Origin of the sequence: Bacillus sp. JJ1773 (assembly GCF_036962035.1) — a bacterium.
Taxonomy (GTDB): domain Bacteria; phylum Bacillota; class Bacilli; order Bacillales; family Cytobacillaceae; genus Cytobacillus.
Map to the genome: position 1 here is coordinate 1 of NZ_JBALNX010000022.1, position 90,577 is coordinate 90,577.

The window sequence follows — 90,577 nt, forward strand, 5'->3', positions numbered from 1 at the left end:
TCTTTGCCTTTACGACTATTTATGCTTATTACTATATCGCGGAGACAAACTTGGCCTATCTAGTACGTGGTAAATTCAAGGGAATTGCTTTTATTGCACTAAAACTCATCCTTTTAGGTACCATTTTCTTTGGATCAGTAAAAACTGCAACAACAGCATGGGCAATGGGCGATATCGGACTCGGAATTATGGTATGGCTAAACTTAATTGCGATTCTATTGTTATTTAAACCAGCGCTTATTGCTTTAAAGGACTATGAAGAGCAGCTTAAGGAAGGGAAAGATCCAGAATTCAATTCGTCTAAATATGGAATTAAGAATGCTGAGTTCTGGGAAAATGGTTATCAAAATCCTGAAAATAAAAAAAGGGATAAGGTATCATAAAGTGGACTTCTAACCGTGCGGATTCCTTCGGATAGTTAGTTATATTAGGAAAGCACCAGCTTTAGTGGCTGGTGCTTTTCTAATGACAAATTTTCCAAACGAGAATGTTCTTAATAATGAGTGTTAATTAACGTATAAACCTCTTACTCTTTTTAACTAACTGCGACTTTCTCTACATCGGGATTGTCATGGGAAACAAGTGCGTATTTTTCCCATTTTCTGCTTTTCCATCTAAAGTACATAATGATGGCTCGAGTCCACTCATCGGCTGCAATTGCTAACCAAACGCCTGGTAAGCCAAGATCAAGGTAAAACACAAAGAAATAACCTAATGGGAGACTCATTCCTACCATTGAAAACGCACCAATGATGACAGGGAAGGTTGCATCTCCTGCTGCACGTAAGGAGTTAATGATTACAATGTTAGTCGTACGCCCCGTTTCAAGTAAGATACTTAATAGTAAAACACTTGCGCCCATCCGAATAATCTCAGGATCATCTGTAAAAAGCGCCATCAATGGTTCGCGAAGCAAAATGACTGCGGCCACGATCAATAATGTAGCAGCCATTGCCCATTTTAGACTTCTCCAGACTCGGGAGTAGGCTTCATCCTTTAGATTTCCGCCAACAAGCCGACCAACGATGATCGATGTTCCCATCCCGATGGCTAAGGCAAATAAATACATGAACATAGAGATATTTGCTGCGTACTGTCTTGCTGCAAGAGAGCTCTCACCGAGAAAAGTAACATAAAATAAGAAGATGATTTGGCATGATTGATACATAACCTGTTCGAAGGCAGAAGGCAAACCGATTTTTAATATCTTCCCAATATATTCACGTGATAGGTTGAAATAGTATTTAATTTCAATGCGGATTTCCATGATTCGATAGAGGAGCCAGAAGAATACAAACAGTGCAAGAAGCCGGCTTAAGACGGAAGAAATAGCAGCACCTTGGACCCCTAACTCAGGGAATCCAAACTTCCCAAATATTAAACAATAGTTTCCCAAAATATGAATCACGTTCATCCCAAGTGAAACAAGCATGGCCTGCTTCGTGAATCCATGTACACGAATGATGGCAGCGACTGAATTAATAAGTGCTTGCAGGAAGATGGCTCCACCGACAATTTTTAAATAGCTGTCTGCATAAATTAAGATTTCCCCTGATAAATTTAATCCTTCCAAAATATTTCTGCTGAAAAGAAGAAAAATCACACTGACGATTATGCCGACCACTAAATTCATGACAATGGCTGTCGCAGATATTTTCGCGACCTCGGCCATTTTTCTCGATCCGATATATTGGGCAATTACGATGGCCGCACCGTTACCGACTACTTCCAGAATGAGTATGGAAATATGAAGATATTGATTGGCTGCGCCCACACCTGAAACAGCATGATCCGATATGGCACTCAACATAAACGTGTCAACAATCCCCATAAGCATAAAAAGAAAAATTTCTAAAAATATCGGCCAAGTTAAGTAGAAGAGATTAAATTCCTTCTGTATTCTTGTTGCGTTTTTTACCACTTAGTTCACCTTTTCACAAAAGAATTTAATCAAAACAAAAAGTATCTTATAATAATTTGAAGAGTGTTACAAGAACTTTTTTACTGTTTATGGAATGTAATTGTTAACAAAAGTGACAAGTACTGTTTAAGGGATAGGTTTATAGGGGGAAGGGTGGGCAATTAAGGACGCAAAGTGAGTGTAACCATCAAAGTATGTCCTATGACTGAGTTTTAAAGGACATAAAGTGGATGTAATCGCTAAAGAATGTCCTTTACCCAGGCTTTAAAGGACATATAGTGGAGGAAATCACCAAAGCGTGTCCTATAACTAGGCTTTAAAGGACACCAAGAGGGTGAGACGCTCAAAGCATGTCCTATAACTTGGCTTTAAAGGACACCAAGTGGGTGAAATGATCAAAGTATGTCCTTTACTCCAAATGATTAGGGACACAAATTGTGTAACCGCCAAAGCGTTCATTAGAATGGCTGTCGCTCATTTTTTATCGATCTAAACTATTTTTCCAATAAACATTATTTACTTGGTGCGAATGTTGAGTAATTCAGTAATGGAATGATACACATTTATATAAAAACATGTAAAATCACAAATCCCAAAAATACAAAAGCCATAGTAAAATGAAACTTTCTCCTTTTTCCTGATGCTTTCCATCTGCGTAATAAAACGCTAAATAACAAGATAATCAGGATCCCAATCGCTGCTGCCCCACTAACAGTTTTTGTATTCCAGAGATTAACAAAGCGTGTAGAAATCATCAATGCTGCATGGGCAATGATTAACAGAGTCGCAGTTATTGCAATTGGTATGTGGTATCTCATCATTTTCTTTGAAATTTTTGCAAGTTTTACTTTTACATTTCTTATTTTACTTTTCCTTATAAGGAGAAAGACGAAATACATATTTATATTAATTAAAAATAAAATAAATGCTGCTTGTGCTATGATTTTCCCCATCAAAATATAACTTGAATCATATCCTTGGTACAAGCTCCACAAAACAATGACGAGGATAGTAATGATATTAATGGTCAGCCATCTGGTGATCATATAAACCCTCCTCCACTTTAATAGAAAAAGGATGAGCAGACGAAACATCTTTTTTCTTCTTTAAAAACTGTTCATAAGGAGCTTGTGCTTTTTCATTTATACGCAATACCAATTAATGCAGGAGATTCAGTCGTATATGCCGATCCTTTAAAATCTCCAAATAACTGAACTCGTCCAAAACCAGCCATTTTTAGACTCTCATTGAGCTCATTTGAAGTTAATGGATACAGCTCGACACTATTTGAAAAGGTCTGAATGCCTGCTCCCTGATTGATCGTAAGTGCTCCGTTGAATTTAATTTTATTTTCAAAGTGGTCATAGGTTCTCTTAAATGTAACTCCCTTACACGGCAATTCAATAAGCGGTAAATCTGTAATATGGTGTTGAAGGATACGATCATAATTTACAGTTTGAATAATTAATACGCCGTCTTTTGATAGCACATTCCATATTTTCTTTATGGACATACTTATCTCTTCAAATGATTCTAAATGAACAATAGAGTTTCCGATACAAATGGCAGCATCAAACGATCGATCATGAAAGTGATCTATGTTTCTCATATCTAATTTTAATGAAGATAAATTCAGATGGTGATCCATTAGCTTTTGTTCAATTTTTTCAACCATCTTCTCATCTAGATCAACGGCTGTTACATGATAGCCAGCTTTCGCTAATTCAATCGCTTGGTTGCCTGCTCCGGCAGCAATATCTAGTAGTTTGATTTTTTTGTTTGCGGCGGCCTTAATAAATTCTAGTTGAGCTGGATTACTAGGAAATAGATCATCATAATATTGACTTAATACTTTATAAAAAGACATCTCTTATCCACCTCATCTTTAATAAGCTATTGTCCTATATACTTTCAATGCAAATTATAACCGATGTAAGAGATAAATCTAATGATAGAAATCACAGTCTTAATGATCCCTGCTTAAAGCCACCATAATTGTAATTTAATTGCGAAACCGCCTTATTTATTTGCGTATGTAATTAAGAGCGAACAATCATAACTCATTGTTCGCTCTTACTCTTCAAACCATAAAATCCAACTGTATTTTCCCTAACAATAGAATAAACATCAGTAATCGGCACTCGCTTTAATCTAGAAATTTGCTCAAGGGATTTATGCATCATTTGTGGGTGGGTCTGCTTACCTGTAAAAGGACCTTCGAATGGCCAAGGTCCATCGGTTTCAACCATGATTTGCTCGAGCGGATACTTTTTGACAAGCTCCTTAATATCGTTTTCATAGAATACATCAGGTGTGATGGATATGAAGTAGCCATTCTGAATCATCCGGTCAATCGTATACTCATCACCCTTAAACCAATGGAAATGTGCTTTTGAAATCGAGTGCTTTTCAAGAAGATCACAAACAATTTTGGCGTCTTCGTATACAGCGTGAAGCACAAGCGGTTTTTGCCATATTTTCGCCTTGATTGTTATTTCTTCTAACAATTCAAGATAGGGACCAAGAGGAAGATCCTGTTCTTGACGCAAATAATAAGGAAGCCCCACTTCACCAACTGCAATCATCTCGTCTTGATGATGATCCATCCAATTAATAAGCTTGATAAGCTCATCTTCATGAGGAAGAGGCTGCTCTGGGTGATACCCGTATGCAGGGTAAACTTGTTGAAAATGCGAAGCAATTTCCTGTGTAGCCTTACATGATTTCAAGTCAAAAGAAACGGCAATAAGGGCTTCAATGGAAGGGGCACCTTCAATAATTCTGCTTAAATCTCGTTTTTCATATTGATCAAGATGAATATGGGCATCAATGATTTTTTTCATATCATTACTCCATGAACGATTTCAGTTCGTAATAGATTTTCCGTTTCCATTGTAAAAAGTCGCCCTCTAACAATAGCTCTTCCTTACGTGGTCTAGGAAAAGGAATAACAAATTCAGCCGCAATGGTTGCCGGTTTATTTGAGAGGATCACAATCCGATCGGATAAAAACAAAGCTTCCTCAAGATTATGGGTGACAAACAAAACAGTTCGGCGATTATTTTCCCAGATGGATAATAGCCATTTTTGCATGTCCAGTCTTGTCAGTTCATCTAACGCTGAAAACGGCTCATCAAGCAAAATGATGGGCTGTGGACTAAGCAAAGCTCGAATAAAGGATACCCGCTGTTTCATGCCGCCGGAAAGCTCATGAGGATAAGAATTGGTATATTCAGCTAACCCAGCTTTTTCAATCATTTTTAAAGCTTTACTAGTATCCTTTGTTCCTTTTAGCTCTTGACCAAGAAGAACATTTTGTAAGACAGTTCTCCAAGGAAGCAAGCTAGGGGATTGCGGCATGTAGCTGACCGCACCTGTTTGGCTGTTGATTTTTTCACCCTTCAGTGTAATCGTCCCTTCATCAGGAGTGAGAATGCCGCCAATGAGCGAAAAGAGCGTACTTTTTCCACTGCCTGAAGGCCCAAGAATAGAGACAAATTCCCCTTCATTCACTTGTAAATTTAAATGACTAATGACATCTACATCGGCAAATTTTTTCGAAATATCTTGTATCGTTAAGACACTCATTTTAGTTTGCTCCTTTTGACTGCCAGCGGATAAGAAGTCGTTCAACCAAAACGATTACCGCAAAGAATAATAGGCTTAACGCCATGATTGCAAAGATAGCAACAAACACACGATCGGTTCGGAATGAGGAAGAAGCTAGTGTCATATACACGCCGATGCCTGATTTTGCCCCAAGCCATTCGGAAATAACGGCACCCATAATGCTATAAGTGGCAGAGATTTTTATTCCTGAAAAAATGGAGGGGAGAGCATGTGGAAGTTCCAGCTTCCAAAACAATTGGCTCTTTGTCGCACCAGCCATTTTCATGTAATGCCTTAAGTCAGGTGATGTTTGCTTAAATCCATCAAGTGCTGCAATCGTCACCGGGAAAAAACAAACAAGTGTAATGACTATCATTTTGGGCAATATCCCAAAACCAAACCAGATGACTAATAATGGGGCTAGTACGATCACGGGAATATTTTGCGAAAGAATTAGAAACGGATAAATAGCTTCTCGGACAAACGGCAGGAGATAGAGCAGGATAGCTGCGAAAAGCCCAATCCCAACACCGATCGCAAACCCTGTAACCCCAAGTCTTATCGTTGAAAGCAAATGTTCAGAAAAACTGGGAAAGCCTGCAATCGCTTCGGTCATAATCGTTGACGGAGCAGGAAGCAGCCATTCTGGAATATCGGCTTTTTTAACGATAATCTCCCATATGAAAAAGAAGAGAAGGAGAAGGAAAACCGATCTCCATCCCTTAAAACGAATTATTTTCATTATCGATACTTCTCCGTTAACTGATTCATGGCTATGCCTGTTGGCTGATATAAAATTTTTACTTGAGAAATCACGTTTTTGCTGCCCATTTCAATCATTCGTTCATTCATTTTTTGGATCACATCAAATAGTTCAGAAAGCTCGCCTTCCATCGTTGTTTCTAACGGATGGACTTCATAAGTGACACCTGATTCTTCAATAATTTTTATCGCTTCATCCACATATGGAATCACGTCTTCTCCATTTTTTGTTTTCGGTATAATTTGAATGCTAACCAGGGAATTGTTCATCTTACAGTCTCCTCACTGTGGTAAATAATCGTTTGTAAATGCTTTTTTTGCCTCAAGCTCTTTGTCTAATAATTGATTTTCAAACATCCAGCTTGCATAGTTTTCCCAAACTTCAAGTTTTTGCTCACCCCATCTTGGAGCATCATCTTGATAACGTGATGCTAACCACTCCTGACTTTTCTTCACAAGCTCTTGATCAAGATCAGGTGCTGCTTTTAATAAACTATCTGCTGCTTCAGATGGGTTATCGATCGCAAACTTGTAGCCTTTTGAAACTGCCTTCAAAAATTTCTTCACTTGTTCCGGATTAGATTGAAGCTTCTTTTCATTTGTTGCAAGAACTGGTGTATAGTAATCTAGTTTTTTACTATAATCGGTTAAATAGACCATATTAATCTTTTCGCCGCGAATTTCCGCTTCAATGCCTGTCCAGCCGTAATAAATCCATGCAAAATCAATATCTCGTTTTACAGCTGTAAAAAAGTCTGTATCCCCCATATTTACAATGGAAACATCTTCTACATTGGCATTTTCGATTTGCATTAATGAAGTAATGACTGATTTTTCAACTGGAGCTCCCCAGCCCCCGTATGTTTTTCCTGCAAAATCCTTTGGTGATGTAATATTTTTCTCCGCTGGGGAGGCAAATCCAGACGTATTATGCTGGATTACTGCTGCGATTGAAACTAAAGGCACCCCTTGAACCCGTGCTTGTGTAATGCTTTCTTGATAGCTGACGCCAAAATCGGCTTTTCCAGAAGCAACTAGCTGATCGGCTCCCGCTTCACCAGGCATAATAATTTCCACATCCAAGCCTTCTTCTTTAAAGTATCCTTTATCCTGTGCCACATATAAACCGGAGTGATTCGTATTCGGTGTCCAATCCAAAACAACCGTTACCTTTTCATTTTTTTCTTGTTGTTCCTTCGTTGAATCAGTGGATTCCTTTCCTCCAGCACATCCTGCGAGAAGCAAGGTAGTCATTATCGTTGCAATCAACCATTTCATCATTTTTCCTCCAAAGCATTCATGATAGTTTCCAGAAAAAATAAAAAACACCCGGATGAGAACCCGCGCGTACATGAACAAACATATCTATACTTCATTCGAATATGTTTCCTCCGCTGGTGTTAACCAGATCAGGTTCAAAGGGTCAGCACCTCACAGGTACAGTCTCAACCGGTAACACCGGTTCCCCCACAATTCTAATGCTATTTATTTTTTCAGATACTTTATTATATCAAATAAAAGAGAGGGAAGTAGCATAATTATATAATCTTATTAGTAGGATCGGTTTTTTTACGGATGAACTTGGGGAATAAAGGAATATTGTCTACACGCGTTCTATGAATTATTCATTGCGATCATTTTGGGAGGGAACTTAGGAAAGAGCATTTTATGTAAGATTAGTGTCCGCCACAGCCACCACAAGACCGACTATTCTAAAAGATAAAGAGCTATCCACTAAGTCTAGAAAAACTGACTTTCTGGATAGCCCAAAAATTCACAAAATCAAAGAAGACAAGTGGTTTAAGACCTTTGGAAAGACGCAGGGGAGTTTGTACTTTCTCTTGCTATAGCTGGTCTTGTCAAAGAAAAGACTGCAAATAGTAACGAGATAATGACAACGCCACTTCCAAACCAAGCTGTACTAGAAACAGTTCCGGAATTGTTTAACACAAGACCACCAATAGCTGATCCAAGTGAAATTCCGATTTGCAGAGCAGAGTTATTTAAGCTTTGCTGTATGTCGGACGTTGCCGGATCAATTTGAATCAAATAACTTTGTAGAGGTGGTGCCAAGGCCCAACTCAATGCTCCCCAAACCATCATCATTGGAATGAATAAGACAAGGGAAAAGGTTGTTAATGGCAATAAGCATAAACAAATCGCAAATGCACTGATAACGATCACAATACTTTTGTGAGTACCAATCCGATCCGAAAGTGTTCCACCGAATGCTCCGCCGCCTACTGCCGCAATACCAAATATAAAATAGAAGATACTGATCCAGTAGGAATTAAGATGAAAATTCGTCTCTAAAAATGGTGTGAAATATGCATAAACCGTATAATGTCCCGCCAGCATAAACACCGTAGAGAGGTGGGCACTTCCTATTTTCGCGCTGCCTGCTGCCTTTAATTGTTGGGAGAGCGGAATGGTTCTTTCCCCTGGAATACGCTCCAAGAATATTGAAATAAGCACCATTGATCCAATTGATAACGCGGCGATTCCAAGGAATATGATGCGCCATCCAAATATATTGGATAGAAGGATTCCCAATGGTACACCTAATACGAGAGAAGAACTTATGCCCATATAAATGAGACCTAAAGCCTTTGCTCGGTGAGAAGGGGCAACAATTTTCACAGCAATGGTCAAGGAAAGTACAACAATTAGTGCTGTACTAGCTGCAGTTAAAACTCTTGCAATCATCATAAAGATATAATTCGGACTAAAATACGTCATGACATTTCCAAGGAAAAATATGAATAACGAAGCAAGATACAATTTTTTTCGTTCGATTTTGCTCGTTAACACAAGTAAAACAGGCCCTGCGATGGCGTATATAAGAGCGTACACAGTGATTAGCTGTCCAGCAGAGCTTAAAGAAATGTTAAAATCATCGGCAATTGTCGGCAATATCCCGCCAATGATCAATTCAACCAATCCAACCGCGATAGTTGATAATGCTAGAATAAAAACTTTCAAATTCATAATCTATTTCATGTCCTTTCTTAGCTGATATCAAAAGAAATAGGCTTTGAAGGTCTTTTTCTGAACAAAAAAAAATCCTGATTACAGAAAACGAATAGTTTCATTTTCTGTAGTCAGGATTTTCATGGTTCCTGGTAGAGACCCTCTAGCCATATTCTAGAAGTTATACAGGTAATATATAGTTTAATATAATCAACTTGATAATTTTACTACTCTTTATTTTTTTTATCAAGTGTAAAATTTTGATATATGAATAGCATAAAAATTATCTTTAGTGTAAATTCCTCGTGTCCATTATAACCACAAGCCTTTATCCATATAATAAAAAGGTATGTAGTAAATATGAACTCCAAGCCTTTTTTTAATTAGTCTCGTGAAGTTTTTTTCGAAACATGTTGCACTGATTCAATTTAGGGGATAGACGGATTTGAAATGGGGGAAGCCACGATAGGAGCTTTCCTCCTTTTTTATTTTGGAAAAATGAATTCTATACATTTTTCTGATGCATAAGATTTGAATTAGTTATGCTAAAATAATAAAAAACACGAGAGTAGGTACTTAAATGCTGAAAAAACTAACAAATAAAGTGTATTATATGCCGCATTATTCGGAAACGGATCGTCCGGCATTAGGTTTAATTTGTGGGGATGACTTTAGCGTGGTCGTTGATTCAGGGAATTCGCCTGCACATGCAAAGGATTTTCTCAATTTAGTCGAAAAAATGGATATCCCGCCGGTCAAGTTCGTTGTTATTACACATTGGCATTGGGATCATATCTTTGGCATAAAAACGATGGGGTTATTAACGATTAGCCATGAGCAAACAAAAGAAAAAGTAGAATATTTGAAAACTCTAAAATGGGATGATGCTTCATTAGATGCACGAGTAGAGACTGGTGAAGAAATAGAATTTTGCAGTGAGATGATTAAGCGTGAAATGCCTACACGGGATCATTTAGAACTGCAGGTGCCAGATTTAACATTTAGTGATAAGTTTGAAATGGATTTGGGCGGGGTAACTTGTGTAGTTGAACATGTTGGAGGCGTCCATGCACAGGATTCTTCCATTATTTATATTCCTAATGAAAAAGTGATGTTTCTAGGAGATTGCATCTATCAAGATTTCTATAGTGGCGAATGGAGCTATGATCTGAACGAACTCACCATTTTATTAGAAAAAATCAAAAAATATGATGTCGATACCTATGTGACTGGACATCAAGATCCGAAAACAAATGAAGAAATGTGGAGCTTCTTGGATGATCTCGTTCATATAGGGGAAATTGTAAGTGAAGAGACATCTCTTGATAATGCTGTTACTAAGTTTAACGAGGTTCGAGGAACAAAGCCAAACGAAGAGCAGCTTGAGTTTATACAAAACTTTGTAAGTGGCAATCAAAAGAAAAAGTAGAAGCAATGACATTGACCCCCAGTAAGTATCTTACTGGGGGTCATGTTTTTTACTCAGGAATTGTTTTATATGCTAACTTCTTAATTATATCTTTATAAGCAGGATATTTTGGCAAAAGGTCGTCTTGTGTAAACAATTCAAAGTCCTGAAATTCAAAACCTGGAGAAACCATACAGCCTACTAAGGAGAAGGTATCTTCTTCCATAACAGACGATCCGAAAATAGCATTTTTCGGAACTAAAGCTTGAGGGACTTCTCCTTTATCCAAATTTAATCCTAATTTAATCTCTTCATATTCTCCGTTTTCGTGAATAATATGAATCGTTAATGAACTGCCAGCATGATAATACCATAGCTCATCCGATTTTAATCGATGAAAATGGGATACGTCATTCGAAGTTAATAAAAAGTAAATACTCGTATAAAGCTTTCGTTTTCCTTCAAAATTCACTGTTAATTCTTGATCAGAAGTTTTTTCATTCGATTCAAATGTTCTTTTATAATATCCGCCTTCTGGATGTGGTTCTAGTCCAAGTTTCGATACAAAATATTGTGCATCACGATTGTTCAAAGTAAAATACCTCCAAATAATTCAAATCCCTACAGCTTACCAAACAAATAATCCTACGACCATCGCAGTTAAACTAGAATCAAGAATCCTGCTGATTAGCAATAACCAAGCTTGCAGACCCTATCCCTGTGACTATATGAGTAAAACTAGTGGTTTTAAAATGAACTAGTGAATTATATCAAAAAATATCCCACTAATAAAGTTATTTTAATATGATAAAAAATCTCGGTGTTCATGCCATTTAAAAGGCTACTAAATGCATAGCAATGACTTTCTCCGATTTAAATGCCTGATAATTGATGCAGTGGAACTTATATAACAGAAACTCTAATACACCGGTGAAAGCATCCTAAACCATTATCTTTATTAAAACTTATTGTCTAATAACCTCTCTAAAATTATTTACTCAGCGATTTCACACTTTATTGTTGCATTATTCTGATATTTGATTATATAATCAAACCTGAGAGGTGATTCATATGTCAGAAAAAGTGATTGCTGAAGAAAAAGTTTTGACACAAAAAGGATTGGAAACGAGAGAAAAACTTTTACGAGCGGCAGAAGAGGTATTTGGACAAAAAGGTTATTATGAAGCATCTATTGTAAATATTGCACAAGAAGCAAAGGTAGGACAGGGAACATTTTATAATTATTTCCCATCAAAGAAGGACATATATGATGAGTTAATTCGCATGTATAGCCGTGAGCTTCGCTTAGCGATAAAAGAGGAAATGGCTAATGCAGTTAGCTATGAAGTGGCACAGCGAAAAGGATTTCAAGCATTTTTTAATTGGGTTAAACATCGTCGTAATTTATACAGTATCGTTCAGCAGGCTGTAGTAGTGGACCAAGAGCTGTACCGGTGGTATTACGATAAACTTGCAGCTGGATTTTTAAAAAGCTTGTCAGAGGGGATAAATGCTGGGGAATTTAAAGAAATTGACAAGGAAACGGTTGCTTATTGTTTAATGTCTATTGGTCAATTTCTTGGTATGCGCTGGGTGTTCTGGGAAGGGAAAGATGTTCCTGAGGAGGCATTTGATGCTGCAATGACACTGATTTTTAAAGGTTTAAAAAAATAATAGAGGAAGGGGATCCTTATGCAAGGCATTGCCTATTGGATAGAAAAACGAGCAAGCATCAATCCGGATCGCATTGCCATCATCACAGAACATGAACAGATCACTTACAAAGAACTAGAGCAGCAGATAAATGCAACCGCTTCTTTTTTAAAAAGAGAGCTTCGAGTAGAGAGGGGGGATCGCATTGCCATACTGTCGCAAAATAGAGATGAGTACATCATCTTGTTATTTGCGATCGCGAAAATTGAATGCATCGCTGTCCCTCTGAATATTCGATTAACCGAAAGTGAACTTAACTATCAGCTAAAAGATAGTGGAACAAAACTATTAATTGTAGAAAAGCCGTTTCAAGAATTATCACTTTTACTTCAAGGGGAAACTGGGATCGAAGAAGTAATTGAAATTGAAAAAGTAAAGAGTTTACAAAATCATCCAAATGGAATATTTGATCCTATCAATGAAAACGCTTCCTATATTATTTGTTATACTTCGGGAACAACTGGGAAACCAAAGGGGGCGGTATTAACACAAAAAAATATGTTTTGGAATGCGATTAATAACATGCTTTCAATTGATTTAACGTCAATTGACCGTTCGCTGGTTTTGCTTCCACTCTTTCATATTGGTGGAATTGGTTTGTTTGCTTTTCCAACTTTATTTGCGGGTGGGACAATTATTATTCCTGATAAGTTTGAACCTTTTAAAGCTCTTTCCATGATTGAAAAACATAAAGCTACCATTGTCATGGGAGTACCTGCTATACATCAAGCGTTGTTAACTTGTCCGACTTTTGAAACAACGAATTTACAATCTGTTCGCTGGTTTTATAATGGGGGTGCCCCATGTCCTCATGAACTTATCCGAGCGTTTTTAGAAAAGGGATTATTATTTGGGCAAGGGTTTGGGATGACTGAAACATCGCCAACTGTGTTTATGCTTTCTCGGGAAGATGCCAAACGAAAAATTGGGTCAATTGGAAAGCCAGTTCTTTATTGTGATTATAAACTTGTAGATTCCGAGGGGGCTGTTGTTGGTGCTGGGGAGATTGGTGAATTAGTCGTACGTGGCCCTAATGTGATGAAAGAGTATTGGAATAAACCAGAAGCAACAGATGAGACAATTCGTGATGGATGGCTTTACACTGGAGATTTGGCAATAGTTGATGACGAAGGCTTCTTATATATAGCAGGCAGAAGAAAAGATATGATTATTTCAGGCGGGGAAAATATTTATCCTCTTGAAGTAGAACAGGTAATTGGACAAATATCAGATGTAGTTGAGGTAGCTGTTGTAGGCGTTCTGGATCCTAAGTGGGGGGAAGCAGCTGCAGCTTTTGTAGTAAAAAAGAAAGAAAGTTTACTAACCCAAGAGGAAATTATCGAATACTGCAATAAATTTTTAGCAAAATATAAAATTCCTAAAAAAGTAGAATTTCTCGAGGAATTGCCGAAAAATGCGACAGGAAAGATTCAAAAAAACCGTCTAGTGACTATGTAAAAAGCAGGTGAAGATATGGCTGAGTTTTATATTGGGCAGCAGGCATCATGCAGTAAAACAATAACTGAAACAGATTTTGTATTATTTGCGGGGATAAGCGGTGATTTCAACCCAATTCATATTAACAGTGAATATGCAAAGAAAACAAGATTTAAACAGCGTATTGCCCATGGTTTATTAACCTCAAGTTTATTATCGCAATTATTAGGAGTACATTTGCCAGGGAAAGGGTCTGTATATATGGAACAGACGATACGCTTCAAGTTCCCGGTTTTTATCGGGGATACAATTACTGCGACAGCCACTGTTCAGGAATTCATTGAAGAGAAGAAAATTATTAAGTTATTAACGGAATGCCATAATCAAAATGATGAACTTGTGCTAACTGGATCAGCAGTAATGATGGTACCGGCAAAAGGAGAGCTGATATGAAAGCGATTGGAATCGAAGCAACCAGCGTTTATTTTCCAAAGGGGATTGAAACAGCAGAAGCATTAGCTAAAAAGACTGGTATTCCCGAAAAAATAATTATTGAAAAGTTTGGTTTATACCAGAAACATGTAGCAGATGATACGATGCATGCATCGGACTTAGCGATTGCAGCAGCAAGGCCAATTTTATCAAAAGTAGACCCATTATCCATTGATGTTGTTATTTATTTTGGCAGTCCACACAAAGACTATTATGTTTGGTCAAGTGCACCAAAGATACAGTATGAGCTTGGAACAAAAAATGCCTATGCATTTGAAATGATGAATGTAAGCTCATGCTTCCCAATTGCTTTAAAGGTGGCAAAAGATATGCTAATGGCAGACGAGTCTATTAAAAATATTTTACTAGTAGGCGGATGTAAAGAATCACAAATTATTGATTATGATAATCCTCGCTCGCGTTTTATGTTTAATTTTGCCGATGGAGGAACTGCCGCTTTAGTAAAACGAGATGCAACTATGAGTGAAATTTTAGATAGCGTCATCATCACAGATGGATCATTCCATGAAGATGTACGTGTTCCAGCAGGGGGATCTAAGCACTTTGCAAGCATGGAGTCGGTTCAAAACAGACAGCATTATATTGATGTTGTTGAACCGGCTAGCATGAAAGAGAGACTAGACCCTGTGTCCATTCCAAATTTTGAGAAAGTTATACTTCAAGCATTACAAAAAAGCGGATTAGCACTTCAAGACATTAACGTTCTCCTGCCACTTCATTCGAAACGCTCCATGTTTAGAGAACTCCTTCAACGATTAAACTTACCAGAAGAAAAAGCAGTGTATTTAGATCATCATGGTCATATGTCTGCACTTGATCCATGTATTGGACTGCATTTTGCAAGTCAGCAAGGAAAATTAAAAGCCGGCGATATTGCTGTAGCGGTCAGTGCTGGCACAGGGTATACATGGGCAGCCACAGTCATTGAATGGAAAGGAGGAAAAGGATAAGTATAATGTTGTGTTAGTAATCTTATTTTTACAATAAATTAGCAATTACAGGGAGATGAGGATTATGTTCAAGAAAAAATCTTTTGGTAAAGTATTGTTTCTATTTATGTTAACAGTGCTTATGGTTTTTACATCAGCTTGTAATTCAGAATCGGCCAGTAATAAAGAGAATAATCCAGGAAGCTCAAACACTTCAGATGAAGTAAAAAAGGATCCAATTAAAATTGGGGTTCTCGCTTCATTAAGTGGAGCTCTTGAATCATATGGAAAGCAAACGGTTAATGGCTTTAAGCTCGGTCTTGATTATGCAACAGATGGAACAATGGAAGTAGCAGGTCACAAAATCGAGTATGTCATTGAGGATACAGAAACAAAACCTGAGGTTGCGATTCAAAAAGCAACGAAAATGATTGAAGAAGATAAGGTAGATTTCTTAATTGGATCTTCAAGTTCCGCCGATACATTAGCAGTTTTACCACTTGCTGAAGAATATGAAAAAATTATGGTCGTTGAACCAGCAGCAGCGGATAGCATCACGGGAGCTGATTGGAATAAATACATTTTCAGAACAGCACGCAACTCATCACAGGATGCGGTTGCTGGTGCTGCAGCTATTGCAGGCAAGGGTGTAAAAATTGCAACGCTCGCTCCTGATTATGCCTTTGGCCGAGATGGGATAGCTGCATTTAAAGAAGCTGCGGAGAAACTAGGGGCTGAAATTATCCATGAGGAATACGCCGACCCGGCTGCAACTGATTTTACCTCCAATATTCAAAAAATAATCGAAGCAAAGCCGGAATACTTATATGTTGTTTGGGCTGGAGCAAACACTCCATGGAACCAAATTGCCGATATGAAGGTTCAAGAAAAGGGCATAAAAATTTCAACAGGTACCGCTGATATTGCAACTCTTGCAACAATGGAAGCATTGATTGGAATGGAAGGGTTTACAGTCTATTTTCACGCTCTGCCAAAAAATGATGTCAATGATTGGTTAGTAGCTCAGCATAAAAGTGCGCATAACGGGGAAGTGCCAGATTTATTCACGCCAGGTGGCATGAGTGCAGCCATTGCTATTGTTGAAGCGATAAAAAAGACAGAAGGCAGCACAGATGTTGATAAGCTAATTAGCACAATGGAAGGAATGAGTTTTGATACGCCAAAAGGGAAAATGACATTCCGGAAAGAAGATCATCAGGCACTACAAACATTATATGCGATTCGTTTAGAAAAAGTGGATGGAGTCGATTATCCTATTCCGGTGCTAATGCGGGAATTAACACCAGAAGAAACAGCACCGCCTGTTCGGAACTAATTGATTAATTAATAGTAAGCTTCGGTAGCTATCGTACCGAAGTTTACTATTCTAGCAAAATCGCAAGTGCTAGGACAAAAAATTCGACAGGTGACTGGTACTTGTTGAAAAAAGAGGTGAAATAAATGATGACTCCTATTATCGAAACTAGGGACTTAACGATTACTTTTGGTGGACATGTTGCAGTCGATTCAGTAAATTTTTCTGTCCCATCAAACCATTTTAAGTCCATTATTGGGCCTAATGGCGCAGGTAAAACAACCTTTTTTAACTTGTTAAGCGGTCAGCTTTCCCCTATAAAAGGGCAAGTATTTTTAAAAGGAGAAGATATCACAAAACTGTCTCCAACAGAAAGAACAAGAAAGGGGATTGGACGCTCTTTCCAAATAACGAATGTATTCAGCAATTTAACGGTTTTAGAGAATGTAAGACTAGCCGTCCAATCTGCAGCAGGAGTTCGCTATCAAATGTTGAAGCATTTCCGAAAATATCGTCCATTCGAAGAGAAAGCATTAGAAATATTAACGCTTGTCCTCCTTGATAATAAAGCAGATGCGGTGGCAAAAAATCTTGCTCATGGAGAAAAAAGAAAATTAGAAATTGCTATGCTTTTAGCGCTTGAAACGGAGGTTCTTCTTTTAGATGAACCAACTGCCGGAATGTCACTTGAAGAAGTACCGGCTATTTTAGATGTTATAAAAAAAATCAAAGAAGCGGGTAATCGGACAATCATTTTAATCGAACATAAAATGGATATGATTCTCGATCTCTCGGACAGTTTAATGGTTTTATTTAATGGAAGATTTCTAGCAGATGGTACGCCTAGAGAAATTATGAATAATGAAACAGTTCAAACTGCTTATTTAGGAGGCCTGTATGATGACCACGCATCTTAAATTAGAGGGGATTGAAACATATATTGATCAATTTCATATTTTACAAGGTGTTTCATTGGAGGTTAAAAAAGGTGAAGTAACTGTATTATTAGGCAGAAATGGAGCAGGAAAGACAACGACACTTCGATCAATCATGGGTTTAAACCCGCCGGCAAAAGGCAGGATTGAATACAAAGGTGAGAACATTACAGGACTCGCAACCTATTTAATTGCCGCTAAAGGAATTGGCTATGTTCCCGAGGATCAAGGAATATTTGGTGAATTGACAGTGGAAGAAAACATGAAGGTTGCTATGAAAAAAGAAAATGAGCAAACGATGGAGCGGCTGGATTACATTCTGAACTTATTTCCTGATTTAAAGAAGTTTTGGAAGCGAAAAGGGGGTCATTTAAGCGGAGGTCAAAAACAAATGCTATCTATTGCAAGGGCATATGTGAATGATAATGATCTGCTGCTAATTGATGAACCAAGTAAAGGCTTAGCGCCAATTGTTGTTGAAAAGGTGATGGAGTCGATTCAGGAAATGAAAGCAAAAACAACGATTGTTTTAGTGGAGCAAAACTACATGATGGCAAGTACGATTGGCGACCATTTCTATATTATTGATGATGGCCGAACGATTCTTCATGGAGAAATGAGAGAGTTGAAAGAAGATGAAAAAGTTCGAAAACAATATTTAGGTATAGCGTAAGGCAAGTCATTGCGACACTGATTGACAAATGGGAATTTCAATAGGAGGGCTAGTACGTGATACGTATCGAAGAGAGGAGGAACTTGATTGGATGTATTAATTAATTTATCTATTAATGGACTTGCAACAGGAATGTTAGTTTTCCTTTTGGCGGCAGGGTTAACGCTGATTTTCGGGCTTATGGATGTATTGAATTTTGCCCACGGCGGATTGTTTGCTTGGGGAGCATATGCAGGTATTTGGACATATACATCGACTGGAAGCTATTTAATTGGAATGATATCTGCCTTACTGACAGGACTTATTTTGGGTTTATTTATGGAGAGAATCATAATAAAACCCGTCTATGGAAACCATATTCAACAAATATTAATCACACTGGGGGTCATGATTGTACTCTCAGAAATGTTAAAAGTGGTATGGGGGCCAAACCAGCTTAGTGCAAAAACACCTTCTTACTTAGCAGGAAGCTGGGAGTTTGGCGGAGTCATTATGATTAAATATCGCTTATTTATCATTGCTATTGGATTCCTTGTGTTTTTTATCGTTTATTATATTCTGAAAAATACGAAGATCGGTTTAATTGTACGTGCCGGTGTGATTAATAAAGAAATGGTGCAAGCACTTGGAGTAAACATAAAGAAAATCTTTATGTTAGTGTTCATGGTTGGTTCAGCGATGGCTGCACTAGGCGGAGTATTGCTTGGGCCGTATTCTGGCGTTATTTATGCGGAAATGGGAATGGAGTTTGCAATTTTGGCCTTTATTGTTGTTGTCATCGGAGGAATGGGAAGTATTACAGGGTCATTATTCGCTGCTATATTAGTGGGATTGTCAGGGGCATTCATGGCTTATTACGTTCCGGACTTATCACTTGCCGTAAATATGCTGCTTATGGCTGTTGTATTAATTTTTAGACCACAAGGATTATTCAAAGTAAAGGGGTGAGAAAATGAAGCTTCCTATGAATTCCTCGAAGGCGAATATTATTTATAGTGCAGTTGCATTTCTATTAATTTGTTTTCCATTTTTGAATGATACAAAAAGTATGCTGATTTTGTTTACGCAAGTCTTTATTTTTGCCGTATTTGCTATGAGCTATGATATTTTACTAGGTTTTACAGGCATCGTTTCATTTGGCCATGCGATGTTTTTCGGAATTGGTGCGTATACGACAGGAATATTTTTAAAAAGATTTGACCAAACCATCTTAGTCCTACTCCTTTCAATCTTAGTGGCTGCCATTATAGCAGGCGCAGTTAGCTATATCGTTGGACTTCTTTCTTTACGATTGAAAAGTCATTTTTATGCCATGTTAACACTTGCCTTTTCAGGATTGTTTTTAGTGGCTGTTGAAAAATGGCGTTCCTTAACGCATGGGAATGATGGCTTTACCTTTCAGATTCCAGATGTACTTAAAGATCGAGTAATACTTTATTTTGTCACACTGTTTCTTATGATCTTTATTTTTCTTGCGTTAAGACGATTTACAGAATCTCCTCTTGGCCGCGTCCTGCAAGCCATTCGAGAAAATGAACAGAGGGTAGAGTCTTTAGGATATACTGTGATTCATTATAAAATTATTGCTAGTGTTGTTGCAGGGGTAATCGCAAGCTTTGCTGGCTCCATGTATGTGCTGACACTTCGCTTTGTCAATACGTCTGTATTTGCTATTGATGTGACATTGGATGCGCTGCTAATGACAATTATTGGCGGGGTTGGGACTTTAGCGGGTGCGATTATCGGTGCTGGATTAATAGAATTTGCGCATCATTGGTTAACAGGTCTAGCTAAAGTCCATTGGATTTTTGAAAGGTGGATGATCTTCTTTGGAATCTTATACATTTTAGCAGTTATGTTCTTCCCATTAGGAATTGTAGGCACGATTAAATCTTGGTCATTTAAACGAAAAGGGAAGAATTCTAAGGTAGCTGATCATGAAAAAATAGCTAGCTGAAGGGTGAAAGTATATATAAAAAAAATAAAGGAGGGGGCAAGCTTAAATATGAAATCTTTTTACTAATGATTAGAAATTCATCCACAGAATATTGGGTGCCCGCCCTCCAATAACGGTATTGCTCTCATATATCAGGCACCCTAATCCAGAAGCAAGAGATCCGTCCCTGTGTTTTTCCATAAGATACGAGCTACTTTAAGGGAATAGTCACAGTAGCGGATCCCTTTAAATAATTTTCGTAGCTATTGAAATAAATTCGAATTGGATTTGTTTTATTGCTTGTGTCAAATGTGTAGGTTGATTCAACCATTCCATTACTATTTGTATTAGTAGAACCATTAGTATCAACAGTTTCGCCGTTTGCATCGACCGCTTGGAAAAACATTTGATAGAAATGATTTTCTTCTTTTGACTTATAGGTAGCACGAATTGTATTATTACTTTCAATCTCAATATTTACATTTACATTGTCGGGAATATAGAAGACTTTCTTCTTTAGAAAATCGACTTCGATATAATCCTTTCCTTTTGGCAATGCCTGCACATCATTGATTTCCAACGTCAAGCTTTTGGGTTCTCTAAAATAGTTGCTTTGAAAGAAGAGAGCTGCATCTCCGTCGCGCATACCTCCAAAGCCTGATACTCCATTTGTAATTGTGCCCCATACTTCGCCTTTCTCATCCAATAAACGCATGCTTTTTATTTGCAAAATTTGCATGGTGTTTGCAGAATCGACTGCGATATCAAGCTTTGCCCGAAGTGGAGAAATCCTCAGTGATTTTACGGTCAATTTTTGATCATCGATTTCTACAGTTTGATCCAATTTGTAATTTTTACTTTTTGCGATTTCCTTTTGCAAAGAAAAAGGGATGTTGAATGTTGTCTCATGTTCGTCTTTAAAGGTAATGGATAATTCGAAATTCGGATTTGTGAAATCGATATTTTTACTAGCGGTTACCTCTATAGTATCTTCTATATGATTTGTCGGCTCCTTGCCAAACCAACTATAAGTTATTCCAGCTTCCAGCCCTTTATTATTTTGTTTAATCTCAACTTCTTTTGTGTGGAGGTCATGAATCTCGAAGGGAGCTTCAAGCTCATAGTTAATAATCATTCCTGATTCATCTGCAATAATGCCGAGCAATGTAAATGTTAAATTATTCTTTGTTTCTGTTATATTAAGCTCTTCGTAATAATCATTTTTTAATATATCCTCAATTCCTTTGTCATAGGCAATCATCTCAACAAGCGGGGCAAAGCCTGGTATTTTCGCAACTGCTTGTGCAAAAGCAGGAGATACACGAATCGTTGTAATAAAGATTAGGATAAGAGCGGCTGTAATTGCTAACGTTCCTGTCCATTTTTTGTGGCTACGTCTTTCATTTTGTACTCTCTTTAACCCGTTTGTCCTTGCATAGGAGAGTGCTTCTTTCGGAACTGGAATCGAATTAAGTTCATCTTTTAAAGCGGCATATTCTTTTTCGTTCATTTAAAATTCCCTCCACTCGCTAAAATAATGGCGCAGCTTCCGTAGTGCTGTGTGCAATCTGGATTTAACTGTTCCTTCGGGAATATTTTGCGCGCTCGCAATCTCATTGTTTTTCATATCCTGAAAATATTTCAAATAAATTAATTGCTGCTGTTCATGTGACAATTGCGAAATCGCTTCAACAATCTCTAGATTAGGAGAATCATAATACTGTCCTTCGACCTCCAACGTTTCCCTCAGCTCAATACGACTTTTTCTCTTATGCATATCGTGGCACACATTTAGCAATATCCGAACGAGCCATGTTCCGACATAACGCGGCTCTTTAAGCGTATGAATTTTTTTATAGCTTCGGTATGTCGTTTCTTGGATGGCTTCAATCGCATCGTGCTCATTTTTTAAATAAGCAAACGCTGTCCGATACAATACATCTTCATATGCTTCAAGCACTTGTAAAAGAGCGTGTTCATCCCTTTTCATTGCTTTTTTTATAATATCTATCTCAACCACAGCGTTGCCTCCTTCCCTCTGCTACTTATTAGACTTAGCAGCAAGTGAAAACGTTCATCTTTTTTATTAATAATGGTCATTAGTGGGTTCCTAATTCTAATTGCAGTAAAGAAAAAGATTTGATAAAAAGGAATAGAATGGAATACTATTAAATACCAATTCTAACATGTTAAGTATTTATTAATACTTTAGTGATGTAAAAAATGAAATGGGAAGATGTTTGCGAAGCGTCCCTAGAACGGAAGGAGTTGAGGTTTGATAAATGTTCACAGACTTATTTCTCTTTTGTGTGGTTTTAATTTCAAACTTAATTATTGGCGTTTTATTGGGAATGACAGGAATATCAGGCTTTTTGCTCCCTTTAATTTATGTAGGTTTTTTAGTAATGCCTGTACATGATTCCCTTGCGCTGAGCTTTCTATCATTTGCAGTTTCGGGGATTATTGGTGCTTACTCCTACTGGAAATCTAAGAACATGGATCTAAAATTAGCCCTATACCTGAGTATTGGCAGCCTCCCTGGTGCATTTATGGGTGTCCAAATCAATGTGCTAATTTCTGATTTTCTAGCAAAACTTCTCCTTTATATTTTTATTCTAATAGCTGGCCTATCCATTTTGCTTAGGAAAAACAATAGAAATGCAGAAAGGCAATCGAAAATACTAAATAACCATTTAGCAGTTATTATGATTGGATTAATTACAGCTGCGGTCTGCTCATTAACAGGAGCGGGAGGCCCTATTTTACTCGTTCCGTTATTAGCAAGTTTAGGGGTAAATATAAGGGTAGCCGTTGGAGTGAGTTTGTTGAACTCAGTTGTTATTGCCATTCCATCTATATTTGGGTACTTTGCTCATGCAAGTATGGGTAATCTCACCATGTTAATTATAGCAAGTTTGATAGGTACGATTGTTGGGATATTAATAGGGGCACACTTTGCAAATAAGGTACCTATTCATCATATGAAACTATTTATTGCTATCATAACCATTCTATCTTCTATGTATATGCTTATTTCTTTAGTTTTATCTTTTGGCCATTTGTCATTTACATAGTACATTGAAAGCTGATGTAATGAAAAATAAGAGAGGTGAGAAGTGAAAATACATTTTGTTTGGACAGAGAATCCTTTATTTCCATAAAATCAGCATCTTTGGGGTTTGAATAGGAAAGAGAATCTCTTAATTATAAAAAACAAGGGAAAATAGCATTCTTTTGCATGCAATAGCGGAAACGGGGTCCGATAACCTCAAGAAAAACAATCTATTCGAATAAATAACGGAATGAGGGTCCTCGAAGATAACACCCCCTCATAATGAAATGCTAATGAGTAAAATAGTTTATCCTGGCATATGGGCTTAAGTGAAGAGGAGGAAACTAATCATCCAAAATTGCTTTTGATATTCCGGATTGATAAACTAATTTTGTCTATCTTGATTTATAAAAAGGAGTTTTTTGGATGATAAACAAAGTTGGAAAAGTGACGGTTTATGTACAAGATCAGGAAGCAGCAAAAGACTTTTGGATCAATAAGGTTGGCTTTGTTTTAAAATTTGAACAGCCAATGGGGCCAGATGCGTTTTGGATTGAGGTTGGGCCAGGCGAGGATGAATTTACGACTTTAGTGCTTTATTCTAAGTCGGCAATGGAACAACATCAGCCATCTAAGGTTGCACATCCATCTATACTTTTCAGTACAACTGATATCGAATCAGCTTATGAGAAAATGAAACAAAATGGAGTACAAGTGGAGGAAATGATGAGACTGCCATTTGGAACGATGTTTTCATTTAAGGACCAGGATGGAAATGATTATTTATTAAGGGAAGATAAGTAAATTAATTGAAGGCATTGCGTGCTTTCGGTATTTCAGGCACCTTTGTTTACACGCAACTATTTTGTATATGAAAATATTCTATAATCCACAAACCTTTGATACTTTGCTAATAGATAAAAATGCTGATAGATAACCCTCGAAAGATCAGGTTCAATATTCAAAAATGATTAACAATACTTTGGGAGGTTCTATATTATGAAAATTGTTACGATGGTTGGAAGTATCCGAAAGGGTTCTCTTAATAGACAGCTCGCTGAGACTATGAAGGAACGTTATGTCGATAAAATGGATATGTTTATTACTGACATTCGTAGTCTCCCTCATTTTGACGAAGATGAAGAAAACAATCCGCCGCAGGCTGTAAAGGAATTTAAAGAGACAATCGCAAGTGCAGATGGGGTTATCATTATTACTCCAGAATACAATTGGTCGGTTCCTGGCGTTTTAAAAAATGCCTTAGATTGGGCATCTAGGGTGGACAAGGTTTTCATTGGCAAACCAGTAATGGCTCTAGGCGTGACTCCAGGAATGCTCGGTACCATTCGTGCTCAAATGCATTTACGTGAAATTCTATCATCGCCTGGTGTTCAAGCTAAGATACTTCCTCCTGGTGGAAATGAGGTATTGATTGGTCTTGCAAATCAGAAATTCGATGAGACAGGTCAGCTTGTAGATGAGGGGACTCTAAAGTTCTTAGATGAAAAGGTTGCCAAATTTATAGATTTCGTAAAGGCAGTATAAGGGAAGGGCATTTTCGTAAAATGTTTCCGGCATTTAAAAACGTTAAATATATCAAGAAACTAAGGAGCTCTATTATATAGGGCTCTTTGACTTATAAGATCATAATTTCCTCTTTTAAGGGAATCATATTCCATACAAATGAAATCAATCATAGGTGAGCGGATAAGATACATTTTAGAGGAGGCTCCTGGCAAAGTTAAATGGACGATTATACGAATGACAATACAGCCAGTACCAGAAAAATTTAGGTTTTATTATGGCTGCTAAATTCATACACTCTTCTTGATTAAGTTATTGATAATAAATAATTGGGAGAGTAGAAAATGAAAGTTAATTTCGAAATGGAAAAAGCGAAGATGCTGGCTAACCAAATAATGACATTTATTAAATATGTTCATAAAAGCTATGAGAATAGGAACACTGTTTATTCAAATTCTGACAAATTGTATCAAATAAAACTTCTCTCAGTTGAGTTTAAGTTCCAAATAATTGCAGAGGAACTACTAAGAATTAATCAGTTTTCATGGGATGAAAAGTACACTCACTATTTAGTGGATGAATTTCAGAAGGGGTTAAATATAATGGAGGAATATGTGAGAAAAAATTATGATGATTTATTCATCTTATCGGCCAGACTATATACATTAAACAGCCATAGTCTATTAATTAGGAGTAAGAAGTAAAAAGCCTGACTTCAGCAGTGATAAGCGAGTCAGGCTTTTAATTTTATATGCTAATGCTCTCAACTAAATTGAGCCTGATGCAGCCTGCTGTATATTCCTTCAGATTCCAGCAGTTCTTGGTGGTTGCCCTGCTCCGCAATTCCATCTTTCGTTACAACGAGAATTCGATCAGCATTTTTAATGGTGGCCAATCTATGAGCAATAACTAGCGTGGTTCTGCCTTCAGTGAGTTCCTCCAATGACTTTTGAATCGCTGCCTCTGTTTCTGTGTCAAGGGCGGATGTAGCTTCATCCAAGATTAGAATTGGCGGATTTTTAAGGAACATTCGGGCAATGGCGAGCCTCTGCTTTTGTCCGCCGGAAAGCTTAACGCCCCTTTCACCAATAATCGTATCAAGACCTTGAGGCTGACTTTGGATAAAGTCATCAAGCTTCGCTTTTTCAGCAGCATCTAAGATTTCCTCATCAGTCGCATTCAATTTCCCATAGGCAATATTTTCGCGAATAGTACCAGAGAATAGAAACACATCCTGCTGGACAATCCCAATTTGTCTGCGCAAGGATGATAGTTTAATATCCCGAATATCTATTTGATTTATAGATATGGAGCCTTCTTGAACCTCGTAAAATCGCGGAAGGAGGCTGCAGAGGGTTGTTTTTCCAGCACCAGATGGGCCAACAAAAGCAACAGTTTCTCCGGGTTGAATGGATAGATTAATATTATTAAGCACAGGTTGATTTCCTTCATAACCAAAAGAAACATTGTTGTACTGGATTGTTCCAGCGGGCTCCATCTCAATAGCATCCTCGGAATCTTCAATATCAGGCTCCGTGTCGATAATTTCTGTATATCGCTTAAATCCAGCAATTCCCTTCGGATAACTTTCAATAACCGCATTAATCTTTTGAATGGGGCCGATCAAAATATTTGATAACAAGATAAAAGCAACGAACTCCCCATAAGTTAATTCTCTAGATATAACAAAAAACGTACCAAATAGTAGGGTAAAAAGAGTTATGGTTCTCATAAACAAATAATTAGCCATCACATTTTGCGCCATAATCTTATAGGATTGCAGCTTAGTTAGACGATAGTTTTCATTGTTTTCTTTAAACTTTTTCTGCTCATACTTTTCGTTAGCAAATGCTTGAACGACGCGAATACCCCCGATGCTGTCCTCTATTCGTGAATTAATCTCCGCTACATCCTGGAACATTCTTCGAAAGGTTCTTGTCATTTTTTTATTAAAATAAATCGCAAATATAATCAGAAGAGGGATGACGATAAAAGAAATAACCGCAAGCTTCCAGTTAATGCTGACCATCAAGGTAAAAGAGCCAACAAGTGTCATGATGGCAACAAATACATCTTCTGGACCGTGATGGGCCACTTCCCCAATCTCCTCAAGATCCTTCGTCAGCCGTGAAATGCTATGTCCTGTCTTATTGTTGTCATAATATCCAAATGAAAGCTTTTGCATATGCGTAAACAGCTTTTGGCGCATATCTGTTTCAATATTAATACCTAAATTATGTCCCCAATAAGTAACAATATAATGTAATCCTGTATTAAGAAGATAAATCAGAAGCAGTCCCGCACAGGCTAAAAGAATAATGCTCCAATTTCCTTCTGGGAGCAGCCGGTCAATGACCTGATTAACGGCTAAAGGAAATGCAAGCTCTAATATGCCCACAATAATTGCTGATACAAAATCAAGGATAAACAACCATTTATATGGCCGATAATAAGAAAAAAAGCGTAATAACAAATCAAAACCTCCAGAAAAAATATACTGAGCAATATAGTCTGAATTGAAATTCATTCTCAATTATAAGTGTTATTTCCTTTTTATTCAATATAAATGCAGCTAATCTCGCTACTCATCCAATAATAAAAAATACCCTCATGTCAGAGGGTATACAAGTTTTGACCATTACGGGATAGAGGCCCCTTGGTTGCTATTAATAAACACGATCACCGTTAAATATAGAGTTCTTCACAATAACATAGTCAACATTGCGAATGGAGCTTAGTTTGCTTCCTCCAGAATAAGAAATGGAAGACTGGAGATCCTGCTCCATTTCCGTTAATGTCTCTTGTAAAGGACCTTTGTATTCAACAAACATTTTTTTGCCTTCTACATTTTTCTTTTCGCCTTTTTGGAATTCGGAAGCAGAACCGAAGTATTCCTTGTATAGTTTACCGTCTTTCTCGACCGTTTCACCTGGTGATTCTTCGTGGCCGGCAAATAAAGAGCCAATCATCACCATAGTGGCGCCAAATCTTACCGATTTTGCGATGTCTCCATGTGTACGAATGCCACCATCTGCGATAATAGGCTTGCTAGCCGCCTTTGCGCACCAGCGTAAAGCAGCTAATTGCCAGCCGCCAGTTCCAAAGCCAGTTTTGATCTTCGTGATACATACTTTACCTGGTCCAATCCCAACCTTTGTTGCGTCTGCACCAGCATTTTCTAATTCCCTTACTGCTTCTGGTGTACCAACATTTCCTGCAATCACAAAGCTGTTCGGCAAGTGCTTTTTAATATGTTGAATGATATTGATTACAGCATTAGAGTGGCCGTGCGCAATATCAATTGTGATGAATTCTGGGACAAGCTCAGCCTGTGCTAAATCTTCAATGAATCCATATTCCTCTTCCTTAACACCTACACTAATAGATGCAATTAATCCACGAGCCTTCATATCTTTAATAAAGGAAATTCGTTTTTCTGGATTAAAACGATGCATGATATAGAAGTAACCATTTTCAGCCAAATAAATAGCAATCTTCTCATCGATAATTGTTTGCATATTTGCAGGAACGACAGGCAGTTTAAATGTATGTCCTCCTAAAGTTACAGCTGTATCACATTCAGAACGGCTATTTACAACACATTTCGCCGGAATCAATTGAATATCTTCATAATCAAATACGTTTTCCATATTATACACCCCTAAAAACGAATATTTAAGCAAGGACACCTAATAAATGTTCGTCCATATAGTAATTTACATGATTGCCATTTGAATGTCAAAGTTTTTATTATTATTTGCTATGACATTAAAAAAATTAAAAAAACCTCTTTTTTTGATAGAGAAAAGTACGATAATTTCGCCGAATAGTCTAAGTAAGTATGCTTTTTAGCAAAATGTGTAGAATTTTGTATATAGAATTTCAATTTTATAAGCTATCTGTGTTAATATTAGATGGGCCTCTTTATAAAACTTATGTATTTGACATGCATGAATAAAGAGGATTTTGCTATCATTTTTTGAACTAAGTCATGGGGGGAGGATATAAGATGAGTACGGATAGAACACCTTCTCCGCAAAAGTCTTTCTTATCTGATCTAAGGTCACTTTTCAAAGCGAATGTATTAATAGCCAATGTTCTGCCGGTGTTTACCGGATTCTGGTTAGCACTGTACTTTTCAAATGAATCCTTTATGGAGCAAATACCGTTATTTTTACTGACTATGGTTGGAAGTACATTTGTAATGGCAGGGGCACTTATTATTAATAATTGGTATGATGTGGATATTGATAGAGTAATGGATAGGACGAAAAACCGTCCGACCGTAACAGGCCATTTTACTTTAAAGGCTGTATTATTTATGGGGATTACCTTTTCCATATTGGGTTTCCTCATTCTCTTTTTTACAACTCTTGAAGCTGTCTTCTATGCATTTATCGGGTGGTTTACCTATGTTATATTGTACACGATGTGGTCCAAACGAAAATTTACTCTGAATACAGTAATTGGAAGTATCTCGGGGGCTGTTTCTCCTTTAATTGGATGGGCAGCTATTGCGTCTAGCATTCATATAATTCCAATTGTATTGTTTCTGATTTTATTTATTTTCCAAATGCCGCATACATTCGCCATAGCTATAAGGAAACATGATGAGTATAAAGCAGCAGGTGTAGCCATGCTGCCAGTTGTTCATGGGTTTTCTATGACGAAGCGGCAAATTCTTGTATATGTAGCATGTTTGCTTCCGCTGCCATTTTATTTAGCTCCGCTCGGTACAGTGTTCCTATTCGTTGCTACCTTGCTTAATATCGCATGGCTAGTGATTAGTATAAGGGGATTTTTTGCGAAAGATGATCAGAAGTGGGCTCGGGTCATGTTTCTATATTCGGTTAATTATATTGCCATCTTGTATTTACTGATGGTTGTAGTAACCTTACCGATATTTGAATAACTCACTACATTTTTTAGTACAATTAAAAAGGGGAAACATGGCTAATCGTGAGCCGTGTTTCCCTTTTTTGCTTTTCAGACAAATATTTTTATCAGTGAATTTTGCTTGTTTCTCTAAGAATCAACCCATTATCAGAAGCAGCCCGAACCCAACTTGGATACTCGGCCATAAGCAAATCATATAACTCATGATCGGAAATCGTTTGCGGATCTTCCACACTGAAGAAGTTAGCATTATCCAAATATCGTCCTGTTAAGTTATCTAACTCCTCCAGGAAGGAAAAATCGGATTGAAACGCTCTAAAGAATCCTCTTGGCTTTGTCCCTTTATTGGATTTCCCGATAGCCATGAACTGCCAGAAGATTGGTTCGTAAGATGAGCTTTGAATATGGCTGATTGTTTCTTTTTCATCAAAGGTTGCACCATCAGTCACAAACATCACATAGACAGGTACGTCATTTGGCAAAGCACTATTCCGCCTCTCTGCTGAACCAAAGTAATGGTTGCGGATTGTTTTCATGACCTTCCCATAATACGTGCTGCCCTCTAATGGATATTGTCTAATTAACCGATTGACAAAGCCATTAAAGTTATCAATCGTCAATTCTCCAGCATCATGAGCTTTTGCCCCAAATAAGAAAATATCAATGGAGCCATCATCATCAAAGCGCGTACCGAGTGCTAATATCCTTTCTGCAAATTCTTGGATTTTTCCGGAGCGGTACAGATTTGCCATTGAGCCTGATATGTCTAAGCAAAGTGCAACCTTGGCTTGATGGTTTTGTAAGCCAACCTTTTGTAAGCTGACTGTTGCTTTTTTGGAAAGGTCCAAAATTTTTGGTGCCTGCTGCTCCATCTTCTTTTCTAACATAATTCTTTTAGTATTGATTGGCTGAGAGGGAGGAGTTGGTGCAGCTTGTGTAACTGGCGAAGATGCAGGCTGCTGTGGGCTCTCCTCAGCCACTTCACCGCCAAAATCCTTCAATAAGGCAGCTAGTCCACCATCAAAGCCTCGACCAACAGAAGAAACCCTCCAAAGCGATTTATAATAGATTTCCGATATAATAACTGCTTTTTCATTGCTGAAATCGGATCCTTGAAAAGAATATTCCATGATTGGCTGTCCATTTGCTTTTACGACAAAAGATCCGGAAGAAATCATCCCCATTGTTCCATTTCCGTCAATGGTTGCTGTAAAGACTAAATATTGAGAAGTGGGTGGCAGCTTGGATAAATCGATTAAAAAAGTTCCGCTGCCGCTGTTATGGGATTGCAGCTGAATTTCATTTAAAGGTGAATGAAGCTGGTTATAGAAGATCATATATCGGTCATCGGCAATTTTTTTGTTTTCGTTTAACCCAAAGCACGTAATGTCAACTTCAAAACCGGACGCAACGTTTATTTCGACCTGAAGCTGAGTGGAAGGGGTGAAATCGGACAATTTAACCTTTTCTCCACGAATTAAAGATTTCATAAGTGCTCCTCCTTTAAGCAATGGTATTATTTGTATTGTATAATAAAATCGTTCACCATGAACGCTGTTTTTATTGGAAACCACCGAAACTTTCGTCATGAGGCTTCAGAGTACGCTTTTACATAAGAGTTCACACAAATCGCTCGTCATGACCACCTCTGAAAAGGGAAAAAGTATTTGGATGATGCAATGTGGAATTAAATTACATAGGAGGAAATAAATAGAGGTTTCTTATAGAATAGATAAAGGACAATTATTTGTGTTTATAATCGTCCTTTATGTCTTTTAATTATTTAATTGCTTTACTAACTTTTAATTTCTTTCCTTTGACTGTTGTATTCTCCATTGCTTGTAAAACTAGTGAGCCTTTTCCGTTAAGAATATCAACATATGACAGATGATCCTTGACCGTAATAATTCCAATATCATTTGCTGTGACTCCAGGGATTTTTGCAATCGTTCCAACGAAATCTACAGCTCGAATCTTTTTGTTTTTTCCGCCGCTGAAATGAAGTTTCATGATATCTTGGTTTATTCGGGCAGTTTTATTATTTTTAACGGCTCTGCGGCCACTCATTTTTTCTTCGAAGGCAGCTTTTCCTGCAGCCACTTCTTGATATTTAGGAGCTTCCATAACAGGTATCTCGAAGCCAATATACTTTTCAATTGATTTCAGGAATTTTCCTTCATAAGGTGTTGCAAACGTGATCGCTTTGCCTTTGCTGCCGGCACGGCCAGTCCTACCTGTACGGTGGACATAGCTCTCTTTTTCCAGAGGAACGTCAAAATTGATCACAAGTGTCACATTATCAATATCAATTCCTCTTGCAGCTACATCGGTGGCCACTAGATAACGGGAATTTCCCATTTTGAACCCATCCATAACGGCAAACCGCACTTCTTGTTCTAACCCTCCATGGATTCGTTCACAAGAATAATTGGATTCTTCTAATTCGGTAAACACTGTATCTACATTTTCTTTAGTTCTGCAAAAAATAAGACAGCTATCTGGATTTTCAACGATCGTAACATCTTTAAGAAGTGAAATTTTCTCTTCTTCTTTCACCTCGATTAACTGATGTTCAATGGTATCCGATGTTACCCCAGTAGACTCAATCTCAATATGAATAGGATCCTTCATATATTTATGACAGAGATTTTCAACATCCTTAGGCAACGTTGCGGAAAATATCATCGTTACTCTATCTAAAGGAAGTTCATTTATTATCGCTTCTACTTCATCGATAAAACCCATGTTGAGCATTTCATCCGCTTCATCTATGATCAAAAACTTTATTTGGTCTAAAACTAAGGTTCCTCTTTCAATGTGGTCTATGACACGGCCAGGTGTACCTACAACCGCATGAGTTTTTTGTTTTAATTCGTCTTTTTGTTTCGAAAAAGGTTCTTTTCCATATAGGGCGGTAGCTTTGATTCGTTTAAACCTTCCGATATTCGTGATATCTTCTCGAACTTGAACAGCAAGCTCCCTCGTTGGTGTTAGAACTAATGCCTGTGGCTTTTTTTCCTCCCATTCAATCATTTCGCAAATAGGTATACCAAAGGATGCAGTTTTCCCGCTGCCTGTTTGAGATTTAACAACAAGATCCTGCTTTTCGAGTGCTAATGGCAGGACATCAATCTGAACCTGTGTGGGAGTTTCATATTTTAATACAGCTAGTGCTCTTTTTATTTCATCACTTAAATGGTAATCAGCAAAACTTTTTTCATTCATGTATAAACCTCATTTTTCGTTTTTTCCAATTCATGAATAGGATTCTCCTAAAGGATTATCATATGCATGATGTGAATATGGTTCATTATACGTGAAATACCGAACGAGTTGGATTTTATTTTTAAAAAAACAACTGGTTTTCATTAAGCAGCTGTCATGGGGAAGGTGGTCCATTAAGTCCGAAATGGAGGCTTTTCTTGTTTATATTCCGTGAAAGTGTTTTACAGAATTTATCTTTAAGTCTATCTTGTACATGACGTTTGTCATGCCTTGTAGGTGACACCTGCTACTAACAACTCCAAATCCCTTCCTTTATAATTAAAATTAACAAGGGATTCAAGGAAGGAATTTAAATAAATGACCTTACAAAACACGAAGAATTTGAGAAAACAAGTAGCTCCATTTGAAAAATCAACGACAAAAGAAAGTGTATGGCAGCTCATTAATACGGTCGTTCCATTTATTACATTATGGTATCTTGCCTATTTAAGCCTGTCCGTATCATATTGGCTGGCATTAGTGCCCATTGTGATTGCGGCTGGTTTTTTAACGAGAATTTTTATTATCTTTCATGATTGCACCCACCATTCCTTTTTTAAAGATCGCCGTGCCAATCGAATAGTTGGTACAGCAATGGGTGTTTTGACAATCTTTCCTTTTGATCAATGGGGGCATGAGCACTCCGTTCATCACGCAACAAGCGGGAACTTAGATAAACGCGGGACAGGAGATATTTGGACGCTTACAGTAGATGAATATTTAGAGGCGCCGCTCAGACTTCGTTTAGCTTATCGTTTTTACCGTAATCCATTCGTTATGTTCGGATTAGGACCGATTTATGTATTTCTTCTTAAAAATAGATTTAACCGTAAAGGTGCCAAAAAGAAGGAACGCATGAACACTTATTTGACGAATGTCCTAATCGCTGCTTTAGTAGGGTTGCTCTGCTGGGCGGTAGGATGGCAGTCATTCCTTCTCGTCCAAGGATCGATTTTCTTACTATCTGGTTCAGTAGGCATTTGGTTGTTTTATGTACAGCATACGTTCGAGGATTCTTATTTTGAAGCAGATAAAGATTGGGAATATGTGAAAGCGGCAGTAGAAGGAAGCTCCTTTTATAAGCTTCCAAAACTTATGCAATTCTTAACTGGAAATATTGGGTTTCACCATGTTCACCATTTAAGTCCAAGGGTTCCAAATTATAAACTAGAACAGGCACACAATAATACGCCACCCTTACAAAACGTTCCGACGATCTCTCTCGCCACAAGTTTGAAGTCGCTCCGATTCCGTCTATGGGATGAGCAAAACAAGAATTTCGTTAGTTTTAAAGAAGCTAAAGCTTTAGTTGAAAATAGAGTTTCCGCTTGAACTGTAACTTCGACTGGCTCCCCTTCACTCTAGGGGAGTTTTTGTTTAATGGTGCATCTAGATAAGGAGAGAATGAAAATGATTCGAATTGTCATTGCTGAGGATCAGGAAATGCTGTTAGGGGTTATAGGTTCGCTTCTAAATATGGAAAGTGACATGGAAGTGGTCGGTCGGGCAAGGAATGGAGAAGAGACCCTAACCCTTGTACAACAATTGCAGCCCGATGTTTGTATTATGGACATAGACATGTCCGGAATGAGCAAACTTGAGGTAGTAGATGCCTGCATGACAACAGGGTGTAAGGTAATCATTTTATCAACCTTTGCAAAAACAGGCTATTTTGAAGGTGCCCTGAAAGCGGGTGTAAGAGGTTATTTATTGAAGGACACCCCAAGCGAGGAGTTAATCGCCTCAATACACAGCATTATGAAAGGGGAATACGTCTACTCCCCCGAACTACTGGATAAGGATTCTAGAGATAACGAACAAGGAATAGAAATGTTTGAACGGTTAACAGGTAGTCAAATCATAAATGAAGGCTCTGATCATAAATACAACAAAATTGTATCCGTCAGAAGCTTTTTTTCCACAATCATGGATAAAATGAAGTTGCCGGCAGGATAGGTATTAATAGAGAATATTCATAGTCCAATCCCTCAGTATACTAAAGTATTTCTGTACTGGGGGATTGGACTTTGTTTTTCAATCTTGGGGTCGGTCTTCTCTAATTGGAATTTGAATTATGTTTTATTTGCTCATTATACAATTCAGTTTTTTTGATATTTACCCCAACAAACGTTTCCAGGATGGCTTGTCCTCCTGCAATGGAAAGGATGAAAATAATAAATTTAGCAATGGAGGGAAGAAAAAGATAACTTGTACAGAGCAGGATTGCAGACCAAATTCCTGTGCACCAATAACAGGTTAAAAGGTAACCAATCATGGACTTTGGCACCTTTTTGATTTCATGGTCGGGAGTTTCCTTGTTCGTTAAAAAAAGATTTCTTAAAGGTTCTGCTATTTTATCAAAAACGATTAAATGGGTTAAACGATAACTTGCTAAAATAATCATCATAAAAGCCATCCATGATATATCCAATAGGGAATCCTCCTAAATGTTCCTTTTTTTAGTATCACCGGATAGTATCCATATTATTTTAAGAATCATGAGAGAATTTTATGCAGTCTAAGAGGTTGAGTGTAACGGGTATTTATATCGAGAAAAAAGTTTTCTATAAATGTCTGAATATATTTACAATTCATATAACGATAAACTACAATAACGTTATAAAGGTGTAATATAATTAATCATTTCCAATAGATTTAATAGGAGGAGCAGAAATGGCCAATCTTACAATGGTGGCCGAAAAGAGAAACTAGAACAATTTATCAGACGGAATGAGGCAAGGGATAAAATCGAAGCAATGTTTTGGAGGAATCGAGGCAAAAGCTTCACATAGAGCTGTTCAATGTAAGTGTTTTGGAGGAAGTGAGGCAAAAACCCTCACATGGAACTGTTCAATGTAGGTGTTTTATTGGACGCAAGGAAAGAAAACTGAATTATAAAGGAAAGTAGGGGAGAATTGCATGTTTGAAACGATCCGTTATGACGTTAAAAATGGAGTTGCCTGGCTTTACTTAAATAGGCCAGACAAACTTAACGCGTTTACTGCGCAAATGAACCGTGAAATAAAAGACGCCGTAAGAAGCGCTTCAAAGGACGATAAGGTACGCTGCATAGTTATTACTGGCGAGGGCCGGGCGTTCTGTTCCGGCCAAGATTTATCAGAAGTCGATGAAAAAATGGATCATGGCGATGTGCTAAGAAACCATTACGGCCCGATGGTTAAACAATTGAGACAATGTGAAAAGCCGATTATCGCAGCAGTAAATGGAGTAGCTGCTGGAGCAGGATTTTCCCTTGCACTTTCGTGTGACTTTAGACTAGTTTCAGAGAAAGCGAGTTTCGTAAATGCTTTTATACATGTAGGGCTCATTCCAGACTCTGGAAATCTCTATTTTCTAAGTCAGCTCGTTGGTCATGCAAAGGCGGCAGAGCTCGCTATATTGGGAGAAAAAGTGCCCGCTGAGGAGGCTGTTCATATTGGCCTTGCGAATCGGATGATCCCAGTGGAGGCTTTCGAGAAAGAGGTAAGCAGCTTTGCTTCACGCCTTGCATCTATGCCGACGAAGGCGATAGGTTTAATCAAACGCTCACTAAAAGCAGTTTCCACTCTATCCTTTGAAGACTATCTTGAACACGAAGCACAAGGCCAGAGAGCGGCTGGATTAACAGCTGATCATCGTGAAGGCATTGAAGCATTTTTGCAAAAAAGAAAGCCTATTTTTTTAGGAAAATAATAAGGTGAGTTATACAAGTAATGCAGGCAGAGAAAGAAGTGTTATTCTAAGTGGAGATTAGCAAAGGTGAATTTATAAATATTAGTTAAGACGACAGCGAAATAAGGTTATCTTTCCATACTCATTGAATGCATAAGGAGGAGAATCGATATGATCACCCGCATTGTGGTTGTAGGATCCGGCGTAATGGGCAGAGGCATTGCCTATGTTGGAGCAGTTGGCGGATATTCAGTCACATTAGTAGACATTAATGAATCAGCTTTGCAAAATGCCAAGCAGGAAATTGGCTCGATTTTTGAAAAAGGACTGTTACGGGGAAAAATTTCTCCAGAAGAAGCAGTAAAAGCCCGTGCTAATTTAGGCTATGAAAGTAACTTGTCTAAAGCAGCTTCAGTTGCTGATTTAATCATTGAAGCTGTTCCTGAAATAGCAGCAATTAAAAAACAAGTGTTTGAAATAATGGAAGAGCATGCATCTGAAAGCTGCATCTTTGCTACTAATACATCCACAATGAGTCCAACAGAGATTGCTTCTTATGCAAAACGACCAGAAAAAACAATCGCGATGCATTTCTTTAATCCTGTACATAAAATGCCTCTCGTAGAAATTGTCCGCGGCTTGGAAACGAGTGAGGAAACAGCAAATGTCATCAGGGAAGTAGCTGTCAAAATGGGGAAAGAAACAGTCGTAATTAATGAATTCCCAGGATTCGTAACGAGCCGGATTAGTGCCCTTGTCGGCAACGAAGCGTTTTATATGCTTCAGGAGGGACTCGGAACACCTGAAGAAATTGATAAAGCTATTAAACTTGGCTTGAACTATCCAATGGGGCCATTTGAACTAGTTGACCTTGTCGGCCTTGATGTCCGTTTAAACAACCTAAAATATTTACATGAAAAGCTTGGCGAGAAATACCGCCCGGCACCGCTTCTAGAACAGTACGTCAAGGCCGGACGTCTAGGTCGAAAAAGCGGAAAAGGTGTTTATGACTATACGAACAAGGAAGAGATGGTAAAAAAATGAGAGAAGTAGTCATTATTGATGCTGTCCGTACACCGATAGGCAAATATAAAGGAGCTTTAAAAGATGTAAGACCAGATGACCTAGGTGCTGTTGTTATTAAGGCACTTATCGAAAGAAACCCTAAACTTCCCCCAGAAAAAATTGAAGAGGTTATTTTTGGCAACGCGAATCAGGCCGGGGAAGATAACCGAAATGTAGCGAGAATGTCTGCTTTGCTTGCGGGCCTTCCAGTGGAAGTCGGCGGAACGACCATCAACCGCCTGTGCGGTTCTGGCTTGGATGCGGTCTTGTATGCAGCAAGATCCATTGCTGTTGGCGAAGGTGATATTTTTATCGCGGGCGGAACAGAGAGTATGACACGTGCACCGCTCGTGATGGCGAAGCCTTCTCAGGACTATCCGCGCGGCAATATGGAATTGCAGGATACAACGATTGGCTGGCGCTTTACGAATCCAAAGCTGAAAGAAATGTACGGCACGGACTCCATGCCGCAAACGGCTGAAAATGTCGCACAGCGTTATAATATTTCACGAAGAGACCAGGATCAATTTGCCTTTGAAAGCCAGCTGCGTGCGAAAAAGGCGATGGAGGAAAATCGTTTTTCAGAGGAAATTGTCCCGGTTATTTACAAAGACCGTAAAGGAAATGAAATTATTGTAAATACAGACGAGCATCCACGCCCAGATTCTACACTGGAAAAGCTCGGCAAACTCAGCCCGCTCTTTGAAGGCGGTACAGTAACAGCTGGCAATGCCTCAGGAGTAAATGACGGAGCTTCTGCCCTGCTATTGATGAGCGCTGAAAAAGCTAAAGAATTGGGCTTGAAGCCGCTGGCGAAATATGTGACAGGTGCAACAGCGGGGCTTGAGCCAGCCGTTATGGGACTTGGTCCGATTTATGCATCAAGAAAAGCGCTTGAACGGGCAGGTTTAACAGTAGATGATTTGGGACTAATCGAATTGAATGAGGCGTTTGCATCTCAATCGCTTGAATGTATTCATCAGTTGGGACTTGATCAAAGTAAGGTGAACGTTAATGGGGGGGCGATTGCTTTCGGACATCCGCTTGGAGCAAGCGGTGCCCGCATTTTAACGACACTTCTTTATGAAATAAAGAAACGTGATGAAAAATATGGCCTTGCGACAATGTGTATCGGTGTTGGCCAGGGAATTGCTGCTATTGTTGAGAATGTAAATGAATAGTCCTATTTTTTGAACAACACTTTCAAACAGGCTGTCCAGAACCGCCCATTATATAGGCAGGTGTTGGGCAGTCTTTTTATAGAGAAAGGATGAAGGATAATGATGAAATTTGTTTGTGAATTGCTTCAAATCAAATACCCGATTATCCAGGGGGGAATGGGTAATATCAGCAATGCACAGCTGACAGCGGCTGTTTGCGAAGCGGGAGGTCTTGGGACAATTGGCTGCGGCACGATGGCACCAAATGAAGTAGAAAAAATTATTCTTGAAACGAAGCAGCGCACGAATAAACCTTTTGCTGTAAATATCGCGGTTAGTGTATCTCCTTATACGAAGGAGCTAATTGAACTCATGATTAATCACCGTATTCCAGTTGTATCCTTATCAGCGGGAAATCCGGCTCCTTACATTCCAGTGCTTCATGAACATGGTGTGAAGGTAATTGCCCTCGTTGCATCAGTAAAGCATGCCAAAAAAGCTGAAGCGGCTGGAGCGGATATTTTAGTAGCGGAAGGCTATGAGGCCGCAGGGATTAACTCTAGTCTGGAATTAACAACATTTACGCTTATTCCGCAAATTGTGAAGCATGTGAGCATACCAGTATTGGCAGCTGGTGGCATCGGAGACGGCAAAGGCCTAGCGGCAGCACTGATGCTGGGTGCAAGCGGAGTGCAAATGGGTACTAGACTAATCGCGACAAAAGAAGCACCATTTCACGATTTATATAAACAGAATCTTGTTAACGCAGGCGACACAGAAACGATGATTTTTGGCCGCAGTGTTGGTCAGGTCAGAAGAATTTTAAAAACACCATACGCGAAGACTCTTCATGATCGGGAAAAAGCGGGAATGACATTAGAGGAATATGCAGAATGGACATCGGAAGAAAAACATATTAAAGGTGCGATTGAAGGCGATTTGGAAAATGGATTTATGAACAGTGGCCAGATTGCGGGGTTAATCGAAGATGTTCCAAGTGTGAAGGAACTGCTTGTTGACATGATGGAGGAAACGGAAAGACGGTTAACCGAATCAGCACAAGAATTTGCAGCGTTTCGAAAAAGCAATCGGAACAAAAGCGTGTAAGAGTTCAAATTCTATGGGAATCTACGAAAAAGTGGAAACGAACCCGTACCCCGCCCCACTTGTACCTCAAACTTGCTATAATGATAACTACTAGAACAGACCTAAGCGGAATAAGGGGCGTTAACATACAAATGAACAAGACAATTGGAATATTAGCTCATGTCGATGCGGGAAAAACCACTTTTTCAGAACAGCTGCTTTACCATACAAAAACGATCAAGAAACGGGGACGGGTTGACCATCAAAGTACCTTTCTTGATAGCCATGAAATAGAAAGGCAGCGTGGTATTACCGTTTTTGCTGATCAAGGGATCTTTGAATTTGGGGATGCTACCTACTATTTAATTGATACTCCGGGACACATCGATTTTTCTCCAGAAATGGAACGAGCTATTCAGGTGATGGATTTGGCCGTTATTATCGTCAGTGCTGTTGAGGGGGTAGAAGGTCATACGGAGACGGTTTGGAATCTGTTGAAAAAGCACAGCATTCCAACCTTTTTCTTTATTAATAAAACTGATAGAGCCGGTGCGGATATTGACCGAGTGTTAGATGAAATACGCAGTAGTTTAACAGTAGATATTTGTGACATAACATCTTCTTTAACTGATGGAATAATGGCGGATGAATTAATCGAATTTCTAGCTGAGAGGGATGAGGAATTACTAGCATACTATTTGGATAAAGGATACGAACCTCAATTATGGATTCAAAAAATGCAAACAATGGTTCAATCAGCTCAAATTTCTCCCGTATCAAGTGGGTCAGCTCTTCAGGATATAGGTGTAAAAAGCTTTCTAGAGAAATTGGAATTACTATCAGTGACGAACTTCCCTCTGAATACACCTTTTTCCGGCAGGGTCTATAAGGTTCGTTATGAAAAAAATGGGACAAGAATCACTTTTATAAAGGCTTATACTGGTACGCTACGTGTACGGGAAGAGATGAATTATGGCGATGGAATAACGGAAAAGGTAACACAAATTCGCCGTTATAATAGCAGTCAATATGAACAAATCGATCAAGCTTGCGCTGGAGAACTTTTTGCAGTTACAGGAATTACAGGCGCATCCGTTGGTGATGGAGTTGGGGCACTAAAGGAAAAAGCTGTATACGAAATAGTGCCAACTCTTCGCTCAAAAGTCGTGTTTGAGTCCGGAGTGAATGTAAAAGAGGTTTTGCGATATTTTCGTATGCTTGAAGCAGAGGACCCTTCGCTTAATGTAAAGTGGGAGGAGAGTTTGCAGGAAATTCACCTGCATGTTATGGGAGCTATTCAGCTTGAAGTGCTAGAGGAATTAGTTAGAGATCGGTTTCATTTAAACATTGCTTTTGAAAAGCCGGAAGTTCTTTATAAGGAAACCATCGAAACAGAAGTGATTGGGTACGGGCATTTTGAGCCGCTTCGTCATTATGCAGAAGTTCATGTGAAATTAGAGCCAGGAAAAAGAAATAGTGGAATTGTTTTTGAAAGTCAGTGCCATACTGACCATTTATCCATTGGCTATCAAAATTTAGTCGGCCAGCATGTTCAAGAACGGGAGGTTCACGGTGTGCTTGCCGGCTCGCCTCTTACAGATTTAAAGATTACGCTGCTGACCGGAAAAGCTCACAATCAGCATACCCATGGGGGTGACTTTAGGGAAGCCACTTATCGGGCTTTAAGACAAGGATTAGAAAAGGCACGCAACGTATTGCTTGAACCTTACTATCAATTCAAAATCAAAGTGGATTTAGACCAAATGGGCAGGGTGTTATCGGATATTCAAACGGCATACGGCCGCTTTGATCCGCCAGTGACGGAGGGCGAAAAAGCAATTTTGACGGGAATTGTTCCGGTTGCAACCTTTATGGATTATGGAACGGTGCTGGCTTCTTTTACTCATGGCAAAGGGCGCATTGCATTAACGTTTGCAGGCTATGACCGATGTCATAACGAGCAGGAGGTCATTGAACGTATCGGGTATGATAAAAATGCGGATCCTGATTTCACATCCGCCTCTATATTTTGTGCAAAAGGACAAGGCTATTCGGTGAAATGGGCTGAGGCTGAGGGTATGATGCATTGTTTATAGGGCAATTGGGGAGGGTCCCGACTATCGGGCAGCGATGATCTCCCCACATCCCCTTATATAGCCTAAATTTGTTTCTGTCTAGAATTCGCACCTATAGCTTTAACAACTTCTACTGCCTTCTCGACATCATCATTCGTGATACCTCTATGTGTTACAAATCGGATTCGATATGGACCAGAAGAGGTTGCTAGAATCTCATGATCTCTTAAATGCTTGATAAATTCCTCGGAGTCCAGTCCGAGTCGATCAATATTCACCATGATAATATTGGTTTCCACACTATCTAAATCGATTTCAATTCCGTCAATTAGGGATAGTCCTTTAGCAAGGGTTTTTGCATGAATATGGTCTTCTTTCAAACGGTCAATCATTTCTTCTAGAGCCACAATTCCTGCCGCACCAATGATACCTGCCTGACGGGTTCCGCCTCCGAGCATTTTTCTCCACTTTCTGGATCGTTCGATAAACTCCTTTGTTCCTACTAATAGTGAGCCCATTGGAGCACTAAGTCCTTTAGATAAACAAAACTGAACGGAGTCTGCATATTTGGCCATTTCCTTAGGATGAACGTTTAAACGAGTAGCTGCATTGAATAATCTTGCCCCGTCTAAATGGATGGGAATCTGATACTCTCTTGAAAGCTGATAAACCTCTTCCATATAACTAAGCGGCAAAACCCGCCCACCTGAAAACGCATGAGTATTCTCTAAGCAAATTAAGCTAGTTCTTGGAAAGTGAATGTCATTTCCGCGAATGGCTTTCTTTATTTCAGATAAAGGCATTTGCCCATTTATACCTTTAATTGTCTTCGCCTGTACCCCTGCGATGGTTGCGAGGCCGCCAGTTTCATAGTAAAAAATATGGGAGTTCTCCTCTAAGATAACCTCATCTCCTCGCTGTGTATGGGTCAATACTGCTACCTGATTTCCCTGTGTTCCACTTGTGACAAATAAAGCGGCTTCTTTTCCGAGTAAGTCTGCCGCTATTTGCTCTAAACGATTGATAGTAGGATCATCACGATATACATCATCCCCAACCTCGGCATTGCGCATAGCATCTCTCATCTTTTCGGTAGGCATTGTAACAGTATCACTTCTTAAATCTATCGGCATTGAGTTTCCTCCTCTAAATTTCTCTATAATGTAATTTAAGCATAAAGTTTGCATAGAAACTATCAAACTATTTAAATATTGCCATAATCTGCATAAAAGGCTAGAATAGATTCACTATTGAATATAGATTAGAGGAAACAATATGACAGCACTTAAAAATTTGCATCCACTTGTATGGAATATTGTCATTGGAACGGTTTTCGGAAGAATGGCAACCTCCATGAGCATTCCGTTTTTGGCTATTTATTTAACAAATGTAAAAGGAGTTTCGCCTACTCAAACAGGGCTGATTATTGCAGTAAGTTCACTGGTCGGGATCGCAACGAGCTTTTTTGGCGGCTATTTTTCCGATCGATTTGGCAGAAAAAAAGTTTTATTAATTTCCATTTTTCTATGGGCTTTTGTTTTTATTGGCTTTGGCTTAGTGGAAGCGGTTTGGGGCTTTTTTCTTATGAACGCGCTAAATGGATTTTGTCGTTCTATTTTTGAACCGGCATCAAGAGCCTTGCTGGCGGATTTAACAGAACCGAAAAATCGACTGCTTATTTTTAACCTTCGCTATACTGCGATTAATGTCGGTGTGATTTTCGGTCCGCTCCTTGGGTTTTACTTAGGTTCATCTAAATCCACCTCTGCCTTTTTTATTGCGGCTGGTGTATATGCCCTATACGGATTATCGCTCCTGTTAACCTATCAAAGGACATCAATTAAAACTGGAATAAAAGAAAATGAGAACGCTGGTAATCGTGTCAAGTTAATCGAAGCATTGAGGATTACCAAATCAGATACCATTTTATTATGGTCGTTAATTGGTTTTATTTTGGCGATTACTGGATATTCCCAATTGTCGTCTACTCTGCCTCAATTCCTGTCGAACACTTCTCTTGTTGAAAATGGAGCTAAGACGTTTTCGATTTTATTAGCGTTAAATGCTCTTACTGTCATTTCTATCCAGTATCCGCTATTATCGATTGGAAAAAAATACTCGCCTTTAACATCCATCATGCTGGGCAGTATCATGATCAGCTTAGGTTTAATTGGCTTTGGTTTAGCTAGAGGAATGTTTGTGTGGATTATTGTCATGATTATTTTTACAGCTGGAGAAGTGTTAATGTTTAGCATGACAGATCTATTCATGGATAATATTGCAAAGCCACATTTGCGAGGCACGTATTTCGGGGCGATGGGTTTTACACAGATCGGAAATGTTATCGGGCCAGCACTTGGAGGATTTCTGCTCGATACATATGGGTATGACAAACCAATTCTTGTTTTTGGATTGCTGTGCTTATCCTCCTTACTGGCAATCCCCATACTTCTAGTGGTGATGGGGAAAATGAAGAAACAAGTATCTCGTGAAACAAAGTGAAACAAAAAAATCACGCCCAGTCTTATTATGTAGGAGGGGCGTGATTTTTTTTGAAAGAATATTTAGATCCTATTGAATAGCTGGTAATTTTATTTTCACTGTAAATTCTTGATCTTTATACACAAAATCGAGAAATCCTTGATGATCTTTGACAATATCATGGATGATTTTTGTTCCTAAGCCTTCATGATCACCTGTTTTGGTTGTCTTTCCATATGTCTGAAATAATTCATCTAATATATTTGGAGGGATTGGAAGACTATTATTTTTACAGATTAATAGATACAACCCGCTTCTTTTATAAAATTGCAATGTAATACAAGCTTGTTCCTTATGATTCCTTTGCCACTCTGAACTAGCATCAATACTATTCGTTAAAAGATTGCCAATTAATGCGACCACATGCTGATCAGAAAGGGGTAATGTTGATAAAGGCAAATCGAAATCGTAGACAACTTCTATGCCAGAAGCTTTTGCTTGCCGGTATAATTTATGCAGAACCCCAGCAACTACACCGCGTTCCCCTTTGATGGATAAATTCGTCTCTTCATACCCATCAACTAATTTATCAAGATAGCTCTTAGCCTCAATAGGCTTTCCATCCTCCAGCAAGTAGTGGATCGCAGAAACATGCTTTAAAAAATCATGTCTCTCACTCCGTACGAGACGAAATGTTTCATTGAATTGGTTATTCTGTTCTTCAAACACCTTGAGCTTTGTAGTAAATGATGTCTTCTCGGTTGCCCAAAAAACTCGCAAGCTTTCGATCCCTATAAAAATAAAAAATGGAATGAGATAGATCCATGAAGGTTTAACCATTACATATATCAAGATGAGCAATGCCTGAATGAAAAAAAGGCCGGAAGTCCATATATAGCCTAATACAGAAACCTTGATAGGGATTTTTTTATATAAAAAATAGATTAGTCCAGTTATAAGGAAGCAAGTAATGAAAATTGGAATTTGAATAGGGAGATTCTTCAGCAGTGAGTTCAGGTGAACAATCCCCAGCAAAGCCATGATCCCCCAATAAGTTTTGTTCAGTTTCAACTTTTTTCCACCTTTAAAAATAATATTGCTGAAAAAAATCTACCTTCTCCTTTGTAATCATAGCTTGTTCCTCAATGCCTTCAAAGGTGACAATATAGGAATTCTTTGCGTAGAGGGAGAAGTTCAGCACATAGTCAATATTGATGATAAACGATCGGTGTGAGCGGATGAAATCCCGTTCTCGAAGTTCGCCCTCCAATTCATTCAGCGTTTGGTATGTTTTGATCTGTCCAGATTTCGTATAGATCGTAGTAGACCTTCCGGATCTTTCTATAAAAATAATATCCTTCTTTTGAATAATATGAATATTATTTTTCTGTTTGATATAAAGCCGTCCATTGATCTCAGCAGACTTTGTTTTCTCCTTGAGCCGTTCAATTGATTGGATCAGACGTTCCTTCGGGTATGGCTTCAAAATATAGTCATGTACATTAATTTCAAAAGCATGAACAGCATAACCGCTATTTCCGGTAACAAAAATGACTGAAATATTCAGGGCGTGTGAATGAATAATATCTGCCAGTTCATACCCCGACAGGTCTGGCATCTCAATATCGGCAACTAATAAATCAATTGCTTCTTTTTTAATATGTTCATAGGCTTCTTCTGCAGATGTGGTGGAGAAGATAATTTCCACACCTTCTATACCTGAAATGATTCCATTTAATTTGTCTAAGTCAATTTTGCGATCATCTACAAGACCAATCCTCATAATGAACTCCTTTACGATAAAAAGCTCGGTTCATCCTCACAAGTGAGTCTGCTTTCATTATTTTACCATTCTTAATAGAGAATTTGTCATTTTCGCGACACGAAAAGGAATATTCGCGACATAAGTGCAGATTCCCTTTTTGTTTCCTTGTAAGATAAATACAAGAAATGAAAACAGACGGAGTGATGAAGACGATGATTCAAATTCATGAAGTGACAAAACAATTTAAGGATAAGAAGAAATATGTAACGGCTTTAAAGCATGTTTCCTTTAACGTTTCTAAGGGAGAAGTACTAGGGCTGCTAGGTGAGAATGGCGCAGGAAAAACAACCTTGCTTCGGACAATTGCTACATTACTTACTCCTACAGAAGGCCGTGTAACTGTAGGGGAATATGATACAGTAAAAAATCCAAATGAAATTAAGAAACGAATCGGCGTGCTTTTTGGAGGGGAAACAGGGCTGTATGACCGGTTAACCGCTCGTGAAAATCTTGAATACTTTGCAAGCCTTTATGGCTTAGGAAAGCATGAAACAAAAGTACGGATTGATGACCTGACGAAAATGTTTGGCATGAGGGATTATCTCGATCGAAAGGTTGGCGGGTTCTCTAAAGGAATGCGGCAAAAAGTAGCCATCGCCAGAACGCTTATTCACAATCCTGAAATCATTCTTTTCGATGAACCAACAACAGGATTAGATATTACTTCATCCAATGTATTCCGTCAGCTTGTTCATCAGCTGAAACGTGAAGGAAAGACGATTGTTTTTTCCAGCCATATTATGGAGGAAGTTTCGCTGCTTTGTGATTCGGTTGTGATGATGCATAAGGGAGAACTGGTATACAATGGAAATCTTGAAACCCTTTATAAGTCTGAAGAAAGCCGAGATCTTAATTATATTTTTATGAGCAAGCTTGTTAGAGGAGGAAACCACTATGCTTCGTAAAATTTTCTTTAAAGAATTAAAAGACTGCTTCCGTGACAGCAGAACTTTATTATTAACGGTATTGCTGCCAATTATTATGATGACTGGAATGACCTTTTTCTATGAAAAATTAATATCTAGTGATGAAGGTAAGACATATACACTGGCTGTAGATCAATCATTTGGTACAGAAGAGGAGAGCCTATTTTCTGGTTTTGAAAATATTGAATTTGTTAAATCAGCAAATCCTGAAGAAGCTCTGAATGAGGGTGAGGCTTTAGCTGCTCTTGAACTAAGTTCTAATTTTATCGAAAGCATTAATAAAGGTGAGGAGGCTTCAGTGACCATTATCGGTAATTCCTTTAGCCAGAACTCCTCGAATTTGATGAATCTAGTAAATACCGCTTTAACAGCTTACGAAAAATCGGTCACTTCAGACCGATTGGAGAAGCTAGGAACAGAATCTTCGGTCATTCAGCCTTTTGCTATTAATCAAAAGGAAATGTCTGCAGAGGATCCTAATATTAATTTAATTGCTATGCTCATTCCATTAATTTTATCAATTGCGATTGGGGTCGGTGCAGGTCCGGCTGCTTCAGATTTATTTGCTGGCGAGAAAGAAAGAAAAACAATGGAAGCTCTATTAATGACACCAGTCAACCGTTCAACACTGCTTTTTGCAAAATGGCTGACTATTGCAACTGTTGGAGCAATAACCGGAATTATCACTCTAATTGTCGTAGCATTAGAAATTGGCTTGTTAACTGAAAATCTGAAAAAGGCTGTCACTTTTGGAGAAAACGCAGGAATCATCATCGGCTTGGCTATCCTAACCTCGATTATTTATGCCATGTTCAACGCATCAATCCTTATGATTACAAGCATTATTGGCAAAACGGTAAAGGAATCGCAAAGCTATAGTACGCCTGTTATGATGCTGGCAATTATTCCAACGATGGTTATATCCGGAATTGGAATCAATGAATTAGGCTTTGAGCATTTCGCGATTCCAATCATGAACCTTTTCAGTATATTGAAGGAATTAGTTTTCGGTATTGTCAATATAGAACATATTTTAATAACGATTGCAAGTAACGTCATTTGTATGATTGTACTCTTTATTATTGGAAGAATCTTATTCATGAAGGATAAGTGGGTTATGAATTAATGAAATTAAAAGGGACGGTTCCTATTCTTACTTGGTGGAACGGTCTCTTTCTTTATTTCCGATAAAGGTTTTTTAGCTTTTTTCATAGAATATTAGGGTATATAACAAAATTTGAAAAAAGGGATTATGATGCCTAAATATAAATTTTTGGAAAGATTATTATTTCCGCCAACATATTTAAACAAGGTGAAGCTGCAAAGCACATTGCATGGAAAGACAATCCTTATTACGGGTGCAAGCTCAGGTATTGGGGAGCAGTTAGCCTATATGCTAGCGGAGCTAAATGTCCATTTACTATTAGTAGCAAGAAGAGAAGAGAAGCTGTTGACGATGAAAAAAGAAATTGAAAAGTCAGCAGCAATAGTTAGTATTTTTCCAGCAGATTTAAGAGTGGATGAAGAGATGCAGGGACTGCTGACATTCATTCGACACCTGCCTTCCGGATTGGACATCGTTGTTAGCAATGCGGGAATATCAATTAATCGATCTATTATGCATTCCCTAGATCGGTACCACGATTTTACCCGTACGATGGCCATTAATTATTTTGCACCGGTTCAACTACTGTTGTCAGTTATTCCGATACTTGAAAAAAATAAAGGTCAGATCATTAATGTTTCTACTATAAACGCTTTACTGCTGCCATTTCCCTTTTGGGCTGCATACCAGGCATCCAAGTCAGCCTTTGATACATGGCTTCGGTCCGGAGCTCCTGAATTGAATGCAAAGGAGATTTCAACCACAACGATCTATCTGCCATTAGTTAAAACACCAATGATCCTGCCAACAGCTGCTTATCAAAAAATGCCTGCCATGTCCTCCGAGCATGTTGCCAAAATCATTTGCCAAACGATGTATACAAAAAGAAAAAGGTACAGTCCATGGTGGCTAATATTTGGGCAGCTTGCATCAATAGTTTTTAGAGGAATGTGGGAAAGATTTAGCCCAATTATCTTAAGAAAAAAGGGGAAATGAAACTTGAATATATTAAAACTCATATTCGTTTTATATAAAATCAAATTACTTTCCCCTTTAGGCTTATATAGGTTACTGGCAGCGATTTCAAAGAACGGAATCAATATCATGACTCTCCTGCAAATTGCAAAAGGGACATACGGGAACAAAGTTGCATTAGTAGACGATAATGAAACAATAAGCTACAACCAATTATTCTTTCAATCCGAAAAGCTTTCTATGGTTCTATTAGAAAAATACGGGCTTAGTGGCGGTCAGAAAGTAGGTTTTCTGTGTAAAAATCACGCTTCATTAGTCAGATCTATTTTTGCTGTTTCTCGATTAGGAGCAGATATTTATTTACTCAATCCTGAAATGAGCCAAAATCAGTTTAAATCACAATTGGAAAAACATCATTTTGACTTCCTTGTATATGATCCGGAGTTAAGGACGATTATCGAACATGCAAACTACACAAAAGAAATGGTTATGAGTTATCATGATCATCTGCCTGCAATCAATCAGTTAATGACCACAAATCTAATTAAGGAAATAAAATTGCATAGAACTTCAATGGGAAAAATCATGCTGATGACTGGCGGCACGACAGGAAAATCAAAGGAAGCCCCTCATAAACCATCACTATTTCATTATTTAAATCCATTTGTCAGTTTGCTCACTAGACTTAAGCTTATAAAATACAATCCTGTTTATATTGCTACTCCTATCTACCATGGCTATGGTGTTGCTGTATTATTTTTATTTATCGCATTAGGAAAAAAAGTGGTGATCAGCAAAGGGTTTCAGGCTCAAAAAGCCTGCCAGCTTATTCGAGAACACAAGGTTCAAGTCGTAACGGTCGTGCCTCTAATGATCCATAAAATGTTAAAGCATAATGCTGAGGATTTAAAATCTCTTTCATGTATAGCTTCCGGCGGTGCACAGCTTAATCCTAAACTTGCAGATGAGGTTTTTCATAAATTAGGAATTGTCTTGTGCAATTTGTACGGCACTTCGGAAACGGGCTTAAATATTATTGCAGCCCCGCAGGACTTAAAGTATTCAGTTCATACGATTGGAAAGAGAATAAATGGCGTCCCCTTAAAAGTACTGGATCAAAATAAGGATGAGGCAGAAGACGGTACAATTGGACAATTTTGCGTGAAAAGTAAGTGGTCATTTAGAAATAGGAAGGCTTCTTGGATTGAAACAGGTGATTTAGGTTATCGTGATCATAATGGGTATTATTTTTTATGCGGAAGAAAGGATGATATGGTTGTTTCCGCTGGAGAAAATGTGTACCCGATTGAATTGGAGCAGGTTCTTATCCAACATAATCTTATAGAAGATGTGGCTGTGATCGGCATGAATGACGAACAATTTGGACAGAGGTTGAAAGCATTCGTGAAACCAATGAGACATGCTAACCTTAAAGAAGAGGAGATTTTTGAGTGGCTGCGCCCTAGAGTTGCAAGGTTTCAAGTTCCAAAAGAGATCGTTTTCATCGATCAGATGCCATATACTCCTTTGGGGAAACTTGATAAAAAGCGGTTAAAAAATATGGAAGGATAAGTGTCTTGTCTACTAAAGCTTTTGGATAAAATAATAGGTCTACCTGATAGAAATTTGTAAATTGAGGAGAGAATGCATATGAACAATCTGACAAAGTTTAAAATATTTAAACCGGCAAATGAAGTATTTGAAGCCTTCGTGGATCCATCAAAAATTGGTAACTTTTGGTTTTCGTCAAGTTCTGAAAAATGGGAAGCGGGTAAGATCATTACATGCAGATATGATGAGTACAATGCCGAAGGCGAACTAAAAATGATAGAAATCATTGAAAATAAAAAAATTGTGTTCCAATGGGGTGCGAATGGAGAGGAGCATAATGTCACCATTTCACTAGATGAACTAGATGATTCAAGTACAATTATTGAAGTTAATGAAGAAGGTTTTAATGAGGAAGCTGATGATTTCATCAGCCAATTGATAGATAATAAGGAAGGCTGGGTTTATATGCTTACCTGTTTAAAGGCTTATCTTGAATTTGGGGTGAATAAATTAAGAGCTGGAATAGTTAAATAATAACCCTTCAAGTTTCATTGCCCCAACGATCTGTTGGGGCTTTTGAATATCATAAATTTAAATAATCAATAATGCACTTACCAAATACACTACAATCGCTATAGCCCCGCCTATAGCAGAAACCTTCAATTTATAGCGGGCATAGTCGACAAGAGAGAGGTCGAGAATAGATGCAGTTGTAATGGTTGTATCACCAAGCGGCGAGGTGATTGCCCCAAATGCTCCGCTGGCAAATACAGCCCCTACGGTCAAAGGGATAGAAGCCCCGGTAGAAACGGCTAAGGTGATTCCCAGAGGCATAAATAATCCCCAAGTTCCCCACGATGACCCTATAAAATAGCCGACTATCGATCCGATCAAAAATATCGTTGCAGGGGTCATAAAAGCAGGTAAAAAGGTTCCTAATGTTGACCCAATAAATTCTGAAAAGCCAAGATCTTCGGCCGACAAAGTTAATGCCCAAATCAAAATAAGGAGACTGATGGCCTGCATCATTTGATTACCTCCATCGTAAAAGTGATACAGGACTTCACTCAATTTTTGTCTCCTTATCATATAAAAGGTGAAGGTTAAAATAAGTGAAATAAAAACTGCCAAAAGCATGACAAACGTGGCATCTGCCATGGAGAATGCTTCAAAAATGGTTTTGGCCCCGAGGGAAGTTCCGTTTTGCCATAATAGAAATAACGATAATGCCAGCAAGATAAAGACTGGAAAGATTAAATGCCACGGCTGTGCTTTTACTAAAGACAATTCCTTTTTGATGCCCAATCGATGGAATTCATGTTCTTCATGCTCACTATGTTCCTGATTCGCTGTTGCTTTGGGATTCATCATTTTCTTAGAAGGCGGCAAAAAGGTTTGGATAATTCCGATGACTAACATGATGATGGCATAAAAATTAAATAAAATACTTAGTAAAAATATTTGATAGGGTGACATTCCTAAGTCTAAACCTTGGATTCCCCCGGCCACTAAAGAGACCATAAATCCGACAAAGGCTGTGGCTACTGGTAATAAGACGATAACGGACTCTGTCGATATATCTAGTGTCATGCCCACCTTTTGCCTTGAAAGGTTCATTTTATTAATGAGAGATTTAACAATCGGTCCAATCATCATAATCCGAAACATTGGCATCATAAACGTAAACGGAAGGGTCAGCCAAATAAGCCCAAGCAGCCCGCGCTCGGTCTTTATACGTTTTCCAATCCATTCTGAAAAGCCTTTAATGCCCCCTGCGATATTCATCATTCCAACCAGACCGCCAAATAAATATAAAAACCCGACAATCTTAATATTTGTATCGTTAGATAAAGTTTTGACGACATAGGAAATCGCCTGCTGAGTACCGGCTAATAGATCAGATGATACTAGGATAGATCCAACCAGAAGCCCAACAACAAGTCCCGGCAGAATGTCTTTTAACCATATAGACATGGAAATGACGATGATAAATGGTAATAAAGAAAGCCAAGCGTGCTCCAAAATGGTTCCTCCCCTTAGCCTGTTTCTATTTAAACGTTAGAGATATACATAAAGCCCAAGTTACTCATTCACTAAGCTAGTATTGCCAAATCCAGCTTGTGATTATTACTAATGGTTTTAAGAGGCCCCTTAAAATAATAAAAAAACCAGCAAGGAGTTTTGGTTCTCCATTACCGATTTTTTCGTTTTATACTTTATTCTCTTACGCCAATGAAGGGCTTAAGTTGGTAATATACTAATGTCATAATTACGTCTACTAGGGTAATTCTTGGATTAAACGGACATACGTTCCGTTATTTCGCTAAAATGCTTCATTTTTACGTGATTTTTATTAATTAATGTACTCAGTGTCCGACCACACCTCCAAAATAGCGTTATTATGAAAATAATGTTCTCAGTGTCCGCAAAAAGTTAAAACTTTTGAGAACGGGTGCCTGAACTGAACAGAACAAGTAAAAAAAAACGCATGGATTTCATTATTAGCCATGCGTTTTTGGAGAAACTACTTCAATTAGATATCACGAAACACACTTTCTAAGTCATCATAACCACGATGATCCTTCAAACTAGGATTATCAGATTCAAGTGTCCACTCATCATTTTCTTGTACTAATTCACCTTGATCATTTTTAAGATAAGGGCTATGAATATGGAACGTTTTCCCCTCTTTATTCACAGTATATCCTAGGTAGTACCGATCACCTTCACCATGTTCCTCAAAAATACCAATATCATCAATACCATATTTTTCGATATAGGATTGAAACGGCTGCTGTAATTCATTAATGATTTGTTCTCGTGGTAAAAATTCCATAGAAATTTGCTCCTTCCAATTAATCCTATACTTAATATGGCATTCTTTAGATCTTTTCATTAATAAAAGGAATGAAATTCTTCCGTAGTTGTATTTTTAGTCGTTCAGTAAATGATGAAGGATTCTTTCTCGGTTCTCAAAAAATTGTTTCATCATTCGGAAATGTCCCGTTTCTTCAAGCTGAGTTTCTTTTGCGCCATCCTCTGTAAATTCGATAATGGCAGCATTCGGATAAGACATGATGATGGGTGAATGAGTGGCAATAATGAATTGGGAATTTTGACGGACTAATTCGTGAATTCTTGCCAGCATGGATAATTGTCGCAGGGGAGATAACGCTGCTTCTGGTTCATCCATAATGTAAAGGCCGTTTCCCCCAAACCGATTCATGAAAGTTGCCCAAAAAGATTCCCCATGTGACTGTTTATGAAGTGACACGCCTCCGAAAGAATCGATAACTTTCGGGCTTGTCCCGAATTCCCTATCCATTTCCTCAATATTAGACGCTACATTATAGAAGGTTTCTGCTCGAAGAAAGAATCCATCACTAGGTTTTATAACTCCCTTCACCAACCTAATATAATTGTCTAATTCCGAATGGGAATCATAAGTAGCAAAATTGAAATTAAATGAACCGCCTTCCGGATTAAATCCAGCCGCAACCGCAATCGCTTCCAATAAAGTTGATTTCCCCATGCCATTATCACCCACAAAATAAGTTACATTCGGATGAAAGGATAGCTCATCCAGCGTTTGAATGCTAGGTAAATTAAATGGGAATTTGTTAAAGGAAGGGATATGATCACGTTTAAGTTTAATCCCTCTTAAATAATCATTTTCTATAAAATGCTCCATGCTTAATTCTCCTATGATTTGAATTTGTTTTATTTTAACAAACAATTGGAAATTATTCCTTTAAAGGATAGTAAAATGTAATAAAAGAAATCAAACATAAAAAAAGGATAAATGAAATGAAAATTTTAGCTTTAGACATTGGGGGTACTTCTATTAAGACGGGGGTATGTGATCAAAACGGGCATCTGGGTCATGTATATTAGAGTATTGCCTTTAAAAGAATGGAGATGAAACATGAAAATCATTAAAGTGAAGAATTATGAAGAGATGAGCAAAGAAGCGTCAAAATTCATTATTGAAAAAGTTCGAAAGACTCCAAAAATGAAACTGGGCTTTGCCACAGGGGAGACTCCGGAAGGGCATGGTACTTCTCTAATTGAAAACAATTTATCCCGGTTAAAAGACTATCTTGATTTTGCGGCTGATAGAATAATCATTTTGCCAGGTGAAAGCGAGGTTGAATAAATGAAAATATTAGCAATTGACATTGGGGGCACTTCAATAAAAATAGGTTTATGTAATAAGCATGGGCATTTTGAAGTGATGAAAGAATACGAAACTAAAGTTAGGAATAGTGAAGGAAACTTAGTTGAAAAACTAATTAATCTAATCTCAGAATTCCATGAATTTGATGCAATCGGGATTAGTACGGCAGGTCTAGTAAATAGTGAAGAAGGTTATATATATTCTAGTGAAAACATTCCAGATCTGTCGGGAGTAAACGTAAAGGATATTTTAGAGAAGGAATTTAGTATCCCCGTTTTAGTAGAAAACGATGTGAATGCAGCTGCCCTAGGTGAAAAGTACTTTGGTGTAGGTAAGGGCTTAAATGATTTTCTTTGTCTAACTTATGGTACCGGAATTGGCGGGGCAATTGTTCTAGAATCTAAGTTATATAAAGGGAATAAGGGGATAGCCGCTGAATTTGGCCATATGATTACGCATCCACAAGGTCATAAATGCGGATGCGGTCGTTTAGGATGCTATGAAACTTACGCATCGACTTCTGCATTAGTCAAAAAAGCAAAAAAAATAAATAAAGATTACCTAAATGGAAGAATTATTTTTGCTGAGGAAAATCAAAAAGATCCAAAACTAGCAAAAGTTATACAAGATTGGACCTTTGAAGTTGCTCTAGGCCTAACCTCCCTTATTCATATATTTGATCCCCCTGCTATTATTATTGGCGGCGGGGTAATGGAACAGGAACACCTCATTAAGAAGATTTCGATGAAAGTAAAAGAATTAATCATGGAAAATTATTCAGATGTATCAATTATAAAAGCATCTCTTGGAAATAAAGCTGGGATATATGGTGCTGCTTCATTGCACCTGAAAAGCGAAAATTGAAAAGTCAGGAACCTAACAAGGGTGTGATGAAGTGAACAACCTAGGTCGTGAAAAATTATTGTTGAAGAATATTAATATTTATTCCCAGACAGGAATAATCAACAATGGATTTATCAAATTAGAAGCTGGAAAGATAGCTGAAATTGGCGAAATGGCAGATTTAAAAAGTGTTAATGTCTATGGCTTTCAAGAACTAATTACACCTAAAAATTATACAGTGATACCGGGGCTGATTGATGTTCATATTCACGGAGTAGACGGGGCAGATTTCATGGACGGAACGAAGGAAGCCCTTGATACGATGGCAGCTGCACTTCCAAAGGAAGGAACAACTAGCTTTATTGCCACAACTATGACCCAGTCAGAGGAAGCAATTGCAAATGCATTAATCAACGCGGGAGAATATATAGAAAACCAGAATAATAGGAATCAAGCTGAAGTACTTGGCGTTCATCTTGAAGGCCCTTTTATTAATAAAGAAATGTCGGGTGCTCAGCCCGTTCAATATATTATTGAACCTAATGTAGAAATATTTAAAAAATGGCAAGAGCTAGCGAAAAATCATATTAAACTAGTTACTTTGGCCCCTGAAATTGATGGAGGAATAGAGCTTATCGGTCACTTGAAAGAAACAGGCGTCATTGCTTCAATTGGCCACTCAGATGCTACATATGAAGTGGTTATTGGGGCAATTGAGGCCGGAGCAACTCATGCCACGCACCTTTTTAATCAGATGAGTGGATTGCATCATCGCGAGCCAGGTGTCGTAGGTGCGGTATTTTTAAGAAAGGAATTAAGAGTAGAGTTAATTGCGGATGGAATACATGTTAAACCTGAGATTGTGAAACTAGCCCATAAAATGATAGGCTCTGACCGGATTATCTTAATCACAGATTCTATGAGAGCCAAATGTTTAAAAAATGGAAGCTACGATTTAGGCGGTCAAGAAGTTACTGTACAGGATGGAAAAGCTGTATTAAGCAATGGCACCTTGGCTGGTAGTATATTGAAACTAGGACAAGCGATAAAAAATATGATGTCCTATACGGGCTGCACACTAGAGGATGTCATCCGAATGGGATCAGCTAATCCTGCAATACAATTTAATGCCTTTGATAAAAAAGGCAGCCTTGCTGTTGGGAAGGATGCTGATTTAGTCATTTTAGATGAGAATTATGATGTGTATATGACACTTTGCCATGGCACAATTGCATATAGCAAAGGCGCATCTCCTTGAAAATCATAATCAGGATTAAATTAAACGAGAGGCCATCTTTTAAGGTTTCCTACCTTACCAGATAGCCTTTTTACATTTATCCAATCCTCTTTTCCGTTTCATCATCAAAAAATTGGACCTTATTCATATCAAAAGCAAGCCTAATTTTTTCTCCGCGTTTAATATTAGCGTCTGAATCAAGACGTGCGACAAAACCTTGACCCTCTAAACTCGCATTAATCATTAATTCAGCACCAGTTAGCTCGGAACCCTCAACTTGAGTCAAAATAACGGATCCATTTTCTATGGAGGTAGAAACATGATGAATATTTTCAGGACGAACCCCAAGGATGATATTTTTACCTAAATAGCCTCTTTCACAAAGGAGTTTCATTTTTCCCTCAGGTACAGAAAGGATAGTACTTCCTGCTCTAAATCCGCTCTCTTCAAGAACACCATTAATAAAATTCATTGCAGGAGACCCAATAAATCCTCCAACGAAAATATTTTCAGGATGATTATAAACCTCCATAGGAGTTCCGACCTGTTGAATGACTCCATCCTTCATAACAACAATTCTAGTTGCCATCGTCATGGCTTCTGTCTGGTCATGAGTCACATAAATGGTCGTCGTTTGTAATCGCTCGTGCAGTTTGATAATCTCTGAACGCATTTGAACACGCAGCTTTGCATCAAGATTAGAAAGTGGCTCGTCCATGAGAAATACCTTGGCATCACGAACAATAGCCCTCCCTAATGCAACACGCTGACATTGTCCTCCAGATAGAACGTTTGGCTTTCGATCTAAATAGGCTTGAATACCAAGAATATGGGCTGCCTCATTTACCCGGCGGTCGATTTCCACTTTTGAATATTTCCGGCGCTTTAATCCAAATGCCATATTTTCATAGACGCTCAAATGGGAGTATAAAGCATAGTGCTGAAAAACCATAGCCATGTCTCGATCTTTTGGAGGGAGGTCATTAACCCTTTTTCCATCTATATAGAAATCCCCCTGCGAAATCTCCTCAAGTCCAGCAATCATCCGCAAAGTAGTTGATTTTCCGCACCCTGAAGGCCCAACGAAAACGATAAATTCCTTATCATAAATATCAAGACTAAAGTCCTTAACGGCAGTAAATTTATTATTATAGACTTTGAAAATATGCTCGAGTTTTAATTCAGCCATTTTTTAAGCCCCTTTTTGTATAGATTCATGTCTATTGTAACATTTACATTTAGGTCCGATTATGGAAAATGCGTGACAACTATGAATAAATAGTCATCAACTTATCAACTATGCAAAATATGGTATAATCATGGGAAAAGTACCTAGGTAAACAACCCATCATCCCAATAACCTTCTTTATATTCAGAAATACTCGATGGCGTTCGAGGACACTTTTCAGAAGGTTCTTGCATTTTAATATAATCCATTCATGCTAATTTAGCAAAAAGGGGGAGGAATCATGGCAATGGCATTTCAGAATAAAGAAGAATGGTTTAAGTTTTATGATAGCAAAGGAAATCCGATTGAGCGGAGGACTGAGATCCGTTTTGATCCGATTACCGGGGAATCATCTCGTCTTATTTATGATTCTGGATTAGTATTTACACCGCCAGACTACACAGAAATTGCTAAGCAAAATAGGGGGGCTAGATGTCCCTTTTGCCAGGAAAACTTATTGAAAATGACCCCGCTCTTTCCGAAAGAAATTACTCAAAATGGGCGAATTATTAAAGGAGAAGCGGTAGTCTTTCCGAATCTGTTTCCTTATAGTAAGCATAACGGGGTTGTTATTTTCTCCGGACAGCATTATGTTCGCCTAGAGGAATTTACAACAGAGTTAATTACGAACGCATTTCTGGCTGCACAGGACTATTTAAATAGAATAATGGAGTCTGATCCTGAAGCACGCTATGCATCTATAAATTGGAATTATTTGCCTAACTCTGGTGGGAGTGTTCTTCACCCTCATATTCAGGTTTGTGCATCAGATTCACCGACAAACTATCAAGCTCAGCTCGAGGAAAAAACAAAAGACTACGAAGGCAATAAGGATGTATTTACCAATCTTTATGAAACGGAAAAGGCAATGAGAGAAAGATGGATCGGAGAAAAAGGAAATGTAGCTTGGATGCATGCCTACGCTCCGAAAGGTCAAAATGATTTTGTCGCTATATTTCCCGAAAAATATTCAATAAATGATCTCAATGATCAGGATTGGACAGATTTCGCAGTTGGATTGAAGGCAATCTTCCAAACGCTGATAGAACAAGGATTTGCAAGCTTTAACTTGGCGTTAAATATTTCGTTAAATGAGGATTTAAAGCAAGCTATTCATGTCCGTCTTATACCGCGTTTCACTATTGGCATGATGGACACGAGCGACATAAATTTCTATCAGGCCCTCCACCAAGAACCACTTACATACAAAGTCCCAGAAGAGGTAGCAGCAAGAGCCCGTGAATTTTATTATAAAATTAAAGACTAATACTAAAAGCATGAATTCGAACGGGTAAAAGCCCAAATGATTCATGCTTCTTTTAGACTGTTAATCGGACGGGGAGGAAATTGTCGATTTTTAGCGAAAAAAGGTATAATAAGTATTATTATTTATTGTGAGGAACTCTGATGAACAAAGTGAAAGTAGACTATTTACTGCAAAATGAGGAAAAGCGGGCACTTTCTGCCTATTTACTATCCTTTTATATCACCTTAGCTTTGTATGATATTTTTTATTATTATCTTTATCCAAAGTTTATCTCGAACACCGAACCTGGGCTAATCGGCCCATTAAGCTATTGGAATTATGTAATCTTTATTAGCTTAATCCCTGTTTCGTATCTGCTGATGAAAAGAAATAGGCTTCATATCATTAAGTACTTATATATTCTCGTTTATTTTGGAATCACGGCATTAAGTGATATTATCATGTTTTTGGGGGAAACTGGCGAGTATAGAAGCGGAAATGCGGCTGAGCTTATCTTGCTTTTATTTTCTCCTATATTTATTAACCAACGTTTTTATTGGACGGTGGTCGGCGTTTCGTTATGCAGATATTTAATAGTAGGAATCTATATAAAATCGGCAGCAGTCGTCATTCCGATGGCCATTATTAGTATTTTATCTGTGATTGCTTATATTTTTATGAGACGTTTTTCTTCCTATATTTTTGCATTGACTTCAATACACGAGGAGATGCGGCATAAGGAAAAGCTAGCATTTATTGGGCAAATGGCTGCTTCAATAGGACATGAGATAAAAAATCCCCTAGCTTCCCTAAAGGGTTTTACCCAGCTGCAAAAAGAAAAGTACGAAGATGACCAACAGTATTTTTCCATTATGGATCAAGAAATAGACAGAATTAATTCGATTGTTAATGATTTATTGGTGCTTGGCAAACCGCGATCTCCTCACTTTCAATTGAAAAATATAAATGAAACTCTTTCCTATGTAATATCTATAAATCAGCAGCTGGCCCGCCAAAAAGGGATAGCGCTTACATTAGAGTTTGACGAGAATATTCCTTTAGTTGTTTGTGATGAGAATCAGTTAAAGCAAGCATTTATTAATCTTATTAAAAATGGTATTGACTCTATGCATAATGGTGGTCAGCTAAAGGTTATTTCTTCATTTCAGGCAAGCAAGACATTGTCTATTTGCTTTATTGATCAAGGGTGTGGAATTAATCAATCTGATATGGAAAATCTATTTGCTCCATTTTATACAACAAAGATTGATGGTACCGGTTTAGGGCTGATCGTGACCAAAAAAATAGTAGAAGATCATCAAGGTCAATTAAAGATAGAAAGTGAAATGAACAACGGAACTAAGGTAGAAGTGATTTTACCGATTGAACAATAAGCAGTCGTCGGAGAGTTTAATATAAGGATTCTATTTTAGTTTTTCTTCTCCTATTTTAAAAGCCAGTGCATGGATTTTACTATTCCCCTGCACTGGCTTTAAGGTTTAAACCCTTTTAGTTGGTTGACTATATAAAATAAACAGCAAAATGAGCATCACAATGTCTAACCGAGCATTGGCTGCAAATTGAAAAAAACCAGTATGCAAGGTTGGAATCTTCGTTAAAATAATAGCGACAATCATGATGCCAATTAAGGGCAGTGTTGCATTTGCTACACTTCTATTTAATAAAATTAAGACACCGCAGATCAATTCCACTATGGCAACGATATACATCACTGAAATCGGATAAGGCAGTCCTAAGTTTACAAAATAAGTCCCCATCTCAGGATTAATTAATTTTATTATTCCAGCGATGATGAATACGTAGGCCACAGCATATCGAATTAATTGGTCCGTTGAAATGGATGTTTTAATGGCCAACCCCTCCTTTATACAACTGTATGCAGTTTAAAGGACAAACAGTCTCAGAAAATCAAAAGACCCCTTTTAGTCACAAAATTGTTGGAAGATGAACCGTAGGGTTTGGAGCACTAAGTATGGTACACTTTTAATAATTAGGATCAAAAACAGGGGTGTCAAAATTGAAAACAGTATTAGTCATTGGCGGGGGAATCACTGGATTATCTGCCATATATGAGTTACATAAATGGAAAAAAGCCAATCAATCTGATGTTAGGCTTATTCTAGCAGAGGCGTCTCCAGAACTCGGCGGGAAAATTCGCACGGTTAAAGATCGTGGCTTTATTATGGAGGCGGGAGCTGACTCAATTGTCTCGCGTAAAGTCAATACGATGACATTTATTAAAGAACTTGGTTTAGAAAATGAAGTTGTCTATAATGCCTCCGGACGGTCATTTATTTATACCGAGAATGAACTTAAGCAGATTCCTTCTGATGCAGTGTTTGGAATTCCGACAAGTGTAGAGTCCTTAGCAAAAACTACGCTTGTGTCTGCTGATGGAAAAGTAGAAGCACTGAAGGATTTATATACAAAAAACGAAACATTTACAAAAAATGATTCCATTGGTGATTTCCTAGAATATTTCCTAGGGAAGGAATTAGTTGAAAAACAAATAGCACCTGTACTATCAGGTGTATATTCAGGAAAATTAAGCGACCTCACAATCGGCTCAACTCTTCCATATGTTTTGGATTACAAAAAGGAATACGGCAGCATTATAAAAGGGTTTGAAGCTAATAAGGAAAAATTTCAAAGTGGCGGAGGAAAGAAGTTTTTTTCCTTTAAAAGCGGCTTAGGGAAGCTTATTGATGCTTACGAGGAAAAACTCGGTGATGCTGAAATATTAAAAAACACAAAGATAAATAAAATAGAGAAAAGCGGCGAGCGATATCAAGTCATATTGCATAATCAAGAAATAATTGAAGCAGATTATGTTGTTCTTAGTATACCTAGTAATGAGGCTGGGAAGTTATTTAATGATTCAGAGCTGGAAAAGAGCTTTTCCCAATTTAGAAATAGCTCTCTCATTAGCATGTATGTTGGCTTTGATGTTCCAGACAGTATTCTTCCTGAAGATGGAACAGGGTTTATTACTTCGGAAAGTCATGATGTACTATGTAATGCCTGTACATGGACTAGCCGGAAGTGGGAGCACACATCTCAAACGAAAAATTTGCTCGTCAGACTTTTTTATAAAAGCAGTATTCATTCATTCTCATCTTTATCAGAAATGAACAAAGACCAACTTCTGCAGACAGCTCTTTCGGATATTCACAAAAGCTTAGGGATCACAGCTGAGCCTGTCAGTTGCGAGATTACAAAATGGACAGACAGTATGCCGAATTATTTAATCAGCCACCCGCATACAGTAGAAAATTTAGAGGAAAAACTGTCAGCATTCTATCCAGGAATCATGCTTGCAGGCTGTTCTTATTACGGTGTGGGTATTCCAGATTGTATTGAAAATGGGGCAAATATATCAGAGAAAATTATTCGTAAACTTCAATAAGATGGGTTTTTTAATAAGAACAGCCTTGGCAGCTGTTCTTTTTTGACATACAAAGACGATCTTTCTATTTGAAAAAGTATTTATGTAAAGGAATTAATGCTCTGTCCGAACAAAGCACAAATTGACAGGATTCCATTTCCTGCTTTTGCTAATATGAAATCAAGGGAGTGAGACAATGGCTTGGATTGAATCTATACAAAAGGCGATAGACTATATGGAGGATCATTTGCATGAGGATATAACAATTGAAGAGATAGCTAAACAAGCAAATGCCTCGGCATTTCATTTTCAGCGAACCTTTACGGTCTTAACAGATATATCTGTTGGTGAATATCTAAGGCGAAGGCGACTGACTTTAGCTGCACAGGAGCTATCTAGAACAAACTGCAAAATTATTGATCTAGCCTATAAATATGGCTATGACACTCCCGAGGCTTTCACAAAGGCATTTCGCCGACAGCATGGTGTTTCACCAACTGAAGCGCGAAAATATATGGGAAAGCTGAAATTCTATGAACGCCTGATCATACAGGTAATTCTGAAAGGAGCAGAACCGATGAAGTATAATGTATTAGAAAGAGATGGTTTTCAGGTGGTTGGCATTAAGAGGGAGTTTTCCATTGTCAATGGGGAAAATTTGATAGGCATTCCTAAACTGTGGGATGAGGTTCTTAATGATGGAACATGTGAAAAGGTAGCACGTCTGAACAATGGGCAAATCAAAGGTGTGCTAGGTGTGTGTGCTGATAATAAAGGAGATGGGCCATCTGGGGCAATTGATTATTGGGTGGCAGCCGAACACGATGGAAATGCACCTGAAGGATTTTTAACATTGGATATTCCAGCTGCCAAATGGGTTGTATTTGAAGTACATGGACCGATGCCTGAGGCGATGCAGAAGACATGGAAGAAAATCTACTCGGAGTGGTTCCCTACAAGCGGCTATGAGCATGCAGAAAATGTACCACAATTAGAAGTATATCCTGATGATGACGCATCTAGTTCTGATTATTATTCGGAAATCTGGATTCCAGTAAAATAGAGGCTTAAGAGCAGGGAGCTTTTTACATTTATGAAAAGCTCCTGCTCTTATTTTTAAGTATTTTGTGCATGACTAATAGAATAATAATTGATTAAATCCTCTAACACTCCATCTAAATCAGCAAAGGTGAATCCAACCTCTTCTGCCTTACTTGTATTAATAGACCAAGAGCCTTCAAAAGAATAAGGAGAGGCATTTTCCTTTGTTAGTTTATCCGTAATTTTTGCCTTTAGATTTAATTGCGACTCGATTTTTCCTAGCAGTTCCTTTAGTGAGATATCCTTTTTACAGCCAGGATTGATAGAGCCAGTGAAAGAGGATGCCCCTAAATCATATAAAAATTGGGCAGCATCATCAGATAAGATAAAACTATATCTGGCTTCAGGATTGGAAAGGCCAATTTCTTCATTATTGATGATTTTATCTATATGGAACTTTAATCTGTTTGTAAAGTCGTCCTTGCCGATAACGATCGGAAAACGGACAGCTGCGATCTCGATTTCATTCTGAGAGAATAATAGAGCTTCAGCTGAACGCTTTGCTTCTTGATAGCCGGAATATCCACTATATTCTTCTCTCGGCCGTAGCTCATAAAGAAACTCGAATGGAATAAAATTCTCTTCCCTATGATTAATCCCGAAATCATAGACTGCCTGAGTAGATGTGAAAATGTACCTTCTCACTTTTCCTGTTAAGGCTTCTAATATATATTGTACCTCCAGCGGGGATTGGCATGTTTGGTCATAGACAATATCCCATTGACGACCCGCAAGTGCATCGTCAATCGACTCTTTATTTCGCCTATCCAATTTTAATCTTTCCACCTGATCTCCAAATGGGTCCGGTGTTATTCCTCTTGTGGCAACTGTAACCTTATCGCCATTCTGCAAAAGCTTCATAACTAATTTCTTTCCGAAAAACTGGGTTCCTCCTAATACTAGAACTCTTCTATTCAAGTAGCTTCCTCTTTTCTATTATGGATAATAATAAATACTAGATATAATGGAAAATTCCTGCATTTATTATAGTTCAATTTTAAGCAATGGTGGAAGGGGCTTTCTTATGCTCGTGTGTGTTTATTTTTTCCTGTAAAACATATAAATTTCGTCCGGCTCCAATTCCAGCTATCGTGTAAATAACCGTAATGACAACAAGCAGAATTAACGGGATCGTCCAAGTATGAAAGAAATCAAATATGAAACCAATCATAAATGGTCCAAGTGCTGCTAATAAATACCCAACGGATTGCGCCATCCCAGAAAGATCAGAGGCTTGCTTTGCATTTGCCGCCCGCAGCCCAATAAGAGTTAGACCGTGGCTAACAGCTGCTCCAAGGGATATTCCAAGCATAATAATACAACAGATAATAAGGGCTTTATTCGTGACAAACATTAATCCGAATAAACCAGTTAAGCATAGGAGGCCAATGCCTAAGGCAATACTTTTTTGGTTTGGAAGCCGATCAGCAAGAATAGGAATAATGATGTTTGCAGGCAACCCAGAAAATTGGAATATAGTAAGCATCCAGCCTGCAATAGCAATATTAAATCCTTGAGTATGCAGAATTTCTGGAAGCCAGGCGGTTATACTGAAATAAACCATTGATTGCAATCCCATAAAGAGGGTTACCTGCCATGCTATAGATGAAAACCAAATGCGCGAGCCGGTTTGTTTTTGTTTAGGGCTATCGAAGGTTATATCTTTCACTTTAAGTTGAGGCAGCCAAAAGCCGATAGCGATTAAAATGATTAGTGCCCATATTCCAAGGGATATTCTCCAGCCTAAGCCAAGCGAATCGGCAAGCGGGATGCTAAGACCGGGTGCTAAACCAGCAAAAACTCCCATTGAGAGAGTATAAATACCTGTTAAAAGCCCGACTTTTCTTGGAAAGGATTGTTTAACAATTCCAGGTAACAGTACATTGCAAACGGCAATTCCTAAGCCAATCAAGATTGTTCCAGAAAACAGGAGAGAAAGTGTGCCGGCAGAGCGAATCATAATTCCTGAACCTAAAATACATAATCCAATCATAACACTCATTTCATTTCCAAGCCTTCTTGCGATTTTGGGTACAAAAGGCGAAATCAGTCCGAAGGAAATGAGCGGCAAGGTAGTTAGCAGCCCTGCTATCCCATTGGAAATTCCTGTTTCATCCCGGATGTGTCCTGTTAAAGGGCCAATCGAGGTAATCGCAGGTCTTAGAGTAAATGCAACGAAAATAATACCAATCATCAGCAACGTATTTTTATTTCTTATTTGAATATTTTGCATGGATATTAATTCCCCCAGTATTCAGAACAAAATAGATTCTTCATGGTGTTTCTATTCATTTGTTGAAAAATCAGCAGGAGAATCTTTCATATTCGCATTATTATAATGAATATTCAGAATTTTGTACAGAGAGGAATGTAAAAAAGTACCTGTCCTGAAATCATTTGCAATAGGGCAATGGACAGGCACTCATATGATTATCGAATGTTTGAGAACAGAATAACTGCAGCCTATTCGTTATTAGAAAAATTCTCATGCAGATGGCAGGCTAATAATATTTGTAAATAGTCATCTGGATCATTGAAATCAAGCTGGAGCAGTTCCTCAATCCTTTTTATGCGATGATAGAGTGTGTTTTTATGAACATGCAGCCTTTCAGACGTTTCGATTATCGATTTGTTCAGTCTTAAATAGGTGAAAAGTGTTTTTTCTAAATCATTGCTTTGTGCTCTTTCCGATCGCAATGGAGCCAAAATATCATTGGCAAATTGCTCAATTTCCGGGGAAGGCTGTGCGAGAAATAGTCGATTGATCCCCATCTTTTTGTAATTCATGACTCCTGTTTTATGCCGGGTGATTAAATAAGCAAGTGATTTTTTTGCCTCGTCATAGCATTTCGAAATGGCGTGCATTCCCTTATAAGAGGAACTAAGACCGGCGTAAAGAGAGATGTTTTCTTGGTTTCCCCATTTCAAAAATAAGGAATCGAACATCGATGCCAATTCATCAAGTTCACTTGGGTGATTTGTGGAAAAGAGAATCGTGACTTTATTATGAAATCCATATACGAGTGTTCCTTTTTCAGGGATTCTCCGTTTTATTCTAGAAATGAGACGATGAATAACTGCCTCTAATATTTGCAGGTCTGTGTATGAAACAATTTCCAGCAAAAGTACGGAGAAGTATGAATTAGTATTTAAACCTAATGCCTCCCCAATTTCCTCCAAAATGACTGGATCTTTATTATTCAGCAGGTCATTGAAGACTTCTTTTGTTTTTTTATAGTAAACCTCTGCCTGGGTTTTTTGCTTTGTTAGCTCTAGTGCCAGAACAGAGCTTGCTTGTTCAATGGTCATTTTGTCTTGGGATGAAATCGGTTTTAGAAACGGGATAATAAAACAGCCTAGGGAAACGCGGTCCGTTAATATCGGATATACATAATATTTCATTTCCTTCTCATCATTAATATCTATATAAAATGGTTTTGTCTTAGACCTGAGGATTTCAGCAAACTCGTCATTGCTTAAATATGGATAATGAATTGTTATTTTCGGAAAAAGCTCGGAGTCTAAATTATCAAAAAAGAAAACCTCACTGCCCATCATTCGATTTAATTCCCTGATGATGTACTCTACACTTTTATTTTGCAAGGAGAGACGAGTTAAGTTTTCATGAATCTCTGCTCTCCTTAATAGGAGTCTATTTTTTTCCTCTAAGCGTTTTGTTAATTCTGTGATTTCTTCTAATTGTGCATTTTTTTCCTGATAAAGTCTTGCGTTTTGAATGGCAATTGCTGCTTGCGCCCCGAAGCCCTCTAATAATCGAAGATCGTCCTCGGTCAATTTTCCTTCCGCTTCGTATTGATGAACAGTCATGACACCTATTGGCTCGTTATCTAATTTTAGAGGGACTGAAATGAGGGATCTTAATTTAGAATGATCACTAGCGTTTTGAATATTAGTGAAGTTACTCTTCGAAAGAGTTTCCATTCCTTCGTAGATTTCGGATTTTGAGTAATAGATTACAGGATTTCCATCGCGATATACTCTTCCTGTAATGGATTCCCCGAATTTTACTCTGATTGCTTGCAGCTTATTATTAAATCCAATTGCTGATTTTACCGTTAAATCCTTTGTTCGATCATTGGCTAATTGTACATAGCCAGCATCTGCAGCAGGAATGACGCTCAGGGCTTGATTAACAATCTTATCAAGAACCTCGTCAAGCTTTAGGGAGGCAGTGATTGAAAGGATGCTCTCTATCATACTTGTTAGCTCAATCTCTTTTGCGCATATTTTATTTTCTAGACCAACTACAGAAAAAAGGATATAAAGTTCATCAAGCTCAAATCTAGACAAGTGGATGGCGGAATTAGAAAGTTGAAAATGGACCTGATCATTTTCTGAGTAGAAAAATGTGTAAAGGATATGATTAGTACTCGGCTGAACGTGGTACTTTTTTACTGAGTGATATGCTAATAAGGGAATATCAATATCTGTCATATCACCATGAGAATATAGGAGTTGGGCCCTTTGGTTTGTTTTTTCGAAATAATATAGTTTGAAAGAAATATGATTAAATTTATTTTGAAGTAAAGTAAATAGCTGTTCTTTTATCAAATAAAATCACTCCTTATGGACTATTATACAATAATTAGATCTTAACATTGTACAAATGAACATTGAATTAATTTTCAGATATTTTATTATATTCCATATAGAAAAACAACTGAATATTTCTATTTCGATAAAATATTCTAGCCGTTTAAGTGGGAGTGAATGAATATGAACAAGCTTTATGAGTTATTAGATCAGGCTTATGATGAAATGGTAGAAGTACGCCGATATTTACATCAATATCCAGAGCTTTCTTTCCAAGAGGAAAATACACCCAAATATATTGCTGAGTATCATGAAAAGTTAGGCCATGAGATCCGCACAGGTGTTGGAGGACGTGGGGTTGTAGCCACACTGCGCGGTGGAAAACCTGGCCAAACAGTTGCATTGCGTGCTGACTTTGACGCACTTCCGATTAAAGAAGAAAACGATGTCCCATATAAATCAAAAGTAGATGGAGTTATGCACGCTTGCGGACATGACAGCCACACAGCTACACTGCTTGTCTTAGCAAAAGTATTAAATAGTATAAAGGAAGAGATTGAAGGAAATGTTGTCTTTATTCATCAACACGCGGAAGAGGTTCTGCCTGGCGGAGCGATTGCGATGATAGAGGATGGCTGTTTAGATGGAGTCGATGTAATCTTTGGCCAGCATATTTGGGCAACTGCTCCTGTGGGAACAATTGAATATCGGCAAGGACCTATGATGGCAGCCGCTGACTTCTTCAAAGTGAAAATCCAAGGTCGTGGAGGACACGGTTCACAGCCTCATCGCACAAAAGATAGTGTTGTCATTGGCGCACAGCTTGTTGGCAATATTCAGCAGATTGTTTCTCGCAGAGTATCTCCACTTGATTCAGCGGTAATTTCCATTGGTTCATTTGAAGCAAAGAATGCTCCGAATGTCATTGCGGACTCTGCATCACTTGCTGGTACAGTGAGAACCTTTAATGAAAAGACACGTGAGTTTATTGAAACTGAAATAGAGCGCATTATTAAAGGAACATGCTTAGCTGCAGATGTAGAATATTCGTACGACTATCAAAAGGGCTATCCAGCAACCTGCAATCCGAAAGAGGAAATGGAGTTTGTTGTAGAACTCGCGAAACAAGTACCCGGTGTTAAAGCTGTTGTTGAAATTGAGCCGGAAATGGGCGGAGAGGATTTTGCTTATTATCTTCAAAAGGTTAAGGGAGCATTTTTCTTCACAGGCGGACAAAATCCTGATTGGGAAGAAACCTACCCACATCACCATCCTAAATTTGATATCGATGAAAAAGGAATGCTGATTGCAGCGAAAACTTTAGGAATAGCGACTTTAACCTATTTAGAAAATAATAAATAGTAGAAGGATACGTACCGGATTGTTTCTCAAGCACGACTAAACCCGGTACACATTCCATTTCAGTATAAAGACATTTTTTTTCGTAATTAATTGTTTGAATCTTTTGTAATATTGGTAAATTGATTTTAATGAAAGGGAGGGATTCTCATGTCCCAAATGTTAGCTTTAGTCATTGTTGTTTTCATATTATATATTGGAGATTTTATTTCTACTCGAACAAAAGCCTGGATCCCATCCGTATTTGTGAGTGCGGTTTTATTTCTTATCGGATATTGGACTTTTTTTCCAAAGGATATCGTACCTATTGCTGGTGTACCGCCAGTTGTTGCAACGATGGTGATTTATTTAATCATCACAAATATGGGGACGTTACTTTCAGTTAAAGAACTAATAAAGCAATGGAAGACGATCGTTATTGCGTTATCTGGTATTTTAGGAATTATTGCTGCGTTATTTGGAATTGGGACATTTATTTGGGACTGGAACACTGTTGTAGTTGCGATCCCGCCATTAGTAGGTGGAATCGTTTCTGCTGTTATTATGTCTGAAGGTGCAAAAGAATTAGGTCTTATGTCCTTATCTGTATTTGCCATCGTTATTTATGTCATGCAAGGTTTTGCAGGTTATCCATTAACTTCTATCGTATTAAAGAAGGAAGGAAAACGGCTTCTTAAGGAATATCGCAGTGGAAATTTATCAAAATTAGAAGCTGAACAGAGTGATTCTAGTGAAGAAGATGAACCGAAGCTATTTAAAAAGCTGCCTAAAGAGTACAACACAGATTATTTTAAATTCCTTCGTCTAGCTATTGTCGGTTTACTAGCTTATCTTGTATCAAAGTCATTTGCACCAATTTTCGAGATCAGTCCGTTTGTATTATGTTTAGTATTTGGCGTTATTGGAAGAAGTGTTGGTTTTCTGGAAAGACAAATTCTATTTAAAGCAAATGGCTTTGGAATAGGTATTATGATTTTAATGCTCTTTGTTTTTGACTCATTAAAAAATGCGACTCCAAGCATGTTGCTTGAAATTATCTATCCTTTAGTTGGAACTATTGTGTTAGGTGTAATCGGAATGTACATCTTTTCGTTCATTATCGGAAAGGTATTGAAGGTGAGTAAAGAAATGGCGTTTGCGGTTTCCTTGACAGCATTATATGGATTTCCAGCAGACTATATAATTACGAATGAAGTCATTAAATCATTAACAAAAGACAAAAAGGAACAAGAGGTTCTAACAAGTCATATGCTGCCGCCAATGCTTGTTGGAGGATTCATCACCGTTACAATGGTTTCCGTAGTATTAGCAGGTATTTTCGTAGGATTCTTGAAATAATTTTAACTTCATTCAACAGAAATTGAAAAATATTGCGGGTTCGATTTATTTGGTAAAATGAAATGGCCAAGTAATATCGGCCCGCTATCTTTCATTTTGTAAGTTCTAGTTTTGGAGGGATTCATATGTCAAAGTCTCAACAAAGAATTGAAAACCATATTAAAGAATTGCAAAAATTTACGGCAACTCCGGGAAAAGGGGTAACTCGCCTTACCTATAGTCAAGAGGATTTACTGGCAAGAAACTATATTAAAGAATCCATGGAGGAGTATGGTTTAGCAGTCCGTGAAGATGGTTTAGGCAATATTTTTGGAAGGCTTGAAGGAAGTATGAAGGATACGCCAAGTGTTATTGTCGGTTCTCACTTTGATTCAGTCCCTAACGGCGGTGCATACGATGGAGCTGCTGGAGTTGTCGCAGGTCTAGAAGTGGCTGCCCTTTTTCAAGAAAAGGGATTGAAGCCAAAATATCCATTAGAAGTTATTGCGATGATTGAAGAAGAGGGATCGAGATTCGGCGGAGGCCTCATGGGATCAAGAGGAATCATTGGCACACTGAACGAGGAAGATTTCAAAAAACTTAAGGATTCGGACGGAATTTCAACGGTTGAAGCGATGGAGGCAATCGGATTAGATTCATCCTTGGTCAAGGTAAGAGATCCGAAAACAATGAAGGCTTTCTTAGAATTACATATTGAGCAGGGCCCGATTCTAGAAGAAGCTAATATTCCAATTGGCGTTGTAGAAGCGATTGTGGGCTTGACTCAGCTTGAGGTAACGGTTGAGGGTCAAGCAGGCCATGCAGGTACAACTCCGATGGATCGCAGATCAGATGCGTTAGTGACAGCAGCAAGAATTATTGCACAATTACCTGATCTTGCCCAGAAAGAAGGGGAAGGGACGGTCATCACTACTGGCCGCTTACATGTCTATCCGAACGGTGCAAACGTTATTCCGGATAAAACAATTTTCACAATCGACATTCGTTCAGGAAAAGAAGAGAATGTTCAAAGTGTGCTGGAGAAGGTGCAGACATTAATTCAGTCCTATCAAGTAGATGGCATTCGGATCTCGGTAAAGCAGCAATTATATATTCAGCCAAAAGCACTTAGTGAAAATGTTCGTTTTCTTCTCAAGCAAAAGAGCGAAGAATTGGGAATTGCCTATTGTTCGATCAATAGCGGCGCCGGACATGATGCTATGGTCTTTTCGGATGTTACAGAGGTTGGCATGATCTTCGTACCAAGTAAAAACGGTTTAAGCCATTGTCCAGAGGAATGGTCTGATTCAGGTCATTTAGCTAATGGGGTGCATATTTTATTCGAGGCTGCGAAGAGTTTGACAGAGGCGGAATAGGAGAAAATAGGAATCCTCCAAAATGTAACTTTCGACATTTTGGGGGATTTTTATAGGAAAAAGCCAAGAGCGGTCACCAAACACTGTCAATGGTGCACGCTCCATCCAATATTTCCACCCAATGATAACCAATGTCCTCTAAGTCTAATTCTATCTGATATTTAGTCTTATGAAATATGAGTTTTCTATGAAGGAATATGTAGTTTTTCCATTTTTCGGTATAGAGTACGAACGCTTATCCCTAAATCTTCGGCTGCTTTTTGCTTGCCAATATAGCTAGTACCGTAATACTGAAGCTTCTGAATAATGACTTCCCGTTCGGCTTCAACTAGTGATGGTTCTTGTTCGTGCATTTCAATAGAAGTGCTTAAACATTTCTGAAAGAGGTAGGAGGGAAGAGATTGTTCGGTTAATACATTTTCTGTTTCCATATTCATACTATACTCAATGACATTCTCAAGCTCACGTAAATTTCCTGGCCAATGATAGGAAGAGAGTGATCTTAAGAATTCATCTGTATAGGAATAAATCGTCTTACCGGTACGATCCTGTAATTTTTTAATTATGCTTGAAACAAATAAAGGTAAATCCTCCATTCTTTCCTTTAATGAAGGAAGAGTAATGGGAATAACATTCAACCGATAAAAAAGATCCACTCGAAATAAATGATCATTCATTTGTTGAAATAATGATTGATTTGTAGCCGCTATTAGGCGAAAGTTAACCTTCCTTGAACGTGTTCCCCCAACCCGCTGAATCACGCCATCTTGTAAAACCTTTAATAGCTTTGGCTGCAAGGATAAAGGCAAATCTGCAATCTCATCTAAAAACAGCGTCCCATTATCCGCCAATTCAAGATAACCTGGTTTTCCCTTTTTTCTTGCATTCGTAAATGCTCCCTCCTCATATCCGAATAATTCACTTTCAAATAAATTCTCTGGAATTGTTGCGCAGTTTAATTCAACGAATGGTCCGTTTTGGACAGCACTTGTACTATGAATATATTGAGCTAGTAAGCTCTTTCCCGTACCTGTTTCTCCAGTAATTAATACGGAGGAGGAACTATTTTTTATGTTTCTAATAATTTTTTGAATTTGAAGGAAAGAAGGACTTTTTCCAAAAATATAGTTTGGCGCTGTTTTTGAACTTGCTTCCTCCACTTTCATTTCATTACTATCCCTCAATATGGAAACAATGATTTCTTTTAATTGTGATAGCCACTTTATGTAATAGTCTTGATTTTCTATTAAAATCCTTTCATTCCCATCAGAGAAGCTGACAAATGAAATATACCCATATTTTTTCCCATGGATGATCATGTCTTGGATTAGCTCTGCTTTAGAAGGGCAATTATTGATGAAATGACATCCTGTGCACATATTCATTTTTCCCGGCTGATGCAGAAAAGTAATGTGGTTGCCGTAAAGAGTTTTAAAGAATGGAGCGTATGCCTTTTCTCCCTTAATGTGAATATAGTTTTCTGTTGCGGCAATTAATTTTCCATCAGGATTAAAGCAGGCAATATCAAGGTGAAGGAGTTTAGAAAAAGCTTGGATAACTTTCGAAATAGAATTTAGCAGAATCATTTGTCTACTCTCCCTAAAAATTTCTATGTAAGACTCTTTTATTCTATTTATAAAATTCAGAATAGTCAATCGCATGAGGTGTCATGTGCCATTTTTGACACAACTTTTGTCATGCCTGTCAAAAAAGTCTGTCAATAAAACTGTCAAAAATTGCTGAAATATAGTTAAGTTCTTTCAAAATCATATTTATTTAATAAATGTGAAAATTGGCACAGTAATTGCAAGTAATAGATTGTAATAAAAAGGAGGGACTAAAAATGATTGACGTAAACAGCAAAGAAAATAGCAAAACATGGAGTGGATTAGATTACGAAAAATTATTAGGACTTAAAGATAAAGTGGTTGTCATTACAGGAGCTGCCTCTGGCATCGGCTTGGCAACTGCTGAATTGTTCGCAGAAGCAGGTGCAAAAGTAGCCATTATTGACATTAATGAAGAGAAAGGAACAGCCGTTGCGGGTTCAATGAATGACAGGGGGTGGAAGTCTGTATTTTTCAAATGTGATGTGACTTCATCTGCTGAATGTGAATCAGTTGCCAAACAGATTGAACAGGAGTTTGGGAGAATTGATGTTTTGTTTAATAACGCTGGTGTTATTAGAAGAAAAACGGTCGTTGATCATACAGAAGAGGATTGGGATATCGTTCTAAATGTTTCATTGAAAGGTGCCTTCTTATTATCAAAGTTTGTCATCCCAGTTATGGCGAATAATGGCGGTGGCAGTATTGTCAACACAGGTTCAGGCTGGGGGTTAAAAGGCGGAGATCTAGCGGCTTCCTATTGTGCTGCGAAAGCAGGCGTAGTCAATTTAACGAAAGCAATGGCCATTGATCATGGAAAACAAAATATTCGTGTCAATTGTATATGCCCTGGTGATACAGATACTCCATTACTTAGAGATGAAGCGAAGCAATTACAGCATGAGGAAGAGTCATTTCTTAAATCATCTGCTGTCGGGCGTCCATTAGAAAGAATTGGCACGCCATCTGATATTGCGAAAGGTGTTCTGTTCTTAGCGAGTGATATGGCCTCTTGGGTAACAGGAACAGTGTTAACGGTTGACGGCGGAGGATTAGCTTAAAATTTTTATTAAAAGGAGAGAAAAATGATGGGAAAGTATAACGCGGGAGCACATCCATATATTCCAAATACAGCTCCAGAAGTAAAAGAGGAAATGCTGAAAGAAATTGGTGTTCAAACGATTGAAGAGCTTTTTAATGGGATACCTGAAGAATTGCACTATAAAAAAGAGATGAATATCCCGGAACCATTATCAGAATATGAGTTAAAAAGATATATAGATGGGCTATTAAACAAAAATATCAATACAAAAGAATACTTAAACTTTTTAGGGGCAGGCTGCTGGAATCACTTTATTCCTTCTGTTTGTGACGAAATCAATTCACGCGCAGAATTCTTAACGGCATATGCTGGAGACCCTTATGAGGACCATGGCAGATATCAAGCGTTGTTTGAATATCAAAGCTTGATGGCCGAATTAGTAGATATGGATGTTGTCAATGTCCCAACATTTGACTGGGCTCAAGCTGCGGCAACCTCAATCCGGATGGCTGGCCGAATTACTGGCCGAACAGAGGTATTATTGCCGAAAACAATATCCCCGGACCGTTTGAAAGTTATTAAAAATTACTGTTCACCATTTATCGAGTGCATACTTGTAGACTATGAAGAAGATTCCGGTCAAATCAATTTGGCAGATCTTGAAGGAAAGCTATCTGCCAATACAGCAGCTGTTTATTTTGAAAACCCTTCCTACCTTGGTTTTATTGAAACTCAAGGTCAGAAGATTAGCAGTCTAGCAAAAAGCCATGGTGCAGTTACGGTCGTTGGGGTTGATCCAAGCTCCCTTGGCGTAATGGCTCCTCCAAGTCATTATGGCGCAGATATCGTTTGCGGCGATCTTCAGCCGCTTGGCATGCATATGAGTTATGGTGGCGGCCAATCAGGATTTATCGCCACTCATGATGATATTACTTTTGTACAGGAATATCCTTCGAGATTATTTGGGATTGCACCGACTGTAGTTGAAGGTGAATATGGTTTCGGAGATGTCTATTATGATAGAACTTCTTTTGCTCAAAGGGAGAACGGAAAGGAATCTGTTGGAACACAAACAGCTTTATGGGGGATTACAGCTGGTGTCTACTTATCATTGCTAGGGCCAACAGGAATGTATCAGTTAGGACAGTCCATCATGCAAAAATCGCAATATGCAATGGGACAGCTTGGAAACATACCTAGCGTAGTGGCATCCCGTTTTGAATCCACAAACTTTAAAGAATTCGTGGTTGATTTTAACCATACTGGTAAATCCGTGAAGGAAATTAATAAATATTTACTTGATAATGGAATCTTTGGCGGAAAAGACTTATCTGAGGATTTTCCTGAATTAGGCCAAAGCGCATTATTCTGTATTACGGAAATTCATTCGAAAAAGGATATTGATCAACTTGTTAGTACGATTCAGCAATGCTTAGATTCAGTCGAAAGCAAAGAGGAAGGGGAGAATGCACATGCAAAAAATTAATAGATCCCATAAAGTTAGAAATTTCCATCAGGCAAAGTGGGATGAGCCGATTATTTTTGAACTTCACAAAAGCGGGGAGCGAGGAGTTTCCCTTCCAGCAGTAGAAGATGAAATTATCAATAGTGTAGGAGATGGAATTTCTGCTATTCCATCTGAAATGGTTCGAAAAAGACAGCCTAATCTTCCTGAGATTTCCCAAAATCGTGTTTTGCGCCATTATTTGAGATTATCACAAGAAACACTGGGCGCGGCTTTTAACGTTGAGATTGGGCAAGGCACTTGTACGATGAAGTATTCTCCAAAAATAAACGAAACCTTTGCTTCATCACCAAAAATGTCTGAGCTTCACCCGTTACAGGATGTTAGTACAGTACAAGGAATTCTTGAAGTGACGTATAAATTAGATTTATGCATGAGAGAGATTTCGGGAATGGATTATTTCACATTTCAGCCAGGGAGCGGGACACAATCATTATTTACGATGGCTTCCATTGTACGCGCTTACCATGATGCGAACGGTGAAGGAGAACAACGGAATGAAATCATTACAACTAGTTTTTCACATCCTTCCGCGGCGGCAACGGCAGCAGTTAAAGGGTATAAAATAATCACCTTACAGCCAGACGAAGAGGGCTTCCCTGATATCGAGGAGTTAAAAGCGGTTGTTTCCGAAAGAACAGCTGGATTTGTCGTCGCGAATCCAGAAGATACTGGAATTTATAATTACCGTATTAAAGAGTTTACAAAAATTGTCCATGATGCTGGGGGAATTTGCTATTATGACCAAGCGAATGCCAACGGATTACTCGGCATTACTCGCGCCAAAGAGGCAGGCTTTGATATGTGCTTTTTTAACCTTCATAAGACATTCTCTACACCTCATGCTTGTGGAGGTCCTGCGACAGGAGCTCTCGGGGTATCAAGCAAGCTAAAGGAATTTTTGCCGGGGCCAATTGTTGAAAAACAAGATGAAAAATATGTTTTGAATGACAACTTAAAACATAGTATCGGGAAAGTACGGTCATTCCAGGGCGTCCCGCAAACAGTTCTTCGAGCCTACGCTTGGATAAGAGCGCTTGGCGCAGAAGGCTTAAAGGATGTAGCCCAAATTGCTGTCTTAAACAATAACTATTTATATCACAAAATATTAAAAATCCGCGGGGCAAGTGCTCCTTATATTAATGGAAAAAGGCTGGAGCAAGTTCGTTATAGCTGGGAACAGCTAACGAAGGAAACAGGGGTAACTACGGATGATGTTTCTCGCCGGATGGCTGATTTTGCCCATCATTATTGGTCAAGCCACCATCCATTTGTCATACCGGAACCATTTACACTTGAGCCAACAGAGTCATACTCTAAAGCAGATTTAGATGAATATATTGCTTCCTTAACACAAATTTCAGACGAAGCCTATACAAATCCAGAACTCGTGAAAAATGCTCCACATAATAGCACTATTCATCGAGTGGATGAGCAAGACTTCTTTGAAAATCCAGAAAAATGGGCTATTACTTGGCGCTCTTATTTAAAAAAGGCTAAGAGTACCGAGAAAATTAATTCCTAGTTTAAAATGACTAGCACCTAAAGTTTAAATAGACCCATCAGTGAGGACAAGGCTCTTGACTGATGGGTACTCCTGTACAGTAAAAAATAAAAGAGGAAGTGTAGAGAAGATGAAAAAACATCATCAATTAGTACTCTGTCTACTGACAATATGCATCGTTATTTTTACAGCTGCATGTGGAAAAAGCTCTGCGGAAAATACGAATGCTTCGGGTGAAAAGGAGCTATTAGTAGGAACAGATGCAGTAACACCACCATTCGTTTATATGGATAAAGGAAAAATAGTTGGATATGATGTGGACCTAATTAGTGCAATCCTGGATGAAGCAGGATATAAATATAAGATTGATAATGTCGGCTGGGATCCTTTATTTGCATTAGTTGAAAACGGGGAAGTCGATATTGGCATAACATCAATTACGATCACCGACGATAGAAAACAAACATATGATTTTGCTGATCCTTATTTTGAGTCAAAGCTGATGATTTTGGCTAAAGAGGGTACCGATATCAAAAATGCCATAGATTTAAAAGGGAGGAAGGTTGGCGTACAAAATGCAACGACTGGCCAAATTGCTCTTGAAAAAATAGTCGGTGAAAATAATTCAAATATATTAAAATATGAAACCCTTGGTGTAGCATTTATGGCACTAAAAAATGGCGATATCGAGGCAGTAATTACAGATAATACAGTGGCAAACGAATATGTCAAAAACAATCCAAATGACAAATTTGTCGCGATTCCAGATGATGAAAATTTCGAACCTGAATATTACGGAATTTTATTTAAGAAAGGCAACAGTCTGTCTGGTGAAATAAACAAGGCGTTAAAAACGATTATTGATAATGGAACATACACTGAAATCTATGAAAAATGGTTTGGAGTATCTCCTGATTTAGAGGTAATTAAAGCGCTTTCTACTGAGAAATAGCAGTTAAGTTATGGGGATTGGGCTGCGCTTTTAACAACCTCTTGAATTAGCACAGGGATGGAGTGGGTGATATGGATTTTCGTTTTGATATCATAATTGATTATTTGCCTTTTCTATTGAAAGGCTTAGCATTAACGATTGGCCTTTCAATAGGAGGAATTCTTATAGGAAGTGTTTTAGGTTTTTTCATTGCTCTTGGAAAAATGTCTAAAATTAAATGGCTTCGATTACCTTTTATTTGGTATATTAATTTCTTCCGTGGGACGCCACTATTAGTTCAACTTTTTCTCATACACTTTGGGTTCATGCCGCTATTCATGTCCCCTGCAAGCACCATTGCTTCTGCTATTGCTGCTTTATCGTTAAATTCTGCAGCGTATGTAGCAGAAATCTTTAGAGCAGGTATTCAGTCAATTGATAAAGGGCAGGAGGAGGCTGCCCGTTCACTTGGAATGAGCCAATCACTTTCAATGAGGTTTATTATTTTTCCTCAGGCCTTTAAGCGAATGATTCCTCCTTTAGGAAATGAATTTATCGTATTGCTGAAAGATTCATCATTGGCAGCCATTATTGCTGCACCAGAACTGATGTATTGGGGAAGAGCAGCATCAGGGCAATATTTCCGTATTTGGGAACCGTATTTGACAGTTGCGTTTACGTATTTCCTCTTAACCCTCTCTGTAACGTATTTATTAAATAATGTTGAAAAGAGGCTGTCAAACACATGATTAAAGTGAAAAACCTAAAAAAGACCTTTGGAGAAAACGAAGTTCTAAAGGATATCAATATACTAATTAATGAAAGAGAGGTTGTTGTTGTTATCGGACCATCTGGTTCTGGAAAATCAACCTTCCTACGCTGTCTAAATAAATTGGAAGAGGCAACCTCGGGAACAATTTTAATAAATGATATGAATTTAACGGCACCGAAAGTAAATATAAACGAGATCCGGGCAGATGTAGGTATGGTTTTTCAGCAGTTTAATTTATTTCCCCACAAAACCGTACTAGACAATATCACAATTGCTCCAATCAAGGTCCGTAAAAAGGGGAAAAAAGAAGCGGAAGAAAAGGCGTATCAGTTGCTTGAGAAGGTAGGCCTTGTCAGTAAAGCAGATGCGTATCCGGATTCATTATCAGGCGGTCAAAAACAAAGAATTGCGATTGCAAGAGCACTTGCCATGGAGCCAAAAATAATGTTGTTCGATGAACCGACCTCAGCACTAGATCCAGAAATGGTCGGGGAAGTTCTAGCCGTTATGAAGGAATTAGCTCTTGAAGGAATGACGATGGTCGTTGTAACACATGAAATGGGCTTTGCAAGAGAAGTCGGAGATCGGGTAGTATTCATGGATGAAGGATATATTATTGAGGAAGCTCCTCCAATTACTTTATTTACTGCACCTCAACATGAAAGAACGTCAGCATTTTTGTCAAAAGTGTTATAGGTAGGTAGAGAGAAGGAAGTTGCTTCTTACATTCATTTTTTCTATTGGCAGCTTACTAATATTTTCGTATAAGTTTAGGGGATTTTTAAAAATAGGATCGGGCTGTCTTTTAGATAGCTTGTTTTTCACAATAAGGTACCCGTCCTTTTGGGCAGGTACCTTATTATTTGGGGAAAATGCTGATCAGCCTAACAGATAATCCGGGATTAAAATAGACATGACGGATGTCAGCCTAGTCAATCGCGGCTAACTAGGCTGACTGTCTGATTATACGGTCAAAAATCTTATTCTAAATTGCCTTAATAAAACGAGTATAATGATTTCCATGATAATGGTCGTGACGATGCTAAATCCGATAATAAGAAAGCCTTCGGAATCATTAACATTCATAAAAAACGGAATGGCTGCCAAAGAAGCAAAGGTTCCTATTACGTAAATGAACATTCCTTTTTTCGCGCTTTTCGCAAACAGCATAAATCCTTCTTGCTCTGCCATTTCAATGAATCCAAGGAGTGCATAGTAAACCATGAATAAATGAAGAATTCCATGTACGCTTGAAATGAACATTAAGAATAGTGACAGGTTGGACAGGCTGAATTCATCCATTGGAATCGGTGGTCCTTGAAAAATTGTCACTAAAGATAGCAATGCTAAACAGATTGAAAGTCCTCTTGCTTTTGAAAAATGCGAAGAGTAAGTCAGTAGCTGCTTTAAACTAGAAACGATAATAAAATAGCCAATGAAATCAGGCAGTATATCGATTATTATGATATTAATATCAATTAGAACTAGGATTAGTCCCCAAAAGACCTTGTTGATGGAAGAAGGAATATTAGTCATTATTTTCCTCCTTAACAATCTCCCTTATTTCCTTTTCAGCTAGATAGGGTTGATATGAAAAAGAAAAATACTCAGAAAAAGTTTGTCCGTTCATTTCTTGCCCTTCCAAGGCTGCACGAATTTCATAGTAGTTAAAACGGCCAGAATCATTTTGCTGAAAAGAAAATTGATATCTTATCGACAGTAGTTCATCTTTTTTCATCATGATTGGAAATAGATCTTTAGAGAGTGATCTTCCATCATCTTGAAAAACACCAGGAACCTTTTGATTCAAGTGCTGCTGAACCTCGACTTGATTACTGTTTAGCTTTAAAGAAAGGGCGGATTTCAATTCTTCCGCATATGGAATTGCCAATCCTGTTATTTCGATATCTTTATCAGCCTTTAATATATGATACCCCGTGTGATCGCTGGAACTGCCAGAGCTTTGAGATTGTAAAACACGATCATTCCACTTATAAAATGTAATCTCCCCAATAGCCATTGTCAGACTATCCCCATTTGACAGGTGAGCTTTGACTTGATTAAAGCTAAAGGAATTTTCATCGATGTTTGTTAAAAATCTTTCATTTACTTCAAGAGAAAAAGATTTTATTTCATAGTGCCGATATTTTTGACCATGTTGAGGTGCTTTCGAATAAAATTCACCTTCCATTCCGGGAATCGTGATCCATTGGATGTCTAACTCATCGCTGCGATTCGCAATATAATGTAAATGGATGATGTATCCTTGGCTGGACGGAACATAATAATAATGCTTTAACATAATCGGCTTTTGAAGCTGGCTAGAGACAAAAAATGCATAATTTCCAACTAAACTCACAATGACCAAAGCTATCCCAGCATAAAGCAAGGATTTATCCATTTTCATCGCGTTTTCCTTTCAAACATGACATTATATATTGTATATTCCATTTTATTTGAAGTTTTCCTTTTCAGAAAAAGATTTTGTTCATCGAAATGAACGTAATTACTTATGAAGGTGGTGAAATACATGTGCTTAATCCTATTTGCTTATAAAGTCCATCCTGAATATAGGCTAATCGTTGCGGCAAACCGCGATGAATTTTATGCACGGCCAACAGCACCAGCACATTACTGGGAGGATCATCCATATATATTAGCTGGCAGGGATTTAGAAAAGATGGGCACCTGGATGGGAGTTACAACTTCCGGCAGATTTGCGGCACTAACGAATTATCGGGATCCGAATGAAATAGTGGGAGGCAAGCGATCACGAGGAGAATTGGTGGCTGGATTTTTGCAGGGTAGCGATACCCCTTTTGAATATATGAAAAAAGCCGCTGCGGATGCCATCAACTATCCAGGCTATAATCTATTAGCTGATGATGGTGAAAATTTATACTATTACTCGAATATCGAAAATGAAATAAAAAAGCTTTCCCCAGGGATTTATGGAGTTAGTAATCATTTATTAAATACGGAGTGGCCAAAGGTGAAGCGGGGCAAAGACGGATTAGCGGCAATAATTAGCGGAGAAAAGAAAAACCTTTCAACTGACCTATTTAATCTGCTGCAAGACGCAGATCAAGCTCCAGACGAAATCCTCCCTAATACGGGTGTAGCGATTGAATGGGAAAGAATTCTTTCCCCATTATTTATCCAGAGTGAAGGATATGGGACAAGAAGCTCGACTGTATTATTCATGAAAGATGAGAAAATAGATTTTATTGAACGTGTTTATTCAGTAGACTCATTCAGCAGTAATAGATTTGCAATAAAAATTACTTAAGAAGATGTTGAATTGTAAAAAAACTTTATTGTGCTAAAGTTTTTTTGTTGTATGTTTGCTTAAAAAAAGGTAAGATGAAAAATAAAAAGTTTATCAGCTATGGAGGGATTCACTATGAACAATCAAATTAAAGTAGGTATTGTTGGGTATGGAAACCTTGGCCGTGGTGTGTTAGCTGCGATCAATCAATGCCCAGATATGGAACTGGTTAGTATTTTTACAAGAAGATCACCTGAAAGTATTCATGTTAAAGATGTGAAGGTATTACATATCTCCGAAGCTGAAAAATACAAAGATAAAATTGATGTGATGATTTTATGCGGCGGTTCGGCGACTGATCTGCCTGAACAAGGCCCACAGTTTGCTCAATGGTTTAATACGGTTGATAGCTATGACACTCACGCAAAAATCCCAGAATATTTCGATTCAGTTGATCAGGCTGCAAAAGAAAGCGGGAAAACAAGTATTATCTCTGTTGGGTGGGATCCTGGTCTGTTCTCTATTAATCGTTTAATGGCTGAAGCAATCTTACCTGCTGGTGAAAATTATACGTTCTGGGGAAAAGGTGTCAGCCAAGGGCATTCAGATGCTGTCCGCAGAGTTGAAGGTGTAAAAGGAGCCGTACAATATACTGTTCCGATTGAAGAGGCTGTTGAAAAAGTAAGAAGCGGGGAAAACCCTCAGCTCTCTACTGCTGAAAAACATTTAAGAGTTTGCTATGTAGTAGCAGAAGAAGGCTATGATCAAGCGAAAATAGAAGAGACAATTAAAACGATGCCAAATTATTTTGCGGATTATATTACAGAGGTGCACTTTATTTCTGAAGAAGAGCTGCAAGCTAACCACTCCAAGCTACCACATGGAGGATTCGTGATCCGTGGCGGACAGACAGGAGAAAATAATAAACAAATCATTGAATTCTCACTTAATTTAGAAAGCAATCCGGAATTCACTTCTAGCGTGTTAGTGGCGTATGCGCGCGCTGCTTACCGTTTAAATAAAGAAGGTCAAGCTGGAGCGAAATCTGTTTTTGAAGTAGCACCAGTTTACCTGTCTCCAAAAACAGCAGAAGAATTAAGAAGAGATTTACTATAGGATGGGGCCGTCCCCCATTGACCGATAAACAGATGTCATCATATTGGCATCTGTATTCTTTTTGTCAAAAATTAACTAATAATAGCAAAATATATTGCAAAAACAGAGCGTGGAGTGTAAAATTACACTAAATATTTTGAGGGGAAGTGTCAATTTTGGGTAGAAAGCTCGGGGCTCTGATTTTATATTTCGGTATAATTCCTTTTGGACTGTCATTTTTACCGCTGGCAATATTGGGGAGTGGAGTCGAAAATATCATGAGTTCGTCCCTTATTCCGCTAATAATAGGGGGCGTAGCCTGTGGGATTTTCGCTGCAAAGAAACTAAATGAGCCAGATAAATTAAAGGAAGCCCTGCCGCTCTATTTTATGCCACTCCTTTATACTGGAATTTTATGGGTAATATTTATGATAATTAGTAAGGGGTTTTACGGTGCGGATTTGTGGTTTTATTTTGCCATTTCTCATATTGCATTCGCTCCGATATTTTTAATAGGGTCATTTATGGGAGTCGGCAGCCTTTTTATATGGGCGCCTATAGCTTATGAAATTTCATTTATAATTGCTTTGATGATTACACTGCTGCTTAGAAAAGAACGCCTAGTTTTTATACGGAAACAGTGGATAATGATTTTTGCGATCCTGGTCATTGCCTTTGGAACGGGTGCTTCCATCCAATTACAACGCAGTAAGACAGTCTTGCCATCGTACGGGTTTGACTATGGGGGAGGCTACTCTAGTACTGATTTGACACCTTATTCAGTGACGAATCCTAATCATAAACTTCCTCAGCTTCAGGAAGAATCAACTTTTACGATAACGGAACGAAATCAGATGCCCATTTTAGATGGGGCTGAAGCGGCTTATCCTGTTTATTCAGCTTTTGCTAAAGAGACGTATAAAAATATTGAAAACCTTAATGCTGGTGAAGAAATCGTCACCTTTACAAACACGATTTATGCTTATGAAAGACTGCTTTCAGGTGAAATTGACATTTATTTTGGTGCGGAGCCATCGAAATCTCAGCTAGAAATGGCGAAGAGGGCAGGGAAAGAGCTAGTGATGACCCCAATTGGCAAGGAGGCATTTGTGTTCTTTGTTAATCCGGATAATAAGGTTCACAGCTTAAGTGTTTCTGAGATTCAAGGAATCTATTCCGGAAAAATAACGAATTGGTCTGATTTGAATGGGCGCAATGAAAGAATAATTGCCTTCCAGCGACCGGAAAACTCAGGAAGTCAAACCTTATTACAAAAAATAATGGGGGATACTCCCATTATGGAGCCGCTTAAAGAGGAGGTTCCACGTGGAATGGGCGGAATTATGGAACAGGTCGCCGACTATCGAAATTATAAAAATGCGATTGGCTTCTCATTCCGCTTTTTTGCTACTGGCATGAACCCTAATCCTGATATTAAGCTGATCGCCATTGACGGAATAGAACCAAACCCGGAAAATATTTCGAGTGGCACATACCCATTTACTGCGTCCCTTTACGCTATATCGATAAAGGATAATCCTAAATCAACTATTGTTCCCTTTTTAGAATGGATGCAGGGACCACAAGGGCAAGAAATTGTTGAACAAATTGGGTATATTAAGCTTCCGGAAAATTGAAGATAAAAAAAGATGCCCTTTTAATAGAATCGGCATCTTTTTTTATTAAGCTTTATTGCCCTTTTTTCATAAGCTGCAAATCTATATAAAGCTGGCATTTTAAATTAAAATCATCCAAATCAAGCCCAGTTAGCTCAGTAATCTGCTTAATTCTGTATTTCAGTGTATTAATATGGATATAAAGCTGATCGGATGTTTGTTTGAGCCGGCAATTATTAAATAAATACACTTCTAACGTGTTTACTAAATCCGTTTGGCTTTCCTGGTCTTTTCTTTGCAGGATCAGCAATTCTTCGTTTCTATAATTCATCTGATCGTTTTGTCTTGAGATCGTTTCAAGATAACGAAAAACTCCAAGCTTTTTATATTCGAAAATTTGCTGAGTTGATCTAAGAAATTTTGCTGCATTTATTACTTCAAGAGCATCTTTATAGCTCTGATTTATTTTTTGAATGGAAGTATAAGGGCGGCCAATACCTGCATAAATAGGCTGAGTTTTAAATTGACTTAATACCGTATTAGTTAATTCATTAGCGCTCTCGGACAATTGTTCAGAATGGTCGGAGTTGCTGCCCATTACGACAATAATCTTTAGCTGATCACAAAATAGATGAGTTGGGTTTTTAAGAGCATTGGCGAATAACCGAACAGTCTCTGTCAGCTCATCAAAAATTACCTCGTCATTTTGCCCGATTGTAAAGACAACAATAACAGAGAAATTTGCAATAATGATATTTTTATTGGCTGCCTCCCACTTTATTTGATTTTCCGATTGGTAAGAATCTTGAATGATTTTCTTGAAAAACAGATCTTTTTCTTCATCTTTCTTTCGCTTTTCCTGCAATTTCTTGTAAAGGAGCTTGCCAATATGAAAAGACACATTGGATAAAAATTGGAGCTCATCATCAGTTAGCAAGTCATTAACTTCCTGAATCCAAATAAACCCAAGAATTTTATTTTTATGTTTCAAGCTTAAAACGACACGCTGATTTAAGCCAATATCTTTAATTTCCTTGACACGGAATGGTTTCGTTTCCGTTTTCAGCTTTTCCACAATACCTTCATCCATGAATTTTTCTAGAATCGAAATGGGCCACCGCTTGGAAAAGATGGTTTGCTGGTTTGCATTATCAAATTGTTCGATATAAAAAGAGCTGTAGGCTAGTAAAGAAAATTGCTCATTCTCGATCACAACAGGCTTTTTCAAATAGGAACTAATTAAATCTGTAATTTCATCAATATCTGTTAATGTGAATATTTTATCGATTGGCTGATTCATACGGCTGCTCCTTTCCATAAAATTTACTACGTATCTATTCAAGTATTAATTATTATGTAAAATTAAAAACCCTAGATTCTATCATACTTTCAATAGGTTTATATGTATAGCCCTTCCTAGGTTGTTTCATAAAACAAAGTTATTGTTAAAAAAGTGTATAAAGCTATGTTGCGTTTATGAGGTTTGAATTGAAAAACGCTGATAAGAAGGGCTTCAAGGTAAGGGGGGGGGAGTTCTAGACAAATACTAACATAGAAGGATTCAATGTAAGGGTTTTGCTGTAGTTAGAGGAAAAATGCAAACATAGAAGGGCTCAATGTAAGGGTTTTAGTGTAGTTAGAGGAAAAACGCAAACATAGGAGGATCCAATGTAGCTGCTTTGTTGTACTGCCATGAAAAACACTAACATAGAAGCATCTTTAAATGTATTTTTCAGAAGGTAATGGATTTAATTCAAAAATAAAAGAACCAACCGGCAATGCACACCGATTGATTCTCCTAACCTAATGATATATGAATGTCTTAAAACATTTCGGAAGTTGTTTTTGCTTGCATGTGAAGAAGGAGGTAATCAGGGCCGCCTGCCTTTGAATCCGTTCCTGACATGTTGAAGCCTCCGAATGGCTGATAGCCAACGATAGCACCCGTACAACCACGGTTGAAATAAAGGTTACCAACATGGAAATCCTCACGTGCTTTTTCCATGTTTTCACGGTTATTGGTAATAACCGCACCAGTTAAACCGTACTCTGTGTTGTTCGCAATTTCGATTGCCTCATCGAAATTCTTCGCTTTTGTGAAGCCAACGACAGGGCCAAAAATCTCTTCCTTCATGATGCGTGCTTCTGGAGAAAGATCTGCAAATACTGTTGGTTTAATGAAGTAGCCTTTAGAATCGTCTCCTTCTCCGCCTGTCATAAGCTTTCCTTCTTGTTTCCCGATTTCGATGTAGCTCATAATTTTATCGAATGCACTTTGGTCAATGACCGTTGCCATGAAGTTAGTTGGATTGGTTGGATCTCCTTGTGTAAGCTCGTTAGTTAATTCCACAACACGGTCTAATACTTGATCATATACGTCTTCTACAATAACTGCACGTGAGCATGCAGAGCATTTTTGACCAGAGAAGCCGAAAGCTGATTTCACGATCGATTGAGCGGCTAATTCTAAGTCAGCTTCGTTATCAACAACAATTGTATCTTTACCGCCCATTTCAGCGATTAGGCGTTTCATCCAAATTTGGCCCTCGTTAATTTTTGAAGCACGTTCGAAAATGCGAAGACCGACATCACGAGAGCCCGTGAAGGAGATGAAACGTGTCTTCGGATGATCAACTAAGTAATCCCCTACTTCAGCGCCGCTTCCAGGAACAAAGTTTAGAACGCCTGCAGGAAGTCCAGCTTCTTCCATTACCTCTACGAACTTAGCAGCTACAATTGGTGTAGTAGAAGCAGGTTTTAAGAGAACAGTGTTTCCAGTTACGATTGCTGCAACTGTTGTTCCAGCCATGATCGCAAACGGGAAGTTCCATGGTGAAATGATGATGCCTACCCCTAGTGGAATATAATCATAGCGGTTGTATTCACCAGGACGGCTTTCGACAGGAACACCGTCTTTGATTCGGAGCATTTGACGAGCATAGTATTCTAGGAAATCTATTGCTTCAGCTGTATCTGCGTCAGCTTCATTCCATGGCTTACCAGCTTCTTTTGTCAGAAGGGCAGAGAATTCATGCTTGCGGCGGCGAATGATTGCAGCTGCTTTGAATAATACGTCTGCACGCACTTCAGGTTTTACTTTTTTCCAAGATTCGAATGCTGTAACAGCTGCCTGCATTGCTTTTTCAGCAAGGTCTTTGCTTGCTTTCGAAACACTTCCGATTACTTCCTGCTTATTAGCTGGGTTATAGGAAACAATTTTGCTATCGGTTGTTATTTTTTCATTGCCGATTACAAGAGGATAATCCTGGCCAAGGTAGCCTTCTACGAGTTTAATAGCTTCTAAGTATGCTTGTTTATTTTCTTCAATTGAAAAATCAGTAAATGGTTCGTGTTTGTATGGGATCATTTTTTTCGCTCCTTTAGTTACTTGAGATTTTTTTCTTAATTTTTTACCATACCTTTGAAAGCAAATGCAATATTAGCTGGTCTTTCTGCTAATCTTCTCATGAAATAGCCGTACCAATCTAAACCATAAGGTACGTAGACACGGAATTTATAGCCTTGCTTTACTAAATCAAGCTGTGTTTTATTTCTCATTCCGTAAAGCATTTGGAATTCAAAAAGATCATTTGGGATGTTATGCTCTTTGGCAAGATTTATCGTATACTCGATGATTTGATCATCATGAGAAGCAATCGCTGTATAATTGCCGCTTAATAAGCTTTGCTTAATGAGCTTTTTATAATTTTCATCCACGTCTTTCTTATCAGGATAGGCAACATCTGCCGATTCTTTATAAGCACCTTTTACAAGACGCAGGAATGGCTGATAGACGCTAAGATCTTTCAAGTCCTGCTCAGTACGGTAGAGGTAAGCTTGAAGAACCGTGCTGACACAGCTGTATTTTTCTCTTAACTGTTTGAAAATATCAATCGTAGCCTGGCAGCGAGGCACATCTTCCATGTCGATGGTCACCATGATTTGATGCTTTTCAGCTGTATCGAGAATTTTAGTCATATTCTTCATAACTAAATCACGATCAATATCAAGTCCTAATGAGGTCGTTTTCAGAGATACTTGAGAATCCAGCTTTTCCTTGCTAATCATTTCGATGGTACGAATACATTCTTCCGTACGTTCGTTTGCAATCTCAACTGAATTAACGAATTCTCCTAAATGGTCGACTGTTACAGATAATCCTTGATTATTTAATTTTCTGATAAATTCAATTGAGCTTGGAAAATCTAGTCCGCCAATCAGTTTACCTTGTGCAAACTTTCCTCCTCTTTTTTGAGCGATTTTAGTAAGAAGATCGTTCTTTGAAAGAAATAAGAAAAAGTCCCTTGTTAATGCTTCCACTTATATAAACACCTCCGAAATTGCATTAAATCCCCGCATAATGGGTATTTCTTCTATTACTTTAAATTCTACAATTCTGTGACAACTATCTACAATGTTAGTGTAATACAATTATTTGATTGTTCTTTTGTTGCTTTTGGACAAAAAGTTTATCGCAGATTAACGGGCTGTAAGATCCCCATTTCAAGAAGTGGAGTAAAATGTGTAGATCAACAGCCCGTAAAGGCCCGATTGTAGGAACACAGACTGAAAACGCCACGTCCTGTGGCAACGTC

At 38.2% G+C, this 90,577-nt stretch carries 83 protein-coding genes and 2 riboswitches; of the genes, 48 read left to right on the forward strand and 35 right to left on the reverse strand.

The window, feature by feature from the left end; all coding sequences use genetic code 11:
- Positions 1-383, forward strand: a 383-nt coding sequence (locus V7127_RS04840; RefSeq protein ID WP_335484021.1) for an alanine:cation symporter family protein, incomplete at its 5' end; no start/stop codon positions are given.
- 152 nt (positions 384-535) lie between these two features.
- On the opposite strand, the gene V7127_RS04845 is transcribed toward V7127_RS04840, so the two are convergent.
- The 10 genes from V7127_RS04845 to V7127_RS04890 form a co-directional block, all read right to left on the reverse strand.
- A complete protein-coding gene (locus V7127_RS04845) occupies positions 536-1,921 on the reverse strand; it encodes an MATE family efflux transporter (protein ID WP_335484023.1) in 1,386 nt (461 codons plus the stop codon).
- 563 nt (positions 1,922-2,484) lie between these two features.
- Positions 2,485-2,967: a hypothetical protein gene (locus V7127_RS04850; protein WP_335484025.1), complete on the reverse strand. Its 483-nt coding sequence runs from the start codon at positions 2,965-2,967 to the stop codon at positions 2,485-2,487.
- Complete coding sequence (locus V7127_RS04855) at positions 2,942-3,073, reverse strand: hypothetical protein (RefSeq protein ID WP_335484027.1); 132 nt, start codon at positions 3,071-3,073, stop codon at positions 2,942-2,944. The genes V7127_RS04850 and V7127_RS04855 overlap by 26 nt, the downstream gene beginning before the upstream one ends.
- The gene (locus V7127_RS04860; RefSeq protein WP_335484029.1) at positions 3,060-3,788 is read right to left on the reverse strand and encodes a class I SAM-dependent methyltransferase; all 729 of its coding nucleotides are present in this window, start codon (positions 3,786-3,788) and stop codon (positions 3,060-3,062) included. The genes V7127_RS04855 and V7127_RS04860 overlap by 14 nt, the downstream gene beginning before the upstream one ends.
- A gap of 193 nt (positions 3,789-3,981) precedes the next feature.
- On the reverse strand, positions 3,982-4,764 hold the full coding sequence (locus V7127_RS04865; RefSeq protein ID WP_335484031.1) for a TatD family hydrolase: 783 nt from the start codon (positions 4,762-4,764) through the stop codon (positions 3,982-3,984).
- A gap of 4 nt (positions 4,765-4,768) precedes the next feature.
- Positions 4,769-5,509, reverse strand: coding sequence for an ABC transporter ATP-binding protein (locus V7127_RS04870; RefSeq protein ID WP_335346847.1), 741 nt, complete (start codon positions 5,507-5,509; stop codon positions 4,769-4,771).
- Between the two features lies 1 nt (position 5,510).
- Positions 5,511-6,272 carry an ABC transporter permease gene (locus tag V7127_RS04875; protein WP_335484033.1) on the reverse strand — a complete coding sequence of 254 codons (762 nt, stop codon included), beginning with the start codon at positions 6,270-6,272 and terminating at the stop codon, positions 5,511-5,513.
- Positions 6,272-6,562 (reverse strand): MTH1187 family thiamine-binding protein, encoded by a 291-nt coding sequence (locus V7127_RS04880; RefSeq protein WP_335484034.1) that lies wholly within the window; start codon positions 6,560-6,562, stop codon positions 6,272-6,274. Before V7127_RS04880 ends, V7127_RS04875 begins: the two co-directional genes overlap by 1 nt.
- A 12-nt stretch (positions 6,563-6,574) precedes the next feature.
- Positions 6,575-7,573 carry an ABC transporter substrate-binding protein gene (locus tag V7127_RS04885; RefSeq protein WP_335484035.1) on the reverse strand — a complete coding sequence of 333 codons (999 nt, stop codon included), beginning with the start codon at positions 7,571-7,573 and terminating at the stop codon, positions 6,575-6,577.
- 88 nt (positions 7,574-7,661) lie between these two features.
- Positions 7,662-7,771: riboswitch (TPP riboswitch) on the reverse strand.
- Between the two features lie 321 nt (positions 7,772-8,092).
- Positions 8,093-9,280: an MFS transporter gene (locus tag V7127_RS04890; protein ID WP_335346843.1), complete on the reverse strand. Its 1,188-nt coding sequence runs from the start codon at positions 9,278-9,280 to the stop codon at positions 8,093-8,095.
- Positions 9,281-9,370: 90 nt separating this feature from the next.
- Positions 9,371-9,471, reverse strand: a riboswitch (purine riboswitch).
- A 371-nt stretch (positions 9,472-9,842) separates the two neighbouring features.
- Between V7127_RS04890 and V7127_RS04895 the strand changes: the two genes are divergently transcribed.
- Entirely contained in the window at positions 9,843-10,691 is an 849-nt protein-coding gene (locus V7127_RS04895; protein ID WP_335346842.1) for an MBL fold metallo-hydrolase, read from the forward strand.
- Positions 10,692-10,740: 49 nt separating this feature from the next.
- On the opposite strand, the gene V7127_RS04900 is transcribed toward V7127_RS04895, so the two are convergent.
- Positions 10,741-11,262 (reverse strand): cupin domain-containing protein, encoded by a 522-nt coding sequence (locus V7127_RS04900; protein ID WP_335346841.1) that lies wholly within the window; start codon positions 11,260-11,262, stop codon positions 10,741-10,743.
- 479 nt (positions 11,263-11,741) lie between these two features.
- On the opposite strand from V7127_RS04900, the gene V7127_RS04905 reads away from it, so the two are divergent.
- The 9 genes from V7127_RS04905 to V7127_RS04945 all read left to right on the forward strand — a co-directional run bounded on the left by V7127_RS04905 (position 11,742) and on the right by V7127_RS04945 (position 20,142).
- Complete coding sequence (locus V7127_RS04905; RefSeq protein ID WP_335484038.1) at positions 11,742-12,344, forward strand: TetR/AcrR family transcriptional regulator; 603 nt, start codon at positions 11,742-11,744, stop codon at positions 12,342-12,344.
- 18 nt (positions 12,345-12,362) lie between these two features.
- A complete protein-coding gene (locus tag V7127_RS04910) occupies positions 12,363-13,841 on the forward strand; it encodes an o-succinylbenzoate--CoA ligase (protein ID WP_335484040.1) in 1,479 nt (492 codons plus the stop codon).
- Positions 13,842-13,856: 15 nt separating this feature from the next.
- On the forward strand, positions 13,857-14,273 hold the full coding sequence (locus V7127_RS04915) for a MaoC family dehydratase (protein ID WP_335484042.1): 417 nt from the start codon (positions 13,857-13,859) through the stop codon (positions 14,271-14,273).
- Positions 14,270-15,283 (forward strand): 3-oxoacyl-ACP synthase, encoded by a 1,014-nt coding sequence (locus V7127_RS04920; protein ID WP_335484044.1) that lies wholly within the window; start codon positions 14,270-14,272, stop codon positions 15,281-15,283. The genes V7127_RS04915 and V7127_RS04920 overlap by 4 nt, the downstream gene beginning before the upstream one ends.
- Before the next feature lie 64 nt (positions 15,284-15,347).
- On the forward strand, positions 15,348-16,598 hold the full coding sequence (locus tag V7127_RS04925) for a substrate-binding domain-containing protein (RefSeq protein WP_335484046.1): 1,251 nt from the start codon (positions 15,348-15,350) through the stop codon (positions 16,596-16,598).
- Between the two features lie 128 nt (positions 16,599-16,726).
- On the forward strand, positions 16,727-17,494 hold the full coding sequence (locus tag V7127_RS04930; protein WP_335484135.1) for an ABC transporter ATP-binding protein: 768 nt from the start codon (positions 16,727-16,729) through the stop codon (positions 17,492-17,494).
- Positions 17,478-18,185 carry an ABC transporter ATP-binding protein gene (locus V7127_RS04935; protein ID WP_335484137.1) on the forward strand — a complete coding sequence of 236 codons (708 nt, stop codon included), beginning with the start codon at positions 17,478-17,480 and terminating at the stop codon, positions 18,183-18,185. Before V7127_RS04930 ends, V7127_RS04935 begins: the two co-directional genes overlap by 17 nt.
- Positions 18,186-18,272: 87 nt before the next feature.
- The gene (locus tag V7127_RS04940; protein ID WP_335345900.1) at positions 18,273-19,133 is read left to right on the forward strand and encodes a branched-chain amino acid ABC transporter permease; all 861 of its coding nucleotides are present in this window, start codon (positions 18,273-18,275) and stop codon (positions 19,131-19,133) included.
- A 4-nt stretch (positions 19,134-19,137) separates the two neighbouring features.
- Positions 19,138-20,142, forward strand: coding sequence for a branched-chain amino acid ABC transporter permease (locus V7127_RS04945; protein WP_335484048.1), 1,005 nt, complete (start codon positions 19,138-19,140; stop codon positions 20,140-20,142).
- Positions 20,143-20,332: 190 nt separating this feature from the next.
- Here V7127_RS04945 and V7127_RS04950 read toward each other — a convergent pair whose 3' ends face one another.
- Both V7127_RS04950 and V7127_RS04955 read right to left on the reverse strand, forming a co-directional pair.
- Entirely contained in the window at positions 20,333-21,631 is a 1,299-nt protein-coding gene (locus tag V7127_RS04950; protein ID WP_335484050.1) for a DUF4179 domain-containing protein, read from the reverse strand.
- Positions 21,632-22,141, reverse strand: coding sequence for a sigma-70 family RNA polymerase sigma factor (locus V7127_RS04955; protein ID WP_335484052.1), 510 nt, complete (start codon positions 22,139-22,141; stop codon positions 21,632-21,634). It lies immediately after the preceding gene.
- Positions 22,142-22,403: 262 nt separating this feature from the next.
- Between V7127_RS04955 and V7127_RS04960 the strand changes: the two genes are divergently transcribed.
- The 4 genes from V7127_RS04960 (at position 22,404) to V7127_RS04975 (ending at position 25,401) form a co-directional block, all read left to right on the forward strand.
- Positions 22,404-23,195 carry a sulfite exporter TauE/SafE family protein gene (locus V7127_RS04960; protein ID WP_335484054.1) on the forward strand — a complete coding sequence of 264 codons (792 nt, stop codon included), beginning with the start codon at positions 22,404-22,406 and terminating at the stop codon, positions 23,193-23,195.
- Positions 23,196-23,599: 404 nt separating this feature from the next.
- Positions 23,600-23,977, forward strand: a complete 378-nt coding sequence (locus tag V7127_RS04965; protein ID WP_335345895.1) for a VOC family protein — start codon at positions 23,600-23,602, stop codon at positions 23,975-23,977.
- Positions 23,978-24,172: 195 nt separating this feature from the next.
- Entirely contained in the window at positions 24,173-24,718 is a 546-nt protein-coding gene (locus V7127_RS04970; RefSeq protein WP_335484056.1) for an NADPH-dependent FMN reductase, read from the forward strand.
- 323 nt (positions 24,719-25,041) lie between these two features.
- Positions 25,042-25,401 (forward strand): hypothetical protein, encoded by a 360-nt coding sequence (locus tag V7127_RS04975; protein WP_335345893.1) that lies wholly within the window; start codon positions 25,042-25,044, stop codon positions 25,399-25,401.
- A 59-nt stretch (positions 25,402-25,460) separates the two neighbouring features.
- Here V7127_RS04975 and V7127_RS04980 read toward each other — a convergent pair whose 3' ends face one another.
- Together V7127_RS04980 and guaC are read right to left on the reverse strand one after the other, a co-directional pair.
- Positions 25,461-27,170, reverse strand: a complete 1,710-nt coding sequence (locus V7127_RS04980) for an ABC transporter ATP-binding protein (RefSeq protein ID WP_335484058.1) — start codon at positions 27,168-27,170, stop codon at positions 25,461-25,463.
- Between the two features lie 193 nt (positions 27,171-27,363).
- The gene (guaC, locus tag V7127_RS04985) at positions 27,364-28,347 is read right to left on the reverse strand and encodes a GMP reductase (protein WP_335484060.1); all 984 of its coding nucleotides are present in this window, start codon (positions 28,345-28,347) and stop codon (positions 27,364-27,366) included.
- A gap of 359 nt (positions 28,348-28,706) precedes the next feature.
- On the opposite strand from guaC, the gene cyoE reads away from it, so the two are divergent.
- Complete coding sequence (gene cyoE / locus V7127_RS04990) at positions 28,707-29,609, forward strand: heme o synthase (RefSeq protein ID WP_335484062.1); 903 nt, start codon at positions 28,707-28,709, stop codon at positions 29,607-29,609.
- Positions 29,610-29,700: 91 nt separating this feature from the next.
- Here cyoE and V7127_RS04995 read toward each other — a convergent pair whose 3' ends face one another.
- Positions 29,701-31,083 (reverse strand): VWA domain-containing protein, encoded by a 1,383-nt coding sequence (locus V7127_RS04995; protein WP_335484064.1) that lies wholly within the window; start codon positions 31,081-31,083, stop codon positions 29,701-29,703.
- Between the two features lie 289 nt (positions 31,084-31,372).
- Positions 31,373-32,818 (reverse strand): DEAD/DEAH box helicase, encoded by a 1,446-nt coding sequence (locus V7127_RS05000; protein ID WP_335484066.1) that lies wholly within the window; start codon positions 32,816-32,818, stop codon positions 31,373-31,375.
- Between the two features lie 357 nt (positions 32,819-33,175).
- Here V7127_RS05000 and V7127_RS05005 point away from each other — a divergent pair, with 357 nt between their 5' ends.
- Complete coding sequence (locus V7127_RS05005) at positions 33,176-34,189, forward strand: fatty acid desaturase (protein WP_335484068.1); 1,014 nt, start codon at positions 33,176-33,178, stop codon at positions 34,187-34,189.
- A 48-nt stretch (positions 34,190-34,237) separates the two neighbouring features.
- The gene (locus V7127_RS05010) at positions 34,238-34,813 is read left to right on the forward strand and encodes a response regulator (protein ID WP_335484070.1); all 576 of its coding nucleotides are present in this window, start codon (positions 34,238-34,240) and stop codon (positions 34,811-34,813) included.
- 100 nt (positions 34,814-34,913) lie between these two features.
- Here the strand turns inward: V7127_RS05010 and V7127_RS05015 are convergent, their stop codons facing one another.
- Positions 34,914-35,273 (reverse strand): DUF1360 domain-containing protein, encoded by a 360-nt coding sequence (locus tag V7127_RS05015; protein WP_335484139.1) that lies wholly within the window; start codon positions 35,271-35,273, stop codon positions 34,914-34,916.
- Between the two features lie 503 nt (positions 35,274-35,776).
- Between V7127_RS05015 and V7127_RS05020 the strand changes: the two genes are divergently transcribed.
- The 5 genes from V7127_RS05020 to V7127_RS05040 all read left to right on the forward strand — a co-directional run bounded on the left by V7127_RS05020 (position 35,777) and on the right by V7127_RS05040 (position 41,936).
- A complete protein-coding gene (locus V7127_RS05020) occupies positions 35,777-36,550 on the forward strand; it encodes an enoyl-CoA hydratase-related protein (RefSeq protein ID WP_335484072.1) in 774 nt (257 codons plus the stop codon).
- A 150-nt stretch (positions 36,551-36,700) separates the two neighbouring features.
- Positions 36,701-37,573 carry a 3-hydroxyacyl-CoA dehydrogenase gene (locus V7127_RS05025; RefSeq protein ID WP_335354864.1) on the forward strand — a complete coding sequence of 291 codons (873 nt, stop codon included), beginning with the start codon at positions 36,701-36,703 and terminating at the stop codon, positions 37,571-37,573.
- Positions 37,570-38,775: an acetyl-CoA C-acyltransferase gene (locus tag V7127_RS05030; RefSeq protein ID WP_335484074.1), complete on the forward strand. Its 1,206-nt coding sequence runs from the start codon at positions 37,570-37,572 to the stop codon at positions 38,773-38,775. The genes V7127_RS05025 and V7127_RS05030 overlap by 4 nt, the downstream gene beginning before the upstream one ends.
- Positions 38,776-38,877: 102 nt before the next feature.
- Positions 38,878-39,861: an NAD(P)H-dependent flavin oxidoreductase gene (locus tag V7127_RS05035; RefSeq protein ID WP_335484141.1), complete on the forward strand. Its 984-nt coding sequence runs from the start codon at positions 38,878-38,880 to the stop codon at positions 39,859-39,861.
- Between the two features lie 131 nt (positions 39,862-39,992).
- Entirely contained in the window at positions 39,993-41,936 is a 1,944-nt protein-coding gene (locus tag V7127_RS05040; protein ID WP_335484076.1) for a translation factor GTPase family protein, read from the forward strand.
- A gap of 62 nt (positions 41,937-41,998) precedes the next feature.
- On the opposite strand, the gene ltaE is transcribed toward V7127_RS05040, so the two are convergent.
- A complete protein-coding gene (gene ltaE / locus V7127_RS05045) occupies positions 41,999-43,048 on the reverse strand; it encodes a low-specificity L-threonine aldolase (RefSeq protein ID WP_335484078.1) in 1,050 nt (349 codons plus the stop codon).
- A gap of 142 nt (positions 43,049-43,190) precedes the next feature.
- Between ltaE and V7127_RS05050 the strand changes: the two genes are divergently transcribed.
- Entirely contained in the window at positions 43,191-44,417 is a 1,227-nt protein-coding gene (locus tag V7127_RS05050; protein ID WP_335484080.1) for an MDR family MFS transporter, read from the forward strand.
- A 69-nt stretch (positions 44,418-44,486) separates the two neighbouring features.
- Here V7127_RS05050 and V7127_RS05055 read toward each other — a convergent pair whose 3' ends face one another.
- Together V7127_RS05055 and V7127_RS05060 are read right to left on the reverse strand one after the other, a co-directional pair.
- Complete coding sequence (locus V7127_RS05055) at positions 44,487-45,467, reverse strand: sensor histidine kinase (protein ID WP_335484082.1); 981 nt, start codon at positions 45,465-45,467, stop codon at positions 44,487-44,489.
- 13 nt (positions 45,468-45,480) lie between these two features.
- Complete coding sequence (locus V7127_RS05060; protein WP_335484143.1) at positions 45,481-46,182, reverse strand: LytR/AlgR family response regulator transcription factor; 702 nt, start codon at positions 46,180-46,182, stop codon at positions 45,481-45,483.
- Between the two features lie 191 nt (positions 46,183-46,373).
- Between V7127_RS05060 and V7127_RS05065 the strand changes: the two genes are divergently transcribed.
- From V7127_RS05065 to V7127_RS05085, 5 genes are all read left to right on the forward strand, one after another.
- Positions 46,374-47,126, forward strand: coding sequence for an ATP-binding cassette domain-containing protein (locus V7127_RS05065; protein ID WP_335348006.1), 753 nt, complete (start codon positions 46,374-46,376; stop codon positions 47,124-47,126).
- Entirely contained in the window at positions 47,116-48,273 is a 1,158-nt protein-coding gene (locus V7127_RS05070; protein ID WP_335484084.1) for an ABC transporter permease, read from the forward strand. The genes V7127_RS05065 and V7127_RS05070 overlap by 11 nt, the downstream gene beginning before the upstream one ends.
- Positions 48,274-48,420: 147 nt before the next feature.
- Entirely contained in the window at positions 48,421-49,248 is an 828-nt protein-coding gene (locus V7127_RS05075; RefSeq protein WP_335484086.1) for an SDR family NAD(P)-dependent oxidoreductase, read from the forward strand.
- A gap of 3 nt (positions 49,249-49,251) precedes the next feature.
- A complete protein-coding gene (locus V7127_RS05080) occupies positions 49,252-50,799 on the forward strand; it encodes an AMP-binding protein (RefSeq protein ID WP_335484088.1) in 1,548 nt (515 codons plus the stop codon).
- A 78-nt stretch (positions 50,800-50,877) separates the two neighbouring features.
- The gene (locus V7127_RS05085; RefSeq protein ID WP_335484090.1) at positions 50,878-51,312 is read left to right on the forward strand and encodes an SRPBCC family protein; all 435 of its coding nucleotides are present in this window, start codon (positions 50,878-50,880) and stop codon (positions 51,310-51,312) included.
- Positions 51,313-51,369: 57 nt separating this feature from the next.
- On the opposite strand, the gene V7127_RS05090 is transcribed toward V7127_RS05085, so the two are convergent.
- From V7127_RS05090 to V7127_RS05100, 3 genes are all read right to left on the reverse strand, one after another.
- On the reverse strand, positions 51,370-52,800 hold the full coding sequence (locus V7127_RS05090; RefSeq protein WP_335484092.1) for a Na+/H+ antiporter NhaC family protein: 1,431 nt from the start codon (positions 52,798-52,800) through the stop codon (positions 51,370-51,372).
- A 511-nt stretch (positions 52,801-53,311) separates the two neighbouring features.
- On the reverse strand, positions 53,312-53,674 hold the full coding sequence (locus V7127_RS05095; protein WP_335484094.1) for a DUF5634 family protein: 363 nt from the start codon (positions 53,672-53,674) through the stop codon (positions 53,312-53,314).
- Positions 53,675-53,710: 36 nt separating this feature from the next.
- Positions 53,711-54,469 (reverse strand): AAA family ATPase, encoded by a 759-nt coding sequence (locus V7127_RS05100; RefSeq protein ID WP_335346362.1) that lies wholly within the window; start codon positions 54,467-54,469, stop codon positions 53,711-53,713.
- 234 nt (positions 54,470-54,703) lie between these two features.
- On the opposite strand from V7127_RS05100, the gene V7127_RS05105 reads away from it, so the two are divergent.
- From V7127_RS05105 to nagA, 3 genes are read left to right on the forward strand one after another with little or no spacing between them, the layout of a single operon-like run.
- Complete coding sequence (locus tag V7127_RS05105; RefSeq protein ID WP_335354875.1) at positions 54,704-54,934, forward strand: hypothetical protein; 231 nt, start codon at positions 54,704-54,706, stop codon at positions 54,932-54,934.
- Positions 54,935-55,819, forward strand: coding sequence for an ROK family protein (locus V7127_RS05110; protein WP_335354876.1), 885 nt, complete (start codon positions 54,935-54,937; stop codon positions 55,817-55,819).
- Between the two features lie 31 nt (positions 55,820-55,850).
- The gene (gene nagA, locus V7127_RS05115; protein ID WP_335484096.1) at positions 55,851-57,056 is read left to right on the forward strand and encodes an N-acetylglucosamine-6-phosphate deacetylase; all 1,206 of its coding nucleotides are present in this window, start codon (positions 55,851-55,853) and stop codon (positions 57,054-57,056) included.
- 76 nt (positions 57,057-57,132) lie between these two features.
- On the opposite strand, the gene V7127_RS05120 is transcribed toward nagA, so the two are convergent.
- Positions 57,133-58,224, reverse strand: coding sequence for an ABC transporter ATP-binding protein (locus V7127_RS05120; RefSeq protein ID WP_335345598.1), 1,092 nt, complete (start codon positions 58,222-58,224; stop codon positions 57,133-57,135).
- A gap of 280 nt (positions 58,225-58,504) precedes the next feature.
- Here V7127_RS05120 and V7127_RS05125 point away from each other — a divergent pair, with 280 nt between their 5' ends.
- Positions 58,505-59,530 carry a hypothetical protein gene (locus V7127_RS05125; protein WP_335345599.1) on the forward strand — a complete coding sequence of 342 codons (1,026 nt, stop codon included), beginning with the start codon at positions 58,505-58,507 and terminating at the stop codon, positions 59,528-59,530.
- Between the two features lie 140 nt (positions 59,531-59,670).
- Positions 59,671-60,903: an ATP-binding protein gene (locus V7127_RS05130; protein ID WP_335484098.1), complete on the forward strand. Its 1,233-nt coding sequence runs from the start codon at positions 59,671-59,673 to the stop codon at positions 60,901-60,903.
- Between the two features lie 105 nt (positions 60,904-61,008).
- Here the strand turns inward: V7127_RS05130 and V7127_RS05135 are convergent, their stop codons facing one another.
- Entirely contained in the window at positions 61,009-61,386 is a 378-nt protein-coding gene (locus tag V7127_RS05135) for a DoxX family protein (protein WP_335345601.1), read from the reverse strand.
- Positions 61,387-61,547: 161 nt separating this feature from the next.
- Here V7127_RS05135 and hemG point away from each other — a divergent pair, with 161 nt between their 5' ends.
- Both hemG and V7127_RS05145 read left to right on the forward strand, forming a co-directional pair.
- Positions 61,548-62,936 carry a protoporphyrinogen oxidase gene (hemG, locus tag V7127_RS05140; protein WP_335345602.1) on the forward strand — a complete coding sequence of 463 codons (1,389 nt, stop codon included), beginning with the start codon at positions 61,548-61,550 and terminating at the stop codon, positions 62,934-62,936.
- Between the two features lie 175 nt (positions 62,937-63,111).
- Entirely contained in the window at positions 63,112-63,978 is an 867-nt protein-coding gene (locus V7127_RS05145) for an AraC family transcriptional regulator (RefSeq protein ID WP_335484100.1), read from the forward strand.
- A gap of 53 nt (positions 63,979-64,031) precedes the next feature.
- Here the strand turns inward: V7127_RS05145 and V7127_RS05150 are convergent, their stop codons facing one another.
- From V7127_RS05150 to V7127_RS05160, 3 genes are all read right to left on the reverse strand, one after another.
- Positions 64,032-64,934, reverse strand: coding sequence for an NAD-dependent epimerase/dehydratase family protein (locus V7127_RS05150; RefSeq protein ID WP_335345604.1), 903 nt, complete (start codon positions 64,932-64,934; stop codon positions 64,032-64,034).
- Positions 64,935-65,013: 79 nt separating this feature from the next.
- Positions 65,014-66,249 (reverse strand): CynX/NimT family MFS transporter, encoded by a 1,236-nt coding sequence (locus V7127_RS05155; RefSeq protein WP_335484102.1) that lies wholly within the window; start codon positions 66,247-66,249, stop codon positions 65,014-65,016.
- Positions 66,250-66,479: 230 nt separating this feature from the next.
- On the reverse strand, positions 66,480-68,588 hold the full coding sequence (locus V7127_RS05160; RefSeq protein ID WP_335484104.1) for a helix-turn-helix domain-containing protein: 2,109 nt from the start codon (positions 68,586-68,588) through the stop codon (positions 66,480-66,482).
- Between the two features lie 165 nt (positions 68,589-68,753).
- On the opposite strand from V7127_RS05160, the gene V7127_RS05165 reads away from it, so the two are divergent.
- The 3 genes from V7127_RS05165 to V7127_RS05175 all read left to right on the forward strand — a co-directional run bounded on the left by V7127_RS05165 (position 68,754) and on the right by V7127_RS05175 (position 72,622).
- Entirely contained in the window at positions 68,754-69,932 is a 1,179-nt protein-coding gene (locus tag V7127_RS05165) for a M20 family metallopeptidase (RefSeq protein WP_335484106.1), read from the forward strand.
- A 147-nt stretch (positions 69,933-70,079) separates the two neighbouring features.
- On the forward strand, positions 70,080-71,267 hold the full coding sequence (locus V7127_RS05170; RefSeq protein ID WP_335354366.1) for a hypothetical protein: 1,188 nt from the start codon (positions 70,080-70,082) through the stop codon (positions 71,265-71,267).
- A gap of 125 nt (positions 71,268-71,392) precedes the next feature.
- On the forward strand, positions 71,393-72,622 hold the full coding sequence (locus tag V7127_RS05175) for a Zn-dependent hydrolase (RefSeq protein WP_335484108.1): 1,230 nt from the start codon (positions 71,393-71,395) through the stop codon (positions 72,620-72,622).
- A gap of 185 nt (positions 72,623-72,807) precedes the next feature.
- On the opposite strand, the gene V7127_RS05180 is transcribed toward V7127_RS05175, so the two are convergent.
- Entirely contained in the window at positions 72,808-74,208 is a 1,401-nt protein-coding gene (locus tag V7127_RS05180; RefSeq protein ID WP_335484110.1) for a sigma-54 interaction domain-containing protein, read from the reverse strand.
- Between the two features lie 257 nt (positions 74,209-74,465).
- On the opposite strand from V7127_RS05180, the gene V7127_RS05185 reads away from it, so the two are divergent.
- From V7127_RS05185 to V7127_RS05210, 6 genes are all read left to right on the forward strand, one after another.
- Positions 74,466-75,290 (forward strand): SDR family NAD(P)-dependent oxidoreductase, encoded by an 825-nt coding sequence (locus V7127_RS05185; RefSeq protein ID WP_335484112.1) that lies wholly within the window; start codon positions 74,466-74,468, stop codon positions 75,288-75,290.
- 27 nt (positions 75,291-75,317) lie between these two features.
- Complete coding sequence (gene gcvPA / locus V7127_RS05190) at positions 75,318-76,757, forward strand: aminomethyl-transferring glycine dehydrogenase subunit GcvPA (RefSeq protein ID WP_438823969.1); 1,440 nt, start codon at positions 75,318-75,320, stop codon at positions 76,755-76,757.
- Positions 76,744-78,321 carry an aminomethyl-transferring glycine dehydrogenase subunit GcvPB gene (gcvPB, locus tag V7127_RS05195; protein ID WP_335484117.1) on the forward strand — a complete coding sequence of 526 codons (1,578 nt, stop codon included), beginning with the start codon at positions 76,744-76,746 and terminating at the stop codon, positions 78,319-78,321. The genes gcvPA and gcvPB overlap by 14 nt, the downstream gene beginning before the upstream one ends.
- 109 nt (positions 78,322-78,430) lie before the next feature.
- Positions 78,431-79,252: a basic amino acid ABC transporter substrate-binding protein gene (locus V7127_RS05200; RefSeq protein ID WP_335354360.1), complete on the forward strand. Its 822-nt coding sequence runs from the start codon at positions 78,431-78,433 to the stop codon at positions 79,250-79,252.
- A gap of 71 nt (positions 79,253-79,323) precedes the next feature.
- Positions 79,324-79,980 carry an amino acid ABC transporter permease gene (locus V7127_RS05205; RefSeq protein WP_335354359.1) on the forward strand — a complete coding sequence of 219 codons (657 nt, stop codon included), beginning with the start codon at positions 79,324-79,326 and terminating at the stop codon, positions 79,978-79,980.
- Positions 79,977-80,699, forward strand: coding sequence for an amino acid ABC transporter ATP-binding protein (locus V7127_RS05210; RefSeq protein ID WP_335484119.1), 723 nt, complete (start codon positions 79,977-79,979; stop codon positions 80,697-80,699). Before V7127_RS05205 ends, V7127_RS05210 begins: the two co-directional genes overlap by 4 nt.
- Positions 80,700-80,966: 267 nt before the next feature.
- Here V7127_RS05210 and V7127_RS05215 read toward each other — a convergent pair whose 3' ends face one another.
- Together V7127_RS05215 and V7127_RS05220 are read right to left on the reverse strand one after the other, a co-directional pair.
- Positions 80,967-81,539, reverse strand: coding sequence for a hypothetical protein (locus V7127_RS05215; RefSeq protein WP_335484121.1), 573 nt, complete (start codon positions 81,537-81,539; stop codon positions 80,967-80,969).
- Positions 81,532-82,410 (reverse strand): hypothetical protein, encoded by an 879-nt coding sequence (locus V7127_RS05220; protein ID WP_335484123.1) that lies wholly within the window; start codon positions 82,408-82,410, stop codon positions 81,532-81,534. Before V7127_RS05220 ends, V7127_RS05215 begins: the two co-directional genes overlap by 8 nt.
- 123 nt (positions 82,411-82,533) lie before the next feature.
- Between V7127_RS05220 and V7127_RS05225 the strand changes: the two genes are divergently transcribed.
- The 3 genes from V7127_RS05225 (at position 82,534) to V7127_RS05235 (ending at position 86,003) form a co-directional block, all read left to right on the forward strand.
- Complete coding sequence (locus V7127_RS05225; protein WP_335484125.1) at positions 82,534-83,292, forward strand: NRDE family protein; 759 nt, start codon at positions 82,534-82,536, stop codon at positions 83,290-83,292.
- Positions 83,293-83,406: 114 nt separating this feature from the next.
- Complete coding sequence (locus V7127_RS05230) at positions 83,407-84,387, forward strand: diaminopimelate dehydrogenase (protein WP_335484127.1); 981 nt, start codon at positions 83,407-83,409, stop codon at positions 84,385-84,387.
- 155 nt (positions 84,388-84,542) lie between these two features.
- Positions 84,543-86,003 (forward strand): substrate-binding domain-containing protein, encoded by a 1,461-nt coding sequence (locus tag V7127_RS05235; RefSeq protein WP_335484129.1) that lies wholly within the window; start codon positions 84,543-84,545, stop codon positions 86,001-86,003.
- 52 nt (positions 86,004-86,055) lie between these two features.
- On the opposite strand, the gene V7127_RS05240 is transcribed toward V7127_RS05235, so the two are convergent.
- The 3 genes from V7127_RS05240 to V7127_RS05250 all read right to left on the reverse strand — a co-directional run bounded on the left by V7127_RS05240 (position 86,056) and on the right by V7127_RS05250 (position 90,302).
- Positions 86,056-87,282, reverse strand: a complete 1,227-nt coding sequence (locus V7127_RS05240) for a PucR family transcriptional regulator (RefSeq protein ID WP_335484131.1) — start codon at positions 87,280-87,282, stop codon at positions 86,056-86,058.
- Between the two features lie 522 nt (positions 87,283-87,804).
- Positions 87,805-89,349, reverse strand: a complete 1,545-nt coding sequence (pruA, locus tag V7127_RS05245) for an L-glutamate gamma-semialdehyde dehydrogenase (RefSeq protein WP_335345622.1) — start codon at positions 89,347-89,349, stop codon at positions 87,805-87,807.
- Between the two features lie 35 nt (positions 89,350-89,384).
- On the reverse strand, positions 89,385-90,302 hold the full coding sequence (locus tag V7127_RS05250) for a proline dehydrogenase family protein (RefSeq protein WP_335484133.1): 918 nt from the start codon (positions 90,300-90,302) through the stop codon (positions 89,385-89,387).
- Positions 90,303-90,577 lie beyond the last annotated feature (275 nt).

What these genes read in the sequence shown, in the direction of transcription:
- V7127_RS04850 (WP_335484025.1), bottom strand. Translation starts at nt 2,967, where the DNA reads ATGATCACCAGATGGCTGACCATTAATATCATTACTATCCTCGTCATT.
- V7127_RS04860 (WP_335484029.1), bottom strand. Translation starts at nt 3,788, where the DNA reads ATGTCTTTTTATAAAGTATTAAGTCAATATTATGATGATCTATTTCCT.
- V7127_RS04865 (WP_335484031.1), bottom strand. Translation starts at nt 4,764, where the DNA reads ATGAAAAAAATCATTGATGCCCATATTCATCTTGATCAATATGAAAAA.
- V7127_RS04870 (WP_335346847.1), bottom strand. Translation starts at nt 5,509, where the DNA reads ATGAGTGTCTTAACGATACAAGATATTTCGAAAAAATTTGCCGATGTA.
- V7127_RS04875 (WP_335484033.1), bottom strand. Translation starts at nt 6,272, where the DNA reads ATGAAAATAATTCGTTTTAAGGGATGGAGATCGGTTTTCCTTCTCCTT.
- V7127_RS04880 (WP_335484034.1), bottom strand. Translation starts at nt 6,562, where the DNA reads ATGAACAATTCCCTGGTTAGCATTCAAATTATACCGAAAACAAAAAAT.
- V7127_RS04885 (WP_335484035.1), bottom strand. Translation starts at nt 7,573, where the DNA reads ATGATGAAATGGTTGATTGCAACGATAATGACTACCTTGCTTCTCGCA.
- V7127_RS04890 (WP_335346843.1), bottom strand. Translation starts at nt 9,280, where the DNA reads ATGAATTTGAAAGTTTTTATTCTAGCATTATCAACTATCGCGGTTGGA.
- V7127_RS04895 (WP_335346842.1), top strand. Translation starts at nt 9,843, where the DNA reads ATGCTGAAAAAACTAACAAATAAAGTGTATTATATGCCGCATTATTCG.
- V7127_RS04905 (WP_335484038.1), top strand. Translation starts at nt 11,742, where the DNA reads ATGTCAGAAAAAGTGATTGCTGAAGAAAAAGTTTTGACACAAAAAGGA.
- V7127_RS04910 (WP_335484040.1), top strand. Translation starts at nt 12,363, where the DNA reads ATGCAAGGCATTGCCTATTGGATAGAAAAACGAGCAAGCATCAATCCG.
- V7127_RS04915 (WP_335484042.1), top strand. Translation starts at nt 13,857, where the DNA reads ATGGCTGAGTTTTATATTGGGCAGCAGGCATCATGCAGTAAAACAATA.
- V7127_RS04920 (WP_335484044.1), top strand. Translation starts at nt 14,270, where the DNA reads ATGAAAGCGATTGGAATCGAAGCAACCAGCGTTTATTTTCCAAAGGGG.
- V7127_RS04925 (WP_335484046.1), top strand. Translation starts at nt 15,348, where the DNA reads ATGTTCAAGAAAAAATCTTTTGGTAAAGTATTGTTTCTATTTATGTTA.
- V7127_RS04930 (WP_335484135.1), top strand. Translation starts at nt 16,727, where the DNA reads ATGACTCCTATTATCGAAACTAGGGACTTAACGATTACTTTTGGTGGA.
- V7127_RS04935 (WP_335484137.1), top strand. Translation starts at nt 17,478, where the DNA reads ATGACCACGCATCTTAAATTAGAGGGGATTGAAACATATATTGATCAA.
- V7127_RS04945 (WP_335484048.1), top strand. Translation starts at nt 19,138, where the DNA reads ATGAAGCTTCCTATGAATTCCTCGAAGGCGAATATTATTTATAGTGCA.
- V7127_RS04950 (WP_335484050.1), bottom strand. Translation starts at nt 21,631, where the DNA reads ATGAACGAAAAAGAATATGCCGCTTTAAAAGATGAACTTAATTCGATT.
- V7127_RS04960 (WP_335484054.1), top strand. Translation starts at nt 22,404, where the DNA reads ATGTTCACAGACTTATTTCTCTTTTGTGTGGTTTTAATTTCAAACTTA.
- V7127_RS04965 (WP_335345895.1), top strand. Translation starts at nt 23,600, where the DNA reads ATGATAAACAAAGTTGGAAAAGTGACGGTTTATGTACAAGATCAGGAA.
- V7127_RS04970 (WP_335484056.1), top strand. Translation starts at nt 24,173, where the DNA reads ATGAAAATTGTTACGATGGTTGGAAGTATCCGAAAGGGTTCTCTTAAT.
- V7127_RS04975 (WP_335345893.1), top strand. Translation starts at nt 25,042, where the DNA reads ATGAAAGTTAATTTCGAAATGGAAAAAGCGAAGATGCTGGCTAACCAA.
- guaC (WP_335484060.1), bottom strand. Translation starts at nt 28,347, where the DNA reads ATGGAAAACGTATTTGATTATGAAGATATTCAATTGATTCCGGCGAAA.
- cyoE (WP_335484062.1), top strand. Translation starts at nt 28,707, where the DNA reads ATGAGTACGGATAGAACACCTTCTCCGCAAAAGTCTTTCTTATCTGAT.
- V7127_RS04995 (WP_335484064.1), bottom strand. Translation starts at nt 31,083, where the DNA reads ATGAAATCTTTAATTCGTGGAGAAAAGGTTAAATTGTCCGATTTCACC.
- V7127_RS05000 (WP_335484066.1), bottom strand. Translation starts at nt 32,818, where the DNA reads ATGAATGAAAAAAGTTTTGCTGATTACCATTTAAGTGATGAAATAAAA.
- V7127_RS05005 (WP_335484068.1), top strand. Translation starts at nt 33,176, where the DNA reads ATGACCTTACAAAACACGAAGAATTTGAGAAAACAAGTAGCTCCATTT.
- V7127_RS05010 (WP_335484070.1), top strand. Translation starts at nt 34,238, where the DNA reads ATGGTGCATCTAGATAAGGAGAGAATGAAAATGATTCGAATTGTCATT.
- V7127_RS05015 (WP_335484139.1), bottom strand. Translation starts at nt 35,273, where the DNA reads ATGGCTTTTATGATGATTATTTTAGCAAGTTATCGTTTAACCCATTTA.
- V7127_RS05020 (WP_335484072.1), top strand. Translation starts at nt 35,777, where the DNA reads ATGTTTGAAACGATCCGTTATGACGTTAAAAATGGAGTTGCCTGGCTT.
- V7127_RS05025 (WP_335354864.1), top strand. Translation starts at nt 36,701, where the DNA reads ATGATCACCCGCATTGTGGTTGTAGGATCCGGCGTAATGGGCAGAGGC.
- V7127_RS05030 (WP_335484074.1), top strand. Translation starts at nt 37,570, where the DNA reads ATGAGAGAAGTAGTCATTATTGATGCTGTCCGTACACCGATAGGCAAA.
- V7127_RS05035 (WP_335484141.1), top strand. Translation starts at nt 38,878, where the DNA reads ATGAAATTTGTTTGTGAATTGCTTCAAATCAAATACCCGATTATCCAG.
- V7127_RS05040 (WP_335484076.1), top strand. Translation starts at nt 39,993, where the DNA reads ATGAACAAGACAATTGGAATATTAGCTCATGTCGATGCGGGAAAAACC.
- ltaE (WP_335484078.1), bottom strand. Translation starts at nt 43,048, where the DNA reads ATGCCGATAGATTTAAGAAGTGATACTGTTACAATGCCTACCGAAAAG.
- V7127_RS05050 (WP_335484080.1), top strand. Translation starts at nt 43,191, where the DNA reads ATGACAGCACTTAAAAATTTGCATCCACTTGTATGGAATATTGTCATT.
- V7127_RS05065 (WP_335348006.1), top strand. Translation starts at nt 46,374, where the DNA reads ATGATTCAAATTCATGAAGTGACAAAACAATTTAAGGATAAGAAGAAA.
- V7127_RS05070 (WP_335484084.1), top strand. Translation starts at nt 47,116, where the DNA reads ATGCTTCGTAAAATTTTCTTTAAAGAATTAAAAGACTGCTTCCGTGAC.
- V7127_RS05085 (WP_335484090.1), top strand. Translation starts at nt 50,878, where the DNA reads ATGAACAATCTGACAAAGTTTAAAATATTTAAACCGGCAAATGAAGTA.
- V7127_RS05095 (WP_335484094.1), bottom strand. Translation starts at nt 53,674, where the DNA reads ATGAAAAGATCTAAAGAATGCCATATTAAGTATAGGATTAATTGGAAG.
- V7127_RS05100 (WP_335346362.1), bottom strand. Translation starts at nt 54,469, where the DNA reads ATGGAGCATTTTATAGAAAATGATTATTTAAGAGGGATTAAACTTAAA.
- V7127_RS05105 (WP_335354875.1), top strand. Translation starts at nt 54,704, where the DNA reads ATGAAAATCATTAAAGTGAAGAATTATGAAGAGATGAGCAAAGAAGCG.
- V7127_RS05110 (WP_335354876.1), top strand. Translation starts at nt 54,935, where the DNA reads ATGAAAATATTAGCAATTGACATTGGGGGCACTTCAATAAAAATAGGT.
- V7127_RS05120 (WP_335345598.1), bottom strand. Translation starts at nt 58,224, where the DNA reads ATGGCTGAATTAAAACTCGAGCATATTTTCAAAGTCTATAATAATAAA.
- V7127_RS05125 (WP_335345599.1), top strand. Translation starts at nt 58,505, where the DNA reads ATGGCAATGGCATTTCAGAATAAAGAAGAATGGTTTAAGTTTTATGAT.
- V7127_RS05130 (WP_335484098.1), top strand. Translation starts at nt 59,671, where the DNA reads ATGAACAAAGTGAAAGTAGACTATTTACTGCAAAATGAGGAAAAGCGG.
- V7127_RS05145 (WP_335484100.1), top strand. Translation starts at nt 63,112, where the DNA reads ATGGCTTGGATTGAATCTATACAAAAGGCGATAGACTATATGGAGGAT.
- V7127_RS05155 (WP_335484102.1), bottom strand. Translation starts at nt 66,249, where the DNA reads ATGCAAAATATTCAAATAAGAAATAAAAATACGTTGCTGATGATTGGT.
- V7127_RS05165 (WP_335484106.1), top strand. Translation starts at nt 68,754, where the DNA reads ATGAACAAGCTTTATGAGTTATTAGATCAGGCTTATGATGAAATGGTA.
- V7127_RS05170 (WP_335354366.1), top strand. Translation starts at nt 70,080, where the DNA reads ATGTCCCAAATGTTAGCTTTAGTCATTGTTGTTTTCATATTATATATT.
- V7127_RS05175 (WP_335484108.1), top strand. Translation starts at nt 71,393, where the DNA reads ATGTCAAAGTCTCAACAAAGAATTGAAAACCATATTAAAGAATTGCAA.
- V7127_RS05180 (WP_335484110.1), bottom strand. Translation starts at nt 74,208, where the DNA reads ATGATTCTGCTAAATTCTATTTCGAAAGTTATCCAAGCTTTTTCTAAA.
- V7127_RS05185 (WP_335484112.1), top strand. Translation starts at nt 74,466, where the DNA reads ATGATTGACGTAAACAGCAAAGAAAATAGCAAAACATGGAGTGGATTA.
- gcvPA (WP_438823969.1), top strand. Translation starts at nt 75,318, where the DNA reads ATGGGAAAGTATAACGCGGGAGCACATCCATATATTCCAAATACAGCT.
- gcvPB (WP_335484117.1), top strand. Translation starts at nt 76,744, where the DNA reads ATGCAAAAAATTAATAGATCCCATAAAGTTAGAAATTTCCATCAGGCA.
- V7127_RS05200 (WP_335354360.1), top strand. Translation starts at nt 78,431, where the DNA reads ATGAAAAAACATCATCAATTAGTACTCTGTCTACTGACAATATGCATC.
- V7127_RS05205 (WP_335354359.1), top strand. Translation starts at nt 79,324, where the DNA reads ATGGATTTTCGTTTTGATATCATAATTGATTATTTGCCTTTTCTATTG.
- V7127_RS05210 (WP_335484119.1), top strand. Translation starts at nt 79,977, where the DNA reads ATGATTAAAGTGAAAAACCTAAAAAAGACCTTTGGAGAAAACGAAGTT.
- V7127_RS05215 (WP_335484121.1), bottom strand. Translation starts at nt 81,539, where the DNA reads ATGACTAATATTCCTTCTTCCATCAACAAGGTCTTTTGGGGACTAATC.
- V7127_RS05220 (WP_335484123.1), bottom strand. Translation starts at nt 82,410, where the DNA reads ATGAAAATGGATAAATCCTTGCTTTATGCTGGGATAGCTTTGGTCATT.
- V7127_RS05225 (WP_335484125.1), top strand. Translation starts at nt 82,534, where the DNA reads ATGTGCTTAATCCTATTTGCTTATAAAGTCCATCCTGAATATAGGCTA.
- V7127_RS05230 (WP_335484127.1), top strand. Translation starts at nt 83,407, where the DNA reads ATGAACAATCAAATTAAAGTAGGTATTGTTGGGTATGGAAACCTTGGC.
- V7127_RS05240 (WP_335484131.1), bottom strand. Translation starts at nt 87,282, where the DNA reads ATGAATCAGCCAATCGATAAAATATTCACATTAACAGATATTGATGAA.
- pruA (WP_335345622.1), bottom strand. Translation starts at nt 89,349, where the DNA reads ATGATCCCATACAAACACGAACCATTTACTGATTTTTCAATTGAAGAA.